Origin of the sequence: Allobosea robiniae (assembly GCF_900102525.1) — a bacterium.
Lineage (GTDB): Bacteria > Pseudomonadota > Alphaproteobacteria > Rhizobiales > Beijerinckiaceae > Allobosea > Allobosea robiniae.
Window position 1 is genome coordinate 1 of the sequence record NZ_FNBZ01000007.1, and the last position, 114510, is coordinate 114510.

The following is a 114510-nucleotide window of genomic DNA, read 5'->3' on the forward strand; positions in this document are numbered from 1 at the left end:
ATCGCCAACTGGACCATCCCCGGCAAGATGGTGAAGGGCATGGGCGGCGCGATGGATCTGGTCGCCGGCGTCAAGAAGGTCATCGTCGTGATGGAACACGCCAACAAGGCGGGCGAATCCAAGGTGCTGGAGCGCTGCACCTTGCCGCTGACCGGTGCTGGCGTGGTCGACCTCATCGTCACCGATCTCTGCGTGATGAGCTGCGCCAAGGAAAACGGCGGCGGGCTGACCCTGGTCGAGCTCGCGCCGGGCGTCACGCTCGACGAGGTCAAGGCCAGGACCGGCGCGCCCTTCACCGTCGCGCCAAGCCTCGCAAAGGCCGCGTGAGCGGCTCTATAGAAAGCTGTGCGAGGTTACCGACGGGGATGAAGCCCCACAGCCCGGCGCGGTGTACCTTCTTCGGCCTAAGGGCTCGCATTGAAGCTCAAGTGCATCGCCGGAGCAGCCGCCCGAATTTGCTTGGCAGCCACAAGTCTCAACTTCAGAAGCATGTACATTGCAAAGCCGCTGTCGAATGCTGACAAGCCGCTCTGCTTGGACTCTGGCGCTTTTGCGTACTCGGACGAGCGCGGAGCGAGGATGTCCAGCTGAGTCACGTCTCAAAAAATGAGAGAAGCCTCTTGGCAGTCTCCGCTGGCCGCTCTTCCGGCACCCAATGGCCGCAACCTGCGATGGATCCTCCTACAACGCTGGAAGCGAATTCCTTGAGCATGGGGATCATCTTTTCTCCATATCGGTGTTCCCCACCCAGAGCCATAACCGGGATCGTCAAGGGCGCCTTTTTCCAGGCGAGACCATTGGCGTGATCCAGAGGAAAGGCACGGTACCATTCGAGTGCGCCGCGGGTGTTTCCGACTTGCGCGAGAGCGCGAGCAAAAATCTCGATATCATGATGCTCGAATGCGCCGTGGTTGAAGGCTCTGTCCGATAAGAACGTTGAGACATACGTCAGCTCACGCCCCTGGATCAGCAATTCCGGCAAATCCCGTCGCATGTGAAATGCGAAGTGCCACACCTTTGGATCAGCGAAATTGGCTTCCCATTGACTCCAGCCGGGCATCGGAGCGTCCAGGATTGCGAGACGCGTCAAGGCCTCGCGGTGCTGGAATGCCAACGCAAGAGCAACCATGGCTCCGATATCGTGCCCACAGACGGCGTAACGGGCAAAGCCCAGCGATCTCATCGCGGCGTGTACGTCTGCCGCCATGGAAGCCTTGTCATACCCTGCTTGCGGCTTGTCTGAATGACCGGCACCTCGCAAATCGAGCGCGATCACCGTGTGGTGCTTGCTGAGTTCAGGCATGACCTTGTGCCATTCCCACCAAGTTTGGGGAAACCCATGCAAAAGAACGACAGGCGAACCCGATCCACCAATGACCGCGTGAAGCCCAACCTCACCCGCCATCACCATGCGATGTTCGAAACCTTCGAGCTTCGTGCTCATGGTCTCCTCCGTAGGTTCTAGTCGCAGCCTTGGATCAGCCCCCTGCGGTGCGTGATCTCCCGAGAAATTGCTTGATTGCGGCGGCCAGCTCGTGCGGCCTCTCCTCTGGCGGATAGTGGCCACATCGCTCGATCAGGACATCTTCGACATTGCTTGCGACCTGGCGGATCGTCCGCGACGATGCATCGCCGTATCCCCAGTCGGCGCCCACAGCGAGAACCGGCATTTGTAGAGGCGTCTGCCCCCACGCCCGATTGTCTTCGCGATCAATCGGTATGGTTCGGTAATAGCTGAAGGAGCTACGCAGCGCACCCGGCCTGGCGAGCGCCTGCGCATAGTGTTCGATTTCAGAAGAGCCGACGGCATTTGCGTCGAACAAGCCGACCTTCTCACGCCGCATGAAATGGTCGACGAACAGAAACTCTCGCCCCCTGACCAGCTCTTCCGAGATGTCGCCTGCCATGTTGAAGCCGAAATGCCAGCTCCCACCTCTGGCAACATCCATGCCCGCTTCTTGGCCAAAGGCAGGGAGGCTGCTCTCAATGAACACGAGATGGCTCACTTCGTCCGGCCACTGGGCAGCGTACGCAAAGGCGACGTGTCCTCCCAAGTCATGACCGGCAATAGCGATGCGCGACAAACCGAGTGATTGAACAAATTCTCTTAGACGCGCGGAGACCGTCTTCTTGTCGAACCCGCTATCCGGCTTCGATGAGTAACCGAAGCCTGGCAGATCGGGCGCGATTACGTCGTGCTCATTGCAGAGAAGTGGCATGATTTTTCGCCAGGCGAACGACGTCTGTGGCCATCCGTGAAGCAACAGGATCGGAGTGCCTTGGCCCACGCGCGTGTAGGCAAAGCGCATATCACGGGTGCGAACAGAACCGAGGGTCTCCGCAGCGTGGCCCATTACCCCAATCTCATTTCAGCTCAGCCGGGCGCAGTACCGCATAATTCGTTCCTGCATGCAAACAAGATTATATCGAGTTCATGGATGAGAACAATCGGCTAGGACGCCAACATATGGGGAGAGTGGTCACGGCGGCGAAAACGCGTCATTCGGGGCCGAATGACGCGACGCCGTAACGGCCCGGTCTGCTCATCGGAGCCGACCACAAACGAGCACGTTGAGAATTTAAGAGCGAGCTAGCGCATCCGCACGCAAGCGGACGTCAAGCGCCATCCCGGTCGGTATCAGGTAAGGCTGAACAAGGGGGATGAAGCAGCCGCTGCGCCGAGTTCGTCGGCGCTGGCAAGTAGCCAGGGCGCAATTTCTGTCATGCGAGCAGGCGTCATTCGAATGGTCGGACCTGCTACACTGATCGTGCCGACAGGGGTTCCCACACCGCGCTTGCGGATCGCGGTAGCCATTGCAGATGTGCCTATCTCGTAAGCCTCCGTCACGCACGCATATCCGAGCTGGCGCGTCCGCTCGATCTGCGTAAGCAGCTGCTCGATGGTGGCCGGAGCGTTGGGACCGAGTCCAGATCGATGCAGCCCCTGTTTCTCGACGACAATTTTCACTTGCTCGTCGCTGAGGTTCGCTAACCAGGCCTGACCATTGGCTGTGGCCGCAAGATAAACTTCCGGCTCGGTGTGCGGGACATAGAACAGGCCGCTTTGCGTGCTTTGAGATTTGGCTACCCAGGTCAAATGATCACTTTCGACGACGGCCAGCCGCACCAATTCTCCTGTTCGTTTGGCGAGGTCATCGAGAATCGGCTGAACAAGGTCGGTTATGCCGCTGGTGCCGAGATAGGCCAAGCCGAGAGCAGCGAGCTTTACGCTCAAATTCACGGTGCCGTCCGCCGAGCGAAAGAGGAAGCCACCATCGACCAGGCCCTGAACGGCTCGTTCAGCAGCTGCCGCCGGTATTTTTAATCTGTGGGCGAGGTCTCGCAATGGCAAGCCGGCGGGACATTGCGCCAATGTTTCGAGCATTCCTAAGGCTCGGATACGGCTAGACATGTCAATGCGCCGGTTCGGAGAAAATGGGTAGTCCTGTGCCGGCCTTGGCGATGGCGCTGGCTGCGCCGCGCAGGGAGGGCAGGATCTGATCCATTGCTTCGCTAGTCATGCGTATGACAGGCCCGGCGACACTGATTGTGCCGATAGGGCGTTGTGTCGCTTCGTCGAAGATGGCGACGGCGATCGCGGAAGTTCCCGGCTCGTAGGTTTCGAAGATTTTAGCATAGCCGAGTTCACGCGCGGCATCGACAAAGATCAACAGGTCTCGCATGGATCGTGGCGCGTTCGGTCCATACCCCTCACGCTTCAATCCCTGCTTGGCAGCGAGCTGCAACACCTCGTCCTCGTCAAGGCATGAAAGCCAAGCATGGCCGTTCGAGGTTGCGGCCAGATAGACCTCGGCTCCTTCGTCGGGGTTGTACAGAAGCCCACGCCTCGCGCCCTGTGCCTTCGCGACGCGGATGAGTTTTCGGTCATGGATGACGGCCAGCGTAACCAGTTCGCCGGTCTTGTCAGCGAGCCCGTCGAGGAGCGGCTGGATCCTGGTGGTAATACCGGTGGACGCCAGATGACTGAAGCCAAGGGCCACGATCTTTGCGGTTAGGCGGTAGGCCCCGCCATCGAACTCTTGGCGGACGTAACCTTCGTCTTTGAGGTCCGCGAGAAGGCGGTGCGTGGCACTTCGAGGGATGGCCAAAGTGTCGGCCACAGCCATGAGCGGCAGCCCGCCAGCGTGGCGCGACAACAAGTCGATGATCGCAATCGCCCGATCCATGGTGCCTCCGTTCCAATTGGACCCTATTCGATTTGGAACGGAGTGTCACTGTTCTTGACGAATGTGGAATTATGAGATTTATGGAACGAATTCCATTTTCTTGACGGACCTCACGCTTGGCAGATGCCCTTCTCCCGACCAGCGAGCCTTCCGCGTTGAAGGCGATCAGCGGCAGAACGCGACTTTTCGCTGTGCTTGGCGACCCTGTCGCCCAAGTCATGGCGCCGGCGATGATGAACCAGCTCTTTGTTGAGCGGGGCGTGGACGCAGTGCTGATCCCTGTGGAGGTATCAGCACGGTCGTTGGCGGCAGTCGTCAATGGGCTGAAACAGATCAACAACCTCGACGGGCTCCTCGTCACCGTCCCTCATAAGCGCAGCGTCCACGATCAGGCGGACATGTTGAGCGGCACCGCTCGGCTGGCAGGGGCGGTCAACGCCATGCGGCGCGAGGCTGACGGCACGTGGTTCGGAGATAACTTCGACGGCGAGGGCTTCGTACGCGGGCTGGAGCGGGCTGACCGCTCGATTGCGGGCAAGCGTTTCACGGTTGTTGGCGCCGGCGGGGCGGGTGTCTCGATCGCGGCCGCCATCCTTCGGGCGCAGGCCGCGAGCGTCACGATCGTCGACATAGACCGCGCAAGTGCGGAAGCGCTCGCGAGCCGCCTCGGCGAGAGGTGGCCCGGGCTTGCTCAGGTCGCGGATGTTCCCGATGCAGCAAGCGATGTGGTGGTGAACGCAACGCCGCTCGGTTTGGGCGGCAATGATCCACTGCCTTTCGAGCTGAATGATCTGCGTTCCGAATGCCTTGTCGCCGACATCATCATGAAGCCAGCCGAAACGCGCCTTCTCCGTGAGGCCGCTGCGCAGGGTTTCGCCACGCACCCGGGGCTTCCCATGCTGAGCGAGCAGATCCCTCTTTACCGGGAGTTTTTCCGGATTCCCTGAACCAACGACCTTGGCAGAAGACCAGGGCGCCTGGAGGAAACCTTGACGTATCAGTTCGATTTTTCAGTCCTACTTCCGTACTGGGAGCAATTGCTGCGAGGTTGCTGGCTGACAGTCCTGCTGTCGGCCATCTCGATCTCGGCGGGGCTCGTGATCGGAATCCTGACCGCACTCGCCAAGCAAAGCCGCTTCGCAGCGGCTCGGATCGCGGCCAGCACCTATGTCGAGATCATCCGGAACACGCCGTTCCTGGTGCAGGTCTTCTTCATCTTTTTTGGCCTGCCGGCTCTCGGCATCAGCTTTCAGCCCTGGAGCGCAGCCATCTTGGCGCTGAGCCTCAATTGCGGAGCGTTTTCGGCGGAGGTTATTCGTGGTGGAATCGATGCTATTGCGCGCGGACAGTATGAGGCCGGCACCGCCCTCGGCCTGAAGCCGCTGCAAATCTTCCGCCATATCATCTTGAAGCCGGCCCTGCGGATCATTTTCCCAGCATTATCCGGCCAGTTTGTCCTGACGCTCCTCACGACCAGCATTGTCTCGTCGATTTCTGCCGAGGAGCTCACTTCGATCGCCCAGTCGATCGACACGATGACGTTCCGAAGCTTCGAAATCTACATCGTTGCAACGATCCTCTACCTCACGATGTCGTTCGCCTTCGCAACGTTGTTCAAGCTGATCGACCGTCTCTATTTCTCTTATCCCGTGAAGTGAGGGCGGCATGATCAGAGAATTCGGTCTGTCGGAAGCACTCGCCATCCTGTCGGGCGTTCAGTCGACAATTCTCCTATCGCTTATCGCCTTCGCGGGGGGCGGAGTCGTCGGGCTGGCGATCGCATTGATGCGCACTTCGGAGCGCGCTTGGCTGCGCCGCTGTGCCGGCTTCTACATCGATTTCTTTCAAGGCACGCCGCTGCTCATGCAGCTGTTCCTGGTGTTCTATGGATTGCCGGTTCTCGGGTACAAGGTGAACCCTTGGGTCGCGGTGACCATCGGCTTCACCTTGCATGCCAGTGCATTCCTCGGCGAGGTCTGGCGTGGCAGCATCCAAGCCGTGCCGCGCGGACAAAGCGAAGCCGCCTATGCGCTGGGCCTGAGCTACGTCTCTCGGATGCGCAACGTCGTCCTGCCACAAGCCATGCGGATCTCAGTGGCGCCGACGGTGGGCTTCATGGTGCAGCTGATCAAGGGCACCTCACTCGCGGCGATTATCGGCTTCGTCGAGCTCTCGCGCGCTGCTCAGATCATCGCCAGCGCGACGTACAAACCGCTGCTCGCCTACGGCTGCGCCGCAATCGTCTACTTCCTTCTCTGCTTCCCGCTTTCACGCCTGAGCATGCGCCTCGAGAAGCGCTTCGCCGTGAAATCCTGAAGACCACACCAAAAGACCAACTGGAGGAAAATGCCTATGAAGTGGGTTGAATCATTCCGTCGCACCGCAGTGGCTTCGGCCATGTTCGTCCTCGCAACTTCTGCTGTCGCCGGCGCTGCGGCCGCACAGACGGTCGACTCGATCAAAAAAGGGGGCGTGCTTAAGATCGGATCGCAGGTCTCCCAGGTCCCCTGGGGCTTCAGCGATGCCTCCGGCAAGCTCACCGGCTTCGACATCGAGCTTGGTGAGATGCTGGCCAAGGACCTCGGCGTGAAGGCCGAAGTCACTCCGGTTACATCGAGCAATCGCGTCGCGGCGCTGCTCACTGGCCAGGTCGACGTTTTGGCCGCTGTGATGGGCATCTTCGCCGACCGCCAGAAGGTCGTGCTGTTCGCGCGGCCCTACACCACCAACGACACAATCTACATTGGCAAGGTTGGTGCCGACATCAAGGGATGGAACGACCTGAAGGGCGTGCGTGTCGGCGTTCCGCGCGGCACACCACAGGACATCGCCATCACGAAGGCGGCGCCGGCCGGCGCGACCATCCAGCGCTTCGACGACGATGCTGCAACCGTCCAGGCGCTTATTGCGGGACAGGTCGACATGATTGGCGGCGCCGCGACGCAGGTGCCGAATATCGCTCAGGTCGCCGGACCAGGAAAGTTTGAGCAGAAATTCGTCGTTGCCCGCGCCTACAACGCCTTCGCGGTGCGACCGGCGTCGCGGGAATGGGCCGGTTACCTCAGCGATTTCGTTGCCCGGAAGCTCGCGAGCGGCGAATTGCCAGCCCTCTACAAGAAGTGGATCGGCGGCGAGCTCGCTCAGATGCCCACGACTGGTGAGGGCGAGGCCGCCCTACCGATTTCGGTGGTGCAGTAACTGGCGCGCGGGCGGCATTGCGCCGCCCGCCTCTTTCCCATGAGCACACACATGTCAGACCAGCAACTCCGCGCGGATAATTCCACTCACCCCCCCATCGTAGACATCAGCGGGGTTCAGAAGTGGTTCGGCACATTCCAAGTCCTGAAGGACATCGCGCTGACGGTCGCGCGCGGCGAACGCATCGTGATCTGCGGGCCTTCCGGGTCGGGAAAGTCGACGCTGATCCGCTGCATCAATAGCCTTGAGCGCTACCAGGAAGGCCGGCTCGTCGTCGATGGTTACGACCTTGGTGCGGGGCAGAAGAACATTGACGCCGTCCGCGCCGAGGTCGGCATGGTCTTTCAGCAGTTCAATCTCTTTCCGCACCTCACGGTGAAAGAGAACTGCATGCTGGCGCCGATGAAGGTTCGCGGGACGTCGAAGAGGGACGCCCAGGAGCTCGCGATGCGCTTTCTCACGCGCGTTCGCATTGGTGATCAGGCCGAGAAATACCCAGCCCAGCTATCCGGCGGTCAGCAACAGCGTGTGGCCATCGCGCGGGCCTTGTGCATGACGCCGAAGCTCATGCTCTTCGACGAGCCAACCTCCGCCTTGGACCCCGAAATGGTCAAGGAGGTGCTCGACACGATGGTCAGCCTCGCCGACGAGGGCATGACCATGCTGTGTGTGACACACGAAATGGGCTTTGCCCGCAAGGTCGCGGATCGCGTGATCTTCATGGACCGCGGCGAGATCATCGAGATCGGCAAGCCGGAGCCCTTCTTCGCCAACCCGCAAAACCCGCGCACCCAGGCCTTCCTCGGGCAGCTCCTGCACTGAGCAGGTGGCGGCAAAGCACCCGCCTCGGAATGAAATCCAAAGGATCAAGCCATCATGCTTCCGGGCAAATTCTACGAAGAAATTCAGATTGGCGACGAGCGGCTGACTCCGCGCGTCACCGTAACCGAAGGGCATGTTCTGGCTTACGCCGGCGTCGCCGGTGACTTCTCCCCGATCCATATGGACGAGATTTATGCCCAATCGACAGTTTTCGGGAGCCGCATCGCGCACGGGTTGATGGGGCTGTCCCTGACCGATGGCATGAAGGTGCAGTCAGGCTTCTTCCATGACGGCATCGCCCTCGGCTGGACTTGGAACTTCAAGCGGCCGATCCGGATCGGCGACACATTGCAGGTCAAGTTCAGGATCGCGGATATGCGTATCCCCAGGAGCCGCAGCGATATGGGCATCCTGACCATCGCCATCGAGCTCCTCAACCAGCATGGCGAGGTGGTTCAGGAAGGCGAACACCGGCTGATGGTGCCACGCAAGCCGGACGCAGCGCCGGCGGAGGCCATCTGATGGCCCGCGACAAGTTCATGACGGCTGACCAGGCCGTCGCGCTGATCAAGGACAGCGATACCGTCGCGTTGATCGGAGGCGGTGGCGGCCTGATGGAGGCGACGCATACTTTCCGCGCCGTCTCGCGCCGTTTCCTCTCGACCGGCTACCCGCGCAATCTCACCGTGCTGCACGCACTCGGGATCGGCGACAAGAAGACCGAGGGCATGAACCACTTCGCCCATGAGGGGCTGGTGAAGCGCGTCATCGGCGGCCATTGGGTCTGGTCGCCGAAGATGCAGGAGATGGCGCGCGACGAGAAGATTGAGGCCTATGTCCTGCCGAGCGGCTGCGTGATGCAGCTGTATCGCGAGATCGGCGGGCAGCGGCCGGGCCTGTTCACCCATGTCGGTCTTGGCACCTTTGTCGACCCGCGCCACCAGGGCGGAAAGATGAATGCCTCTGCGAAAGAAGACTTGGTCGAAGTCGTCAACCTCGGCGGACAGGAACTGCTTTGGTACAAATCCTTCCCGATCAACGTCGCGATCATCCGCGGTTCCTTCGGCGATGCAGCCGGCAATATCAGTCTGGATCAGGAAGCGGCGAATGTGGATGTCTATGCCGCGGCTCTCGCGGCCCATAATTCCGGCGGCATCGTCATCGCGCAGGTTCGTACGGCGGTCGATGTAAATTCGCTTCCGGCGCGCTCGGTCCGAGTCCCCGGAGCCATCGTCGATGCCGTCGTGGTCGATCCCGACCAGCGCATGAGCTACGACCTGCCTTACGACCCGCTCATCTCCGGCGAGCGCCGCGGCCCGACGCCGCTCGATCCGCCCGAGCCGCTCAACATCCGCTCTCTGATCGCGCGCCGCGCCTATCAAGAGCTGACCGAAGGCGACGTGATCAATTTCGGCGTTGGCATTGGCGAGGGTGTTGCCAAGATGGTCGCCGAGCGCGGCGAAGTCGGGCGCTATTACCAGACCATCGAGCACGGGACTTATGGCGGCGCACTGCTGGTTGGCCTGCTCTTCGGCTTTGCCCGCAGCGCCTCGGCCATGATCGACGGGCCGTCCCAGTTCGATTTCTACGCCGGCGGCGGTCTCGACACCGCATTCCTCGGCTTTGGCGAGTTGGATGAGGCCGGCGACGTCAACGTCTCGAAGCTCGGCGGGCTGACCGTCGGTCCCGGCGGCTTCATGGACATCGCTCAGAATGCCAAGAAGGTCGTGTTCTGCGGCACCTTCGACACCAAGGGCAGCAGATTGGAGGTCGGCGGCGGCAAGCTCGCAATTGCGCAGCACGGCTCGGTGCGAAAGCTCGTCAGCAAGGTCGAGCAGATTACATATTCAGGCAAGCAGGCGCTCAAGCGCGGCCATAAGGCGGTGTTCGTAACCGAGCGGGCAGTGTTCAATCTGGAGAATGAGGGCCTCGTTTTGAGCGAAGTCGCGCCTGGCGTCGACATCCGCCGCGACATCCTCGAACGGATGGATTTCATGCCCCTCATCCCGCGCGATCCTCAGGTCATGGAAAGCGCAATTTTCTCGGAATTATCCGGCCTCTGAGCCGCGCGAGGATAGTATGGAATATCGGAATCTAGGCCGGACCGGCTTGAAGGTCTCGCGTATCGCGCTAGGCTGCATGAGCTATGGAGATCCGACGCGCGGCAACCATAGTTGGGTGATGAACGAGGATGAAGGGCGCCCCTTCATTCGCAAGGCACTGGAAGCCGGCATCAACTTCTTCGACACCGCGAATGTCTACTCCGATGGCGCTAGCGAGGAGGTTCTCGGCCGCGCCATCCGCGACTTCACCACACGAGAAGCCGTGGTAATCGCCACCAAGGTCTATGGCCCTATGCGTCCCGACGCGAACGGTCATGGCCTATCGCGAAAGGCGATCTTCGCAGAGATCGATGCCAGCCTTAGGCGTCTGGGTACCGACTACATCGATCTCTATCAAATTCACCGCTGGGACTATGAAACGCCCATCGAGGAGACGCTTGAGGCACTGAGCGACGTGGTTCGGGTCGGTAAGGCCCGTTATCTAGGAGCGTCTTCCATGCACGCTTGGCAATTCATGAAGGCGCTCGGCCTCCAGCGCCAGCATGGCTGGGCGCCTTTCGTCTCCATGCAGAACCATCTCAACCTTCTCTACCGCGAGGAGGAGCGTGAGATGCTGCCGCTATGCCGGTCCGAGGGAGTTGGTATCGTACCTTGGTCCCCCTTGGCGCGAGGCCGTCTGACGCGTCCCTGGCAGGACGAACCGGCAACCGCGCGCGCCGCGACGGACGAAGTGGGTAAGGGCTTCTACGACAAGGCCAAGGATGCCGACCGTTTGGTAGTCCAACGCGTTGGGGAAGTCGCAGAGCGTCTTGGCGCACCACGCGCTCAGGTGGCTCTCGCCTGGCTGCTGCAGAAGGAGGGTGTGTCGGCACCTCTGGTCGGTGCGACCAAGATGGCGCAGCTCGATGATGCCCTCGCCGCGCTTCAGCTCAAACTTCCGGATGATGAAATCGCTTCACTGGAGGAGCCTTACGCGCCGCATCAGGTCTCCGCCTTCGTGTGAAAGCGATAGCCCTGCCCGGAACTGCGGCGGGCAACGATGTGCCAGTTCGGGAAGGACAACCATGTTACCGTCGATCGCCACCGTGTGCGTTTCGGGCACGCTTCAGGAGAAGCTCGAGGCCATCGCCGCCGCCGGCTTCACGGCGGTGGAGATATTCGAGAACGACCTGATCGCCTTCCCCGGCTCGCCGGCGGAAGTCCGGCGCATCTGCGCCGATCTCGGCCTGAGCATCGTGACCTGCCAGCCCTTCCGCGATTTCGAGGGCATGCCGGAGGGGCGCCGCCAGCGCGTCTTCGACCGGGCCGAACGCAAGTTCGATCTCTTGCAGGAAATCGGCACCGACCTGCTCTTCGTCTGCTCAAGCGTCTCGCCGGAAGCCTTGCCGGGTATCGACAGGCTCGCCGCCGATTTCGCCGAGCTCGGGGAGCGGGCGGGCCGGCGGGGTCTTCGCGTCGGTTACGAGGCGCTGGCCTGGGGCCGGCATGTCTTCGACTATCGCGACGCCTGGGAGATCGTGCGGCGCGCCAACCGGCCGGAGGTCGGGATCATCCTCGATTCCTTCCACATCCTGGCGCGCGGCCTCGATCTTGCGGCGATCGGCACGATCCCGCGCGACAAGATCGAGATGGTGCAGATGGCCGATGCCCCGCTGCTGCAGATGGACCCGCTCTCCTGGAGCCGGCACTGGCGCTGCCTGCCGGGCCAGGGCGACCTCGATCTCTCCGGCTTCATGCGGGCGCTGACCGCGACCGGCTATGACGGCGTGCTCTCGCTGGAGATCTTCAACGATCGCTTCCGCGCCGGTTCCGCGCGTTCCGTCGCGCTCGACGGTCATCGCTCGCTGATCTGGCTGCTCGACGAGACCGCCCGGCAGGTCGGCAAGCCGGTGCCCGGCGCGGTGCCGATGCCGCCGCCGGCCCCGGTCGAGGCGGTCGAGTTCATCGAGTTCACGGTGTCGGAGGCCGAACGGCCCGGTTTCGAGAAGCTGCTGCGCGCGCTCGGCTTCGCACGCACCGGCGCGCACCGCTCCAAGGATGTCGATCTCTGGCGCCAGGGCGATATCCGCATCGTCCTGAACAGCGAGGCCGACGGCTTCGCCCATAGCTACCAGATCACGCACGGTACCTCGGTCTGCGCGCTGGCGCTGCGCGTGCCGGATGCGCAGGCCGCGATCGCGCGCGCCAAGGCCCTGCTCGACGTGCCCCATGCCGGCGCGATCGGGCCGGACGAGCTCGACATCCCCGCCGTGCGCGGGCTCGGCGGCAGCCTGCTCTATTTCCTCGACCAGGCTTCGGCGCTCGGCCGCTGGGCCGAGGTCGATTTCGAAGCGACGGGCGAGGCCTCGGACGATGCCGGGCTCACCGGCGTCGACCATGTCTCGCAGAGCATGCAGTACGAGGAGATGCTGACCTGGCTTCTGTTCTATTCCTCGCTGTTCGAGACGCGGAAGACGCCGAGCCAGGCCGTGCTCGATCCCGGCGGCGTGGTCCAGAGCCAGGTGATCGAGAGCGGGCTCGACGGCAGGAACGGCCATGGCCTCAGGCTCATCCTCAACGGCTCGCAGAGCCACCGCACGCTCTCGGCCCGCTTCATCACCGATTTCTTCGGCTCCGGCGTGCAGCATATCGCCTTCGCGACCGACGACATCGCCGCGACCGTCAAGCGGCTGGCTGCCAATGGCGTCGCCATGCTACCCATTCCCGAGAACTACTATGACGACCTCGAAGCCCGCTCGGACCTGACGGGCGAGGAGATCGACGCGATGAAGGCGCTGAACATCCTCCATGACAGCGATGCCGGCGGTGCCTTCCGTCAGGCCTATACGCAGACCCTGGATGGCGGGCTGTTCTTCGAGATCGTCCAGCGCGATGGCAATGCCGGCTATGGCGCGGCCAATGCCGGCATCCGGCTCACCGCGCAGTCCAGGCTCGCGCGTCCGATCGGCGTTCCCGCGCCGAGCCATGGTTGAGGAGAGATAAGCCGCATGAGCAGCCTGATCCTTCCCTATGCAGGGCTCGATGCCGGGCAGCCGGCCTCGCTCTCGCCGGATTACCGCTCGACCGTGGCGCGCAGCCCGCGCCAGGCCCCGATCGCGATCCCGCAGACGCTGACCGAGGTCACCGGGCCGACCGACTGGTCGCGCCTGATGGGGCCGGCGATGGCCGACCTCACCACCCAGCACAAGGCCGAGCCGCAGGGCCAGCGCATCGTCGTGACCGGCCGCGTGCTCGATGAGGACGGAAGGCCCGTGCCCAACACCGTCGTCGAGATCTGGCAGGCCAATGCCGCCGGCCGCTACATCCACGCCAAGGACGACTGGCCGGCGCCGCTCGACCCGAATTTCACCGGCGTCGGCCGTGCCATCACCGATGAGCAGGGCCGCTATCGCTATGTCACGATCCGGCCCGGCGCCTATCCCTGGGGCAACCACAAGAACGCCTGGCGCCCGGCCCATATCCATCTCTCGCTATTAGGCCCGGCCTTCGCGACGCGGCTGGTCACGCAGATGTATTTCCCCGACGATCCGTTGATCGAGATCGACCCGATCGCGAATGCCGTGCCGATGCCCTATCGCCAGCGCATGGTCTCGCGCTTCGATATCGGCACCACCGTGCCGAACTGGGCGCTGGGCTATGTCTTCGACATCGTGCTCAAGGGCCGCGACCAGACGCCGTTCGAGGACGACCATGACGACGACCACTGACTCTTCCGGCGGGGATTTGGAAACCCGCAACGCCGCGCCGCGGCAGGACAGCCAGGACCCGTCGATCTTCGGCCAGACGCCGTGGCAGACGGTCGGCCCCTATTTCCATTACGGCCTGCCCTGGAAGGGCGGCGCCGATCTGGTCGAGCGCTCCGAGATGGGCGCGCGGCCCGACCTGATGCCGCCGGAGCATTTCCTGCTCTCGGGCTCGAACGTCTCAGGTCAACCCGAGGGCGAGGTCATCGCGCTCGCCGGCTGCGTCTACGATGCCGACGGCAAGCCGATCGAGGACGCAATGATCGAGATCTGGCAGGCGAACGCGAACGGCCGCTATGCCAGCCCGGACGATAATCGCGCCGATGTGGTGCTCGACCGGCATTTCGTCGGCTTCGGCCGCGCCTCGACCGACAAGTCCGGCGTCTACCGTTTCCGCACGATCCGCCCCGGCCGCGTGCCCGGCCCCGGCAACAGCCTGCAGGCGCCGCATATCGCGCTCTCGGTCTTCGGCCGCGGCCTGCTGAAGCGCCTGCCGACAAGGCTCTATTTCGCCGACGGCGAGGGCAACGAGACCGACCCGATCCTCGCCCTCGTCCCCGAGCCGCGCAGGCACACCCTGATCGCCCAGCGCAAGCCGGACGGAACCTGGTGGCTCGACATCAACCTCGCCGGCGAAAACGAGACGGTGTTCTTCGATCTGTAGGTGATCCTCACTGTCGAGCGGAGGGTTTGCTGCCGCCGGCTCGACCGCATCCCGGAAATAGCCGGTCACCAGCCGCTCCAGCTCGACGCCGCTGAGCCTGGTCAGGTCGTAACGCGCCACTTTCGCCGTAAACGTGGTCTCGGCATTCGCGGTGCGTCGCAGCTCGTCAAAACCGCTCCATGTAGTGATCAAGGTGCTTGCCCATGAGGCCCAGCGCTTTGGAACGCTCATTGATCCGCAGGCTGGCGCTACTTACTTTCAGCCGGGCCATCTTGATCAACAACCCGAGACCGCAATCGTCGCACTTCATGGCTTGAAGTTGCTCCACAAGTCTCCGCAGGATTCTCAAAAACATGCGTCGTTCGGATAGCGCGCGCCCGTAGCGTCAGCATCATAGCGCCTGTTCGGCTGGGGCGGGCTCGAAGCCCGGACCATAGCCGATGACGTGCGGTGCCGGACCGCATGCGGAGGTTGGGTTGGGGGACCCTGTGCGGAGATTATCGAGAGTTCGTTGTACGGCGGCTCTGATCGCGATCTTCATCGCGGTCACGCCTGCTTACTCTGAGGAGGTCTCCGAGGTTTCGCTCTGGTCAAAACCCCGGTTGCTCGACGGCGACTGGCGCAACGACCTTGCAGGCTACGGCATCAGCTTCGACGCCTAGTGGACGCAGTTCTACCAAGGATTGCGCCTCTACTGCAATGTGCAGGAGCGCCCCCACCCCTTTTCGCGACAGCCTTAGGGGCATCATCTGCCTGCCGCGCCTGAATGCCCGCCTATCGGCGGGGTGCCAATGTCCGCAACTGGCGTGGCCCAGAATTCGGCCGCGAGCAACATTGAATCGATGTGTTGATGAAGCATTGCCAGCACGTGCCGGCCACCGGGATAAGGAGCTATAATTCGACCGGGCTCATAAGGCACTCTAATCAATGGCGCAGCCGAACTTCAACGATCTCGCCGCCTTCGCCATGGTCGCGAAGGAGCGCAGCTTCACCAAGGCGGGTGCCAAGCTGGGCGTCTCGCAGTCGGCGCTGAGCCAGACCATCAAGGCTCTCGAGGAACGCTTGAAGCTGCGGCTCCTGACGCGCACGACCCGAAGCGTCGCCCCGACCGAGGCCGGCATGCGGCTTCTCGAAAGCGTCGCGCCACGCTTCGACGAGATCGAGGCGGAGATCGCGGCACTCGGCGAATTGCGGGGCAAGCCGGCTGGGACGATCCGCATCACGGCCGGCGAACATGCCGCGATCTCCGCCCTGCAGCCCGCCCTGAAGCGCTTCCTGCCGGATCATCCCGACATCAAGGTCGAGATCATCGTCGACTATGGCCTCGTCGATATCGTGGCGGCGGGCTACGATGCGGGGGTGCGCCTGGGCGAACAGGTCGCGAAGGACATGATCGCCGTCCGGATCGGGCCGGAGATGCGCATGGCTGTGGTTGGATCGCCGGATTATTTCAAGCGCTTCGGTATTCCGGAGTCACCGCAGGACCTGGCCTCACATAACTGCATCGCGTCTCGTCTCCCGACCTATGGCGGGCTGTTTCCCTGGGGCCTCGAAAAGGATGGCCGCGAGGTCAAGGTGCGTGGCGATGGGCAACTCGTATTCAACAGCCTCGCGCTGCGCCTGAATTCGGCGCTCGACGGTCTCGGACTGGCCTATCTGCCGGAGGATCAGGCGATCCCGCATATCCGCGCCGGCAGGCTCATCCGGGTGCTCGAGGATTGGTGCCCGCCATTCCCCGGCTACCATCTCTACTATCCGAGCCGGCGGCATTTCTCTCCGGCCCTGTCGGTGCTCGTCGACGTCCTGCGCTATCGCGGTTGAACCCGTAATAGGTGATGACCATCACGAGCCCGGCGACGGCCGCGCAATGGATGAAGAAGCCCGCGACCGCCTCCTCGAAGTTCCACCAATCCAGCGTCATCTGCATGGAAAGCTTCGTACCCAGGCCGAGCTGATAGAAGCTCCAGACGCCATGGACTGCGATTGCTCCCGCGGTCACGCGCAGCGCGAGCATTCGCAGCGGGTTCGTTCCTTTGATCCCGAACAGGTTGCGCGCCACCCCCATCAGCATCGGCCAGCGCAGGCCGAGATGGATCGCGACGATGATCAGGGCCCAGTAGGCCGCCAGCGCGTGGATCTGCCGCGCCGTGAAGCCGTCCCAGGGCGGCAGGTATGGCGCCAGCGCGTTCGAAATCAGCACGCTGGTGAGGAGCAACGCCAGCATGGCGATCAGCAGCGCGAAGGTCACCGCGACATTGAACAGCCTGCGGGGCTCGCGCCGTGTCCGCGCAATCCCACCCCACCAGCGCCGGTTGAAGACGTTATGGGCAATGATCAGCAGGAACATCGCCGTTCCCGCCAGCTCATGGACAGCGTTGCCCAGCCACCAATAGGCGAAGCCGAGCAGCAGCAGCGCCGCGGTCAGGCCATCGAGCCACAAACGGGAGAGAAAAAGACGGTTCACCTCGCGTTTCCCTGCCTACTCGATCGGGGTGCCGTTGAAGCGGGGAATCCGGGAGCCAGTGAACAGATACTCTGCCCCCGACTGACTGCTGTGGCAGGACTGGCAGCGCGCAGTGTTCTCCGCGTTGTTGATGGTCTTGTCCGGCCAGAACCACTGGAACTGCCAGTCGCCGGTGCGGCGGCGTTCGTCGTAATCCGCGCCCCAGCCCTGGCCCTTCTCCATGACGAAATAGCGGAAGAGCTTGCCGTCGCGATGGTCGACGAGAACGAAATGCGTGCCGGCGGGCACGGGCTGGCGATCCTTGATCGCCTGGATCGCCTCGGGCGTGGTCATGATGTGCTCCATGACGTTGCCGCGGCGCACGGTGGTGTAGTGCACGAGCTTGTCGAGCTGAGGGAATGTGACCCGCGTTGCCTCGGCATGAACCTGCCAGCCGACGGCGAGAACGGCCGCCATGGACAAACCCGCCAGGGCGATCTGGAATGCAGGGATTTTCATCTTCATCTCGTTTTCTAGCGCCGGTACTGCTCGTCCGAGACGTGCTCCAGCCAATCGACGGTCTTGCCTTCCTGTGCCTCCGAGATGGCGATATGCGTCATGCCGGTGGCCGGAGCTGCGCCGTGCCAATGCTTCACGCCCGGCGGGATCCAGACGACGTCGCCGAGACGGATCTCCTGGATGGTGCCGCCCCAGTGCTGCACCAGTCCCGTGCCGGCCGTGACGATAAGCGTCTGGCCGAGCGGGTGCGTGTGCCAGGCGGTGCGCGCTCCAGGTTCGAAGGATACCGTGCCGCCGCTGACCCGCGCCGGCGCACTGCCCTGGAAACGGCCGTCGACCCGGACAGCTCCGGTGAAGTTCTGGGCGGCGCCGATGCTCGGCTTCTGCGAGCCGGCGCGCTGGACGACGACCTCCTGACTGGTTTGGGCCAGGGCAGAGGCGATGGGCAGCAGCATGGCGATGAGTGCGAGTCCTGGCGCGAACATCCCGGACATCATTTCGGCTTGAAGACGTCGCGGGCGACCCCGATCGCCGTGATGGCGTTCGGCCAGCCGGTGTAGAAGGCGAGCTGCGTGATCGCCTCGACGAGCTCCTCCTCCTTGACACCGTTCTGCCGCGCGAGCGCGAGATGCGAGCGGAGCTGATCGGGACGGTTCAGTGCGATCAGCGCGCTGACGGTGACCAGGCTACGGTCGCGCTTGGCGAGGCCCGGGCGCTCCCAGATGTCGCCGAACAGCACATTGTCGGTGAGCTCCGCCATCTTGGGCGCGATGTCGCCCATCAGTTGCTGGGCCCGGGAGGGCGGCTTGGCGGGAGTCGTGCTGGATGCGGCGGGTGGCTGGCTCTGGGCGATCACCATGGTGGACAGTCCTCCGGAGAGCAGCAGGACGGCTGCGGCGAACAGATTTCGGGTCAGTTTCTTCACGGGTGCACGGCTCCTCGGGGGCAAGGCCGTGACGGCCCCGGAACGGAACCGGGACGTCACGCTGCTGAAAGCTTTCACGGGATGGCCCAAGCGATGGGTCCGCGGGTTCTGAACGGTCAGACGAGGGTCCGGGCGAAGAACGGCGTCAGCTTGCCCAGCGCGGCGTCGACATATTTGGGGACCCAATAGGTCTCGATATGCGTCGCGCCCTCGATCTTGAACAGTTGCTTGTCCTTGGTGCCGACAGCCTTCGGGAACGCGTCCTCGGTCATGTAGAGGCTGTCGGCCTTGCTGCCGGCGATCATCAGCAGCGGCTGGTCGATCAGGTCGATCTGGTCGGTGGCATCCCAGCGCATCAGGTCGAGCAGGCTGCTCATCGTGTACTTGAAGGTCGAATTCGGATGCGCGTGCGTCTTCCAATAGTACTCGTAACCCTGCCGGTACATTTCGAAGGGAAGCTTGGCGATCTGCGCGTCGGTCAGGTTGGCGTCGCCCGCATAGAGGATTTCTCCCCCGGCCATCTCCTGGGCACGAGCCTGCGAAACCTGCTTCAGGCGGCCCTGAATCGTGTTCAGTTGCGAATCCGCGAAGCCGTTGCGACGAACCCGTCCCGAGTTGAACATGCTCAGCGTCGCGATGGTCTTGAACCGCTTGTCGGCCTTCGCCGCCGATAATGCGTAGCCGCCGCCACCGCAGATGCCGAGCAGGCCGAGACGCTCGGCATCGACGCCCGCATAGCGGGTGATGAAGTCCGCTGCGCCATGGATGTCCTCGATGCGGAACTGGGGCTTGTCGACGCTGCGCGGCTGGCCGCCGCTGCCGCCCTGATAGGCCGCGTCCATCGTGATCGTGATGTAGCCCTGTTCCGCCAGGCGCTGGGCATAGAGGCCCGCGACCTGTTCCTTGATGCCGCCATTCGGGTGCGCGACGACGATGGCGGGATACTTCCGGCTCTGATCGTAGTTCGCCGGGGTGTAGACATTGGCGACGATGTCCAGCCCGCCCAGCTTGTAGGTGACCGGGTGGATGTTGACCTTGCCCGGCTCGTTATTCGTGATCGCGCCGCCATAGACCAAGCCGAACGGATTCTGCTTGGAGTCGGCTGCGCCGGTGGTGGGATTGGCCATTGTTGAAACTCCTGGAACTGTAACGGAGAGCACGAGCGCGGAGGCCCCCAGGAATTCGCGCCTGCTCGTGTTGATGGCTGTCGTGGTCATTTCGACCTCCGATCCGTGATCCGAAGGGAGAGCGCTGCCCGCGTCGCGCCGGCTGTCGCGCAAGCGGTTCAGTCGAGCTTCTTCTCGGCCAGGAATATCGAGACCAGATCGGCGATCGCGACATTGTTGAGGTCGGACATCGGGAAATGCGTGTTGCCCTTGATGCCGATCTCGGGGAGATGCACGAGACGCGCGTCACCACCATGCTTGTTGACGGCTGCGACCCAGAGCTTGGCCATGGCGAGCCGCACGCGCCAGTTGTCCTGCCCACGCTCCGTGGTCGGCTCGACCGGAAAATTGTCACCGTAATAGATGACGATCGGGATGCGGGTGAGCTTCTGGAAATCCGCCGTCGGCACGGCCTCGGGCGACAAGGCCCCGGCCGCACTCGGCATAACCGGGGGCAGTTCACCCTCCGGGAAGATGAAGCCACTCCCCGGTTCGAAGGCGACGATGCCTTTAACGTTCGCGCTCTTGATCGCCGTCAGCCAGCCCGGACCGCCGCCCTGGGAATGCGTGAACAGGATTGCAGGACCGGTCTTGGCGAACAGCGCCGCCATCGCGTTGGAGATCACGCCGGCATCGTAGGGCCCGGTGTTCGGCGTCACCGAGCGGAAGAACTGGTTCAGCGTCTCGGGCTTGCGGTCGAACTGGACATTGTCGAAGTAGTTCGGCCATTTGCCGAGCCGGAACTGATCGAAGAAGAGTTGATCGTAAGGGGTGGGCTCGATCGTCGTCGCGACGGTGCTGTTGCCAGCCCGCCTGCGGCGCGGCTGATCCACCAGATAAACGGGGAAACCGCGGCGCAGGAACAGGGTCTGGAAGCCTTCGCGCCCGTCGGAGGTCGCCTCCCAGCTCCGCGCCGACTGGAAGGCGCCGTGCAGCATCACGATCGGCAACGCCTTCGGGTTCTGCGGAACCTGATAGAAGGCGTAGAGATGGTCGCCGTGCAGGCTTTGGCCTGCGGCCGTCGGCTTGTTGTTATCGTAGGTGCCTGCGGTATTCGCCACCGTCCCGCCGACGGCGAAGCTGCCCTGCTCCTGGATCGTCAGAGGCACGGGGTTGGCTGCCTGCTGTTGAGCGAGCGCGGGTGTCGAGCCGATCAGGCCGGCCGCCAGAAGGAAGGGCGGAATAAGGAATTTGGTCTCGATGGAAGGCATTTGCCCCTCGTTCGCTGCATCAGCTTGCGAGGAACCTAGTCACAGACCCACTCTTCGATTAGCCATCTGGATTCGATAGGGCTAATAAGCTTGCCTAATCAATGGGGCCGCGACCACGGCGGTTATCCGCCGTGCGAAATCTGACGGCTTCTGGCGCAGAACTCGGCAGTCACCTTGCAGATGTCGCCTGAAGAAACGCGACGACATCGTTGAGGATGGGCGCCTGCCATTGCAGAAGCGTGGACAGCGCCGTGGCTGTGGTTGTATGGCCGAGCCCCTGATAGATCTTCAGCGAGATCGATCGCGCACCCGCCTTTCTGAGCTCTAGGGCAAGGCGCTCGCTGTTGCGGGGGAGCACCGTTGTGTCGGCGGATCCTGTCACCAGAAGGACCGGCGGGGCGTCGCGCCTTGCAAAGTTGATCGGCTGCGTCTGGGCGAGTTCGCGCGCGTTTCCAAACGCCGCCTTCGTCACGTCGATATCGAGCGGCAGAAAGTCGTAGGGGCCGGAGAGGCCTACGGTGGAGCGGATATCGCCGGCACGCATTCCCACGGCAGCAAGATAACGCCGGTCCAGCGTCAGCATCATCGCGTTGTAGGCGCCCGCCGAATGCCCCATCAGGTGGATTGCCTTCGGGGAGCCACCGAAGCGGGCTATGTTATCTCGGACGAAACGCAGCGCCAGCGCTCCATCCTCGATGAAGACCGGGAAGTGCACCTCAGGCACCAGCCGATAATCCGCGATCACCGTGACGAAGCCGCGCGCGGAAAGCGCTTCGCCGACGAAGGCATAGGTTTCCTTCGCGCCATTGGCCCATGAGCCGCCATAGATGAAGAAGACCACCGGCTTCCGCGCGCTGCCGCCACCCGAAGGCACGTAGATATCCATCCGTTGCCGGGGATGAGGACCATAGGCCACATCGCGAGCCCCCTCGGTCAGGCCGCCGGGGCGCAGGGCTGCGCATGCAGGAAGGGCCAGTCCGGCCAGCAGAGGCAGGATCGCGCGTCGGACAATTCGGATCGTCATCGTAGCCTGGGGCCGGAGAAGCGTCGCAATCTATACGCCTTAAGCGCTGCGGTGGATCAGCGCCGCGGCCGCGCGATATCGACGGCGATACTGAACCGAGCCGGCCCGCCGCACGTATCTCCTCGCAGAATCCTGGAGATCGCCATGCGCTTCGTCGCCGGTTACATCGCCTTCATCGTCGCCTTCGGCATCTGCGACGCCATCTGGCTGGGCACGATGACGGCAAGGCTCTATCGGCCCGCGCTCGGCGATCTCATCGTCGAGCAGGTGCGCTACTGGCCGGCGGCGCTGTTCTATTTCGGTTTCCCGCTCGGGGTCGTCTATTTCGCATTGATGCCCGCGCTGCGTGACGGCAACGCGGGCGCCGCATTGCTCAATGGCGCGCTCATCGGTCTGCTCGCCTATGCGACCTACGATCTGACGAACTACGCCACGCTGCGTCCCTGGACGCTGACGATCACGCTCGTCGATCTCGTCTACGGCACGGTCGTCGTCGGATTGTGCACATGGATCGCCTATGGCGTCGTCCGCCGGGCGGCCGACTGGGGCTGGTTCTAGCCCCAGTCGGCCAATCCGTCAGTTCGCGCGCAACCTGTAGTGATGAACGCCCCAGGCATCGCCGCCTTCATGGCCGAACAGTCCGCTCGTGGCCAGGAAGAACAGCCGCCAGCGCCGACGCCAGAGCGACGCATCCGCACCATAGGTCTCGCGCAGGATCGGATCGATCTTCGCGAGGTTGCGATCGAAATTCGCCAGCCAGTCCTCTGCCGTCGCGCGATAGTGCTCGCCGCCCCAGCGCCATTCGGCCTCGACGGTGAAGAGATCGGGGAATTGGTGCACGAGCGTCGCGCTCGGCATCAGACCGCCTGTGAAGAAATGCTGCGCGATCCAGTCGCCCGTATCGGCGGTGTCGAAACGGTAGCAGCCCTGCCGATGGGCGAAGACATGGATGAAGAGCCGGCCGTCCGGCTTCAGCCAGTCACGAACCCGCCCGAGCAGCTCGCGCCAGTTCGCCATGTGTTCGAACATTTCGACGGATACGACGCGATCGAAGCGCTCCTCCGTGCCAAACTCGTTCATGTCGGCGGTGACGACGCGGAGATTGGAGAGATGACGGCGCTGCGCCTGCTCTTCGATATAGGCGCGTTGCGAAGCCGAGTTTGAGACCGATACGATCCGCGCCAGCGGATAGCGCTCCGCCATCCACAGCGAGAGCGAACCCCAGCCGCAGCCGAGTTCGAGGATGTCCTGCCCATCGGCGAGATCGGCATGCTCCGCGGCCAGCTCCAGCGCCTTGTCTTCCGCCGCGGCCAGCGTGTCGCCGGGATCAGCGTAATAGCAGCAGGAATACTTGCGCCGCGGGCCGAGCACCTGATCGAAGAAAGCGGCCGGCACCTCGTAATGCTGGGCATTCGCGACGTCGGTATGAACGGCTATCGGAAATTCCGCCATGTCGCGGGCGAAGGCCGCGGCACCGGCCGATTGCGCTGCCAGCGAGCGCGCCGTGCGCCCGACCAGCGACGCGATCACCATGCGGCTGACGGCATCGGGTACGGGCAGCCCTTCGCCCCAGGTCGAGAGCCTCTGCATGATCGTCATGGCGTCGCTCCTTTCGGCGGCAGCGGGATCAGGGCGCTGGTCCGGCGCTGGTAGTCGCGATAGGCATCGCCGTGCTTGGCGAGCATGTGCTCTTCCAGCGGGGGTATGCCGGAGATGCGGGTGAGCAGCAGCGTGATGCAGGCCGGTGCCAGCAAGGCAAGCCAGCCCCAGGGGTAGCCGGTCGCGAGCGCGATCACGGGATAGGAGCACCAGAGCAGGCACTCGAAGAAGTAGTTCGGGTGCCGCGACCAGCGCCACAGGCCAGAGTCGCAGACGCCGCCAGCTCCCGAGCGTGCGAAGGTCCGCAATTGCCCATCGGCGATGGCGCCTCCCGCAAGGCCGGCGGCGAACACGGCGACACCGGTAAAATCCCGCCAACCCAGCGCTGGCGCTGGGCTATGTGCCGCGAGGACGATTCCCAATCCCAGGGGAATGCTGACCACCGCCTGCATCTGCAGCAGCCGGGCCAGTTGCTGCGGCGCAGCGCTTCCCCAGTCCCGCTTCAGCTTCGCATAGCGGGGATCTTCGGTGATGCCGGTCGTCCGTCGCGCGATATGCACGCCGAGCCGAAGCGCCCAGGCGAATGCGAGCCCGGCCACGACGAAGCGCCGTGACATTGGCCCCGCCCCGAAGGGCAGCAAAGCGCCGGCAATGCCCGTCAGGCCCAGTCCGAAAGTCCAGACCACATCGATCCAGCCGGAATTGCCGGTGCGGCGTTCGACCAGCGTCGCCAGGGCCATGAAAGCGGACATGGCCACGGCCATGAAGATAACAGCCGCGATGAAGGAGGCGATCGTCAAAACCGCACCAGCGGCTGCAGCAGCCGGCCGAGCCAGCCCTGCAACTGCACGCTCCCCGTCATCGCGACGATGCAGGTGCAGCCCTCGACGGGATCGACGCACGGCGTGTGATCGTGCTCGGTGTCCGCTTCGTCGAAATCCCCGGCCGCGTAGCGCCCGTATTCGTGTTCATAGGCACCGGCAAGGATCGTGGTCCATTCGACCCCCGTATGCTTGTGGTGCGGCAAGGCGATCCCCGGCCCGGCGCGCAGCATGAAGACGCGCGCGCCCGCACCGGGAACCTCGACGCGGCGCATGGCGATGCGGATGCCGATCGGGCGCCAGGGACCGAGGCCATAGGGGTGCAGCACCTTCGGCATCCCGGTTTCGGACATCGGGACGGCTGCAGCCGGCCCTGGCTCGGCTCGTGCTGCGGTGGCCGGAGGATTTGGGCCGGAAGCCATCGGGATGGGCTCGACCGCATCCAGCAGTGCGCCTTGTACGGCCTCGAGTTCCCGCAAGCGGCGCCGGCTCTCCTGATCCGCCTCGATATGGCAGGCGACGACCAGTGCCAAGCCTTCGTCGAGCTGCCCTGCGGCGAAGGCGGTGAGCGTCTCGTCGGATGGGCGATGCCCGATGCTCATCGCAGATCCTCCAGCCGGCCGCGCAGATGCGACAGTGCCAGGCGCAGGCGGGATTTCACCGTGCCCAACGGGATGGCGAGGCGATCGGCGACATCCTGATGACTGAAGCCTTCGATGAAAGCGAGTTCGACCACGCGGTACTGGTCGGGTGAAAGCTGGGTCATCGCGGCCCGCACGCGCGCATCGCGTTCGGCGCCGGAGAGCATCGCATCGGGTTGTTCGGGGGCTTCTTCATCCAGGATCTCGTAAACTTGCGATAGCCGCGACCGGATCTCACGTCGGGCGATGTCGATGCGCAGGTTGCGCGCGATCGTTGCGATCCAGGTCGAGGCGCTTGCCTTCGCGGGATCGAACAGGGCTGCCTTGCGCCAGACGGTCAGGAGCGTTTCCTGCGCGACCTCCTCGGCCAGCTCCGCCGGGGCGCCGCCGCGCATCAGCAACCCTTTCACGCGCGGCGCGAAATGGTCGAACAGCGCGGCGAAAGCGGCCCGGTCCCCTGAGCGCGCAATGGCCGCAATCAGTCTGTTGGGGTCGAACAAGACGATGAAACGACCTCCTTGAGCGCTGGCTCCCACCTCGCGCATGCCGTCGACAGTCAAGGCGAGAGCGGGGACCATGTATGAGATACGCGGCCGGAACCGCTCCGGATCACCGGGACGAGGCCGCCCGCCATCACTCGGCGGCCTTCCAGTTCACGTCGCGGCAGATCAGGCGCCCGACGATGCAACCGCGCGTGGCGAGCGTACCCGGCGTCACTGTGATCGTCATCGAGTAGGTCCAGTCGCGCTTGGGATCGTAGGCGTTGCCCGAGAACGTGCCGTCGGGCTGGCGGGCCAGCGTCATGACCAGCTTGTCGCCGGCTGCCTCGCCCTTGCTGGTGTCGCCGATCCAGAGATTGGTGGCGCAGATCTTGTCGCCGCAGGGCGCGATCCGCACGCGCGCATTGCCGTCGTCACGCAGCCATGTCCCGTCGAGATCGTTGGCGGCAGCGCTGTGGGCCGAAATAGCGACGAGGACGAGGACAAGCGGAAGGCGCGTCATGATGCGGTCCTTTCGGCGAATGCATCTCGTCTACGCTCCGGGAGTGCCGCCGGTTTCATCGGCGCGCGAATTTGTGTCGAGACGCCCGGCGAACAGCCATCCGATCAGGGCAGTCAGGGATGCCGCGCTCAGAAAATTAAGGCGCTGCAAGGCTGCGTATTCGTCGGGCCCGTAGAGATGTATCGGCGCCCCCAGGATGGCTGCCGGCAGCAGATAGGCGGCGAAGACCAGTGCCGCGAAGCCGAGAGCGAAGAGGCGCTCCGCGCGGCGAAACAGCATCAGCGCCAGCATAAGGCAAGGAAACAGGAAGACCTCGACCCCTGAGCCTGGGCCAAAGGCGGCCCGGCAGAGCAACGTATTGCCGATGCCGGCGGCGAGGAGCAGCGCTCGCCCGAGCACGGTATTGCACCGCATGACGGCCGGCACGGCCCCGAAGAGCGGCGTCGACAGGAAGGTGACATAGGATGGTGTGATGACGGGCGCGACCGCCCAATGGAGATAGAGCGGATAGAAGGGCTGGTTGGAGAGGATCACGAGCGCGACGGTATTCGCGATCGCCGCCCGCGGATCGGGATGCGCAGCATAGGCGCTGATCGCCGCGACCACTCGCTTCAGTCGGCTCATCGGCATCGTCACCCCTCGCGGAAAGCCCCGGCCATTCTTCGTTTACGCAGGAGGGGCTGTGGCGGGTCACTCGGCCGGGGTGCTTTTGGTCGCGCGGCAGCAAATCCAGTCCGGTCCCGGCCGCGTATACCCGTCATGACAAACGAAACAGCGACGACGGAGCGGGCTCAGGGCAAGGCGATGCGGATCGCCGTCATCGGTGCCGGCATATCCGGCCTCTCGGCGGCGTGGCTGCTTGGGCAAGCGCATGACGTCGTGCTGTTCGAGGCTGCCCCTCGCCTCGGCGGTCACGCCAACACGGTTCGCGTGGCGGGTGCCGGCGGCGAAACGGCGGTCGATACCGGCTTCATCGTCTACAACGAGGCGACCTATCCGAATTTCATCGCGCTGATGGAGCATCTTCGCGTCGCCACGCAGCCGACCGAAATGTCCTTCGCCGTATCGCTCGATGGTGGCCGGCTCGAATATAGCGGCACCAGCGTCGCCGGCCTGTTCGCCCAGCGCAGCAATCTGGTGCGCCCGCGCTTCTGGGCGATGCTGCAAGATATCACCCGCTTCTATCGGAACGCATCGAGGGACGCGCTTTCGGGTGGCGCGGCCGCCATCTCGCTCGGCGACTATCTTGCAGCCGGCGGTTACGGCGCCGCGTTCCGGGACGATCATCTCCTGCCGATGGCGGCAGCGATCTGGTCGGCCCCCTGCTCGGAGATCCTGTCCTATCCGGCCGCCGCCTTCCTGCGCTTCCATCACAATCACGGCCTGCTCCAGCTCAGCGACCGGCCGGTCTGGCGCACCGTGACCGGCGGCAGCAGCGTCTATGTGCAGAAGCTGCGCACCGCCTTTTCGGGAGAAGTGAGGCTCGGCTCGCCGGTGAGGCAGGTTCGGCGCGGAACCGACGATGTCGTTCTGACGGGCGACGGTTGGAACGAGACCTTCGACCAGGTCGTCTTCGCCTCCCATGCCGACCAGACGCTTGCCATGCTGGCCGATCCCGACCAGGCCGAGGTCGAAACGCTCGGCGCGTTCCGCTATAGCCGCAACCGCGCCGTGCTGCATGGCGATGAAGCGCTGATGCCGAAGCGACGCCGCGCTTGGGCAAGCTGGAACCATATCGGCGACCGCGCCCGGCCGGACGCCGCCTGCGCGGTCACCTACTGGATGAACCGGCTGCAAGGCTTGCCGAACGAGCCGCCTCTCTTCGTCACGCTCAACCCGCCGGACACGCTGCGTGCGGACACAGTCCTCCATGAGGATATCTATGATCATCCGCTCTTCGACGCGGCGGCTCTCGACGCGCAACAGCGCCTCTGGTGGCTTCAGGGCACACGTCGAAGCTGGTTTTGCGGTGCCTATGTCGGATCGGGCTTCCATGAGGACGGCCTGCAGGCCGGGCTCGCAGTGGCCGAGGAACTCGGCGGCGTTCGTCGGCCCTGGCGGGTTCGCAATGAGTCCGGGCGCATTCCAATCGGGCCGCGACTGGAGCAGGCCGCATGACCTTGCAATCTGCCCTCTATGTCGGCCGTGTCAGGCACCATCGGTTCCGGCCCCGGCCGCATGCGCTGGCCTATCGCGTGTTCTGGATGCTGCTCGATCTCGACGAGATCGATCGGGTGTCGGCGAAGCTCCGCTTCTTTTCGCGCAACCGCTTCAATCTCTACGCTTTTCGCGACGCGGATTACGGGGATCGCAGCGGGCGGCCCCTGCGGCCGCAGATCGAAGAAACCCTGGCGAAAGCCGGGATCGCGCATGATGGTGGTCCGATCCGCCTGCTGACCATGCCGCGCATTCTCGGCTACACGTTCAATCCGCTCAGCACCTATTTCTGCTGCCGCCGCGACGGCAGCCTCTGCGCCACCGTCTACGAGGTGCACAACACCTTTGGCGAGATTCATAGCTACGTGGCGCCTGCCGATAGTTCCGAAGGCGCGTTGAGGCAGGAGGCCGACAAGGTCTTCCACGTCTCGCCGTTCATGAATCTCGACATGCGCTACGCCTTCACGGTCACCCCGCCGGGAGAACGCGTCTCCGTCGCCATCGAGGGCAGCGACACGGATGGACGCCTGATCACCGCCGTATTGAGCGGCAAGCGAACGGAACTGAGTGATGTGGCCCTGTTGCGGCTGCTCGCGACGCATCCGCTGCTCACGCTGAAGATCACCGCCGCCATTCACTGGCATGCATTGCGGCTGCTGGCGAAGCGCATCCGCTGGCAGCCTCATCCCGCGCCGCCCGAGCACTCCTTCAGTCTCGGCAGAGCCGCGACAGCTCATGCGAAAGGACCTCAGCAGCCATGAGCCGGCCCGACGCGGAACAGCAATTTCGCATGCCCGAACAGGCGCTCTCCCTGCCAGGTGGTATCGGCCTGTCGCGCTGGTTCCTGCGCCGCGTGCTCTCCAGGATCGCCATCGGCCACCTGACGGTCTTCACACCGGATGGCGAGCGACTTTGCAGCGTGCCCGGCCTGCCGGGGCCGCAGGCGACGATGATCCTGAACAACTGGCGGTCGATGCGCCGCCTTTTGCTCGACGGCGATATCGGCCTGGCCGAAGCCTATCGCGACGGCGACCTCCATACGCCGGATCTCACGGCCTTGATCGAGCTCGGCGCGCGCAACGATGCGACCCTGCGCAAGCTGGTCTCGGGGGCCTGGCCGGCCCGTCTGCTCAACCGCCTGCGGCATGTCCTCAACGCCAATACGCGCCGCGGCAGCCGCCGTAACATCACGGCGCATTACGATCTCGGCAATGATTTCTACGGCCACTGGCTCGATGCCAGCATGATGTATTCCTCGGCACTCTATGAAACGCCGACCGAGACGCTAGAGGCCGCTCAGCAGCGCCGGATGGACCGGATCGTCGCCATGCTCGACCTTTCGGGCGGCGAGCATGTTCTGGAGATCGGCTGCGGCTGGGGAGCGCTGGCGGAACGGCTGGCGCGCGAGGGCTGCCGCGTGACGGCGATCACCTTGTCGCCGGCCCAGCTCGAAGCCGCACGACAGCGCGTTGCCGCCGCAGGCCTGTCCGAACGCGTCACCATCGAGCTCAAGGATTATCGCGACATCGCCGGGCTGTTCGACCGCATCGTTTCAATCGAGATGATCGAGGCGGTCGGCCGCGCCTACTGGCCGTCATACTTCGATACCTTGAACCGCTCGCTCAGGCCCGGCGGCCGTGTCGTCCTGCAGGCGATCACGATCGACGACGCGCTGTTCGAGAGCTACCAGCAGGGCAGCGATTTCATCCAGCGCTACATCTTCCCCGGAGGTAGCCTGCCATCGGTTCCAATGCTCAAGAGCAGTGCCGAGGCTGCCGCTCTCGCCGTGGTCGAGCAGCTCGACTTCGGCGGCAGCTACGCCCTGACCCTGAAGGAGTGGCGCCGGCGCTTTCTCGAAAGCTGGGCTGAGATATTGCCGTTGGGGTTCGACGAGCCGTTTCGCCGGCTCTGGGAATTCTATCTCTGCTACTGCGAAGCAGGCTTCCGCGCCCGGACGATCGACGTCAACCTGCTCGCCCTTCAAGGCCGCTGAGAGGCGCGGCGTTCCCCGCCGCACCCTTCTAGAGCATTTTCGAGTGAAGTGGATACCGGTTCGCGTCAAGAAAATGCGATAAAACAAAGGCCTAGAGCAATTTCGCGACTCAGGAAATGGCGGAATTGCTTTAGAGGCGCCGCGCAGTCAGCCCCTTGGCGACGATCGGGCCGGTCGGGCGTCCGGTTGGCGAACCGGCGGCGGGTTCCACCGTGATCTCGAAGAGCTGATCGGCCCCGAGCGGCAGGTTGTCCAAGCGCAGCGGCACGGCCCGGGCTCTGTCGATGAGGCCGACCGAGCGCGGCCCGGTGGCACGATCCCATAGCGTCCAGATTTCCAGCGCACGGCCCTGCGGCACGGCGATATCCTGAAGCGGCAGCAATTCGACGCGCCCGTCGGCGAACGTATTCACAACGGCGGCGGCGACATTGGTCTCAGTCAGCAGAACCGCGACCATCACGGGCTGACGACGCGCACGATCGAGGGCAGCGACGAGCGCGAAGGCGAGCAGGAGCGCTGCGGCAAGACTGGCCAACGCGGTCCCGCGCCAAAGCCAAAGGCTCTCCCACCATTGCGAGAGCCGCGCGCCACGCGCCGGCTGCGAAGCCGCGGCCTGGCTTGCCGCGGGAGCTTGGTCGAGGCCGCTCTCGATGCTCCGCCAGAGTCCTGTCGATGGCTCGATCGCCCGGGCGGTGGCATCGATCGGCGTCAGCCGCGCCTGCCAGCGAGCGACTGCGGCATCCAGTTTCGCGTCACCCGCCATCTGCCTCTCGAACGCCTCCTTCTCGGCGCCGTCGAGCAGGCCCAGCACATATTCTCCCGCAACAATCTCGCGATCCAGTTCCGGCGTCATCCGAGGCACTCCTTGAGTGCGATCAGCGAACGGCGGATCCATGATTTCACCGTCCCGAGCGGTATGCCGAGCTTGCCGGCGATCTCGCCATGGCTCAGCCCCTGCACGAAGGCGAGCAGCACCATCCCGCGCCGCGGAGCCGACAAGGTCTCCAGACAGCCGCGCAAGGCCTTGGCATCGGAGAGCTTCGCCATCACGGTCTCGGGATCGTCCTCCTCGCTCGCGGCCTCCTGCCCAATCGGGCTTTCATCTGTCTCCATCCGCCGCTCGTCACGCAGGATCGACAGCGTGCGGTTGCGCAGGATGGCGTAGATCCAGGTTAAGCCCGAACCGCGCTGCGGATCGAAGCGTCCCGCATGCCGCCAGATCAGGATGAAACTGTCCTGCACCGCTTCCTCCGCCAGGGCGCGGCGCTTCAGCATGCGCTGCGCCACACCGATCATACGCGGGCACTCCTGGTCGTAGATGCGCCGGAGTGCGTTTTTATCGCCCCCGGCACAGGCCGCCAGCGCCTGCTCGATGCCTGCTCCATGCGATTGCGCGGCATTGACGGCCATGCGGAATCCCTAAGCTCGGCTGCCCCGGTTGGACGGCACGACGGGAGGATACGCTGCCCGCGTCGCGATGGATGCACCCCGGCGGCTTTATTTTTTCGAGCGCATCCAATGCCTTGCCTCGGCTCTATCCGGCATGAGCGCCGCCAGCAGATATGCATGCCGCGGCGCCTGACAGAACCGGAGGACACCATGACCAAGACGATCCGTTTCGCCCTCGTCGTTTCAACGTTTCTCGGCAGCGGGATCGCCGCGCAGGCCGCCATGCTCGCGGCTCTCACCGGCGACGACACGCTCACCATGGTCGATACCGCGACCCTCAAGGCCAGCAAGCAGATGAAGGTCACCGGCCTTGCCGGCAAGATCGCTGGCATCGACGTCAGACCGGCCGACGGCATGCTCTACGCGCTCGCGGTCGACGGCGCGATCTATACGATCGACAAGACGGGCAAGGCGACGATGAAGTCGAAGATGGACACCGTGCTCCCTGCCGGCGCCCGGGCCACGGTCGATTTCAATCCGGCCGCCGACCGGCTCCGCGTGATCGGCTCCGACGGCACCAACCTGCGGGTCAATGTCGATGACGGCAAGACCACGGTCGACGGTAAGCTGAAATTCGCCGAGACCGACATGCACAAGGGCGAGGTGCCCATGATCGTAGCCGGCGCCTACACCAACTCCGTCAAGGGTACGAAGGAGACGGCGCTCTACGACATCGACGGCAAGATCGGCGGCCTGATCAAGCAGGCGCCGCCCAATGACGGCGTTCTCGGCGCGATCGGCAAGCTCGGCGTCATGCCGAAAACGATCGCCTTCGATGTCGAGACAGCGGGCGACGGGACCAACACTGGCTGGCTGCTCGCCGACGGCGCCCTGCACAAGGTTGATCTCGCCACCGGCAAGGCGACTGCGGTGGGCAAGGTTGCTGGTCTGAGCGCAGCCGCGAGGGACATCGCCGTCCTTCCGGCGATGTAGGCCCGCGCTGGATGATCAGGGCGCTCGCTATACGGCGGGCGTCTTCACCACGTCTCGCCTGGCGCTCCCATGCACCGATCAATCGCTTCAAATGTCTGCTTCCGTGGAGTGACTCAATGTCCGGTCATGGCGCTAAGCGCCGAGGTAAGCACCTTCCGCCCTCAAAGCTCTGGCTTGCCTGTCGGGAACCAGCTCTGAATGGTCTTCGGCACCATCTCCCCTCGCAGCGGCTTCGCATAAAAATAGCCCTGAGCAGAATCGCACCCTGCTTCGCGCAGGCGTGCGGCCTGTTGGGGGCTTTCGACCCCCTCCGCAGTTGTATGCATTCCCATAGCGTGACCGAGACTTACGATGGCGGCGACAATTGCAGCGTCGCTGTCGTCGCTGATCAGGTTCCGCACGAAACTCTGGTCGATCTTGATGTGGTCCACAGGGAACTGCTTCAGATGAAGAAGCGACGCAAAGCCCGTCCCGAAATCATCCAATGCGATGGAGACGCCGGCCTCGTGCAGCTTGTTCAGGATGGAGGACGCCGTCGCGGTTCTGCGCCCGAGGAAAGCCGTTTCCGTCACTTCGACTTCAAAATGCGCCGAAGGGACACGTGTATCCTCCAGGATGCGGATAATCCTGTCGGCGAGTCTCGGGTCGGAGATCTCGGCGGAAGACAGATTGACCGCGACGCGACCGCATTCGAGACCCTGATTCAGCCATGATCGAACATCGACCGCAACCTGGCGGATCATCTGCTCGCCCAGAGCAATCGAAATGGCCTGCTCGGCGAACATCGAGCCAAAATAGGCAGGCGTGAGAAGCCCTTTGGTCGGGTGGTTCCAACGCGCGAGGGCCTCGAAGCCGACGATCCGGCCTGTCACCAACGACACTTTCGGCTGGTAATAGGGAACGAACTGCTGTGCTGCGAGCCCTTCCCGGACGTCGTGTGCGATGGTCACGCGATGCTCCATCGTCTCGCGAGCGGCACTGGTATAAGCAACCGCTTGGCTGCGCCCCTGCTCCTTCGCGCGATAAAGCGCGATGTCGGCGTCCTTCATCAGTTCGACCGGATCGCGGTGATGCTCAGGGAAGGTTGCCAGCCCGATGCTGACCGTTGTGGAAAGAGCTCGTCCTTCGTGCTGGAAGGGAGCGCAGAGAGCGTCTACGATTTCCGTAGCAAGGGCAGTTGCTTCACTTCCCGCTGAAATATCGGCGAGTATGATGGCAAACTCGTCGCCCCCGAGGCGTGCCACGGTATCGCCTTCTCCGACAAAGCTTCTGAGCCGAAGGGCCGCCTCCTGAAGGAGGAGGTCTCCAACCGCATGGCCAAGCGTGTCATTGACATCCTTGAAGTCGTCGAGATCCAGCAGCAACAGCCCCACGCTGGCCCCAGAGATTCCGGCATTCGTCAGCGCCTCGTTGAGGCGAGCCTGGAAGAGCGCCCGGTTCGCCAAGCCCGTCAGAGGGTCGTGATTGGCGGTTCGCCAGATGGCTTCTTCGGCGGCCTTTCGATCTGCGATGTCGAAGGTCAGTCCGATGAGTCGATTATCGTCCTTTCGCTCGGCCCTGAGAGCAAGCCACGTTTGCGAGCCGTCAGGAGAATGGTAGCGCACTTCGGCCGCGCCACTTCCTTCCGACCTGACGGCGCTCCAGAAGGCCGTCACTATTTCTCGGTCGTCGGGATGGACCCTATTGATGAAATCGCCTGCCGGTCCCGAGGAAATGCCGAGCAGCACCATGGAATTCTCGGAGCGATCGACCCACTGCGTCTCGAGATCGAGCTCCCAAGCAGCCATCCTGCTCGCCTGCAAAGCCAGCCGCAGGCGCTCCTCGCTCACCCGAATCGCGTTCTCGGCCGCTTTTCGTGTGGTTATGTCAGTAAAGGTGCGCACCATTCCGCCGTTGGGGAGGCGGTTGGTTCGAACTTCCAGCACCGTGCCGTCTGGTCTCTGCCTATCGTAGTCCAGGATTTCTACGTGTATCCCTTCATATTTGATGGCCCGAAGGAGGTCCTCGGTGACAGTACCAAATTCACCTTGTTCCATCTGCCATCTCTTCACCGCCTCGAAAGATGGATTGGAACGCATCAGGTCGGGTGGCAGGCCAAGCAGGTCGATCGCGCGCTGATTGCACACGGCCACATAGCCGTTGGCATCGACCATCAGAATTCCTTGGTCCACATGCTCCAGGACAGCGTTCAATAGAGCACTGTCCACGGGGAAAGCTCGAGTCATGCGCTGAGTGGTCAAGCGTCGGCCTCTCGCCAAGCTAACGGTCGATCAGGGTATGGCGGCGCGCTTTCGAAATGCTGAAAGATCGAGATCGATTTGCCCGATATCCTGTGTCCAACGATGGCTTGGACAACCTTCCTTTACCCGGCTGCCCGAAGCGCCGCTTAGCCTCCCACCAAGACCTGGCAACTCTCCCGACTAGGTTGCTTAAGACCGATCTCGCGAACCTCCGAGATAGATCGTTTCCGATCGTGCCGCGACCGCGTTCAAGAGGTCCGTTTTTGGGCAGAGAGCTAGAGTCCGCGACTGGCGCATCTCCCCCGGAAGAGCGACCGGCGTTTGTGGCCCCTTGCAGACATTAGAAACGTCCGCTCTCGGGTATGTTGATTTCACCGGTCCTAGGCCTGTCCGTGGGGAAGTGGGCCTTCATTTGAGTCTGGTGTGGGTGCCGACCTCAGGAAACCAAGCTCATCCACCCATCTGCGGCACGTGAAGCGGTTTGGGGACCAGTTTGATATTGTTCTCGGCCAGCGCGATCCGTACCTTGGACAGTATCGCCTTGCGGATCTGGAACTGCCGCCCGGCCCGAGCCTTGTATTTGCCGCGGATCACCAGAGTGCCTTCCTCGAGAGCGGCAATCCCCTGGCTCTTGAACGGCTCGATGAGATCGACGTTTAGCTCCGGGTCGTCTGCGACCTCCAGCCCGATCTTCTTGAACAGTTTTCGCACCGCTTCGACATCGGTATCCAAAGCCGCCCGGAACAGCATCTTCTCGACGACCCATTCGCGACTGAAATTCTGAATCCTCCCGATCTGGCGCCTAGAATACGTGGACAAATAGCTTACGACCCACATTGGGTTATTCACACCCCAGCGGCTTGCCAGCGGGCGCCTAAGCAACCGCATCCGTCAGCGCTGTAAACAGGGTGGCGTCGGCATGGCGACCACGGCCGTTCGGCCCCTGGCTATCGTTCCAGGCCGCCCATTTCACGATGACGATCCCTTCGATCGGACTGATCGAAATCGACTGTCCCGCGTTGCCGAGCGCGTAGAATATCGAGTCCGCTCCGCGCAGCGGCAACGGGTCAGCGAAGGGCGTCTCTGGATCGATGGCCCCCGCGCGAACCGAGTTCACGCCTTGGGCAGCGTGCAGCCACCATTGGAAACCATATGGCGCGCGTTCCCTCAGCGAAGCCTCGGAGGGTTTGGTCGCTTCCGACAGCCACCAGGATGGCAGGATTTGGGTCGTTCCGATCGAGCCGCCTTCCAGGATGAATTGCCCAAATCGTGCATAGTCACGCAACGTGGCCCCGATGCCTGAAGCCGTGAATGTCGTGCCGCCATCGGCTTCCGTATTCCAGAAGCCATCGGCTTCCATGCCGAACGGCTTCCAGATCTTCTCCGAGAGGTAGGCGGCCGGGCGTTTTCCTGTCGCCCGTTCGACGATGATGCCGCACAGGATGGAGTCCAGAGACGAATAATAGAAGACGCTGCCGGGAGGTGTCGTCTGCTTGGGTACGCGATTGGCCACCTTGTCGAGCAGGCGTAGGAAGGAGCCGACTTCGCGCCCGACGGTACACGCCTGAAGGGTGTAGACGTCCGCATTGGGGTCTTTGTAGTCTTCGATAAAGGGTACGCCGGAGACCATCTGGAGGGCATGGCGCAGGCTGACGCCATCGTAGAGGCTGCCTTTCAGCTCCGGCACATATTTGGAAACAAGATCGTCCACGGAATCGATTGCGCCGTCTTGGATGGCAGCCCCGACCAGCGTTGACGTGAAGGACTTGGCCATCGAGCGCGATGCCCAGCGCGTCGAGGCGTCGTTGCCGTGGGCATACTTCTCTAGGACGATCTTCCCGTGCTTCAGCATGATCAAACCGGTCGTCTGATTGTCATCGAAGTAGTCGTCGAGCGTCAGCCGCTTGCCTTCGTAGGTATAGGTGGCATCGATGTTCCCCACCGTTTCAAGTGGACGAACATGATCTCCCGCCGGGACGACATCGCACGGAAACAGATGATGCATGTTCCGGTGCGCGATGAACTTCTCGGCGGTTGTCCATCTCAGCTGATCTTCGGGCTTCGGCAACGCAACCTGGTCCTGCGGCAGGACCGGCGTGAGCTCGCGCTGGGCGATACGGGACATGGAGCGTTTCCTCAGCTGGAAGTTTCGGCTTTTGGTTCTGACCTACAGGTCTTTCGCCATTCTCGGGTCGAGCGCTTCCCTGAGGCCGTCGCCGAGCAGATTCACGCTAAGCACGCAGAGCGACAGGAAGAGCGCGGGGAAAAGCAGCATCGTGGGCCGGATCTGCCAGAATGTCCGGGCATCGGCGATGATGTTGCCCCAGCTCGGAATGATGGGAGGCAGGCCAGCCCCGATGAAGGAAAGGATCGACTCCGCGATCATGGCCGCCGCGCAGACATAGGTCGCCTGGACGGATAGCGGCGCGATGGTGTTCGGAAAGATATGCCTGATCGCAATCCGGCTCGTGCTGGCTCCGGCTACGATAGCGGCATCGATGTAAGGCTCTTCGCGGATCGAAAGAACGACGCTGCGCACGAGGCGCGATGTCCGTGGGATCTCGGCGATCGTTATGGCGACGATCACGGTCAGAAGAGAGCCTCGGATCAGCGCGACGATCGCGATCGCGAGCAAGATCGAGGGAATGGACATCATTCCATCCATGATGCGCATGATGATCGCATCGAACCTGCGAACGAACCCCGACATCGTCCCGATGATCACGCCGCACACGGACGCGAAGAAGGCGACCGACAGGCCCACGATCAGAGAGACGCGGCTGCCGTAGATCACGCGCGAATAGATATCGCGGCCGAGCATATCGGTGCCGAACCAGAACTCGGCCGATGGAGGTTTCAGTCGATTGGCGGGATTGAGCTGCGCGGGATCGACGGTTCCCAGGAACGGCGCGAAGATTGCGATCAAGGCCAAGACGATGAGCAGCGCGCTCGGAAATGCGATCAGCGTATTGCGGCTCATATAGCGCAGCAGCCGACTGCCCATGGTGCGCCGAGCTGCCAGGGGGAGGGTCATGGTCAATAGCTGATCCTCGGATCGAACACCGTGTAGAGCAGGTCGACGATGAGATTCACGAGGACGTAGCTCGCCGAGAAGATCAGGACGACGGCCTGAATGACGGGATAGTCCCGCCCCATGATCGCATCGATCGTCAGGCGACCAAGCCCCGGGAGGGCGAAGACGCTTTCGGCCACGACCGAACCGCCGATCAGCAGGGCCACGCCTGTGCCTACCACCGTCACGATCGGAACAGCGGCATTCTTGAGCGCATGTCCGAATAGCAATGATCGGTCGGCGACACCCTTTGCCCTGGCCGTGCGGATGTAGTCTCGCGACATCGTCTCAAGCATCGTCGCGCGCGTGATCCGGGCGATGAGCGATATATAGACCAGGCTTAGAGCGAGAGACGGAAGGATGATCCCGCGGAGCCAGGGCAGGACGCCGTTCTCGATGCGCGCGTAACCCTGAACGGGAAGCCATGATAGCTGCAGACCGAAGGTGTAGGCGAGAAGGTATCCGGTGACGAAAACCGGTAGCGAGAACCCGCCGACGCAAAGGATCATGACGGCTCGATCGATAAAGGATCCCCGTTTCCAGGCGGAGAGAACGCCCAGCGGCACAGCGACGCTCACCGATATGACGAGGGTCGCAAGCATCAGCGAAACGGTCGGCTGAATGCGCTGGGCGATCAGATTGCTCACCGGCGCGCCGCTGAGAACGGACTTGCCGAAATCTCCCTGCAGGACGTCCCAGAGCCAATGTCCGAACCGGACGTAGATCGGCAAATCCAGACCAAGCTGCTGGCGTATGCGCTCCACGACCGCCGGCGTAGCCTGATCGCCGGCGATCATGAGCGCAGGGTCACCCGGTGTGATGTAGAGCAGGCCGAAGATCAGCACTGCCACGATCAGCATCACCGGGATCGTGGAAAGGCATCGCTTTCCAATATAGAGCATCATCTCGCGAGGAGCCTGTTATCACTGTGCTGTGACGGGCTAAGCCCGTTTCACGCCCCAGAATTTGGCGAAGCCCGGCGCGAACCCCTGGAGGTTCGAGCGTGCCAAGCCAGGAGCCTGGACCTCGCCGATCGGGACGTATGGGACGTCTTTCCAGGCCTGAAGCTGGATTTGGGCCGCGATTTCTTTCTGAGCGGCGACGTCGGTCGAGTTGAACCACTCTTCGGTCAACTGTTCGATGCGGGGGCTGTCGGGCCAGCCAAACCAGCCCTCGCGGCCATTTGCACGCGCCAGGAAATTCGTCGCCGGATCGAGGAAGTACTCGGAGTCCGCCCCGACGAAGAAGCATGCCCAGCCGCCCTTATCCGGCGGCTCCATGCTTGCCCGGCGCTGCGAAACGGTTCCCCAATCCAGGGACTGGAAGTCGACGTTCAGCCCCATCTTCTTGAAGGTGCTTTCCGCGACCTGGCTGGCGGCCAGATTGCGGGGGGTGTCCGAGCCGACGAGCATCACCATCCGCTCACCCTTGTAGCCCGCGGCCGCCAGCTCGCTCTTGATCTTGTCGAAATCGGTCCTGCCGCGGAAAGCCTCCTTGATACCAGCGTCGGTCTTCATGGAGCCCAGATAAAGCCCGATATCGTCGCGCCACTCGCCTCCCCCGCCGACCGCTTGCATGATCGACTTCCGATCGATGCAGCTGAGCAGGATCCGCCGGATTTCAGGGTTGTTGAAAGGCGGATAGAGGTGGTTGAGCCTGAGGAACATGACCTGGCCGCCGGCCGGCACGATCTTCATGTTCGGATTGCCCTGCACGATCGGCAGGAAATCCGGCAGCGGGGATTCCCACCAGTCCATTTCGCCGCTTTGGATCGCCGCAAGCGCGGTGGATCCGTCCGGGATGACATGCCACTCGACGCGGTCAAAATGCACGTTCTTGGGGCCGGAGCTGAAGCCGACTTCGCCGCCCGAGCGGGGCGTGTACTTCTTGAACTTCTCGTAGGCGATGAGAGCGCCGGGGCTGTAATCCTTCGCGACGAAGGAGAAAGGCCCGCTGCCGACGACCTCGGTCACCGCCTTGGACGGGTCCGTCGAAGCATGGCGCTCCGGCATGATCACAGCGATGTTGGAGCCGACTTTACCCAGCGCTGCCGGCAGGAGCGCGAACGGACGCTTCAGGCGGAACCGCACCGTCTTGTCATCGACTGCAAGCAACTCGTTGGTTCGGCTGAACAGGGTCTTGCCGAATGTGTCGCGCTTGCTCCATCGATTCAGGCTGGCGACGACGTCCTTGGCGCGCACCGGCTCGCCGTCATGGAAGAACAGCCCGTCGCGCAGCTTGATCGTCCAGTCCAGGCCGTCGGCCGAAACCTCGTGACCTTCCGCCATTTGCGGCTGCGGCGCGAAATTGCTGTCGAGCCCGTACAGCGTGTCATAGACCATGAAGCCATGGAGACGCGTAGGAGCCGACGTGTTTGCGATCGGATCGAGGATCGCAAGACTGGCGCCGGGAATGAACTTCAACACCGAAGCCGGCTGAGCAATCGCGAACCGGGGCAAGCTCGCAGCGGCAGACGCAGCCAGGCTACCTTGTAGGAATGTACGTCTCTTCATCGCGTCCTCCCTGGACTTGGGCTTGTTGTTGGCGGTTCTCGCCCTTGGCCCATTGAATGTTTTTTGGAACGCCGGCGCGTGCGATGGCGCCATAGAGCTGCTCCGCCGGCATGGCAGCTTGCTGGATGCGGCGAACGTCCGTCAGAGCATGGAGGTCGATGCCTGTTCGGTAGCCCTTCGTTTCACAGAGAAAGACGAGATCCTCGAAGACCGCGTTGCCCGTAGCACCGGGCGCAAACGGGCAGCCACCCAGGCCGCCAAGCGAACCGTCCAGAATCCGGCATCCTGCATCGAGCGCGGCAGATGCGTTTGCGATTGCCATCCCACGCGTATCGTGGAGGTGAACGGAGAAGCGACCCGAGCCAACAAGCAGGTGGACCGCTTTCGAAAGCTCAAACACCTGATCCGGGCCCGCAAAGCCGACCGTATCCGCGATCCCCACCAGATCCGCGCCTGCCTCGAGGCAGCGCTCGACCAGGTTGAGGACTTCCTCGGATTTGACGTCCCCGGCGATCGAGCATCCGAACGCCATCGCGATGCCGACCGAGACGAGAGCCCGGTGCCCGGTCGCGTTACGCTTGGCGACAGCGCCTCGTACGAGATCGATGGCTTCGGAACGCGAGCGGCGGATATTCGCCTGGCTGTGTTCCTCCGTCGCCGAGACGACACAGGCAATTTCGGCGACGTTCGTCGTAAACGCATCGTCGATGCCACGCTCATTCAGTACGAGCGCGGAAGCGTGGAGTTTTGGCCGGGTCCGGAAGAACTCCAGCAGCCCAGGCAAGTCGGCAAACTGGGGAAAGCGGCTGGCCGGCAGGAAGGATCCGACCTCGAAATGCGTGACGCCGGCCGCGCATTCCTGAGCAAGCCAATCCAGCTTCTGGTCCGTGGATGGCCACGCTTTGACGAGCTGGAGGCCGTCGCGCAGGCCGACTTCGCGAAGGACGATCCGATCGGTCGGATAGGCTGCTTCCACCGGCATCACATCGTCTCGCCGTTGGCAGTTGCACGGGATTGAGAGCGCCGAGCTTTCAGCTCGGCCAGCACTTCTTCGGTGTGCTCACCAATCTTCGGCGGATCGCGCCGCTTTTGAAGGCGCTCTCCATCGAACGAGAAAGGCAATGCGGGCGTCTTGACCTGGTGACCTCCATCAGTGGTCAGGTCCATCAACCCGCCCGACGCATTGAGATGAGGGTCGTCGAACAGATCGCCGGGTGTGTTTACCGGTGCGAACGGAAGCCCGAGCTTTTCCAGAATCTGGCTGATCTCTTCGCTGTCGTATCGAGCAACGATGTCCCTGATCTCGGGAATGATCCAACTGCGGTTATCGACGCGCCCCTGACTGGTCGCAAGGCGCGGGTCGCTCAACCAACCTTTTCGATCGAAGGTCTCGCAGAAGCCGACCCAGTGCTCCTCGCCGACGATCGAAACAAAGATCTTCTCGCCGCCCCTGGTGTCGAAAAGATCATAGACCGGCCAGGGGGCCTCCTTCACCGACCATGGTTGAGAGCGCTCCCCTGTGACGCTTTCGAACATCATGGCTTGGGCCATGAGGAAGACGTTGTTCTCGAACAGAGCGCTCTGGATGTAAGTCCCCATGCCCGTCTTCGCGCGCTGCGCCAGAGCTGCCTGGATCGCAATGACCCCGAACATTCCGCCCATGATGTCATTGACCGACGCGCCCGCGCGCATCGGCCGGCCGGGAAGACCCGTCATATAGGCAAGCCCGCCCATCATCTGAACGACCTCGTCCAGCGCCAAGCGGTTCTCGTAAGGCCCGGGCAGATAGCCCTTGAGCGAGCAGTAGATGAGCCAAGGGGCTTCCGGCGCCAAAGTCCCATAGTCCAGCCCGAAGCGCCCGAGGAGGCCGGGGCGGAAGTTCTCGATGAGGACGTCAGCACCTAGAACCAGCTGCTTGGCTGTCTGTCGGCCCTCGGGAGTGGCGGTGTCGATCACGACGCTGCGCTTGTTGCGGCTGTAGGTGTTGAAGAAGCCTGAGGCTACGCCCTTGAAGAAGCGTGTCCTGTCGCCCTTGGGCGGCTCCACCTTGATCACGTCGGCGCCGAGATCGGCGAGGATCATTCCGCAGGATGGCCCCATGACCATCTGCGAGAACTCAACGACGCGGACCCCCTCCAAAGGCAGTTGGCTCATGTCACGCGGCCTTTGAAAGAGCAGGACGCAGCAGCCAAACCACGGCCGTTTGCCGTGCCTCGATACGCTCCGCCAGTGAGAGCAACTTTCATAACCACCCTAGTTCAGCTTTTTGTAATTTATGAATTCAAATTACAAAATCTGCATTTCGAATGTCAATGAGATTCAGGCCGTCCAGGGCCGGACCGGATGTCGTCGAAGCTGGCGATCTGGCCCGCGATTGCGCTAGCAGCAACGGTAAAAGGGCTGGCGAGCCAAACCTGCCCCGGACCTGACCGGCCAGAAAAGTTGCGGTTGATCGCGGAGATCGTCACTTGATCGCGCGCCGTCGAAGACCCAGGGCCGCAGTTCGCGCATGCTCCGCAGGCAGGCTGCATGAGCTCAGCGCCTACTGCGCGGAAGGCGTCGAGATATCCTTTCGCCTCGCAGTAGTCCCGGACGTCGATCGTTCCGAACTGCAGGATCAGGGTGACGCCTGGTGCCACCTTCATTCCCCTGGCCGCCGCCCAGGCGAGAACCTCATGGTAATTGTCGAAGTCCTCGCGCTTTCCAGCCGTGCACGAACCGCCATATGCGATATCGATGGTCACCGGTGTCGTCAGCTTCGACAGGTCAACGCCATTGCCGGGATCTCCTGGCTTCGCCACCATCGGTGCCATGGCGGAAACATCCAGGACAATGCGCTCCGCATACTTGGCGCCCGGATCGCTTCGCATCCAATCCTCGACGACGAAATCGACGCCTCTGCGTTCCCGGATGAAGCGCACCGTCTCGTCGTCCGGCGCGACCAGCCCTGCGAACCCGCCCAGTTCAGCGACCATGTTCGTCAGTGTTGCGCGCTCATCGACCGACATTCCGGCAACCGCTGGGCCGGCAAACTCGAAGGTCCGTCCCACACCTGCGCCTGACCGGATCGCCGGCAACGCCAATAGATGCAGGACAACATCCTTGGCAGTCACACCACGTGGCCTGTGACCTTCCAGCCAGATCAGGATGCTCTCGGGCATTGCCATCCGGACGGCGCCGGTAACGAAGCTGTTGGCAATATCCGTCGTCCCCACCCCGAAGGCGACGCATCCGAGAGCGCCCGAATGCGGCGTGTGGGAATCCGTACCGACGATCAGCTCTCCCGGCAGAGCGTAGCGCTCAGCCATCAGGGCATGCGAGATGCCCTCCGAGCCCGGTCCGCCGTTCAGATAGCCATGATGGCGAAGGCCGTGTTCCTCGACGAATGCACGATGCGCAGCCGACAACTCCCGGATCTGCGGCATGAGGTGACGATGGGCCGGGCTCAGATGGGTGTACGAGTAGTGATCTTCGAAAACCAGGATCGATGACGGGTCGCTCAGCCTGAGAGCCTGCCCGAACTCGCGGTGGAGCATGTGCCGGGCCATGGCGGTGTAGATGTCATGGATAAATCGGAAGTCGGCGCGCACGAAGCCGCTATCGCCAATTTCCCGGACTGCCGGCGTATCCATCGTGCTAATCGCATGACGACGTACGATCTTCTCGAAGAGCGTGCGTGGAGCAGGGTCAGACGGGACATCCACCGCCTCGATGGGCGCAAGCTTTTGACGCCCGTAGCCGAGCAGGCCTCCGGCACGGAGGATGGACTGGGCGAGCGAGTCCCGCCCAGTCAGCAATTCGTCAACCGAGATCGCCTCGCCGGCTTGAATGCGCCCGATCAACGAAAAATCAGTCGACGTAAACAATCCGACATTGTCGGCGTTCTGGCGGTAGATCCGCTCGAAGCTCTCGGCAATCACGAGCCGGATGCCGGCCATACGCTCGGCAACCGGGGAATGCTCGCGCGACGATCCTTTGCCGTATCGGCCGCCGGCGACAATCGTGGAGAACCCGCCATTTTTCAGCGCTCCCAACGCGATCGGATTCTCGTCACCAGCCTTGAAACCGATATGCGCATGCGATGCCAGACGTTCGTCGAAGAACGCTAACGACGGAATCGGCGTAATCTCGTCGGTCGAGATTTCCGAACGCAACGGGCGGCAATCCTCGATAGTGAGATCCTCCCCGCCGAGCTGCTGCCTGACGCGGCCGGGATCGCACGACAAGAATAGAACGCGACGCCCAAGATCCAGATTGGTCATTGTCTGGCTGTCCCGATCATCGGTGTTCCGGCTTCCACCCGCGAGATGCTTTTCCAGATTTCGGCATCGGCTTACAAAAATGCTTATCTGCTATTTTTGTAATTTGTAGCAAAAAATGACAAAACGATGATCATTTGTCAATGAGACGTCGCGATGTGATATCAGAGGCGATATTGGCTTGGGCGAGCACGATATGGGCGCAGATTTGAACGTTTCGCCGAAGACGCTGGAACTGGTCGGACAAATCATTCAGATCGCGCGAAGCGACAACCTCCGCCGTGGCGAGCGGCTTTTCCCTCACCGGTTTGCCAATCGCCTCGGTGTCTCTCGCGGACCGGTTCAGAGCGCGATGCAGATCCTGGTCGCCAAGGGGATTGCTGAAGCTGTTCCGAACAAGGGCTTCGTCTTGGTTGACGAACTCGACACCGCGACTGCGCTCGAAGCGCTGGGGAGCGCGGACGACGAGAGTGAAGCCCACTATTTGAGAATTGCGCGGGATCGTCTGAACGGCGCGCTTCCGGACGTCGTCAGCGAAGCCGAACTCATGCGACGCTACGAGATGAAGCGTGCGGCGGTTTTACGTTTGCTGGATCGGATCGCATCCGAAGGTTGGATCGAGCGTTCGCGTGGCTACGGATGGCGCTTCACCCAGACGCTCAACAGTGCGCGATCCTACGCCGAAACTGGCAGGTTGCGCATGATGATCGAGCCGGGAGGTATCCTCGAGCCCGCGTTCCAATGGCGCACTGATCTGATGGCATCCGTGCGAGAGCACCAGCAGCGCCTGCTGGAAGACCCAGGCCGTTTCACCCCTCCCGAGCTTTTTCGCTTCGGCTGCGAGGTGCATGAGGCCATTGCCGAGTGCTCCGGGAACGCGGTGCTGCTGGAGACATTAAAGCGCCTCAACCGACTCCGTCGCCTTTTCGCATACAGCTTCATAACTGATCTGCAGGTGGAAAAACATGCTCGGGAGCACCTACAGCTGCTCGATCTGCTAGAGGCTGGACAGCGTTCCGATGCCGCGGAGCTCATGAAGCACCATCTTCGCTGGAGCGGTGGCGGAGATCAGATCGGATAGCTCCTGCATCGGCCAGCGCCGATGGGAGGCGCATCTTCGTTGTTCGGTATTCGTGCGCAGGTGGTTTTTCGCACCTGAGGAATGTCCGCTACCCGGCGACCAGCCGACTTCCGCTTACTGGCACGCCTGGGCAGGAAGCGAGCACTGAGTCTCGCGAAATATTTTGATAAAATAGTCCCGGATGCGGCATCCCAAATGGGGGACCTGCCATGGATATCCACGCGCAGAACCAGTTGCCTCATCAGTCGTGGAACCTCGGGCGCATCATCGGACCGAAGCCACCTCTGAAGCCGAGGCATATCTGGGCTATCCGGACCCGCCTACAGCACGACGGGCGTGTTCGTGATCTCGCCATGTTCAATCTCGCAATCGACAGCAAGCTGCGAGGGTGCGGCCTCGTTCGCCTTCGTGTCGGCGATGTCGTGCTTGGGGGCACGGTCCGGCTACGAACGGCGATCGTTCAACAGAAGACCGGGCGGCCGGTCCCATTTGAGTTAACTGACTCTGCCCGCGAGGCACTCACGGCAAGGCTCGGAAGGAGAGCCTCGCGAAGAGGGTTGGCTCTTCCCGAGCCGCAGCCGGCCGGGTGACCACATCACAACGCGCCAATACGGCCGTCTTCTTGATAACTGGGTGGCGCTGATTGGACTGGATCCCGCGCTCTATGGAACCCACAGTCTCCGCCGAACGAAGGTCGCGTAATCTATAAGCGCACCGGAAACCTACGCGCTTGTCAGCTCCTTCTCGGCCATACGAAACTGGAAAGCACTGTACGCTACCTCGGCATCGAGGTTGACGATGCGCTTCTCCTTTCGGAGCAAACGGACCTATGACGCGTGGCACGGCGGGTACCCGCCGTGCCATTTTCACCACTCGGCCAAGGGCAACAGAGGGTCGGGTCGGGAAATTGGGCCGGCCACCCGCTACGTCTGCTTCCAGGCAAGGAGGCAGAGTCCGCTTGTGGCGCAATGCGATGCACCAGTCAGCAACAAGCACTTCGAGCTCAAGTTCGGCGGACGGCCTTTATGGAGAGATGACCGTCAAGTAAGGGCTGGCCGGCTTGTCCTGTGGAGGGGTGATCGCCGGCACCTTGTTGGAGATCGGCTTCAGCGACTTCAGATAGCTTGCCAGCGAGTCGGCGTCCTGCGGGTTGAGCCTGCCGTAGGAGTGCCAAGGCATGACCGGTGCCAGAACCCGGCCGTCCGGTCGCTCGCCTTTGGTTACCGCCTTGATGATGTCTGCCTTCGACCATTTGCCCAGCCCCGTCTCCGGATCTGGCGTCAGGTTCGGCGGGTAGAAGATACCGACATTGGGGATCTGGAAGCCGACGTCGCCTCCGGCGATGAAGCGGGAACGGTCGGGTTTGCCGAGCATTTGGCCGGGTGTATGGCAGCCGCCGCAGTCCATGATCGCGGCCAGGTACTCGCCCCGCTTCACATCGGCGTGGCCAATGGCTGGAAGACTTGTCAGGGCCATGACAGTGGCAAAGGCAAGGCGATACATCTCGCTTCTCCTTGGAAGGCGGCAAGTCTGCATGCTTCCGGCGATGGACCCGTCCGGAAGTCGCAGGCGATCAGGCCGCCTGGCCCGGCTTATCGGCTCGATGCCCGGCGGCGAAGGCTTCGATCTCTGCGATTAGGCGATCAACGCTGGAGCCTTCGGCCGCGAGCAGGCCGGCCATTCGCCTGGCCTGCTCCGCGAAGCTGGCATCGGCGAGGACATCCTGAACCGCGCGGGCAATTTCGGATGGGCTCGCTGTCGGGGCCAAGCGAATGCCGACCCGATGATATTCCACGCGGGCGGCATTATCGTTCTGGTCGCGTCCCATCGGCATAACGACCAGGGGAACGCCATGACGCAGCGCGCGCAGGACCGTGCCGTGTCCGCCATGGGTCACGACGACCTGCGTCGATGGCAGGATCGCCTCATGCGACGCACTGTCGAGGATGCGGACATTGTCCGGTGCCTCGATTGCGAACTGCTCCAATGCCTTGCCGAGCGTCACCACGGCGCTAACCGGGAGTTGGCCGAGCGCAGCAACGATACGACGCAAGACTTTGTCCTGCCCCTGATGCGTGGTGCTGAAGGAAACCAGCGCTCTCGGGCGCGTGTCGATGCCGATTGCGTGGTGCCCGGAAGTGACCGCCCAGCTCGGCTCCTCCAGGAGGGGGCCGACATAGCGGATATGCTCCGGCATCCGAGCGACGGGAAAGTCGAAGCTGGGGCTGGTCGCGAGCAGGCAGCGTCCCGCGCGGGCAGCCTGATCGAGGACGCGCGCGAGCGGGGCGAGGCCAAAATGGGCGCGGGCGGCATTGAGGGCTGGCAGCGCCTGGTTCCAGAGCGCCTCGCCGACGGCTGCGGCTTCCGCATCGCGCGCCTGTTCGGCCGGGTTTCCAGCGGGCTGGAAACCCGGCCCGAACGGCGGGTGGCCGGGCAATGGCGACAGGGAGATGTTGGCCGCGAGCAGCACAAGAGGGGTCCGGGAGACTTCCGCGGCTAGCATGCCGCCGAAGAGCAGATCCGAGCCTATCATCAGGTCCGCGGGCTCCGCGGCCAGCGCATCCAGAATATCGAGCGCATAGTCCCGTGGTGGTGCCACGAAGATCCGATCGCACCATTGCCGAAACGCAGCGATCGGGTCCGCGATATCCCGATCGCGCACGAAACAGCTGGCGGCGCTTCGATCCGGTCGGTTGGGAGCACGGGTCCAGGGCTGGAAGCGTGCTCCGGCGGCAATCGCCTCGGCTCTCATGGAATCATCGGCGATCAGGCGAACGTCATGGCCGCGGGCCGCGAGGCCTCGCAAGGCGGCGATGAAGGGCGGCACGTTGCCGCCGCCTTCCCATCCCGTCACCAGAATGCGCAGAGGCGTCTGTGGGCTCGACAGCTGTGTCATGTCGGAGTTCCTGCACCTGAACCGGAAATCTAACGAACCGCGCCCTCGTGGAGCAGCCGTTCCACTGCCTCGATCATCAGCCGGCCGGTCTCGCCGGCCGTATGGTTTTGGTTGCGGCGCAGCAGATGCCACACCCACACATCCGTCAGCGCCAGCAGCTGTGCGAGACGGTCGGCTTTCGCCGAGGGAGGCAGCTTGTCGAGCCAAGCCGCGAACATCTCCTCGATCCACGCGCGGTGACTATTGCGGCCGCGCGCGAGGATCGCGCCGAACTCGGGAATGCGCGCCTCCTGGCTGAGCGTGCGGACAACGATGTCGCCCGCCTGTTCATAGTCCTGCACCAGGACCGTGATGATCGCAGCGACGGTCTTTCCGGGGTTGTGCCAGCGCCTGGTCCTGATCTCCGCATCAAGCCCATCGGCCATCGCGCTCAGCACGCCAGCCTTGTCGCCGAATCGCCTGATCACGGTCTGTCGGGTCGTGTTGGCCGCCCTGGCGATATCGTCGAGCGTGATGTCCTCAAACCAGCGCTCGCTCAGGAGGTGCCTGAGAGCGTCCACGATTTGTTGCTCGGTGTCTTGCACGGCATGGGCGCGTGCGACCTGACGATAAGCACGGGGCGACACTGTTGAATTCCAATTTAGGGTTACTGATTGTAACATCAAATTGAAATGCGTCAATGCATCCGCCGATGAAGCCGGCGGCATCTCTTCGAACAGCGACACCTCGGGGAACGAGCTTGCAGTCCGCGGCAAGTATCCCGATCTCCACCGGGTCGGCAGGCGGCCTCCTGCAGGCTCGTGCGATGCTCGGCTGCGGACACGTCCTGACCAGAAACCGATCCATGATGAGCCCTTCGGAACGCCGGGCTCAGATGGATCTCACATGGCACGTGGCGTAAGCACGGTTCCTCGACGCGGCACGACCGGCCTGCGCCAGTTTCTGGATCCTGAACAGCAGCGCGCCTGGATCGAGGGCACGGCTGGCTTGCCCGACGCCGACGAGCGCTCCGAGTCCCTGGAGCTGCGGTTCAAGTACATCCCCCGGTTTGAAAAGCTGCTTCGCCGCCCGCAGGCACAGGACGTCCTGGCGCTTCTCGGCCTCTATGGCCGGAACTGCATCCCCATCCCGCGCAGGAGCGAACGTCACTACTGGTCGGTTTCCTGCCTGCCTTCGACGTCCGACAAGCCGCTTGTCCGCGTCAACGCGAGCTGGATGGAACTTTTCACGCTCTATGCGGCCGAAGAAGGTGTCCGTGCGCGCTGCCTGATGCGCCTTTCGGATTTCACCACGGACCGTTCGCTCGCACACAGCCATCTGGATGAGGCCTTTCTCGAGAGCTGCGTCACGGCGCCGGAGGATATCAGCTATTTCTTCCCAAATGGCCCGGACATGTTCGGCGTCAATGTCCTGGGCTGCGCCTCGATCCGTCGTTTCCTTGGAATGCCGCGGATCCTATGCGCCATTCGGACTTTCAATTTGATGCACATGAACCGGGGGCGGAACGCCTACCAGGCCAGTCACTGCTACAGCTTGGCAGATTTCATGCTGGCAGGGTGAATGCCAGCGCGGCACTGCCCTCAGCCTGCACGGCCTCGCGTTCGGTCCACATCGACGGTGGGGAGATGCCGCTTGATGACGCCGACTTTGGTTCGAATGCTCGGCCACCCGGATTTGAGCAAGATATGATCGGCGGTGCTCTGGACCCGCTCCTTGCCCTCTTCGTCGCGGCGGCCCGTTACATGAGAGAGGGTGTCGCTCCAACCCGCGACAAGCTCGTCGCGGTCTTCGTCGTCGGCTGGCCGGCTGATAGCGGCGGCCGCAGCACATCCCGGTAATAACCTGTCACCAGCCGCTCCAGCTCGGCCCGGCTCAATTTGGATATGTCATTGCTGGCGGTCTTTTCGGCGAGGGCCTGTTCCGCCTTGCCCGTGCGTCGCAGTTCGTCAAAGTGCTCCATGTAGTGGTCGAGGTGCTTGCCCATCAGCCGTAGTGCCTTCGAGCGCTCATTGGTGCGAAGGCTGAACCGAATGGTCTTGGAACCAAACGCGGCGGCCACATCCACGGGCACGCGCATATCGAAATAGAACCTGCCGTTGCGGGCGATCAGGTACGACGCTCTGGGCACGATTTCTCTGCTCATGCATGCCAAAATGTATGACAGGCCGGCCGGAGTAAACCGTTGGTTTTTCGAGAGTTTAAGCCCCTCAAGGGCTTAGGCGGCGAATGGCGCTCCCTAGGGGACTCGAACCCCTGTTTTCGCCGTGAGAGGGCGACGTCCTAGACCGCTAGACGAAGGGAGCGTTACTTACTTTATACTACTATATACCTTACTATTACTTCTCTTAGTCGCCAGTCAATTCCATTCGTCTAACTCACCAAATTCAGCCCGCGACCGGACCTCGTTGGTAACCCTACCACCCTTAATCCCCTGCCCCTACTCACTTGGTAGGTAACCTGGGGGGTAGTCGCGACCTAGACCGCTAGACGAAGGGAGCAGCGCTGGCCGAGGGCGCCTGTGTAGTCGGACAACCGCGCCACCGCAACAGCTTTTTGCATCGTCCGCACATTAAAGATGCCCGGACCGCCCGGTGCCCTGCGGAAAGCCGTACAGGTCGTCGACAGGCACGGGGTGATCCGGCGATGCCAGCCGGCCTGGACCATCCGAAGAACCGCGTTTTCCGATAACCCCGTCGTCGTCCGCAGTTGCCCTCCCGCGCAGGAAGCCTGATGCTGCGGCGATCCCGGCCGGCATAAGCCGGCCGGCTTCGACGGTCGGATGGCGGCACGCCCATGGCGGAGTGGCAGATCGAAACCCCGGTTGGCGAGGCGACCGCCGACGAGGTGCTTGTGACCGGGCACACGCGATCGGCGAACGGGGCACTGCGCGATTCCGCGAAGCGCGCGCGTCTCGCCCTTCGGACGGGCCTGCACGGCCTGCTCGGCATCGTCTACCCGCCGACCTGCATCGCCTGCCGGGCCGCCACGGGAGAAGCACAGGCGCTGTGCCCGGCGTGCTGGCGCGGCGTCGGCTTCATCGAGCGGCCCTATTGCGAGCGGCTGGGCACGCCGTTTCCCGTCGATCTCGGCGCCGGCCTGCTCTCGCCGGCTGCGATCGCCGACCCGCCCGTCTTCGCCCGCGCGCGCGCCGTCTGCCGCTTCGATGGCACGGCGCGCGAACTGGTCCATCGCCTGAAATACGGCGACCGCGTCGAGCTCTCGTTGACGCTCGGCCGGATGATGGCGCAAGCCGGTCGCGAGCTCATCGGCGATGCCGATCTGATCCTGCCGGTGCCGCTCCACCGGACCCGGCTCTGGCGCCGGCGGTTCAACCAGGCCGCAGCCCTGGCACAGGTGGTTGCCCGTGAGGCCGGGCTGCCGCTCGCCACGACGGCATTGACCCGGATCAGACGCACCCGGCAGCAGGTCGGGCTGACGCGCGTCCAGCGCGCCGACAATCTGCAAGGTGCTTTCCACATACCGGCAGCGATGCGCGGGCTTGTCGAAGGCCGGCGCGCCCTGCTGGTCGACGACGTGCTGACCACCGGCGCGACGGTCAATGCCGCCTCGCGCGCCCTGCTGCGGGCCGGCGCGAGCGCCGTCGATGTGCTGACTTTCGCACGGGTCGTGACGGATGGCCGGGAAGGCACTACATGAGGGGCATCGCAACGAGAGACACGTCCTCATGCCGCCGGTTACGATCTACACCACGCCCTGGTGCCCCTATTGCCATGCGGCCAAGGCGCTGCTGACGCGCAAGGGCGTGGCCTTCACCGAGATCGATGTCGACGGCAAGCCGGAATTGCGCCAGGCCATGACGGTGCGCGCCGGCGGGCGCACCTCGGTGCCGCAGATCTTCATCGGCGAGCAGCATGTCGGCGGTTCCGACGATATCCACGCGCTCGACGCCCGCGGCGAACTCGACAAGCTTCTGGCGGCCTGACGCCCCCGCAGACCCGGTTGCCTTGGCGACCTCCCGCCACCATCTATGACGACATGATCCGTTACGCCCTCATCTGCGACAGCGCCCACGAATTCGAGAGCTGGTTCGCCTCCTCGGCCAGCTTCGAGGATCAGACGAAGCGCGGCTTCGTCACCTGCCCGGTCTGCAACAGCGCGAAGATCGAGCGCGCGATCATGGCGCCCAATGTCGCCCGCACCGATCTCGGCCCGAAGGCGACGGGGCCGGTAGCGGAGACTCCCGCCCCGGCAGCAGCGACGTCGGCGCCTGCGCCGGTCGCCCTGATGAGCGAGAAGGAGCAGGCCTTCCGCGAGATGGTGACGGCACTGCACCGGCATGTCAGCGAGAACGCCGAGCATGTCGGCAAGCGCTTCGCCGACGAGGCGCTGAAGATCCATCACGGGGAAGCGGAAGAGCGCGCCATCTATGGCGAGGCGACGCCGGACGATGCCCGGATGCTGCATGAGGAGGGCGTCGATTTCCTGCCATTGCCGCGCCTGCCGGGCTCGGGGAACTGAAGCGCTCCTCGGGCGTTTCCGATCACAAAGCTGCGCTCGCAGCGACTTTCATCAGTGCCGATATTGCGGTTTCGCTATGCAGGGCGAGGCTGCCCGAATGAAATTTTTCGGCGCGGCGGCGTAAATTTTTTCGTTCTGTAACAAGGCGCTATCGGTCGGGCGCCTCCCGCCGGAAGGCGTCTCGAGGCGCTCTGCCCCGCTTCCCCTCTTCCGTCCCGGATTAACTTTCTGTTAAGGAATTCGCGGTTCCTTGCCGGCAATACCGGTTTGCCGCCCTCGGCGATCACGGGTCCGGAATTCAGGAGGTTGCCACATGAAGCGGACCGCGATCGCTGCGCATGGTCTTCGTTCCGGTGAGAAATCCCGGCATGGCAGCAAGGCGATCCCGCTCCTGATTGCGCTGGCGGCTCCGACTCTTGGCGCCTGCAGCATGTCCCCGGTCGAGACGGCCGCAACCTCCGCAGCCACGGCTCCCGCAGTGAAGGAGCCCGCCAAGGCGCGCAGGCATGCGGTGGCGCTGGCCAAAGCCAATCCGCGCGAGAAGGAATGCCTCGTCCGCGCGATGTATTTCGAATCGAACCGGTCGAGCGAGTCCGGCCTGCTCGGCGTCGGCACCGTCGTGATGAACCGGGTCGAGTCGGCCAAATACCCCGAGACGATCTGTGGCGTGGTCGGAGCACCGCGCCAGTTCGCCGCCGGCGTCCTGACCCGGCCGATGACGGACAACGTCCTGCCGAAGGTCGAGGCTATCGCCGAGGACATTCTCAACGGTCGCCGCAACGATGCGGTCGGCGCGGCCAAGCACTTCCACATGGCCGGCCTGCGCTTCGGCTACAAGAACATGCATTACGTGACCGTGGCCGGCGGCAACGCCTTCTACGTCAAGGGCGAGCGTCCCGAGCGCCGCCGCATCGAGGAACCGACGATCCAGCTCGCCTCGGCCTCCACCACCTCCGTGCCGCTCACGACGGCGTCTTCTTCCGCAACCACCGCGGCCTCTTTCGCCTCGGCCCCGCTCGCCTTCGCGCCCGAGACGCCCGCGCCGAAGCTGCCCGCGCTCGAGAACCCGATCGTGACGCTGGTCAAGAACGCGCCCCTGCCGCCCGGCCGCCCGCTCGATCTCGACCTGCCCAAGGCGCCCTTGCGTGCCTTTGTCGCCCCGCCGAAGGACGACCGCCGCGTCGCGCTGCTGCGGACCTCCGATATCAGGGGCAGCCTGTCCTCGCGATAGTCTCGCGCAAGCCTGCTGCTGCCCCTCACAATCCTTATCCTGAGGAACCGCGCGAGCGGCCCGAGGCGCCGTCAGCCTAACGTCGCAGGGGACACAGCCGCAGCTCTGGCGTTATCTTCGCCGCAGCGCAACATTCAGATTGCTCTGCAATACGGGGAGACGCCATGACCGCGACGGACCAAGGCGGCCGGGAAACGGCCCAGCGCGACAAGCCGTGGATCTTCCGGACCTATGCCGGCCATTCCGACGCGGCGGAGTCCAACAAGCTCTACCGGACCAATCTCGCCAAAGGCCAGACCGGCCTCTCCGTCGCCTTCGACCTGCCGACGCAGACCGGCTACGACCCCGACCATGTCCTGTCGCGCGGCGAGGTCGGCAAGGTCGGCGTGCCGATCACGCATCTCGGCGATATGCGGGCGCTGTTCGACCAGATCCCGCTGGCGCAGATGAACACCTCGATGACGATCAACGCGACGGCAGCCTGGCTGCTCTCGCTCTACATCGCCGTCGCCGACGAGCAGGGCGCCGACCGCAAGCTGCTGCAGGGCACGACCCAGAACGACCTCGTCAAGGAATACCTGTCGCGCGGCACCTATGTCTTCCCGCCGCGCCCCTCGATGCAGCTCACCACCGACATCGTCGTGTTCACGGCCAACGAATTGCCGAAATGGAACCCGACCAACGTCTGCTCCTACCATCTGCAGGAGGCCGGGGCCTCGCCGGTGCAGGAGCTCTCCTTCGCACTGGCGACGGCCATCGCCCTACTCGATTCGATCCGTGCCCGGCCGGAAGTCTCGGCCGAGGAATTCCCTGGCACGGTCGGCCGCATCTCCTTCTTCGTGAATGCCGGGATGCGCTTCGTCACCGAGCTCTGCAAGATGCGGGCTTTCGTCGAGCTCTGGGACGAGATCACGCTTGGCCGCTATGGCATTGCGGACGAGGCCATGCGGCGCTTCCGCTATGGCGTGCAGGTCAATTCGCTCGGGCTGACCGAGCCGCAACCGGAGAACAACGTCTACCGCATCCTGATCGAGATGCTGGCGGTGACGCTGTCGAAGAAGGCGCGCGCGCGGGCGGTGCAGCTCCCGGCCTGGAACGAGGCGCTCGGCCTGCCGCGCCCCTTCGACCAGCAATGGTCGCTGCGCATGCAGCAGGTCCTGGCCTATGAGACCGACCTGCTCGAATTCGGCGACATTTTCGACGGCTCGACCGTGGTCGATGCGAAGGTGGCGGCGCTCAAGGCCGCGGCGCTGGAGGAACTGGCGAAGATCGACGACATGGGCGGCGCTCTGGCCGCCGTCGAGAGCGGCTACATGAAGCAGGCGCTGGTCGAGAATGGCGCGCGCCGCATCGAGGCGATCGAGCGCGGCGAACAGGTCGTCGTCGGCGTCAACAAGTTCACCAACAGCGAGCCCTCCCCGCTCTCGGCCGGCGAGGGCAACGTCGTCACCGTGCCGGATTCGGTCGAGACCGAGGCGATCGCCCGGCTCAAGGCCTGGCGCTCGGCCCGCGATGCCAAGGCGGCCGAGGCAGCGCTGGCCGAACTCACCGCCAGCGCCCGCGAGAACCGCAACGTCATGCCGGCCTCGATCGCCTGCGCCAAGGCCGGCGTCACCACCGGCGAATGGGCGCAGACCCTGCGCGAGATTTTTGGCGAGTACCGCGCGCCCACCGGCGTCGACACGACCAAGCTCGGCGATGCGACCGGCCTCGCCACCGCCAGGGCAGCGGTCGAGAAGGCGACCGAGCGTCTCGGCCGCGCGCCGCGCTTCCTCGTCGGCAAGCCCGGCCTCGACGGCCACTCGAATGGCGCCGAGCAGATCGCCGTGCGCGCCCGCGATGCCGGGATGAGCGTCAGCTATGGCGGCATCCGCCAGACGCCGGAGGAGATCGTCAGCGAAGCCCGCGAGCAGCAGGCCGACATCATCGGGCTCTCGATTCTCTCGGGCTCGCATCTGCCATTGGTCCGCGACGTCACGGCGCGTCTGCGCGTCGCCGGCATGGATGTACCCGTGGTGGTCGGCGGCATCATCCCGCCGGACGACGAGAACGCCTTGCGCAACATGGGCGTGGCGCGGGTCTACACGCCCAAGGATTTCGCGCTGGACGGCATCATCGCCGATGTCGCGAGGCTGGCAGCGAAACAAAGGTGAGCGTCATCCCGCACCCGCTGCGGCACGAAGTGCTGCGACGCGCACGGGATGACAGCGCCTGCTGTTCCCTTCCCGCTCAGACCATCCCCACGCTCTTCAGCTGCTGATAGGCCTTCAGGATCTCCTGAAGCGTGCCCTCGCGCGAGCGATCGCCGCCATTGGCGTCCGGATGGAAGCGCTTCACCAGTTCCTTGTAGCGCGCCTTGATCGCGGCGGAATCGGCGGTATCGTCGAGGCCGAGCGTATCCAGCGCCTTGCGCGCCACGATGCCGACGCGCGATTCCGGCTGGGCCGCCTGCTGCTTGTTCCGGGCGCCGAACAGGTTGAAGGCGTCGTGCATGTCGGCCGCGGCCTCACCGTTGGCCTTGCGCCCGCGCTGCGACATCCGCGCCGCCTTGGAGTTGACGCCGAGCTTCCAGGTCGGCCGATGGCCGATCTCCTCCTGCTTGGCGTAAGCGGCGAGCGCATCGTCATCCATGCCCGCGAAATAATTGTAGGTCGCGTTATAGGCCTTCACATGCTCCATGCAGAACAGGAAGAACTGGCCTTCGCGGCCGCGGCCCTTCGGCGCCCGGAACTCGCCCGTGCGGGCGCAGCCCGGATGGCTGCAACGCGGCGCATCGCTTTCCACGGGCGCTTCCGCCTCGGAAGCTCCGATCCTGATGCTGTCGAAAAGGCGAGAGTTGATGTTCATCGTCGACGGGTTATGAGACGCAAGGGCTAGGGCCGGCAAGTGCGATGCAGCACATCGCCGAACCGACAGAACAATCATGGTAACGGTGGCGCGATCATGACCTCAATCAGCGAAAGAATCACGCAAAAGCTGACCGCGGCCTTTGCGCCACAGGCGCTCAGGGTGATCGACGAATCGCACCAGCATCAGGGCCATGGCGGCTGGCGCGAGGGCGGCGAGACTCATTTCAGGGTCGATATCGTATCGGAGGCCTTCGCTGGCAAGAGCCGGCTCGAACGCCACCGCCTCGTCAACGCGGCACTGGCGCAGGAACTGGCCGACCGCGTGCACGCCCTGGCGATCGCGGCGAAGGCTCCGGGCGAAGGCTGAGCTAGGTTGCCGCAGGGACGACGGCCTTGGGCTCCGCCGGTGCGGCGATATAGATGGCCAGCGTCACGGCGAGCATCGCGCCCATGAAGACGAACAGCCAGCCAAAGGTCGCCTGCGCATCGTAGCCGCGCCCGTCGAGAGCGTTCACCAGGCGTCCCGAGAGCCACTGCATCACGCCCGCCCCACCCATGAAGACGAAATTCATGAAGGTGACGCCGCGGCCGATCTCCTGGGGCGACATGAAGGCGCGCGCATGCGCCATCACCACGGCATAGGTGACGCCGAACAGGCCGATGACGAGGAGCAGGCCGACCGCAAGGCGCGACGATGCCTCGCCCCACAGAGCCAGCGAGAAACACGCAAGGGCGACGGTCACCGCACAGGCGATGACCGTGGGCTTGGCGCCGATCCGCCGATAGAGCGGCAGCACCAGGAGCGCACCCGCCGCGATAAAGCCACCCATGGTCATCGCAGCATAGCTCGTGGCAGCGAGGTCGAAGCCGTGCACCGTCTGGAGATAGGGCGCGATCCACAAGCCCCGGATCGAGATCGTGACGCCGTAGCTCACGAAGGTGAAGGGGAGGATGAGCCAGAGCGGCCGTTTCACCACGATCTGCTTGATCCCGCCCAGCAGCGAGACAGGCTGTTGCGCGGCGCCAGGCAGCGGCGGCGGGTCCTTCAGCAGCAGCACCACGAGCAGGGCCGTCAGCGCCACGATTCCGGCAAGGCCGAACACCGTCGCGCGCCAGCCATAGGCCGCCAGGAAATAGGCGAGCGGCGCGCCGCTCAGCGGATCGCCGATGCAGCCGAACCCGATCAGGAAGGATGACATCGTGGCGAAATGCCGGGGCGAATAGAGCCGCGCGGCCAGATAGAAGCCGGACATCAGGATCGGCGCGCAGCCGATCCCGATCAGCGCGAGCGCCGTCAGCGCAGAAAGATAACCGCGCGACAGGCCGAAGATCACCGTCCCAACGAAGGCGACCAGGAGGAACCCTGCCAGCGTCCGCCGCGGGCCGATCCGGTCGAGTGCATAACCGACCGGAAATTGCGTGAGCGCGAAGGCGATCAGCCAGGCGGCCTGCAGGCTGCCGAGCTGGCCCTGGTCGAGGCCGAGGTCTCGCGTCAGGTCCCCGGAGATCACCGCCAGGAACGAGCGGAAGAACTGGCTCAGGATATAGGCCAGCAGCAGGACCAAGAAGCTCGTCACGACAATCCGCCTTCATCCGGCGGACTGTGCCGCAAGCCTGCTTTCCGGGCTCGTCCTGGCCTGGAAGCCGGCCTCACTTGATCCGTTCGAGCACGGAGACGTAGTTGGCGACCGCAGCCCCGCCCATGTTGAAGATGCCGCCGAGGCGCGGCTCGCTGAGCTGCATGCCCTCCGGCGCCTCCCCGGTGAGCTGCATGGCGGAAAGCACATGCATCGAGACGCCGGTCGCGCCGATCGGGTGGCCCTTGGCCTTGAGGCCGCCGGACACGTTGACCGGCAGCTTGCCGTCCTTCTGGGTCCAGCCTTCCTTGATCGCGCGGGCCCCGTCGCCTTCCCGGGTCAGGCCCATTGCCTCGTATTCGATCAGCTCGGCGACGGTGAAGCAGTCATGCGTCTCGACGAAGGAGAGATCGTCGAGCGTCACGTTCGCCTTGGCCAGCGCCTGTTTCCAGGCGAGCGCGCCGCCCTCGAATTTCAGGATGTCGCGCTTCGACATCGGCAGGAAGTCCTGGACATGGGCCATGCCGCGGAAGCCGACGGCGCGGCGCATCCTGAGCGCGGTCTCCTCGTCGGCCAGCACCAGCGCAGCGGCGCCGTCCGAGACCAGCGAGCAGTCGGTGCGCTTCAGCGGCCCGGCGACATAGGGGTTCTTCTCGCTCTCCTCCCGGCAGAAGGCATAGCCGAGGTCCTTGCGCATCTGCGCATAGGGGTTCGCGACGCCGTTCTTGTGGTTCTTCGCCGCGATCATCGCGAGCGCGTCGGACTGGTCGCCATGGCGCTGAAAATAGGCCGCCGCGATCTTGCCGAAGACGCCGGCGAAGCCGCCTTGCACCTCGCTATCCTCCGGCAGGTAGGAGGCCTTCAGCAGGTTCTTGCCGATCTCGGGGCCGGGCGTCTTGGTCATCTGCTCGACGCCGACGACGAGCACGACCTTGGCATCACCGGCCCGGATCGCGCGCACGCCCTGGTGCACCGCGGCAGAGCCGGTCGCGCAGGCGTTCTCGACGCGCGTCGTCGGCTTGAAGCGCAGGGCAGGATCGGCCTGCAAGACCAGCGATGCGGTGAAATCCTGGGCCGAGAAGCCGGCGTTGTAGTGGCCGAGCACGATCTCGTCGACCTCGTCGGCCGTGATGCCGGCATCGACCAAAGCCTCGGTCGCCACCCGCACGATCAGGCTCTCGACGGTCTCGGCATCCTGCTTGCCGAACGGTGTATGGGCCCAGCCGACGATTGCAGCGCTCATGGCGAAATCTCCCTTACTGTGCAGCTACACGTTATCTTGGCAGCCCTGTGCCATCGGGCAAGCCGGTATCCGCGCATGGTGGCCGTGCACGGATCGGCTGGCAGGGCATCTGCCTCCAGCACTAGCGGCCCCGTCCGTTCATCGCAACGCCAGAGACAGCAGCAGCCCGACCCCGCCGACAATCATCGCCATGCCCAGGATTTCGCGCCGGCTCGTCCCCTCCGCGAACAGTTTGCGCGAGGCGATCTGCGCCAGCGGCACCTCGATCAAAGCCAGCGTCCGGACATTGGCCGCCGTCGTCAGCGAAAAGCCGATGAACCAGAACTGCGAGGCGGCCGCGCCGAGGAAGCCGGCCGAGAGCGAGCGGCGCCAGCTCTTCAGGCTAAGGATCAGCGCCTGCCGGTCGGCGACCAGCATATAGGCCACCAGCAGCAGGATCTGGAGCCCGAGGCCGAGCACGAGGATGGTCGAGGCCCGAATCAGGAACTCACCCTCGGGCAGCGCCTGGATGCCACCGCGGAAGCCGATCGCCGAGAGCGCGAAGAAGGCTCCGGAGACGATGCCGAGCACCGCCGGCCGCAGGCCTGCGCGCGTCAGTTTCTCGCCGGGCTTCCACGACACCACGATCACGCCGGCCGTCGCGATCGCGATCGCCAGGAACTTCATCGGTGTCAGCGCATCGCCGAGCAGCGCCGCACCGAACAGCGCGACCTGCACCGGCTCGGTCTTGGTATAGGCCGTCGTCACCGCGAAGGAGCGCTCGCGCATCGCTGCCAGCATCAGCGCGGTGGCGGCGATCTGCGTCAGCGCCCCCCAGAGCGTATAGCCGAACGAGGCCATGCCGATCTCCGGGGGCAATCGCTGCAGACCAAGGCAGGCGAGCGCCAGGAACAGCATCGCGAAGGGCAGGCCGAACAGGAAGCGGACCTGCGTCGCCCCGACGACGCCGATGGTTTCGGTGAGCGAGCGCTGCGCCAGGTTGCGCGCGGTCTGCAAGAGCGAGGCGATGATGGTCGCCGGTATCCAGAGAAGGCCGAAAGCCACGCGACAAGCCCTAGAAAAGCGAAGGAGGCGTCGCTTGTGGACCGCCCGCCGCAGCTAGGCAAATCGCTGCGCAAGGGGTAGGTATGCATTCACGGGCGGGCGATTGTGGCGGCTGTCTCGAAATTGCCGCATGCATCGCGTTGAACCGTGCGCCGTCGTCACTGGCCAAGCTATCCGCAAGACCGCTCCGAGCAAGACAGGTTCAGACCCGCCCGATGATCGCTTCCCGCCTCGCAGCCGCCCTCGCCCTCGGAGCCGTCCTGACGGGGCCGGCCTATGCCGGAACCAGCATCGTCATCGACGCCTCAAGCGGTGCTGTGCTGTCGAGCGAGAATGCGAACCAGGCCTGGCGTCCGGCCTCCACGACCAAGATGATGACGATCTATCTCGCGCTGAAGGCGGTGCGGGAAGGGCGTTTGAGCCTGGAGACCGCTATCCCGGTCTCGAAGCTCGCCGCCAGCCAGCCGCGCGTGAAGGTCTATGCAAAGCCGGGGTCGGAGATCACGCTCGACAACGCTTTGCGCATCATGATGGTGAAATCGGCCAACGACATCGCCTATGTCGTGGCCGAGGGCGTCGGCGGCGACGTTCCGAGCTTCGTCGCCATGATGAACGCGGAAGCGCAGCGCCTCGGCATGCGCGATACCCGCTTCGTCAACCCCAATGGCTGGGACAATCCGGACCAGCAGACCAGCGCCCGCGACCTCGCCGTGCTCGCCATGGCGCTGATGCATGATTTCTCTGATTATTCCGATTACTGGGGCACCTCGGCCGTGCAGCTCGGCAAGCAGGTGATGCACAACACCAACGGGCTGGTCGGGCGCTATTCCGGCATCAGCGGCATGAAGACCGGCTTCACCTGCGCCTCCGGCTTCAACGTGGTCGCAACGGCGAGCCGCGGCGGACGCACCTTGATCGCCATCGTCCTGGGCTCGCTTTCCGGCGCCGAGCGGACGGTGCAGGCAGCCCAGCTTCTCGATGCGGGCTTCGCCTCCTGGGGCGGCACCGGCTACAGCGTCGCCTCGATGCCGCCGAGCGGCACCCGCGCGCCCAATATCTGCGACGATGTGCGCCATCGCGGCGGCGGGGCCGCGCTCGCCGACGATGCCGATCTCTCCGGCCCGATCTCGGCCATGGCCACCGCCAATAGCGGCAACGAAGCCGATGGCGGGCGCTTTGCGACGGCGCTCTCCGCCCAGTCGGCCGCACCGGTCGCGAGCCGTTCCTCGCGCGGACGCATCACGCTGGGCCCGCGCGCCCAGGTCTTCCCGATCCAGGTCTCCTTCGGCCGCTCGCCGGGCTCCGCTTCCGCCCCGCTCGCCGCCAATGCCACGGCGCAGCCGAGCTCGCGCGTCGCCCGCGGTACCCCGACGATCGAGCCGGATGCTCCGGTCGCCGCCGGCCTCGCCATTCCCCCGACCCGTCGCACCGCTTCGAGCAACGGCGCGATCCCGCGCGGCACAACCGCCTTCGCGCCCGCAAGCGCGCCGGTCCAGCCCTCGACCGATGCCTTCGAAGGCGGCCCGCTGCGCCTCCAGGGCGCCGTCCGGCCCGGCGCCGCCAATACCGCGAGCCTGCGCCCCGGCGCGGCGGCCGGCATCAAGCCCGCCCCGCGCAAGGCGCAGGCCGCCAAGACCCAGCCGGCAAAGGCCCAGCCGCTCAAGACCCCGCCGGCCCGCACCTTGCCGGCCAAGCCCAAGCCTTCCCAGGCTGCCGCGAAGCCGCCGGCGGCCAAGCCCGCAGCCGGAGCCAAGGCCAAGCCCGGCAACGACGCCTGAGGCCTGATTGAACCCAGGCAGCCCTGACCGGGACCAAATCAGCGAGCGCCGGGGATTCGTCCTGGCGCTGGCTTCGGCCGCTGCCTTCGGCACGAATATCGTCAGTGCCCAGATCGCCGGCCAGGCGGGCCTGAGCGGCCCGCTGCTCGTCTTCTACCGCGTTTTCCTGATGCTCGTCCTCGTCGGGGGAGCCGCTCTCTTCTGGCGTGGATCGCTGGCCCTGCGGCGCGGCGAGCGGCAGCCCGTGCTGCTCTTCGGCCTGGCGACGGCGCTGGTCGGCATCGCCTATCTCTCATCGGTCGCCTTCGTGCCCGTCTCGGTCGCGGCGGTGGTGTTCTACACCTTTCCGATCCTGATCGTTCTGGCCGAGCCGGTTCTGACCCCTGCCCCCTTCCGCGCCGACAGGCTGGCGGTCGCCCTCGCAGCCTTTCTCGGCATCGCCCTCGTCGTCGGGCCTGACCTGCACGGGCTCGATCCGCGCGGCCTGGCGCTCGCGATGCTGGCGAGCCTCAGTGCGGCCGCGCAGTTCTTCGCCGCTGCCCGCTGCGCGGAAACGCCGACCCTGCCCAAACTGTTCTGGTCGCATGTCGTCATCCTGCCGGTCGCGGCGCTGGTGCTGCTGGCGACCGGCGGCTTCCTGCCGCCACAGACCTTCCTGCTCGCGCCGATCGCCGTCGCCATCACCTATGGCGGCTATGTCGTCGGCTTCCTGTTCCAGATCCTGGCGCTCGCCCGCATCGCGCCGGGCCCGGCCGGGCTTGCCTTCTGCGCCGAGCCGGTCTTCGCCGTCATCATCGCCGCCGTCGTGCTCACTGAGCGGCTGGGCCCGCTGCAATATGCCGGCTGCGCCCTTGTCATCGCCGCCATCGCCACTAATGTAATATTAGAACAAACGAGGCGGAGCACCGTGCCTGCCTAAAGGCTCAGCGATTCATGACCGGCGACCCTGCCCGCCCCCTCCCCGTTCCGCTCACCCTGCTGACCGGCTTCCTCGGCGCCGGCAAGACCACCTTGCTGAACCGCCTGCTGAAGGACCCGACGCTCGCCGGCACGCTCGTGCTCGTCAACGAGTTCGGCGAGATCGGCCTCGATCACCTGATGATCGAGGGCGTCGAGGAGAACATGATCCTCCTCGAATCCGGCTGCCTCTGCTGCACCATCCGCGACGATCTCATCGTCACGCTGGAGGACCTGCTGCGCGGGCGCGACAATGGCCGTATCGCGCCCTTCTCGCGCCTCGTCATCGAGACGACCGGCCTCGCCGACCCCGCGCCGATCCTGAACGTCCTGATCAACCACCCCTATCTCGCGATGCGCTTCCGGCTCGACGGCGTCGTCACGCTGGTCGACGCGGTCAACGGCATGGCGACGCTCGATGCGCATGAGGAGGCGCGGCGCCAGGTCGTCGCCGCCGACCGGCTCGTCCTGACCAAGACCGAGCTCGCCGCATCGGGGAGCCTGGCCGTCCTGCGCGAGCGTCTCGACGGGCTCAATCCGGGCATCGCTGTCCTGCGGTCGGACGCCCCCGCCACCGATCTGATCGGCGCCGGTCTCTACGATCTCGCGCAACAGCCCCATGCCCTGCGCCACTGGCTGGCCGAAGACGCGTTGCCCGGCCACCACCATCATCACGACCACGATCACCACCATCATGGGCACGACCATGGCGATCGTCAGGACCCGCATGACGTCAACCGCCACGACGCCTCGATCCGCGCCTTCGTCCTGACCGCGGAGCAACCAGTCGCCCGCACCACCTTCGACCTGTTCTGGACCCTGCTGCGCTCGATCCACGGCCCACGCCTGCTGCGCTTGAAGGGGCTGGTGGACATCGCCGGCGAGCCCGGCCGCCCCCTGCTCGTCCATGCCGTTCAGCAGATCCTGCATCCGCCGATCCAGCTCGATGCCTGGCCGGATGCGGATCACCGCTCTCGCCTCGTCCTGATCGTCAAGGACGTCGAGGAGGACACCGTGCGCAAGCTCTGGTCCGCCTTCCTTGGTCAGGCATCCGCGCAGCCGCAGCCCGCCTGACCTGTCGGCCCGTTTCTTGAACCCAAACCCCTGATCGATGAGGCGCGCCCGCGTGCCTTGCCATTCCGGCACAGCAACGCGCCGGAACGATCCAGCGAGGGTACGGGCAGATGAGCACGATCACGGCTCTGGCAGCGACCGACGGCACCGCGACCGCAGCCCGGCCATACCCGCCGCTTCCCCACCCGGATGCGGCGGTCTACAGCGAGCTGCGCGCGCTCGCCGCCTGCGAGAGCATCCGCCACGAATGGGCCGACCTCGCAAGCCGCGCCCTTGAAGCCAATCCCTGCCTCGAACCGGGCTTCGCGCTTGCAGCCGCCCAGCATCTCATCTCCTTCCGCAACGTCGAGCTGATGCTGCTCTGGCAGGGCGGTCCGGGCTCGGCGCAGCGCCGTCTCGTTGGGCTCATTCCCTGCCGGACGCAGCGCCATGTCTTCGCGTCCGATACGCTGGAAGGCTTCGCCGATCCGCGCCTGCTGAATGGCACGCCGCTGCTCGACCGCAGCTTCGCCGCGCCTGCTCTGGCCGCTTTCCTGCGTGACTGGCGCGGCCGCAGCCATGCCACAGGGGCGTTCTCTCTCTCGGGAATCGATCCCGCGGGCGCCTTCGCCACCGCGCTCGCGCGCGTCGCTGGCGGCCATGGCGTGACGGTCGGTTGGCAGCCGCTCATCGGCCGCAGGCTCGAGCTGCCACCCACCGCCCGCATCGCCGCCTCCGACGAGATCTTGCGGGACAAGGGCCGCCTGATCCTTGCCGAAGCCACGAACCAGGTGGACCGGCGTGACGCCGTCGAGATTCTGCTGGCGATCGAGGCCTCGGGCTCGCGCGGCCGGGCCGGCAAAGCAACGCTGCAGGACACCCGCGAGGTCGGATTCCTCCGCAGCATGAGCCGCGATCTCGGCCGGCAGAGGCTCTGCCGGATCGCCGTGCTGGTGCTGGACGACCGGCCGATCGCAGCGGCGCTCACGCTTGGAAAGGGCGCCTCCTGCTGGCTCTATCACGGCGTCGGCGACGAAGCCTTCGCAGCGCTGGAGCCCCTGCCGATGCTGCTCGCCATGATGCGCAAGGCGCAGCCCTCGCGGCAAATACTGCTGCCTGGCGGCCTGCCGCTCTTCGGCGCCCGCAACGAGGCCTTCGGCACGATCAGCCTCACCTGGCGCCGCCAGCAGCCCGCGCGCCGGCCGGCCGACCTCGCTGCCCGCATGCGCGAAAAGATCGGACGCGCGCTGTTCAGGCCTCGGCCCGCAGCAGTCGACGGATGATCTTGCCCGTCGTCGTCAGCGGCAGCTCGTCGCGGAAGGCGATCTCCCGCGGGTATTCATGCGCCGAAAGCCGCGCCCGCACGAAGTTCTGCAACTCCGAGACCAGGGCTTTCGAGCCGCGATAATCGGGCTTCAGGACGACGAAGGCCTTGACGATCTCGGTCCGCAGCGGATCGGGCTTGCCGACCGCCGCCGCCAGCGCCACCGCCGGATGCCGCAGCAGGCAATCCTCGATCTCGCCCGGCCCGATGCGATAGCCCGAGGAGGTGATGACGTCGTCGTCGCGGCCGATGAAGCGGACATAGCCATCCTCGTCCTGCACGCCCTCGTCGCCGGTCGTCATCCAGTCGCCGACGAACTTCGCCGCCGTCGCCTCCGGATTGCGCCAATATTCCAGGAACATTACCGGATCGGGCCGGCGCACGGCGATCTGGCCTTCCTCGCCGGCGGCGCAGACCGTGCCGTCCGGCCGGATGATCGCGACCTCATGGCCCGGCACCGCCTTGCCGATCGCGCCCGGGCGGCTGACGCCGAGCGCCGCGCTCGAGGCGAGCACGAGGTTGCATTCGGTCTGGCCATAGGCCTCGTTGATGGTGAGGCCAAGTGCCTCGCGCCCCCATTCCAGGGTCTCGGCGCCGAGCGCCTCGCCGGCCGCAGCGACCGTGCGCAGGTTCAGGCGCCAGCGCCCCTGCGGGCTGCCCGCGCCGCGCATCATCCGGAGCGCGGTCGGCGGTACGAAGGCGTTGCGGATGCCGAGATCCTGGATCAGCCGATAGGCCTCCTCCGGCTCGAAGCGCGTCACCGGCCGCGCCACGACCGCGACTCCGAAATGCAGTGCCGGCAGCAGCATGTTGAGCAGGCCGCCGGCCCAGGCCCAGTCGGCCGGCGTCCAGGCGAGATCGCCCGGCTGCGGCATGAATTCATGGGGCATCTGCACGCCCGGCAGATGGCCGGGCAGGACACGGTGGCCATGCAGCGCGCCCTTCGGATTGCCTGTCGTGCCCGAGGTGTAGATCATCAGCGCCGGATCGTCCGGCGTCGTCTCTACGGCCGTGAAATCCGGGCTGCCTTCCGCCAGCAGCGCGTCCCAGCCTTCGACCGCGCCATCAGCACCATCGGTGGAAATGCGTAAGCCGAGCTCCGGCAGCGGCTGAGCGATCTGGCCGAGCTTCGCCAGCCCGGCGGCATTGGTCACCACGACCTTCGCAGCCGAGTCGGTCAGGCGATAGGCGAGCGCATCGACGCCGAACAGCGCCGCCAGGGGCACAGCGATGGCGCCGAGCTTATAGGCGGCGAGATGCGCCGTCAGCACCGCTCGCCCCTGCGGCAGCAGGATGGCGATGCGGTCGCCACGACCGACGCCGCGCACCCGCAGCGCATTGGCCAACCGGTTGGAATGCTCGCTCAGCCAGCCGAAGCTGACCGGACTCACCTGCCAGTCCTGCGACACCTCGATGATGGCCGGACGATCAGGCTCTGCAGCGGCCCAGCGGTCGCAGACGTCCACGGCGATGTTGTAGCGTTCCGGAATGCGCCAGCGGAAGCGCTCGCGCAACGCAGCGTAATCGGTCAGGTCTGGCAGGATCAAAATAAACGTCCGGTGGGAGGCGCGGCACGATAGGCAGGCCGCTCCCGGCTGTCACCCGCGTCTTGCGTACCATCTCCCAGCGTAATGATGCGCTCAGAACATGCGTTCGCCGGCAGGAGGCAGATAGGCGTCGGTAAACGCATCGCCTGCCCGCGCCTTGTCACGGAAGCTCCCCGCCAGGACGAGCTGGTCCAGCGCCTGTGCCCAGCGCTCGCGGTCGATCCCACCCAGACCATGCGCGCGGACATACGGGGTCAGGATGTTGCGCTCGATCACGGCGGCGAGCTTGTCGCGCTCCACGTCGGCCTGGGCGCTCTCGTTGCGGCGCAGGACGGATTGCGCGCCAGCACCGGGATTGACCACGGTATCGCGGACGCCGCGCATGACGGCACGCACGAGCCCGCGCACGGCATCCGGCTTGGCCGCGGCGAACTTGCCGGAGACGATCACCGCGCTGCCGTAGAGCAGCAGGCCGTGATCGGCCATGTCCATCAGCACGATATCCTCGCCGGGCACGCCGCGCGCCTTCAACGAGACGGCGGTCGACGGGCCGAAGGCGAAGAGGGCATCGATCTCACCGGAAGCCAGCATCGGCTCGCGCACCGGCAGGCCGATGGTCTCGATCCGGATCTTGCTGTCGTCGATCTTGTTGAGGCTCTTGAAGATCGGCCATTGCGCGAAGCTCGCATCGATGCTGGCCGTGCCGAGCTTGCGGCCTTCGAGGCTCGTCGGGGCGGTCGTGATCCCCCGGCTCTTGCGGCCGATCACGGCATAGCCCGGCCGATCATGGATGATCATCACCGCCTTGAGATCAGCGCTCGGATTCTCGTCGCGGAAGCGGATCAGCGCGTTGATATCGCCGAAGCCTGCATCCTGCGTGCCGGCGGCCAGGCGCTGCAGCATGGCGCGTGCGCCATTGCCCGGCTCGATCACGACATCGAGCCCTTCGGTGCCGAAATAACCCTTGTCCTGTGCCGCCAGGAACGGCGCCGTCAGCGCATCGAACCGGCGGTCCAGCGCGAAGCGGATAGCGGTGTTACCCTGCGCATGGGCCAGTCGGCCTCCGGCGAAACAGGCCGCCACGGCCCCGACCGCCAGCTGCCCAAAACCGCGCCGGCACAGGACAGAGGAGCGAGAGGGCGAAGCGATCGGCATGTCTGGCCTCCGGGCGCCATGCTGGTTGGGGCACGGCATATCCGTGCGTCCAGTCTTGTTGACATCATAAGATGTTGAAATGGCGTCAACACCGAAGAAGTTCCCTGGCAAAAACGCATTATCGGCGGTCCCAGGCCGCATTTATCACCGCAGAGGCGAGCATTTCCCGCGCGTCGAGCGAGCAACGCCGCACCAAACATGAAAAGAGGAGCCGCAAGGCCCCTCTCTCATCGCATCTCGCTTCGAGTGAAACGCCTCAGGCGGCGCGATAGCGCGCCAGCCAATGCGCATAGGGTGCCGGCAGGGTCGCCCAGGCCGGGTTCTCGACACCGAGCGCCTGCGCCGCCGCATAAGGCCAATGCGGATCGGCCAGCAGCGGCCGGCCCAGCGTCACCAGATCGACCTTGCCTTCCCGCACCAGCGCGTCGGCGTGCTCGGGCTTGCTGATGTACCAGCTCGTCGAGGCCGGCAGGCCGGTCTCGCGCCGCACCCGCTCGGCGACCGGCGCCAGGAAGGCCGGCCCCCACGGAATCTTCGCTTCATTGGTCGAGAAGCCGACGCTGACATCGATGAAATCGAGCCCTTCGTCCTTCAGGCGTTTCACCAGCTCGATCGCCTCGGCGAGCGTCTCCTCGTCGCGCCCATCATATTCGATCACGCCGAGCCGGACGGAGAGCGGCCGGTTCTCCGGCCAGACCTTGCGCACGGCGGCCAGCGTCTCGATCAGGAAACGGCTGCGGTTCTCGAAGCTGCCGCCATAGGCGTCTTCGCGCTTGTTGGCATGGGTCGAGAGGAAGCTCTGCGCGAGATAGCCATGGGCGAAATGCAGCTTCAGCCACTGGATGCCGATGTCGCGGGCCCGCTCGGCCGCGGCGACGAAATCGCCGCGCACGCGCTCGATATCGGCCGTGGTCATCGCACGGGGCACACGCGGCAGCCCGCCGCCCTGTGCGACCGCCGAGGGCGCGATCGTCTCCCAGCCGCGCACGTCATTGGCCGGGATATGGTCGTCGCCTTCCCAGGGCAGGTTGGCGCTGGCCTTGCGCCCGGCATGGCCGATCTGGATGCCGGCGACCGCACCGGCCTTGCGCATCTCCGCGACGATCGGCGCCAGCGCCTCCGCCTGCCCGTCATTCCACAGGCCGAGGCAGCCAGGCGTGATCCGGCCTTCCGGCGAGACGCCGGTCGCTTCGATCACCACGAGGCCGGTACCACCACGTGCCAGCCCGGCGAGATGCGCCCGGTGCCATTCGTTGGCGACGCCGTCCTGTGCCATGTACTGGCACATCGGCGAGGCGATGATGCGGTTGCGGAGGGTGACGTCCTTCAGACTGAAGGGATCGAACAGGCCAGGCATGATGCGGCTCCACGCAGGTGGGTTTCTATGTTTCGATAGTTCGATATTTTTCGAACTTTGGCAAGTTCAAAACCCTGTGATAGGCTGCCGGCCATGCGACACGCCCGCCTACCCGCCTCCGAAGAGATCGCGCTCGAAGACGTCTTCCATGCCTTGAGCGATCCGTTTCGGCTCGAAGTCGTGCGCCGGCTGGCAGTGGAAGGTGAGCAGAGCTGCCAGGCTCTGGAGGGCGACCGGCCTAAATCCAGCGTCTCGCATCATTTCCGCGTCCTGCGCGAGGCCGGCCTGATCCGCACCCGCAACAAGGGCGTGAGCCGGATGAACGCCCTGCGTCGCGACGATATCGAGCAGCGCTTCCCCGGCCTGCTCGCTTGCGTCGTTCCCAAGTCAGGCGGTTGATCCGCAACCGGTTTCGCTTCGCCTGGCCTCACCCTATGTTCGCGCCATGAACCTCCCCTACCGCCCCAATGTCGGCATCGCCCTGTTCAATGCGCAGGGTCTGGTCTTCGCCGGCCGCTCGCACAGCGCCGGACCCGAGATCGTCCTGCCCGGCTTCGACTGGCAGATGCCGCAAGGCGGCATCGATCCCGACGAGGACATCGTCGCTGCTGCCCGTCGCGAGCTGGAGGAGGAGAGCGGCGTCACGGAGGCCGAGCTGCTCGCTGTGACCGAGGACTGGTGGAGCTACGACTTCCCGCCCTATGACGGCCCCTGGCACAAGCTTTCGGCCTTCCGCGGCCAGCGCCAGCGCTGGGTCGCCTTCCGCTTCACCGGCAGCGAGAGCACGTTCGACATCGGCAAGCCCAATGGCGACGAGCCGCCGGAATTCAGCGAATGGCGCTGGCGCCCGCTTGCGGAGATGCCGGAGCTGGTCGTGCCGTTCAAGCGCCCGGTCTACGAGAAGGTGGCGCAGGCGTTTGCGGGTTTCGCTGCGACCTGACCCGTCTTGTCATTCCGGACAAGCCGCGAAGCGGCGCAGATCCGGAAACCACCAAAGGACGAGACACCCAGTCGTGGCTTCCGGGTCCCCGCTTCGCTCCCCCCGGAATGACAAGAATGCACATTTAGAAACGAAAAAGGGCCGCTTGCGCGGCCCTTCCGAATTTCAAAGCTGAAGGGCGGATCACGCCGCCTTGCGCTGCTCGAAGACATGCTTGAATTCGCGCAACTGCACCAGCGCCTCCCGCAGGCGCTTCTTCTCATCGTCGTTGTGCGAACCGGCGAGGCGGGTCTCGGCCGTCAGGATCTCGGCGTCGAGCACGGCGCTATCGACATCCTCGAGGAACTTGCCCTGCTCGGCCAGGATGGTCATCGTTTCCTGGTTGACCTCGGCGAGGCCGCCATTGACGAAGAATTCCTTGCCGTTCTGGTCCGTCGTCTGGACGAAGACGATGCCGGCCTTGAGCGTCGCCACCAGCGGCGCGTGCCCGGCAAGCACGGTCATCTCGCCCTCGGTCGACGGGACGATGACACTGACGACCTCACCCGAGAACAGGATGCGCTCCGGCGAGACGAGTTCGAACTTGAAGGTGGCCATCGCCTGTCTTTTCCTCCGACCTCACCCCGGCCGCGGATACCGGGCCCGGGGCTTGCCAGATCTGTCAACAACCTATGCCCGGCATGGTTCCAGGCAGCAGCAGCCGCCCGGAAGCGCCGGTCGCGAGAGGCTTACGCGGCCTCGGCGGCCAGGCGCTGCGCCTTTTCGACAGCTTCCTCGATCGAGCCGACCATGTAGAAGGCCGCTTCCGGCAGGTGGTCGTACTTGCCCTCGATCAGGCCCTTGAAGCCCTTGATGGTGTCCTCAAGCGGGACGAGCTTGCCGGGCGAGCCGGTGAAAACCTCCGCGACGAAGAAGGGCTGCGACATGAAGCGCTCGATCTTGCGGGCGCGCGCCACCGTCATCTTGTCGTCTTCGGAGAGCTCATCCATGCCCAGGATCGCGATGATGTCCTGCAGCGACTTGTAGCGCTGCAGCGTCTGCTGGACCGCGGTCGCGACGGCGTAATGCTCCTCGCCGACGATGTCGGCCGAGAGCATGCGCGAGGTCGAGTCGAGCGGGTCGACCGCCGGGTAGATGCCCTTTTCCGCGATCGAACGCGACAGCACGGTACGGGCGTCAAGGTGGGCAAACGAGGTCGCGGGCGCCGGGTCGGTCAAGTCGTCGGCCGGGACGTAGATCGCCTGCACCGAGGTGATCGAGCCCTTGTTGGTGGTGGTGATGCGCTCCTGCAGGTTGCCCATGTCGGTGGCGAGCGTCGGCTGATAGCCCACCGCCGAAGGAATGCGGCCAAGCAGCGCGGACACTTCCGAACCGGCCTGCGTGAAGCGGAAGATGTTGTCGACGAAGAACAGCACGTCCTGGCCCTTGTCGCGGAAATCTTCCGCGATGGTCAGGCCGGCGAGCGCAACGCGCATGCGGGCGCCCGGGGGCTCGTTCATCTGGCCGTAAACGAGAGCGCACTTGGAGCCAGCGGTCGAACCGTTGTTCTCCTTGGGGTTCTTGTTGACGTTGGACTCGATCATCTCGTGATAGAGATCGTTGCCTTCGCGGGTGCGCTCGCCGACGCCGGCGAACACGGAGTAGCCGCCATGGGCCTTCGCGACGTTGTTGATCAACTCCATGATCAGCACGGTCTTGCCGACGCCGGCGCCGCCGAACAGGCCGACCTTGCCGCCCTTGGCGTAGGGCGCCAGCAGGTCGACGACCTTGATGCCGGTGACGAGGATCTGGGCGTCCGTCGCCTGCTCGGCATAGCTCGGGGCCGGCTGGTGGATGCCGCGGCGGGCCGTGGTCAGGATCGGGCCGGCCTCGTCGACCGGCTCGCCGATGACGTTCATGATGCGGCCGAGCGTCTCGTCGCCGACCGGAACCGCGATCGGCGCGCCGGTGTCGGTGACGGACTGGCCGCGAACCAGACCTTCGGTGGCGTCCATCGCGATGGTACGGACGGTGTTCTCGCCGAGATGCTGGGCGACCTCGAGGACCAGGCGGTTGCCGAGGTTGTCGGTCTCGAGCGCGTTCAGAATCTCCGGCAGGGCGCCGTCGAACTGCACGTCGACGACCGCGCCGATGACCTGGGTAACGCGGCCGGTGCCGGTATTGGCGGGCTTCTCGGCGGTCTTCGTCTTGGTGGTCTTGGTAGCGGCTTTGGCCATGGTGGAACCTCGGGACTAGCGCATTCGGATGTTGCGGCTGCCGGCGGATCACTCCGCCGACGAAAGATTAGGCGGTTATAGCGCTTCCGCGCCGGAGATGATCTCGATCAGTTCCTTGGTGATCATCGCCTGGCGCGAGCGGTTGTAGATCTGCGTCTGCTTCTTGATCATCTCGCCGGCATTGCGCGTGGCGGAATCCATCGCCGACATGCGCGCGCCCTGTTCGGAAGCGGCGTTCTCGAGCAGCCCGCGCAGGATCTGGACGGTGAGGTTGCGCGGCAGCAGCGCCTCGAGGATCTCGCCCTCGTCCGGCTCGTAATCGTAGACCGCGTCGGTCTGCTTCGTCCCTTCCGGGATCTCGGCCGGGATGATGCGCTGCGCCGTCGGGATCTGGGCGATCACCGAGCGGAAGCGCGAGAAGAACAGCGTCGCGACGTCGAATTCGCCATTGCCGAAACGCGCCAGCACGTTCTGGGCGATCGTCTCCGCGTTGGCGAAGCCGACCTGCTTGAACTCGCGCAGATCGATGAACTCGATGATCTCGGCCGCGAACTGGCGGCGCAGGATGTCGTAGCCCTTCTTGCCGACGCAGATGATCTTGACCGTCTTGCCTTCGGCCTTCAGCGCCAGCGCCTTGTCGCGAGCGAGACGCGCGATCGAGGAGTTGAAGGCGCCGCACAGGCCGCGCTCGGCGGTCAGAACCAGCAGCAGATGCACCTTGTCGGAGCCCGTTCCGGCGATCAGGCGCGGCGCGCTCGAACCGGAGACGCCGGACGCGAGATTCGACAGCACCGTCTCCATGCGCTCGGCATAGGGGCGCGCAGCCTCGGCAGCCGACTGCGCGCGGCGCAGCTTGGCAGCCGCGACCATCTGCATGGCCTTGGTGATCTTCTGCGTCGACTTCACCGAAGCGATGCGGTTTCTAAGGTCCTTCAAAGAAGGCATGTGGCGCTCTCACCCCGTCATGGTCGAAACTGACCATCTACGTCTCATTCCGTCATGCCCGGGCTTGTCCCGAGCACCCATGTCCTCACTCCCGCCCACCTTGCTCGATCGGCCGCAAGGCGTGAATGGCCGGCACGAGGCCGACCATGACGGGAAGCCCGTCCTCAGGCGAAGGACTTCGCGAACCCCGTCACGATGTCCTTGAGCTTGGCGGCGTTGGCGTCCGACAGGTCCTTCGACGTGCCGATCTCGTTGAGCATGTCGGCATGCTTGCCGCGGACCAGCGAGAGCAGGCCGTCCTCGAAGGCGCGGACCTTGTTGACCGGAAGCGCGTCGAGATAGCCGTTCACGCCGGCATAGATCACGACGACCTGCTCTTCCATCTTCAGCGGCGAGAACTGCGGCTGCTTCAGGAGCTCGGTCAGGCGGGCGCCGCGGTTGAGCAGGCGCTGCGTGACCGCGTCGAGGTCCGAGCCGAACTGCGCGAAGGCGGCCATCTCGCGATACTGGGCGAGCTCGCCCTTGATCTTGCCGGCGACCTTCTTGGTCGCCTTGGTCTGCGCCGACGAACCGACGCGCGACACCGAGAGACCGACGTTCACGGCCGGGCGGATGCCCTGGTAGAACAGGTCCGTCTCCAGGAAGATCTGGCCGTCGGTGATCGAGATCACGTTGGTCGGGATATAGGCCGAGACGTCGTTCGCCTGGGTCTCGATGACCGGCAGCGCCGTCAGCGAGCCGAGGCCGGCGGCCTCACCCATCTTCGCCGCGCGCTCGAGCAGGCGGGAGTGGAGATAGAACACGTCGCCCGGATAGGCCTCGCGGCCCGGCGGGCGGCGCAGCAGCAGCGACATCTGGCGGTAGGCGACGGCCTGCTTGGAGAGGTCGTCATAGATGATGACGGCATGCATGCCGTTGTCGCGGAAGAACTCGCCCATGGCGCAGCCGGCGAAGGGCGCCAGGAACTGCATCGGAGCGGCGTCCGAGGCGGTGGCGGCCACGACGATGGAATACTCCATCGCGCCGCGCTCCTCGAGCACCTTCACGAGCTGGGCGACGGTCGAGCGCTTCTGGCCGACGGCGACGTAGACGCAGTAGAGCTTCTGGCTCTCCGGAGCGCCTTCGACGTTGAGGGGCTTCTGGTTCAGGATCGTGTCGAGCGCCAGGGCGGTCTTGCCGGTCTGGCGGTCGCCGATGATCAGCTCGCGCTGGCCACGGCCGATCGGGATCAGGGCGTCGACCGCCTTGAGGCCGGTCGCCATCGGCTCATGCACCGACTTGCGCGGGATGATGCCGGGCGCCTTGACGTCGACGCGGGCGCGGGTCTTGGACTTGATCGGGCCCTTGCCGTCGATCGGGTTGCCGAGCGCGTCGACGACGCGGCCGAGCAGCTCCTTGCCGACGGGAACGTCGACGATGGCGCCGGTGCGCTTGACGGTCTGGCCTTCCTTGATCTCGCGGTCGGAACCGAAGATCACGACGCCGACATTGTCGCTCTCGAGGTTGAGCGCCATGCCGCGCACGCCGGACTCGAACTCGACCATCTCACCGGCCTGGACCTTGTCGAGGCCGTAGACGCGGGCGATACCGTCGCCGACGGAGAGAACCTGGCCGACTTCGGTGACCGAAGCTTCCGAGCCGAAATTCGAGATCTGAGCCTTCAGGATGGCGGAGATTTCAGCGGGGCGGATGTCCATCAGCCGACCTCTTTCATGGCAAGACGAATTGAATTGAGCTTGGTTTTCAGCGAGGCGTCGACCATGCGGGAGCCCATCTTGACGATGAGCCCGCCGATCAGGGCCGGGTCGATCTTGATCGAGACGTCGACATCCTTGCCGGCGACGCCCTTCAGCGCCGCGCGGATCTCGTCGACGCGCTTGGCCGTGGGCTGCTCGGCGACCGTCACCTCGGCGGAGACGATGCCCTTGGCCTCGGCGACCAGACGCTTGTAGCCGGCGATCATGCCCGGCAGCGCGAAGAGGCGGCGCTTGCTGGCGACGAGGCCGATGAAATTGGCGGCGATGCCGGTGATGCCAGCCTTCTCGAGCACGGCCTTGATCGCCGCGACCTGCTCCTCGGCGGTGAAGGCCGGGCTCTCGATCAGGCGACGGAGGTCCTCGCTCTCGGCGAGCAGACCGTTGAAGCTATCCAGAGCGGCCGCGACGGCGTCGATCGCGCCTGCCTCCTGAGCCAACTCGAACAGAGCGGTGGCATAGCGTTGAGCTACGCCCGACACCAATGTCCCCTGCGATCCGCCTTCAGCCACGCTTCCCGTCTCTCGTTTCAAGGGACCACACCGGCGACCTTCCTGACGAAGGTGGAGTGTATGCTCCCGACACTGCGAGTATCATAGGCCCGAAGTCGGCAAGACGACTTCGCGACCGAAATGTGGCGGTGCACTAGCATGCGGTTCCGGGCCGCGCAATCGCTGATTGGTCGTCACAAGCGGCGATTTTGCCGCGCCTTTCACCTCTTCAAAGGAAGCTTTGCGGATCGACGTCCACCGCGACCCGGACCGAGCCCTTTGGCCGGGGCGCCCGTTTCAGCCAGCCGCGCAGATAGTCCTGCAGGTTGATCTCGCGCGCCGTCTTGACGATCAGGCGCATGCGATGGCGCCCGCGCAGCACCGCCAAGGGCGCTTCCGCCGGCCCCAGCACCATGATTCCGTCATTGGCCTCGGCGCAGCGCGCCAGCGCCCGCGCATGGCTTTCGGCCTCGGCCTGGTTGTTGGCGGAGACGATCAGCGCCGCCAGTCGCCCGAAGGGCGGCAGGCCCGCCGCCTCCCGCGATGCCTCCTCTGCGGCATAAAACCGCTCCGGATCGCCCGAGATCAGCGCCTTGAGCACAGGATGCTCCGGGTCATGCGTCTGAAGCAGGGCGCGGCCGGGTTTCTCGCCCCGCCCTGCGCGCCCGGTGACCTGTCGCAAAGCCTGGAAGGTTCGCTCCGCCGCGCGCGGATCGCCGGATGTGAGGCCGAGATCGGCGTCGATCACGCCAACCAGCGTCATGCCGGGAAAATTATGGCCCTTGGCCACGAGCTGCGTGCCGATGACGATATCGAATTCGCCTTCGGCCACCGCCATCAGTTCCGTCTTCAGCCTTTCTGTCCCTCCCGGAAAATCGCTGGAGAGCACGATCGAACGCGCCTGTGGAAAAAGCGTCGCGACCTCCTCGGCCAGCCGCTCCACACCCGGGCCACAAGCGACCAAGCTCTCGGGCTTGTGGCAGGCCGGGCATTCATGCGGCCGACGCTCGACATGGCCGCAATGATGGCAGACCAGCGCCCGCCGAAAACGATGGTCGACCAGCCAGGCTGAGCAGTTCGGGCACTGGAAGCGGTGGCCGCAATCGCGGCACAGCGTCAGCGGGGCATAGCCGCGCCGGTTGAGGAAGAGCAGTGACTGCTCCTTCGCCTCCAGATTGGCCTCGACCGCCTTGATCAGTGCGCCCGAGAGCCAGCGCCCGCGCTCCGGCTTGTCGCGGCGCAGGTCGACGAGGCCCAGCTGCGGCAATTCGCGCCCGCCGAAACGCTCCGGCAGCTTGAGATGGGCATAGCGACCGCGCTCGGCATTGACGCGGGTTTCCAACGAGGGCGTCGCCGAAGCCAGCACGACGGGCGCATTCTCGATCCGGCCCCGTACCACCGCCATGTCGCGCGCATGATAGGAGACGCCGTCCTCCTGCTTGTAGGCGCTCTCATGCTCCTCATCGACGACGAGGAGGCCGAGATCGCTATAGGGCAGGAACAGGGCCGAGCGGGCGCCGGCCACGACCTTGGCCTCCCCTGATGCGATCGCCGCCTGCAGGCGCTCGCGCTTGCGGCCCGTCACCGCCGAATGCCACAGGCCCGGCCTGACGCCGAAACGCGCTTCGAACCGGTCGATGAACTGCGCGGTCAGCGCGATCTCCGGCATCAGGATCAGGCTCTGCCGCCCCAGCCGGATCGCCTCCGCCACCGCCTCGAAATAGACCTCCGTCTTGCCCGAGCCGGTGACGCCTTCGAGCAGCGAGACACCGAAGGCCTTCGCCTGCACGGACTGGACCAGCGCCTGCGCGACCTCCGCCTGCCCTTCCGAAAGCTCCGGCACGGCATGGTCGGGATCGGGCAAGGCGGCGATCGCCTCGCGCGGCAAGGGTTCGACGATGAAGGTGCCGGCATCGACGAGGGAATCGATCACGGCCGCGCTGACGGAAGCCGCCTCGGCCAGCGCCGATTTGCCGATCAGCAACCCGCCCTCGGCCGCCGCGATCGCCCGCGCCCGCGCCGGAGTCATCCGCCCTGGCGGCGGGCCTGCTAACCTCACCCCGAGCTTCGGTCGCTCGGGCGTATCGTCCGGTTGTCGGCGCAGAGCCAGCGCCAGTACCGAGCCCTTCGGTGCGAGCGTGTACCATGCGACCCAGTCGACGAGCTTGCGCAGCGCCGGGTCGAGCGGCGGCATATCGTATTTGCCGGTGACCTTCTTGAGGTTGCCGCCGCGCCCGGAACCGACATCCCAGACGACGCCGACCGTCTCGCGTGGGCCGAGCGGCACCTGCACGACATCGCCGGGCTTGAGCACGAGCCCGGCCGGCACGGCATAGCTATAGGCCTGATCGAGCCCGAGCGGGATCAGCACATCGACCGTGCCGCCTTCGATCATGTCCGCCGTCTCATCCATCGCGCCAGTGTCTAGCACCGATTCGGCTGCTGTTAAGGCAGGAGCGTCATGCTTCCGCGATGACCGATTTCGACTCCTTCCGTAGCGACTGGCTCCAGCACCTCTCGGCCGAGCGGCGCCTTTCGCCGAAGACGCTGGAGGCCTATGCCCGCGACCTCGGCCAGTTCCATGCTTTCCTCACCGAGCATCTCGACGGCGCGCCCTCGCTTTCCGACGTCGCCGCGCTCAAACCCGTCGACCTGCGCGCCTTCCTCGGCCAGCGCCGGCGCGACGGCGTCGGCAACCGCACCTTGATGCGCCAGCTCGCAGCGCTCCGCTCCTTCGCCCGGTTCGGCGAGCGGAACGGCAAGCTCACCGCCGCTGCCTTCGCCGCGACCCGCGGCCCACGCCTCGGCAAGTCGCTGCCGCGCCCGCTCGAGCCCTCGGCCGCCCGCGCCGTCACCCAGGCCGATACCCGCGCCGGCGAAGAGCGCGAGCAATGGATCCTTGCTCGCGACGCTGCCGTCCTGGGCCTGCTCTATGGCAGCGGCCTGCGCATCTCGGAGGCGCTCTCGCTCGCCCGCACCCAGGCCCCGCAGCAGGCCGGCGATACGCTGACCGTCATCGGCAAGGGCAGCAAGACGCGGATGGTGCCGGTGCTGCCCGTCGTGATCGCGGCGATCGCGGAGTACCTGAAGCTCTGTCCCTGGCGGTTGCCGCCGGAAGGGCCGCTGTTCGTCGGTGCCAAGGGCGGGCCGCTCTCGCCCCGTATCATCCAGCTCGCGGTCGAGGGCCTGCGCGGCGCGCTCGGCCTGCCCTCCTCCGCCACGCCGCACTCGTTGCGCCATTCCTTCGCCACGCATCTGCTCGGGCGCGGCGGCGATCTGCGCGCCATTCAGGAACTGCTGGGCCACGCCTCGCTCTCGACGACGCAGATCTATACCCGCATCGATTCGGCCCGCCTGATGGCCGCCTATGACGCGGCCCATCCGCGCGCCGGCCGCTGACGCCCTCTTGCTGCCCAAACGGAAAACCTTAAACAGCGCCGCCACAGCAGCCTTGCGAGGTGATTCGTGTCCGACTCCGTCGAAACGCCCCAGGGCGGCAACAAGCGCGTCGCGCTGCTGATCGCGCTGCTCGCGCTCACGCTCGCCTTCTCCGAGATCGGCGGGAAGAATGCCGAGCAGGAGGCCGTCGCCAAGAATATCGAGGCCTCCAATCTCTGGGCCTTCTTCCAGGCCAAGACGATCCGCGGCACGACGGTGCGCACCGCGACCGAGGCGCTGGAGGTCGAGCTTGCCGGCGTCACCGACGAGGCCGCCCGGCAGCGCCTGACCAAGCGCATCGAGAGTTGGAAGCAGACCGTCGCGCGCTACGATTCCGAGCCCGAGACCAACGAGGGCCGCAAGGAGCTCGCCGCCCGTGCCAAGGCGGCCGAAGCCCAGCGCGACATTGCCGCAGCCCGCGACGACAAGTTCGACATCGCGTCAGGCCTGATCCAGATCGCGATCGTCATCTCGTCCGCCGCGATCATCACCGGCGTCGGCCTCCTCGCCGCGACCGGTGGCCTGCTCGGCCTCACCGGCATCGCGCTGATGGCGCTGGCCCAGTTCGCTCCGACCGCGCTGTTCTGAGAACGTTACCGGCTGCGCCGCAGGCGTGGATCGACCGCGTCGCGCAGGCCATCGCCGAGCAGGTTGAAGCCGAGCACGGTCAGCGCAATCGCGGCACCCGGGAAGATCGCAAGCCAGGGCTGCGCCGCCATGAAGGTCTGCGCCTCGTTGAGCATCCGTCCCCAGGACGGGTTCGGCGGCTGCGTGCCGAGCCCGAGATAGGACAGGCCGGCCTCGGCCAGCACCGCGAGCGCAAACTGGATCGTCGCCTGCACCACCAGGATGCCGGCGATATTGGGCAGGACATGGCGTAGCGTGATCTGCCGGTTATTGAGCCCAGCCGCCCGCGCCGCCTGGATGAAGTCCTGCGCCCAGACCTGCAGGGCCGCGCCGCGCGCGAGCCGGGCAAAATAGGGCAGGTTCAGCACGGCGATGGCGACGACCGCGTTGAGCATGCCGGGCCCGACGATCGCGGTCATCATGATCGCGGTCAGCACGGCCGGGAAGGCATGGGTGAAATCGGCCGTGCGCATGATCGCATGGTCGAGGAGGCCGTCGCGCCGGACCGAGGCCGCGAGCCCCAGCGCCGTCCCGACGACCATGCCGATGCCGACCGCACCCAGGCCCACCGCCAGCGAATTGCGCGCACCGACCATGATCATCGAGAAGACATCGCGGCCGAACTGGTCGGTGCCGAACCAGTTTGCCGCCGACGGCCCCTTCAGGCGGTTCAGGATCATCATCTGCGTCGGCTGATAGGGCGTCCAGACATAGGAAACGAGAGCCGCCGCGACGACGAGCATGGCCAGCACAGCGCCGATCACGAAGGAAGGCGCGAGCCACCAGTGCCGCTTGCCGCCGAGCACCTTGTCCTCAGCCGCGCTCATGACTGCCTCAGGCGGGGATCGATCAGCCCGTAGAGCAGTTCGACCGCGAAATTGATCAGGATCGCCAGCCCGGCGAAGAGCATGACGAGGTCCTTGACCACGATCAGGTCATGCTGGGCGATGGCCTGGAAGACGAGCCGGCCCAGTCCCGGCAGGGCGAAGACGTTCTCGATGATGATGGCGCCTGCGATCAGCACGGAGAACTGGAGGCCGAGGATGGTGACGACCGGGATCAGCGCGTTGCGCAGCGCATGCCGGCGCATCGTCGTGCCCTCGCTCAAGCCCTTGGCGCGGGCGGTGCGGACGAAATCCTCCTGCAGCGTGTCGAGCATCGAGGAGCGCGTCACCCGCGCGATGATCGCCGCCTGCGGCAGCGCCAAGGCCAGCGCCGGCATCAGCAGCGCCTTCAGCGAGACGCCTATCCCCGCTTGCCAGCCCGGAAAGCCGCCGGCCGGCAGCCAGCCGAGCCCGACCGCGAAGACGAGCACGAGCAGCAGACCAAACCAGAAATTCGGGATGGCGAGCCCGGCCTGCGCGAAGGCCATGACGCCTGCATCGGCCAGCCGGCCATGGCGCGAGGCCGCGAGCATGCCGAGCGGAATGCCGATCGCGGTGGCCAGTGCGATCGCCATCAGCGCAAGCGGTAAGGTCACCGCCATGCGCTCGGTGATGAGCTGCAGCACTGGCACGCGATAGGTATAGCTCTGCCCGAGATCGCCGGTGACGAGCCCGCCGAGCCAGATGAAGAAGCGCAGCGCCGCCGGCTTGTCGAGCCCCATCTCGGCCCGAAGCGCGGTCAGCGCCTCGGGCGCGGCATTGAGGCCGAGCGTCACCGCCGCCGGGTCGCCCGGCAGGATTTCGAGCACGACGAAGATCACCACCGCCGCCGCGAGCAAGGTCAGCACCAGCGCGACGAGCCGGCGCAGGATATAGCCGATCATGACGCCCTGCCGCCTGCCGGCGGCCTCACCGCCAGCGCAATTCCGCCAGCGGCGTCACCGGCAGCGGCCAGTCGGTCCACATCCCCTCCAGCGCGGCGTTCGCCACGGTGATCTTGGGCAAGATGAACAGGAAGCCGTTGACCGCATCCTGGGCCAGCTTGCGCTGCGCCTGCTTGTAGAGCTCGTTGCGCTCGGCCTCCGGCAGGGTCACGGCGATCTTGGCGATCAGCGCCTTGAAGTCCGGGTCCTTGTACTGGAAGTAGTAGCCGTCGCGCGCGTAGATATCGATGTCGAGCGGCTCGGTATGGGCGATGATGCTGAGGTCGTAATCCTTGTTGCGGAAGACGCGCTCCAGCCATTGCGGGAATTCGAGCGGCTCGATCGCCGCGTTGATGCCGATCTGCGAAAGCAGCGCCGCGACGATCTCGCCGGAGCGACGGGCATAGGAGGGCGGCGGCAGCTTCAGCGTGCAGTTGAAGCCGTTCGGGAAGCCGGCCTCTGCCAGCAGCGCCTTGGCCTTGGCGGGGTCGTAGGGATAGGTGCCGGTCAGGTCGACATAGGCCGGGTGCAGCGGCGAGAAATGGCTGCCGATCAGGTTGACGTCGAAGCCGTAGACGCCGAGCGCGATGGTCTTGCGGTCGAGCGCGTGGGCAATGGCCTGCCTCACCTTGAGATTGTCGAAGGGCGGCTTGGCATTGTTGGTGGCGAGCACCGTCTCGCCCTCGGTGCCGCCGATCGTGACCTTGAGCTTCGGATCGGCCCTGAGCTGCGGCACCGCCTCGGGCGCCGAGAGATTGGTGTGGGCGTCGACATCGCCGGCCCGCAGCGCCGCGACCTGTGCCTGCGGGTCCGACATGAAGCGGAAAATCGCCTTGGCCAGCGCCGGCTTCTCGCCCCAATAGCCATCGTTGCGGGCGAGTTCGAGCCGGTCGCCGCGGTTCCAGCGCACGAATTTGAACGGGCCGGTGCCGACCGGATTGGTCTTGTTGTTGGCGGCCGTGGCCGGCGCCACGATCACCGCATCACCCCAGGCCAGGCCGAAGAGGAAATTCGCGGTCGGCTGCTTCAGCTTGATCACCACGGTCGCCGGGTCCGGCGTGGTGATCTCGGCGATGGGCGTGAAGAGCTGGCGCTGGGCGTTGGTGGAATCCGGTGCCACCGCGCGCTCGAACGAGAACTTCACCTGCTCGGCGGTGAACGGCGTATCGTCGTGGAACTTCGCGCCCTGCCGCAGCTTGAAGCGATAGGTGACGTTGTCGTCGGCGATCTGCCAGCTCTCGGCGAGGCAGGGCTGGAGCTTGCCGGTCCGGTCGATCTTGACCAGCCCTTCGAAGATGTTCTGCAGCGTCACCTCGCGGATCGCCTGCGCGGCGCCGGAAGTCGGGTCCAGTGTCGGCGGCTCCAGCGTCTGGGCGAGGGTCACGCTGTCCTTTGCCTGCGCCAGCGCGACGACGGGAAGCTGCGCCGCCAGCGCTGCCAGTCCCGCCCCTGCCAGGAGTTCACGCCGCGTCGTCATATCCATCGCTCCGGTACCGTTGCGGCGCGAGGATGGCGCGGGACATACGACAAGCGCAAGTCTGGTTCCGAAGCAATCCCCGACAGGTAGCGGCCGTCCTCTGGCGCACTAGTATACCAGGCGATTGACCCCCGCTGCCGCCGGTTCTAGAGATCGGGGCGACCGATGGAGATGCCCATGCTGCTGCACGACGATCGCCTCTTTCCCGCGGATCCGGTAACCCGCGGCATCGCGCGCCGGCTCTTCGCCACGGTCCGCGACCTGCCGATCATCTCGCCGCATGGCCATACCGATCCTCGCTGGTATGCCGAGGACAATGCCTTTCCCGATCCGGCGACCCTCTTCGTCAAGCCGGACCATTATATCTTCCGCATGCTCTACTCGCAGGGCGTGCGCCTCGAACAGCTTGGCATCAACAGAAAGGACAGTGGCGAGGTCGAGACCGATCCGCGCAAGATCTGGCAGCTCTTCGCCGATCACTGGCACCTGTTCCGGGGCACGCCGACGCGGCTCTGGTTCGAGCACGCGGCCTCGACCGTCTTCGGCATCAACGAGCGCCTGACGCCGGAGAATGCCGACAAGATCTACGACAGGATCGCCGCGAAGCTGGAAGAGCCGGAGCTGCGCCCGCGCGCGCTGTTCGAGCGCTTCAATATCGAGGCGATCAGCACGACCGAGGGCGCGCTCGACGATCTCCGCTGGCACGACATGGTCCGCTCCTCCGGCTGGGGCGGCAAGGTCGTCACCGCCTACCGGCCCGACAGCGTCGTCGATCCGGAATTCGAGGGTTTTTCGGATAATCTCGAGAAACTGGGCGAACTGACCGGTGAGGATATCGGCAGCTGGACCGGCTATCTCGCCGCCCATCGCAAGCGGCGCGCCTATTTCAAGGAGCGCGGCGCCACCTCCTCCGACCACGGCCACGCCACGGCCCGCACGGCCAATCTCTCGGACGCGGATGCCGAGAAGCTCTACGCCAAGATCCTCAAGGGCAAGGTCTCGGCCAAGGACGCCGACCTCTTCCGCGGCCAGATGCTGACCGAAATGGCGAAGATGAGCCTCGACGACGGGCTCGTCCTGCAGATCCATCCCGGCTCTCACCGCAACCACAACGCGGCCCTGTTCGAGCATTTCGGCCGCGACATGGGCTCCGACATTCCGACGCAGACCAACTATGTCGAGGCACTGAAGCCGCTGCTCGACGCCGTCGGCAACGAGCCCAATCTCACGGTCATCGCCTTCACGCTGGACGAGACCGCCTACTCGCGCGAACTCGCCCCGCTCGCCGGGCATTATCCGGCGCTGCGGCTCGGACCGGGCTGGTGGTTCCTGGACGCGCCGGAAGCGATGCTGCGCTTCCGCGAACTCACCACCGAGACGGCCGGCTTCTACAACACCGTCGGCTTCAACGACGACACCCGCGCCTATCTCTCGATCCCCGCCCGGCACGACGTCGCGCGCCGCGTCGACTGCGCCTATCTCGCCAAGCTCGTTGCCGAGCACCGGCTCGAAGAGGACGAGGCGGCCCAGGTCGCCCATGACCTCGCCTATCGCCTCGCCAAGGAGGCCTACAAGCTGTGACCCGCCTCTCCGCTTCCGCTCTCGCCGGCCTGCCGGCTTCGGTCCGCCGCCCGGCCTATGACCGCTCGGCCCTCAAGCCCGGCATCGTCCATCTCGGCCTCGGCGCCTTCGCCCGCGGCCACCTCGCCGAATATACCGAGGACACGCTGGAGAAGCGGTTCGGCGCCTGGGGCATCGTCGGCGCCAGCCTCCAGCGCCCCGACCAGCGCGACCGGCTGAAGCCGCAGGACGGCCTCTACACCCTGCTCAAGCTCGCCCCGACCGGGCCGGAATTGCGCGTCATCGGCTCGGTGCTCGACGTTCTCGTCGCGCCCGAAAGCCCTTCCGCTCTCATCGCAAAGCTGGCTGCGCCCGAGACCCGCATCGTCTCGCTCACCGTCACCGAGAAGGGCTATTGCCACGACCCGGCGACCGGCAAGCTCAAGGCCGATCATCCCGACATCGTCCACGACCTCGCCAATCCCAACGCGCCGCGCTCGGCGATCGGCATCCTTGTCGCCGGGCTTAAGGCGCGCCGTGATGCTGGGCTTGGCCCGTTCACCGCGCTCTGCTGCGACAATCTTCCCTCCAACGGCCATGTCCTGCGCGGCCTCGTCCGCGACTTCGCAGCGCTGACCGACGACAAGCTCGCGGCCTGGATCGAGGCCAACGGCGCCTTCCCCGCGACGATGGTCGACCGCATCGTGCCGGCGACGACCGAGGCCGACCTCGCCGAAGTCGCCAGGCTGATCGGCGCAGAGGACGCCGCCCCCGTGATCGGCGAGCCCTTCCGGCAATGGGCGATCGAGGATGTCTTCGCCGCTGGCCGCCCGGACTGGCATGAGGTGGGAGCCCAGATGGTCTCCGAGGTCGCGCCCTTCGAGTTCATGAAGCTGCGCATGCTCAACGGGGCGCATTCCTCGCTCGCCTATCTCGGCTATCTCGCCGGGCATGAGACGGTGGCCGAGGCCAGCGGCGACCCGGTACTCGCTCGCTTCCTCGAAGGCCTCTGGGCCGAGATCATCCCGACCGTGCCGGCGCCGCAGGGCGTCGTGCTCGCGGACTACGCCAAGGCCCTGCTCGTCCGCTTCCAGAACCCGGCGATCCGCCACCGGACCTGGCAGATCGCCATGGACGGCTCGCAGAAGCTGCCGCAGCGCCTGCTCGGCACGATCCGCGAGCGGCTGAAGGCCGGCGCCCCGGTCGAGCATCTCGCGCTCGGCGTCGCCGCCTGGATGCGCTACGTCACCGGCACCGACGAAAAGGGCGGCGCCATCGACGTGCGCGATCCGCTTGTTGCGGAGCTCAAGCGCCACACGGAGACTGCCGGGCGTGATCCGAAAGCGCTGGTCGAGGCGCTCACCGGCATCGAGGCGATCTTCGGAACCGACCTGCCGGGCAACGAGCGCTTCACTAAGCCGGTCACCGCGCACCTCGCCTCGCTCCTCGACAAAGGCGCGAAGGCGACGGCAGCGAGCTTGGGCTAAGCCCTCAGCGTCATTCTCGGGCGAAGCCCAGCTTCGACCCGAGAATCTCGTGACAAGAAGGTTCCGGGAGCCTCATCCGGGACGAGATGCTCGGGTCAAGCCCGAGCATGACGGCCTCCCGCCCCCTTGATCCGCGCCGGCATCCAGCGCCAGATGCGCCAGATGCCTCGCGCGCTCACCCTTGCGATCTCGCTCCTCACCGTCGCCACGGCCCTGGCGCAGGAGCCGCCGCGCATCGCCATCCCCAATCTCTGGGACCCGCGCATCCGGCTTGACCGGCCCGAGCCCGGCCCGCCGCGCGTCGTGCGCTTCCTCGCCGATGACGACTATCCGCCCTTCCATTTCGCCGGGCCGGACGGGGCGCTGACCGGCTTCTCGGTCGAGCTCGCCCGTGCCGTCTGCGAGAAACTGGGCTGGACCTGCACGATCCAGCCGCGCCGCTTCGATACCCTCACGGACTCGCTCGCCGAGGGCCGGGGTGACGTACTCGCCGCCGCGATGAACCTGACGCCGGCCCTGCGCGAGCGCTTCGCTGCGAGCCACCTCTATTTCCGCGCGCCCGCCCGCTTCGTCACCACGCGCGGCAGCGCCCGGGCAGAACTCGACGGTGCGGCCCTGCAGGGGCGGCGCGTCGCGGTCGTCTCCGGCACGGCCCATCAAGCCTTTCTCGAGCGGCTGATGCCCTTCGTGCAGCGCCGCGAAAGCACCGACCTCAACGCCGCGGTGGCAGCGCTCCGCAGCGGCGAGGCGGAATATGTCTTCGGCGACGGCGTGGCCTTGTCGCTGGCGCTCGCCGGCAGCGGCGGCGAGTTCGCCTTCTCCGGCGGGCCCTATCTGGAAAGCCGCTATTTCGGCGAGGGCGTCGCCTTCCTGCTGCGCAAGGACGATCCCGTCCTGAAGCGCGCCATCGACTACGCGCTGCAGGGGCTCTGGGACGACGGGACCTATGCCCGCCTCTACCTGCGCTTCTTCCCGGTCAGTCCTTACTGACCGTCAGGGCGCGTTGCTGGCCAATGCCTGCTTGGCAACCGCCGCAAGCCAGCCCGAGGTCGCCGGCAGGATCGCATCGTTGAAGTCGTAGCGGTCGTTATGCAAGGCGCCGCCGTTCACCGCCGGGCCATTGCCCATCCAGATATAGCAACCCGGGCGCTTCTCCAGGAAATAGGCAAAATCCTCGCCGGTCGTGCTGGCCTTCATGTCGCGCCGGACGATCAGCCCTGCGGCCTCTCCGGCAGCGGCGGCCATGTCCTCTTCCGGCGGCGTGTTGATCGTGGCGACGCCATAGGTGAACTCGACCTCGGCCGTCATCTCGAAGGTCGCGGCGATGTTCTGCGCGATGCCGTTGAGCCGCGCCAGCAGGCGGTCCCGCACGGCCGGCACGAAGGTGCGGAAGGTGCCCTCGATGAAGACATTGGTCGGGATCTGGTTGGAGGCGAGCCCGCCATGCACCTGGCCGATCGAGACCACCGCCGATTCCATCGGATCGACATTGCGCGAGACGATCGTCTGCAGCGCGACGATCAGATGGCCCATCGCCACGATCGGATCATGGCTCTGCTCGGGCAGGGCGGCATGGCCGGCCTTGCCGGTCAGCGTGATCTTGAAGCGCCCGGGCTCGGACATCACCGGCCCGCGATGCACCGCGACCGTACCGGCTTCGAGCCCCGGCCAGTTATGCAGCGCGAAGACGCGCTCCATCGGGAAGCGCTCCAGCACGCCGTCATCCAGCATCGCGAGCGCGCCGCCCGTCCCCTCTTCGGCCGGCTGGAAGACGAACTGCACCGTGCCGCTCCAGCCCTCATCCGCCTTGAGCAACGCCGCAGCGCCAAGGAGAGAGGTGGTGTGGCCGTCATGCCCGCAGGCATGCATCACATTGGGTGTCTTCGACTTGTAGGGGACATCGTTGACCTCCTGGATCGGCAATGCGTCCATGTCGGCACGCAGGCCCACCGTGCGCTCGGACGAGCCCTTCGTCAGCGTCGCCACCACGCCATAGCCGCCGACATTGGCGACGAAGGGCACGCCGAGCTCGGTCAGCTTCTCCTGCACGAAGGCGCTGGTCATCTTCTCGTGGCGCCCGAGTTCCGGATGGGCGTGGAGATGTCGTCGCCAGGCGGTCAGCTTGTCGAGCAGGTCGCGGTCCAAGGCGGCATCCTTTCAAAGGCGTGGTCAGATACGAAGGAGCCCAGACTATCCCCCACGGCCGGCACGGCAACCACGGAAAAGAGAAGCCCCTCATTCCCGGCAAGCGGCTTTGCCAGCGTCATTCTCGGGCGAAGCGAAGCGCAGACCCGAGAATCTCTCTCAGGATGGGCCTCCATGCATGAGCCCCTTCCGGGTCGAGATGCTCGGGGCGAGCCCGAGCATGACGAGCCCGCCCAAACGCGCGCATTGACTGTGCCCTTCGCAATCTGCGAAAGCCCGCAATCAATAGTTTGCAGATTGCGAACTCACAGGCCACCAGACGCGGAGAGGATACCCGCCCAAATGCCCGCCTTCGACGCAGCCCTCGTTGACGCCGCCCAGCGTTCGGCCGCCTGGCCGTTCGAGGAGGCGCGCAAGCTCGTGGCCCGCATCGAGAAATCCGGGAAGAAATCGGTGATCTTCGAAACCGGCTACGGCCCCTCGGGCCTGCCGCATATCGGCACCTTCGGCGAGGTCGCGCGCACCTCGATGGTCCGCCACGCCTTCCAGGTGCTGACCGGCAACACGATTCCCACGCGCCTCATCGCGTTCTCCGACGACATGGACGGCCTGCGCAAGGTGCCGGACAACGTGCCGAACAAGGAATTGCTCGCCAACAATCTCGGCAAGCCATTGACCGAGGTGCCGGACCCGTTCGGCACGCATGACTCGTTCGGCCGCCACAACAATGCGCGGCTCTGCGCCTTCCTCGACAGCTTCGGCTTCGACTACGAGTTCAAATCCTCGACCGACGCCTACCGTGCCGGCGAGTTCGACGCGACGCTGCTCAAGATGCTCGCCCGCTACGACGCGGTGATGAAGATCATGCTGCCGACCTTGCGGGAAGAGCGGGCCGCGACCTATTCGCCCTTCCTGCCGATCCATCCGAAGACGCGCATCGTCATGCAGGTGCCGATCGACGAGGTCGATGTCGAGGCCGGCACCATCGCCTGGACCGATCCGCAGACGAAGGAGCACTTCGTCTCCCCGGTCACCGGCGGCCATGTGAAGCTGCAATGGAAGCCCGATTGGGCAATGCGCTGGGTCGCGCTCGGCGTCGATTACGAGATGGCGGGCAAGGATCTGATCGACTCGGTCAAGGTCTCCTCGCAGATCGCCCGCGCGCTCGACGGCACCCCGCCGGAAGGCTTCAACTACGAGCTCTTCCTCGACGAGCAGGGCCAGAAGATCTCGAAGTCGAAGGGCAACGGCCTGACGATCGAGGACTGGCTGACCTATGGCCCGCCGGAGAGCCTGGCGCTCTACATGTTCCAGCGCCCGCGCGAGGCCAAGAAACTCCATTTCGACGTCATCCCGCGCGCCGTCGACGAATATCTCCAGTTCCTCGGCGGCTATGAGCGGCAGGACTGGAAGAACCGCTTGGGCAATCCGGCCTGGCACATCCATGCCGGCGAGCCCCCGGCGCCCGAGGTCATCGCTTCCGGCGAAGGGGACAACACGGTCCGGACGCAGGTGACCTTCGGCCTGCTGATGAACCTCGTCGCCGTCGCGAATTCCGAGGACAAGGCCGTGCTCTGGGGCTTCCTCCAGCGCTATGCGCCGGGCATGTCGGCCGAGACGCATCCGCGCCTCGATGCGCTGGTCGGTTACGCGATCGCCTACTTCCGCGACTTCGTGAAGCCGGCGAAGAGCTACCGACCGGCCGACGAGGTCGAGCGCGACGCCTTCACCAAGCTCGACGCCGCCTTGGCCGCGCTGCCGGCCGATCCGACGCCCGAGATGGTGCAGGACACGGCGCTCGACGTCGCCCGCGCCATCCCGCGCTACCAGAACCTCACCGCCAAGAACGCGACGCCGGAACGGCCGGGCGTCTCCGGCGACTGGTGGAAAGCGATCTACCAGGTGATGTTCGGCGAGGATCAGGGCCCGCGCTTCGGCTCCTTCGCGGCGATCTACGGCCTCCCCAACACCCGCGCCCTGATCGCCAAGGCGCTGGCCGGCGATCTGGTGAAGGAGCACGCCGCCTTCCTGGCAGCGCGAAAGGGCTAGCGAGCGATGACCGGGATCGACGCCGTCGAACGCGCGATCCGCGCCCGCCGCGCGGTTCGCGCCTTCCTGCCCGACCCGGTCGAGCCCGCTCTCGTGCGCCGCCTGATCGATCTGGCGGCGCAGGCACCCTCCGGCACCAACATGCAGCCCTGGAAGCTCCGGGTGATCGGCCCGCAATCCCGGGCGCGTCTCGAAACGGCACTGCTCGCCGCGCTCGATGCCGGCGGGCGCCCCGGCGTCGAGGAATACCGCTACTATCCCGCGCAGTTCCGCGAGCCCTATCTCGCCCGCCGCCGCAAGGTCGGCTGGGACCTCTATGGCCTGCTCGGCGTCGTGAAGGGCGATACCGAGGGCATGAAGCGGCAGACCGCGGCGAACCTGCGCTTCTTTGATGCGCCGGTCGCACTGATGCTGACGATCGACCGCGATCTCGAGATCGGCTCCTGGCTCGATCTCGGCATGTTCATCCAGACCCTGCTGGTCGCCGCGCAGGGCCATGGCCTCGATTCCTGCCCGCAGGCGATCTTCGCGCAGTTCCACCCGATCGTCCGGCGCGAACTCGCCATTCCCGAGAACGAGGTTGTGGTCTGCGGCATCGCCATCGGCAAGGCCGACCCCGGTGCGCCGGCCAACCGCCTCGTGCCCGAGCGCGAGCCGGTCGAGAGCTTCACTACCTGGCTGGATTGAGCGGCATCAGGCGCCGGGCTGCGCCGCCGCATCCTTCCGGAACAGCCTGACGAGCGGCCCAACCAGCCAGTGCAGGGCGGCGATGGCGAGGCCGCCGACGATCACCCCGAACACGGCCGCGAGCGCAGCGCCGGCGAGCCACTCCCCGGCCCCAGCCAGTGCTGCCGGCAAGGTTCGCCCCGCAGCGACCGCGAGATCATGGACGCCATGGCCGAGGCCGCTGAGGCCATATTCCTCCAGCCCGTGGATGATGATGCCGCCGCCGACCCAGAGCATCGCAGCGGTGCCGACCACGCCGAGCAAGTTCAGGAAATGCGGCATGGCGACGACGAGCCCGCGCCCCAGCGGCCGCGTCAGCCAGGACAGCACGCGATCGAGCCCGCCCGCCTCGCCCGGCCCCGGCCGGCGCAGGCCCAGCAGGCTCGTTGCCGGCCGCTGGTTGGCGGCGAGCGCCATGCCGACATCGTCGGCCTTCACGATCAGCGCGACGACGCCATAGACCGCAACCGTGATGCCGATGCCGACGATGGCGAGCACCGCGGCCTTCATCCAGAAGGATTGATCCGATACACCGGCGAGCGTGATCGCCATGATCTCCGCGGAGAGGATGAAATCGGTCTTCACAGCGCCGGCGATCTTCTGCTGTTCGAGTGCCGCCGGATCGCCGGTCGCTTCGCCAGCCTTGCCGTCGCCATTGGCGCCATGCGGCATGACCAGTTCCAGGAGCTTCTCGGCACCCTCGAAGCAGAGGAAGACGCCACCCGCCATCAGGAGCGGCGTGATCGCCCAGGGTGCGATCAGCGCAAGGATAAGCGCGCCCGGCAGCAGGATGAGAAGCTTGTTGCGCAGCGAGCCCAGCGCGATCCGCCAGATGATCGGCAACTCGCGCGCCGCCGCGAAACCGACGGCATAGCGCGGCGTCACAGCAGCATCGTCGATGACGACGCCCGCGGCCTTTGCACCGGCCTTGCCGGCCTGCGCCACGACATCGTCGACCGAGGACGCCGCGATCTTGGCGATGCCGGCAACGTCGTCCAGCAGCGCAAACAGCCCCGAAGCCAAGCAGCTCTCCTCGGAAGGTTATCGGATCAGGCGAGGATAGAGCGCTTTTCGCTCATCGCAATGACGGCGCGCCGCGTCACCCCTTCAGGCTGGCAAACCCCTTTTCCTCGGCCGCAAGCCGCCGAAGCAGCGGCGCCGGCTCCAGCGCCTTGTCATCAATCTCTGCGGCTTGCGCCTCCAGCCGCTTGACAATGAGGTCGAGCCCGACACTGTCGGCCCAGAACATCGGCCCGCCGCGCCAGGCCGGCCAGTTATAGCCGTTGATCCAGACGATATCGATGTCGCCCGGCCGCGCCGCGATGCCCTCTTCCAGAATGCGCGCGCCCTCGTTCACCATCGGATCGAGCAGGCGCGCCAGGATTTCCTCTTGCGTGAAAGAACGCCGCGTCACGCCCTGCTCGGCCGAGATGCGGGCGATCAGCGCCTCGACCTCGGGGCAACGCTGCCCGGCGCGCGCGCCCTGCGGATAGATGTAATAGCCGCGCCCGGTCTTCTGGCCGAACCAGCCGGCCTCGCAGATCGCGTCGGCCACGGCGGCCTTCAGCCCGCGCGCCTTGCGCGAGCGCCAGCCGATATCGTTGCCGGCGAGATCGGCCATGGCAAAGGGGCCCATCTTGAAGCCGAAGCCGACCAGCGCCGCATCGACTTCATGCGGCAGGGCGCCGGCGATCAGCAGCCGCTCGGCCGCGCGGGTGCGCCGCTCCAGCATGCGGTTGCCGACAAAGCCGAAGCCGTTGCCGACCACGACCGGCACCTTGGCGAGCTTGCGACCGAGCGCGACCGCCGTCGCGATCGCATCGTCGGCCGCGCCCTGCGGCCGGACGATCTCCAGCAGCTTCATGACATTGGCCGGGCTGAAGAAATGCATGCCGATCACGTCCTGCGGACGCTTCGTCGCCGCCGCGATGGTGGGCACGTCGAGATAGGAGGTGTTGCTGGCGAGGATGGCGCCGGGCTTCGCCACCTTGTCGAGCTCGCCGAAGATCTGCTGCTTGACGCCCATCTCCTCGAAGGCCGCCTCGACCACGATATCCGCCCCCGCCGCAGCCGCGAGCCCGACCGCCGGCTTGATCAAAGCCATGCGCCCGGCCTTCGCCTCCGGCGTCAGCGACCCCCGCGAAACCGAGATGTCGTAGATCGCGCCGATGCGGTTGACGCCATTGTCGAGCGCGGCCTTGGCCGTCTCGATCAGGGTCACCGGGATGCCGGCATTGGCGAAGCACATCGCGATGCCACCGCCCATCGTGCCGGCACCAATCACCGCGGCGCTGGCGATCTCGCGCGGCTTCACCTCCGGCCCGATGCCCGGCACCTTCGCGACCTCCCGCTCGGCGAAGAAAACATGGCGCAGCGCCTTGGAGCGCTCGTCGGCGACAAGCGACAGGAAGAGCTTGCGCTCGACGGCTGCGCCCTCCGCGAAAGACAGCGCGAAGCTCGCGCGCACGGCCTCGACCAGTGCCAGCACGTTCGGCATGCCATCCGCCTTCTTCAAGGCCTCCCTGGCCAGGGCTTCGAAGGCCTCGCGATCCGCTTCCGTCAATTCGCCGGTTGCCGCGCTCGTCACCGGGCGGCGTCCCTCCGCCGCCAGCGCCTCGGCCAGCCGGATCGCCGCCGTGACGACATCACTGGAGACGACTTCGTCGAGCAGACCGTATTCGAGTGCCTTGCCGGCCGAGACCGGCTCGCCCGAGAGCATCATCGGGAAGGCCTTGGCCGCCCCGATCAGGCGCGGCAGGCGCTGCGTCCCGCCGGCACCGGGAATGATCCCGAGCTTGATCTCGGGCAGGCCGAGCTTCGCGCCCGGCAGCGCGACGCGGCCGTGGCAGGCCAGCGCAACCTCCAGCCCGCCGCCAAGCCCCACGCCCTGGATTGCCGCGACGACGGGCTTCGCCGAGCCCTCGATCGCGTCGAGCACATCCGGCAGGCTGGGCGCAGCCGGCGGCTTGCCGAACTCGCTGATATCGGCGCCGGCAATGAAAGCCTTGCCGGCGGAGGCAATCACGATCGCGGCGACGGCGGCATCGGCATTGGCCGCCTTGACGGCGTTCGCCAACCCTTCGCGCACGGCCGCACCCAGCGCATTGACCGGCGGATTGTCGATGGTGACGACCGCGACCCGGCCGCGAACCTCAAGCTGAACCTTCGTCATCGACGTCTCCGCAATTCCCGTCCCGCGCCCGACTCGCAAGCCAAGGCAGCGAAGGCGTCTGGGCGGGCAAGGGAGAATCCGCACCGCGCGATGTCAAGCGCCAGACGACGACGAAAGGCGCATCCAGCCTCGCTTGACCCCTGGCGAAAGCCCGTGTCATCCGGGCAGGGCAAGAGGAGCGGACCGATGAGCGAAGTGCTGAGCGAAACCGTCGCGGCCGGCGTGCTGCAGGTCACGATGAATCGGCCGGACCGCAAGAACGCGCTCGACCGCGCGAGCTATGCCGGCTTGATCGCGGCGATCGCCGCCGCCGAAGCCGATGCCGCAATCCGTGCGGTCCTGCTGACAGGTGCCGGCAGCACCTTCACCAGCGGCAACGACATCAAGGACTTCGCCATGGCGGCGGAGGCCGGCGAAGGCCCGCGCGTCGCGATCGACTTCCTCCAGGCGATCTCGACGGCGAAGAAGCCGATCGTCGCGGCAGTCGAGGGCTTCGCCGTCGGCATCGGCACGACGATGCTGCTGCATTGCGACCTCGCTTTCGCGGCGCGCTCGGCGACCTTCCGGCTACCTTTCGTGACGCTGGGCCTCTGCCCCGAGGGCGGATCGAGCTATCTGCTGCCGCTGGTCGCCGGCTCGAAGAAAGCGGCCGAACTGCTGATGCTGGGCGAAGCCTTCAATGCCGAGACCGCGACCGCGGCCGGCCTCGTCAATGCCGTTACCGAGGACGGTACGGCACTGGAAGCAGGCCTCGCCAAGGCCAAGGCGCTTGCCGCGCTGCCGCCGGAATCGCTCGCCCTGACCAAGATGCTGCTGAAGCGCGGTTCGGCCCAGGCCGTCGCCGAGACCATCGCCACCGAGGCCCGCCATTTCGGCGAGCGCCTGAAGTCGCCGGAGGCGATGGCCGCCTTCATGGCGTTTTTGAAGAAGTGAGATGTGGCGGCCCTCAGGCCGCCGCCACCTGCCTGCGCCCCTTCAGCCAGTCGCGCGTCCAGGCGAAGACCGGCCAGAGCAGCGCGGCGAAGGTCATCGCTGCCAGCACCGAGGAGACCGGTCGATCGAAGAAAGGCAGCACGGAGCCGTCCGACTTGATCAGCGAGGTCACGAAGTTCTGCTCCACCATCGTGCCCATGACGATGCCGAGCACCATCGCCGCGACCGGATAGCCGTTCTTCTCCATCACGAAGCCGAATATGCCAAAGAAGGCGACGCACCAGACCGCGAACAGATTGTTGCCCGCCGTGGCGAAGGCACCGACCGCGCAGAAGATCATGATCACCGGCATCACCGCCGAGCGCGGCGCACCGACGACCTTGCTCGCCAGCCGGATCATGATGATGCCGAAGGGGATCATGATGATGTTGCCGAGGATGAAGATGATGTAGAGCGCGTACATGCTCTCGGCCTGCGTGGTGAACAGCGAGGGCCCGGGGTTCAGTCCCTTCATGTAGAGCACGCCGATGGCGATCGCGGTGATCGTATCGCCGGGAATGCCGAAGAGCAGCGCCGGCACCCAGCCCGAGGCAAGCGAGGCGTTGTTGGAGGCACCGGCCTCGATCAGCCCTTCGGGATGGCCTGTGCCGAACTTTTCCGGCGTCTTCGAGAAGCGCTTGGCCATGGCATAGCTGACCCAGGCGGCCATGTCCGCGCCGGCGCCCGGCAGCACGCCGATGATGATGCCGACGATGTTCCCGCGCGTCTGCTGCTTGGGATATTCCTTGGTGAGCTTCCACTGCCCCTTCAGAATCGAGCCGAGCTTGCGGTTCTCGATCTTCGGCGGGTCGCGCTCGGTCAGCGAACGCATCACCTCGGCCAGGGCGAAGACGCCGACCAGCGCCGGGATCACCTCGATGCCCCCCAGCAGATCGGTCGACCCGAAGGTGAAGCGCGGCACGCCGCCGGGATTGTCGATGCCGATGCAGGTGATCAGCAGGCCGAGCAGCATCGCCGCGATCGCCTTGATCGGCGAGGAGCGGGCGACCAGCGTCGAGCACATCAGGCCGAGCATGGCGAGCCAGAAGTTCTCGTAGGTCGAGAAGGACAAGGCCATCTCGGCGAGCAGCGGCGCAATCAGCATCAGCGAGAGCGTGCCGGCGATGCCGCCCAGCGCCGAGAACCACAGGCAGATGCCGAGCGCCGTCTCCGCCTGGCCCTTGCGCGTCATCGCATAGGCCTCGTCGGTATAGGCAGCCGAGGCCGGCGTCCCGGGAATGCGCAGCAGGCAGCCCGGAATGTCGCCGGAGAAGATCGCCATGGCCGAGGCGGTGATGATGGTGGCGATCGCCGCGATCGGTGACAGATAGAAGGTGACGGGCACGAGCAGCGCCGTCGCCATCGTGGCGGAGAGGCCGGGCAGCGCGCCGACCGTCAGCCCGTAGAAGGCGGACGCAACGATCGCGATCATCACGTCGAATTGGAAAACCAGCCCGAAGGCCTTGATGACGGTATCCATCGTCAGGCCTCGCTCACCAGGGGAAGGGCAGGATGCCGCCGGGCAGCGGCACGCGCAGCAGCTTCAGGAAGATCAGGTTGATCATGAAGGGCGCGATGATCGCCAGCGGCACCGCGAGCTTCGGCCTGGCGCCGAAGGCGAGGCTGGCGAGGAGCACCATGATCATCGTCGTCGGCAGGAAGCCGAGCGTCTCCGAGACCAGCGCGTAGAAGGCGAGCAATGCGGGCGGCAGCAATGCCAGCCAGTTGCGCCAGGCCGGCACCGGCGCGAGCTCCTCCGGCGTCGCATGGCTGACCACGTCAGCCTCGGCTACCTCCTCGAAATGGCGGCCGATCCCGAAGACGATCAGCCCGCCGCAGAGGGCGAGGCCGGCGCCGACCACCATGGGAAAGGCCGAGGGACCGACCTGCTGGCCGGGCACGGGCGGCAGTTTCGAGCCGTAGAAGAACGCGACGGCCCCCAGCGCAGCGATGGCGGAGCCGGAAATACGGTCGGATAGTTGCAAGGGGCAACCTCCTCGAACGATCGAAAGTGATGAGACGAAAACGCCGGGAGCTTTTGCTCCCGGCGTTACGAGTTCCGTGCCGCTCAGCCCTTGGCGAGGCCTGCCGCCTTCATGGCGGAGGCCATGGAGGCGTCGCTTGCGGCCATGAACGAGGCAAATCCCGGCCCGTCCGCGAACTTCATGCCGAAGCCGCGGGAGTTCATGAAGTCCTTGTAATCCTTCGAATCGAAGGCCTTCTTCAGCGCCGCCGTGAGCTTCGCCGCAATCTCGGGCGGCAGGCCCTTCGGCGCGCCGATGCCGCGCCAGGCACCGATCGAGTAGTTGATGCCGAGCGTCTCGTTCAGCGTCGGCACGTCCTTGAACTGCGGGTTGCGTTCGCTTGCCATGATCGCCAGCGACTTCGCCTTGCCGGCGTCGATCATCGCGCGGGCTTCCGGCACCGAGCAGGTGACGATGTCGATGCCGCCGGCCGCCAGGTCCTGCATGCCGGGCGCTGCGCCGTTCGACGGCACCCAGGCGACATGATCCGGCTTCAGGCCCATGGCGACGAGCCAGCCGATCAGGGCGAGATGCCAGATTCCGCCCTGTCCGGTACCCGACGCCTTGAGCTTGCCGGGAGGCGCCGCTTTGATCGCGTCTGCCAGACCCTTGATGTCCTTGTAGGGGCCGGAGGTCGAGACCTGCACGCCCGGCGGGTCCTCGTTCATCAGCCCGAGCGCGGTGTAGCTCGTCGATTTCAGCTCGGTCAGGCCCTGATGGTGCATCATGGCGATCTCGACCGTCAGCATGCCGATATTGTAGCCGTCGGGCGCCGCCGTCGCGATGGCCGAATGGCCGACCACGCCGGAACCGCCCGTGCGGTTGACGACGTTGACCGGCTGGCCGAGGTCCTTTTCGAGAAGCTGCGCCACGATGCGCGCCGTGGCGTCCGTGCCGCCGCCGGCGCCCCACGGGCAGACCATGGTGATCGGCCGCGAGGGATAATTCGCCTGCGCGATGGCAGGGGCTGCAATCAGGCTCGCCGCGCCGGCCGCGGCCGCGCCCTTGAGCACAGTTCGTCTGTCGATGAAATCGGTCATTCCCCAGTCTCCTCCGCTAAATCGATTTAGTGCCTGGGCGCTCCTCGTCCGCGACGGGGCTCCCTTGATCTGACGGGCGTCATCTGAGCCGATCGCGTGGCCAGTGACAACCTCTCATTTTGGCCGAGGCTACAGTCCGCAGGTGATGGGCTGGACAGCGCCGGAAACCCGCTCGACCACCGCCCCCGTGCTGAGTTCCGCACCGGCCGCCGCCGCTGGCAGCGAGACGCCCGCCTTGCCCAGCATCGCCAGGATCGCGGCCCCGTCGGCGAAGCCATAGCTGCGCTGCGGCGCGACGCCGGCGATCAGGATCTTGTCGGAGGGATTGTCGGTGACGATCCCGACCAGCCGCCCCTGCCGGTCGAAGGCCGGCGCGCCCGCCTGTCCGGGCTGGAGCGGCGCACTGAGCGCCGGCTTGCCGCCGGCCTGCGCGCTCTGTCCGGGCAGTGCGACGGCGGCGCGCTTGCCGGCATCGTTGCCGAAGGCGACCAGCACCAGTGCCTCGGAGGCGCCCACCGCCTCGCTGCGCAGGCCCGGCGGCTTCGCCGCACCAGCGCCCTCCAGATCGAGCAGCACAAGCCCGCTGGCATCGTCCTTAAGCCGCAGCTTCGCGTTGCGCGTGCCGACATGTAAGGTTCGGCAGCCATCGACCGCCGCGGCCGCGCTCAGCGCCATCCGCTCGTTGAGCGCGAGCGCGACGCCATAGCGCTCGTTGCTGCGGGTCGCCGGTGCGAACAACGACGACAATCCCGAGGGCGGGTTGGCAGTCGTACCGGCGACGGCCGAGGGCTGGGCTGGAACCGCCCCGGTCGGGAAGGGCTCGAAGCTCGCGGCGATCGCGATGACCAGCTTGTCGACGGTCGGCGCCAGCGCCTTGTCATAGCCGATCGAGAAGCCGCGCAGGCCCTGCGGTCCGGCCGAAAGCCGGCGATAGAACCGCCCGCCGGAGGTCTCGCCGGTGACGACGAAGAAATCCGGCCGCAGCAGCTTGTAGGTGATCTTGCGCGGGCTGTTCGGATTGACCGCGATCGCCTTCTCGAACAGCGCCGCGAGTTCCTCGCCCGGTGGCGAGGCGGAGGTGTCGAGCGTGACCTTCTCGTCGGTGCTCTGCCAGCGGCTGCCGCCCGAGGGCGTCACGTCCCGCTTCGGCAGCAGCTTCTGGGGTATGCCGATCTGCACGCCGGTCTTGTCGTCGGCGAGCACCTTGAATCCGGCCGCATCGCGCGCCGTCTGCGCCGCCCTGGCGAGCGCCGCCCGCTCCGTCGGCGCCAGCAGCCCGTCGGCCGGGCCGCGCTGCCCCTTGAAGGCATTGATCGCGCGAAAGGTCAGCGGGCCATAGGAGCCGGAGACGGCACCGTTGAACTGGCCGGCCCAGATCAGGTCGTTCTGGATCGCCTTGCGCTCCGCTTCGGGCAGCGCCTCGAAGCCTGCCTGCGCCGCCGCCATCTGCGGCGACGGAGCGGGAGCCTGCGCATGGGCAAGCGGCGCCGACAGCAGCGCCAACGCCAGGACGGCGCTGCGGGCCAATGTGATTCGCGGGTGGAGGAAAGGGGCGGGCGGCATGGGTCTCGTCCTCGAGGGCGGGCGAAGCGGCTGCATTGAGCGTCAGAACGCGCCGCGCCGCAACCATGGCGAAGCGATTCCCGTAGCGGCAGCGCCCGCCTCCACACGACCTGCATTCGCATGACTTGAACGCGCGCGGCACGGTGGTAGCCTGCCGGCCCCGTCACACCGTCATCGGCCTGAAGCCATGTCCGGCGATCCTGGCCGGGCCGATCGACGAAGAGGACCGACGATGACCCTGCTTTCCCGTCTCGCGCTCGCCCTCTCGCTCACGCTGGCTGCGGCCCCCGCCTTCGCCCAGAAGGCCTATGTTCGCAACGACCTGCTGGCCGACGGGCAGCGCCTGGAAGAACGCTTGAAGCGCGAGGTCGCGACCGGCAACCGCTCCGCCGCGGACGCCATCCGCGCCGGCGAGATCGCGCTCGGCCGCGGCGATGCCCGCGCCGCCCTGCCCCAGGCGAATGCCGCGATCGTTGCCGATTCCGCCAATGCCGCCGGCTGGCGCCTGATGGCGCGCGCCGCCAACGCCATCGAGCCGCGCGATTATCGCGAGCGCTGGGAACTGCGTGAGCGCGCCATTGCGTCCGCCTATCTCGCCTATCAGCGTTCGACCACTCGCAATGACGAGGCGGCTTCGCTCGGCGTGCTGGCCGGCACTTTCGAGAAGAACCAGTTGTGGCGCCCAGCGCTGACGGCCTATCGGCTCAGCCTCGACCTCGCCGCCAATGCCGCGTTGCAGAGTTCCTATGAGAGCCTGCGCGAAAAGCGCGGCTTCCGCCTGATTTCCAACAAGACCGATTCCGATGCCGCGAGCCCGCGCGCCTGTTTCGAATTCTCGGAAGCGCTGGCACGCGGCCGCGTCGATTTCGCGCCCTATGTCGCGATTTCGGGCGGCAAGGGCGATTTCGCCGTCAGCGCCGAGGGCCGCCAGATCTGCGTCGACGGCCTCAGGCATGGCGAGCGCTATGCCGTCGTCATCCGCCAGGGCGTGCCCTCCGCCCTCCCCGACGAGACCCTGCTGAAATCGGCCGATTACGAGATCTATGTCCGCGACCGCACGCCCTCCGTGCGCTTCACCGGCAAGAATTACGTGCTGCCGCGCACCGGCCAGCAGGGCATTCCGGTCGTCTCGGTCAACTCGGGCAAGCTCGACCTCGAGGTCATGCGGATCGGCGACCGCAACCTGATCAATTCAGTCCATTCCGAGGACTTTCTCGGCCAGCTCGGCTCCTATTCCGCCAGGCAGATTTCCAGCGACAAGGGCCAGAGCGTCTGGACCGGCACGATGGATGTGAAGTCCGAGCTCAATCAGGACGTGATCACCGCCTTCCCGGTGACGGAAGCGGTCGGCAGCCTCAAGCCCGGCGTCTATGTGATGTTCGCCAAGCCCTCGGGCGGCCCCTCCCAGACGCAGTCCTCCGGCGATGACGGCGACTACGACGACGGCTCGACGCGGGCAACGCAGTGGTTCGTCGTCTCCGATCTCGGCCTGACCTCCTTCACCGGCCCCGACGGCGTGCATGTGCTCGCCCGCTCACTGGCCGATGCCAAGCCGATCGCCAATGCGACCTTGAACCTGATCGCCCGCAACAACGAGGTGCTCGGCACAGCGAAGACCGACGGCAACGGCTATGCCCGTTTCGATGCCGGATTGGGCAAGGGCCAGGGCGGCAATGCGCCGGGTCTCGTCACCGCCTCGCTCGCCGAGGATTACGGTTTCCTCGATCTCAAGCAGACCGCCTTCGACCTCTCCGATCGCGGCGTGAAGGGCCGCGTCGCGCCCACCGGGCTCGACGCCTTCCTCTACACCGAACGCGGCGTCTATCGCTCCGGCGAGACGGTCTACCTGACCTCGCTGCTGCGTGACGCCAAGGGCGCCGCGGTTACCGGCCTGCCCCTGACCATCGTCGTCAAGCGCCCGGATGGTGTCGAATATCGTCGCCGGCAGGTCGAGGACCAGGGCGCGGGCGGGCGGGCCCACTCGATCCAGCTCGTCTCGGGCGCCGCGACCGGCACCTGGCGCGTCCTCGCCTATTCCGATCCGAAGGGCCAGGCGATCGGCGAGACCTCCTTCCTCGTCGAGGATTACGTGCCCGAGCGGCTGGAGCTGACGCTGTCGCCGAAGGCGCCGCTCCTCCAGGCAGGCGAGCCGGCAGAGCTCGATGTCGCCGCCCGCTATCTCTACGGCGCGCCGGGCTCCGAGCTCGACGTCACCGGCGCGATGACGATCCGCGCCGCCGAAGCCAGCGCCATTCCCGGCTTCAAGGACTATCAGGTCGGCCTCACCGACGAGGAATTCGAGCCGGTCCAGAGCGAGTTCGAGGAGAGCGCCACGACCGACGCCGCCGGCAAGGCGGTGATCTCCAACCCGGTCCAGCAGCCCGACACCAACCGCCCGCTCGAGGTCGAGATGACCGTGCGCGTCGGCGAGCCCGGCGGGCGCGCCATCGCGCGTTCCGTCACCCTGCCGATCGTGCCCAAGGGCGCGGCCATCGGCGTGAAGAAGCTGTTCAGGGACGGCGATCTCGGCAGCGGCCAGACCGCGACCTTCGAAGTCATCATGGCGACCGGCGACGGCAAGCGCCTCGCCCGGCCCGGCGTGAAATGGGTACTGTCCAAGGTGCGCCGCAACTACCAGTGGTTCTTCCAGGACGGCCGCTGGAACTACGAGGGCGTCAAGACCACTCGCCGCGTCGCCGATGGCGAGATCGCCGTAGTGGAAGCGGCCGGTGCCAAGATCGCCGCGCCCGTCGAATGGGGCAATTACCGGCTCGACGTGACCTCTGACGGCGTTGAGGCGGCCGAGACCTCGGTCTCCTTCAGCGTCGGCTACGAGAGCGACAAGACGGCCGATACGCCGGATGTGCTCGATGTCGCCTTGGACAAGGCATCCTATGCCGATGGCGAGAGCCTGCAGGTCCGCCTCTCGCCGCGCTTCGCCGGCAAGGCTACGCTCGCCGTCGTCACCGACAAGGTCGCGGATATCCGCACCATCGACATCACCGAGGGCGGCACCTCGGCCAGCATTCCGGTGAAGGCCGAATGGGGCGCCAGCGCCTACCTCGTCGTGCTCGCCCATCGCCCGATGGACGCCACCGCCAAGCGCCTGCCCGGCCGCGCCATTGGCCTGTCCTGGTTCCAGATCGGCAAGGAGACGCGCACGCTGGCGCTCGATCTCGGCGCGCCGAAGCTGGTGCGTCCGCTCACGACGCTGTCGCTGCCGGTCAAGGTCACCGGCATGCAGGCCGGCGAGGAGGCCTATGTCACGCTCGCCGCCGTCGATATCGGCATCCTCAACCTCACCCGCTACGAGAGTCCGGACCCGAGCCGGTTCTTCTTCGGCCAGCGCCAGCTCGGGCACGAATTGCGCGACCTCTACGGGCTGCTGATCGACGGCATGCAGGGCACCCGCGGCGCGATCCGCACCGGCGGCGACGCCGCGCCCCAGATGGACGGCGAGAAGCCGACGCAGGAGCCGCTCGCCCGCTATTCCGGCGTGGTCAAGGTCGGGCCAGACGGCACGGCGAAGATCGATTTCGACATGCCGGCCTTCAACGGCTCGGTGCGCGTCATGGGCGTCGCCTGGTCGGCCGGGCGCACTGGCCAGGCCAGCGCCGACGTGATCGTCCGCGACCAGATCGTCGCCCAGGCGACGCTGCCGCGCTTCCTCGCCATCGGCGACCAGTCGCGCTTCCACCTTCAGGTCGACAATGTCGAGGGGCCGGCCGGTTCCTACACCGTCGATCTCGACGTCAAGGGCCCCGTGCTGGTCGCCGCCGATGCCACCCGCCGCACGATGCAGCTCGGCGCCGGCGCCAAGACGCAGATGACGATTCCGGTCACCGCTGCCGGCCTCGGCCGCGCCGAGTTCGACGTGCGCGTCTCCGGCCCGAACGGGCTCAGTACGGTGCAGAACCTCGCCGTGCGCGTGCAGCCCTCGGCCGCGACGATCGCGCGCCGCATCGTCCGCGCCATCCCGGGTAATGGCGGGGCGATCACCGTCTCCTCCGACCTGCTGGCCGATCTCGTGCCGAATTCCGGGCAGGTCTCGGTGACGGTCTCGCCCTTCGGCTCGCTCGATGTGCCGGCCCTGCTCAAGGCGCTCGACCGCTACCCCTATGGCTGCACCGAGCAGACCGTCTCGCGCGCCTTGCCGCTGCTGGCGGTCAACCAGCTCGCTTCGATGGAACAGCTCGCGCTCGACGACAAGGCTGACGAGCGCGTCGTCAACGCGATCGAGCGCGTGCTGGCCCGGCAGGGCGGCAACGGCTCCTTCGGCCTCTGGGGCGTCGGCGGCGAGGATCTCTGGCTCGACGCCTTCGTCGCGGACTTCCTGACGCGGGCCCGCGAGAAGCAGTTCGCGGTGCCGCAGATCGCCTTCAACCTCGCGCTCGACCGCCTGCGCAACCAGGTCGTCAACACCGGCGAGATCAACAAGGAGGAAGCCGCCGGCATCGCCTATGCGCTCTATGTGCTCGCCCGCAACGGCCGGCCGGTGATGGGCGACCTGCGCTATCTCGCCGACAACAAGCTCGGCGATTTCGCGACGCCGCTCGCCCGCGCCCAGATCGGCGCCGCGCTCTCGGCGCTGGGCGATCGCGGCCGCGGCCGTGCGGCCTTCGGCAGCGCGCTTGGCCTCCTCCAGCAGGCGAGCGATGACGGGCTCTCACGGCCGGATTACGGCTCGCGCCTGCGTGATGGCGCCGGCGTGCTCGCCCTGATCGCGGAAGCCAATGGCGAACGCGCCGACATCAGCCGCGCCGTCTCGATCCTCGACGCCACCCGCAACAACGCCCGCTACAGCTACACCTCGACGCAGGAGCAGATGTGGATGGTGCTGGCGGCGCAGGCCATGGCCAAGGACGCCGAGGGCATGACGCTGACGGTCGACGGCACGGCTCGCAAGGGCGCCCTCTATCGCACGCTTTCGGCCGAGGCGCTGGAGGCAAAGTCGCTGACCATCGCCAATCCCGGCGCCGGCAACGCCCAGGCGGTCATCACCGTAGCGGGCATCCCGACCGCACCGGAGCCGGCCCTGAACCAGGGCTTCGGCCTGGAGCGCGTGATCTACACGATGAAGGGCGAGAAGGCCGATCCCGCCCGTCTGCGCCAGAACGAGCGCTATGTCGTGGCGCTGACGGTGACGGAGGCCACACCGCGCTATGGCCGCCTGCTGCTGGTCGATCCGGTCCCGGCCGGCTTGGAGATCGAGAACGCCAACCTGACGGAGGGCGCCTCGGTCGCCGGGCTCGACTGGCTGAAGCAGGAGGTTTCGCCGGTTCATACCGAGTCGCGCGACGACCGCTATGTCGCCGCCTTCGAGCGCTCGGGCTCGAAGAACGACAAGCTCTCCTACACCGTCGCCTATATTGCCCGGGCGGTCTCGCCCGGCCGCTACGTCTCGCCTGCCGCCGTGATCGAGGACATGTACCGGCCGGACCGCTTCGGCCGCACCGGCTTCGGCGCGGTGGAGATCACCTCGGCACGGTAAGATGAGCGAAAACGGGCAAACAGGGCCGTCATTCTCGGGCGAAGCGCAGCGCAGACCCGAGAATCTCGATCAGGAGATGCTCGGGTCAAGCCCGAGCATGACGGCGCGCTCCGGCCGTTTTCGCAACCTTAAGATCGCGGCCAGCGTTCTGGCGATCTCGGCCATCGCCGCAACCGCAGCTCTCATCCTCTACGCCCGCTCCCTCCCCCCGCTCGATCTTTCCGCCGCGGCCGATCGCTCGACCGTGGTGCTCGATCGCGAGGGCAGGCTGCTGCGTCCCTTCCTTACCGCCGACGGCCGCTGGAAACTCCCTGTCACCGGCGACGATGTCGATCCGCGCTATCTCGCCATGCTCAAGGCCTTCGAGGACAAGCGCTTCGACAGCCATCACGGCATCGACCCGTTGAGCATGCTCCGCGCTGCCGGCCAGATGCTGATGAATGGCCGCGTCGTCTCCGGCGGCTCGACGCTGACCATGCAGGTCGCCCGCCTGCTCGAGCCGCGCAAGGAGCGCACGCTCGCCGCCAAGCTCCGGCAGGCCGTGCGCGCGATCGAACTGGAACGGCGCTTCGACAAGGCCCGCATTCTCGATCTCTACCTGACGCTCGCCCCCTTCGGCGGCAATCTCGAAGGCGTGCGCGCCGCGAGCTTCGCCTGGTTCGGCAAAGAGCCGAAGCGTCTCTCCACCGCCGAGGCCGCCCTGCTCGTCGCCCTCCCGCAATCGCCCGAGACGCGCCGGCCGGACCGCTTCGTCGAGGCCGCCCGCAAGGCGCGCGAGCGTGTGCTGGAACGGGTCGAGCAGGCGGGCCTGGCCACATCAGACGAGGTCGCCGCCGCGCGCAACGAGCCGATCCCGACGGCACGGCGCCCCTTCCCGAATCTGAGCCCCCATATCGCCGAGCAAGCTGTGGCGGAGGCGCTGGCTGAGCGCGTCCAGAAGCTCTCGCTCGATGCACGCTTGCAGACGGCGCTCGAAGGGCTCGCCCGCGAGCGCAGCCTGGGCCTCAACCCCCAGGTGTCGATTGCGATCCTCGCCGTCGACAACGAGACCGGCGAGATCCGCGCCTCGGTCGGCGGCGTCGATTATTTCGCGGCGGAGCGCGCCGGCTCGCTCGACCTGACGCGCGCGCTGCGTTCGCCCGGTTCGGCGCTGAAGCCCTTTATCTATGCGCTCGCCTTCGATAGCGGCATCGCCCATCCCGAGACGATGCTGGAGGACCGGCCGGCCCGCTACGGCATCTATATCCCCGAGAATTTCGACATGACCTTCCAGGGCATGGTCAGCGCCCGCAAGGCCCTGCAGTTCTCGCTCAACGTGCCTGCGGTCGAGCTGCTCTCGGCGCTCGGCCCCCAGCGCTTCCTATCGCGCCTGCGCGATGCCGGCATCAGTATCGCCATGCCCAGGGATAGCGCCGCGCCCGGCCTTGCGGTCGGCCTCGGCGGCGTCGGCATAACGCTTCAGGATCTGACCCGCGCCTATGTCGGGCTGGCCCGCGGCGGTGAGATGCTGCCGCTGCGTTTCCGGCAGCAGGCGACGCCGTCAGGCCCGGCCCCGCGCCTCGTCGAACCCGTCGCCGCCTGGTATGTCGCCGATACCTTGCTCGGGGCGCCGCCGCCGCTCAATGCCGTGCCCGGCCGCATCGCCTACAAGACCGGCACCTCCTATGGCTATCGCGACGCCTGGGCCGTCGGCTTCGACCGCAAGCATACGATCGGCGTGTGGGTCGGTCGTGCCGATAACGGCGCCGTGCCCGGCCTCGTCGGGCGGGCAGTGGCGGCACCGATCCTGTTCGACGCCTTCGCCCGGCTCGGCATCGACCCGCGCCCCTTCCCGCAGCCGGCTGACGCGATCGTCGCCAGCACGAGCCATCTGCCGCCGCCGCTCCGGCATCTCCGGCAGGACGTGCCCAAGACCGTGACCGCGATGATGACGCCGACGCTGAAGCTCGCCTTCCCGCCGGACGGCGCCCGCATCGATCTTTCCGCCGCCGCGCTCGACGGCAATGGCCGGCTCAACCTCAAGGCCGCCGGCGGCTCGCCGCCCTACACCTGGCTGGTCGACGGCACGCCGGTGACCGAGCCGCAGCGCCGCCGCGAGACGCAATGGCAGCCGCCGGGCAAGGGCTTCATGCGGATTTCGGTGATCGATGCGACGGGAGCAAGCGAGAGCGTTTCGGTGAGGCTGCAGTAGCGCTCCCGCTGTCATCCCGCACGGCTCGCGCGGGATGACAGCGGGTAATCCTTACTCCGCCGGCGCCGGATGCGCTCCATGCCCTTCCTCATGCGGGGCGTGGCGCGAGCCATGCACCTTGCGGGCGAGGTAGCTATAGGCGACCGGCACCACGAAGAGCGTCAGCAACGTGCCGAAGGTCATGCCGCCGACGATGACCCAGCCGATCTGCGAGCGGCTTTCCGCACCGGCGCCATGGGCGATGGCCAGCGGCACGGCGCCGAGCACCATCGCGCCTGTCGTCATCAGGATCGGCCGCAGGCGCAGTTCCGCCGCCTCGACGAGGGCGTCGATCATCTCCTTGCCCTCTTCCCGGAGCTGATTGGTGAATTCCAGGATCAGGATGCCGTGCTTGGTGATCAGGCCGACCAGCGTGATCAGGCCGATCTGGCTGTACACGTTCATCGTCCCGCCGGTGTAGTAGAGTGCCGCAAGCGCGCCGGTGAGCGAGAGCGGCACCGAGACCATGATCACGATCGGGTCGACAAAGCTCTCGAACTGTGCCGCCAGCACCAGGTAGATGAAGCCCAGCGCCAGCAGGAAGACGATGAAGATGCTGGCGCCCGACTGCTTGAATTCACGGCTCTGGCCGGAATAGTCGACCTGCACCGAGGACGGCAGAACGCGCGCCGCGCCGTCCTCCAGCACCTTGAGCGCATCGCCGAGCGAATATCCCGGTGCCGGGATCGCGGTGACCGTCGCCGAGCGCAGCTGGTTGAAACGGACGAGTTCCTTCGGCGCGACGTTCTCCTCGATCTTGACCAGGCTCGACAGCTGCACCACCGCGCCGCCGCGGCCCAGCAGGTAGATCGACTGCAACGCCTGCGGCGTGTTGCGCTCGGCGCCCTCGACCTGCAGCACGACATCGTACTGCTTGCTGTTCATGTTGAAGCGCGTCACCTGCCGGCCGCCCAGCAGCGTCTCCATGGTGCGCCCGATGATGTCGACGCCGACACCGAGATCGGCGGCGCGCTGCCGGTCGATCGTGACCTTGATCTGCGGCTTGTCGAGGATGAGGTTGGTATCGAGATTGGTCAGAACCGGCGAATCGCCGACCTCGGCCATCAGCTGGTCGACATAGGACTTGATCTGCGTATAGGGCTCCGACGAGCGCAGCACGAACTCGACCGGCTTGCTGTTGGCGTTGCCCTGCCCGAGCGAGGCCGGATTGGTGGCGAACAGGCGGATGCCCGGGATCTGCGACAGCCCCTTGTTGATCTCGGCGACGAGGTCCTGCTGCTTGCGCTCGCGCTGCTCCCAGGGCTTGAGGCGGGCGAAGCCGATCGCACGCGTCACGTCGGGGAAGCCGACGATGACGAGGTAGGTTTCGACCTCCTGGATGTTCTTGAAGTAATCCTCGACCTGCCGGGCGTAGTCTGCGGTGAAGGACAGCGTCGCGCCCTCCGGCGCCACGCCGACGGCGGTGATCGTGCCGCGATCCTCGACCGGCGCCAGTTCCGAGCGCAGATGGGTGAAGAAGAAATAGCCGCCGCCGGCGACGCCGATCGCCAGCAGCACGACGAGCGGGCGCACCGACAGGGCCGCGCGCAGCGAGGCCTTGTAGCCGCGCGACAGCCCCTCGAAGCCGCGTTCCAGCAGGTTGTAGAGCCAGTTGTGGTTCTCGTGGTGGCGCAGCAGCTTGGCGCACATCATCGGCGTCAGCGTCAGCGCGACGAAGCCGGAGACCAGCACCGCTCCGGCCAGCGTCAGCGCGAACTCGATGAAGAGCTTGCCGGTGCGCCCTGTCGAGAAGGCCATCGGCGCATAGACCGCGACCAGCGTCAGCGTCATCGCCACCACGGCGAAGGCGATCTCGTTGATGCCGCGGATCGCCGCCGGGGTCGGCTTCATGCCGTCCTCGATATGGCGGTGCACATTCTCCAGCACCACGATGGCGTCGTCGACGACGAGGCCGATGGCAAGCACCATCGAGAGCAGCGTCAGCGTGTTCACGGTAAAGCCGAGCGCATACATCAGCGCAAAGGAACCGATCAGCGAGACCGGGATCGTCACCAGCGGAATCAGGGTCGCGCGGACCGAGCGCAGGAAGATGAAGATGATCAGAACCACCAGCACGATCGCCTCGACGATCGTCTGGTAGACCGCCTTGATCGAGCGGTCGATGAAGACCGAGGTGTCGTAGGACTTGCCGATCGACATGCCCTGCGGCAGGTCCTCGATGATGCCCGGCAGCGCCTCCTCGATGCCGGCCGAGACGTCGAGCGGGTTGGCCGTCGCCTGCTTGACGATACCGATCGTCACCGACGGCGTGCCCTTGAACCAGGCGGCGTTGCGCTCCTCGCGCGCGCCCAGCTCGACCTTGGCGACATCCTTCAGCTTGACGGAGAAACCGTTGGCATCCTTGACCACGATCTCGCGGAATTCCGCCGGCGTGGTCATGCTGGTCTGCGAGAGCACCGTGAATTCGCGGTCGCTGCTCTCGATCCGCCCCGAGGGAATCTCGATGTTCTGCGCCCGGACGGCCGCCTCGATCTGCTGGACGGAGATGTCGTAGGCCGACATGCGGGCGCGGTCGAGCCAGATGCGCATCGCATATTGGCGCTGGCCGAGAATGCGCACCTCCGCCACACCGGTCACGTTCTGGACGCGGTCCGAGATGAAACGGTCGGCGAAATCGGTGAGTTCGAGCGGCCCGTGCCGCGAGCTGGTCAGCGAGAGGTAAAGGATCGGCTGCGCATCGGCCTCGACCTTGGCGATGACCGGCTCGTCGATCTCGTCCGGGATGCGGCTGCGCACGCGGCTGACGCGGTCGCGCACGTCGGACGCCGCGACGTCTGGATCGACATCCGGCCGGAAGCGCACCTGGATGAAGCTGCGCTCCTGGCGGCTGGTCGAGGAGATGATCTCGATGCCTTCGATACCCGCGATCGAATTCTCCAGGATCTGCGTGACCTGCGTCTCGATGATCTCCGCCGAGGCGCCGCGATAATCGGTGCGGACCGAGACGACAGGCTCGTCGATATTCGGGTATTCGCGGATCGTCAGCCGGCCGTAGGACACGATGCCGATCAGGATCACCAACAGGCTCAGCACCGTCGAGAGAACGGGCCGGCGGACGAAGAGTTCGAAGAGGCTCATGCGTCGGTCCTAGAGCATTTCCGGGTGAGGCGGAGGCCAGTTTGCGTGAAGAAACGAAGGTCCGCGTCAACGAATATGCGACAAAACAAAGAGGTGGAGCATTTCGCGGGAAGCGCGGAAATGCTCTAGAGCTGGCTCGTCTGGACGACCTTGTCCTTGATCGCGATGGCGGCGCCGTCGCGCAGCCGCATCTGGCCGGCGGTGATGATCTGCATGCCGGGCGTCAGCCCGTTGACGATCTCCACCTTGCCCGGCAGGCGCTTGCCCAATTCGACGGCGACGCGCTTCGCCTTGCCCTTGTCGACGACGTAGACGATCTTGCCGACGGCATCCGGCACGACCGCCATCTCCGGCACGACGATCGCGTTCTGACGCTGGTCGACGGTGATGGCGAGGCGGGCGAAGAGGCCGGGCTTCAGCGCGAGATCGGCATTCGGGATGTTGGCGCGCAGGCGGATCGCCCGGCCGTTGACGTCGACCACCGGGTCGATCGCGTAGATCTGCCCCTGGAATTTCCGGTCCGGAACCGCATCGACGCCCATCTGCACGGGCAGGCCCACCTTCAGGCGGCTGAGATAGATCTCGGGCACGCGGAAATCGATCTTGATCGGATCGATGCTGGTCAGCGTGATCAAGGGCTTGCCGACGGAGACGTAATCGCCGACGCCGACCGAGCGCAGGCCGACGACGCCGCTGAACGGCGCCACGATGGTCGACTGCGCCAGCTTGGCCTTGGCGAGCTGGATGCGTGCCTCGCTCGAGGCGAGCTTCGCGCCGGCTTCGTCGAGCGCGACCTGCGTGCCCGAGCCGCGCTGCACCAGCGCCCGCAGCCGCTCATGGGTATCCCGGGCCAGACTCAGATCGGCTTGCGCCTGCTTGAGTTCGGCATCGAGGATCGCGGTGTCGAGCTTGACGAGGTCCTGGCCTGCCTTGACGCGCTCCCCTTCCTTGAAGCCGAGCGCGATGACGCGGCCGGCGATCTCGGGCGCGATCACCACGGATTCGTCGGCGGCAAGCGTACCGAGCGCCTCGACCTCCTCGCTGACGGTCATGACCTCGATATTGGCCACTTCGACCGGCACTGCACGCGGCCCCGAGACCGCACTGGCCTGGGCCTGCTGCGTGCCGGCGCGCTGGTTGCGGTAAGCATAGTATCCACCGCCCGCAACGGCAGCGACGAGAACAAGAAGGACGAACCGCTTCATCAGGCTGGAGGCTCCGTTGCCGCCCATTGGTCTTAAATGGAACGAAAGGCGTTGCTAAGATGCCGGCGCGCCACAGCGGCGCAAAAACATAGGCTTTTGCGCCGATGCCGTATCGATCCGGCCTCGCAGCATCAATGCAAGATGCTTGCCGATAAGAGGCCCACCGTCACGGGCATCTCCGCCGCACACAGACATCCGCTTCTATCCTGCCGGTAAGCCGGGAATCGTCCAAGCGCATTCTGGAGACCTCACGAAACGTTGACCGGCTCCTGAGGTGGCAAAATGCTCCTGTCGGGGCCTTCCCAGGCCGTCATGTGCCTGTCATTCGCAGCCGATAGGGCTCGCAGCAATCGAGACGCCTGACCCTCCGGCCCCGGCCGGACGGGAATGCGCTCATGCCCGTATCGTGCCCGAGAACCTTTCCATGCTGCGCATCGAAGGCCTGACCAAGCGCTTTGGCGACAGGAACGCGGTCGACACCGTGACCCTGACCGTCCCGAAGGGAGAGATGGTCGGCGTGATCGGCCCCTCCGGCGCCGGCAAGTCGACGCTGCTGCGCATGCTGAACCGCCTGACCGAGCCGACCTCCGGCAAGATCGTCTGCGAAGAGCAGGACGTCACCGGCCTGAAGGGCGCCTCGCTGCGGCGCTGGCGCCGCGACACGGCGATGATCTTCCAGCAGTTCAACCTCGTCGGCCGCCTGGACGTGCTGACCAATGTCCTGCTCGGCCGGCTGAACCACCGCTCCGCGGCGCTCACGCTGGTCAAGAGCTTCTCCGAGGACGACAAGATCCGCGCCATCGCGGCACTCGAGCGTCTCGATATGGGTCATTTGCTGGCGCAGCGCGCCGAGACGCTTTCGGGCGGCCAGCAGCAGCGCGTCGCCATCGCCCGCGCGCTCGTCCAGGAGCCGCGCATCATCCTGGCCGACGAGCCGATCGCCTCGCTCGACCCGCGCAACACTCAGGTCGTCATGGACGCGCTGTTCCGCATCAATCGCGAGGACGGTATCACCGTGATGTGCAACCTGCACGACCTCGACATCGCCGCGAAATACTGTGACCGCCTGATCGGCATGTCCGCCGGCAAGGTCGTGTTCGACGACGTGCCGCAGGCGCTGACCCGCGAGGTCGCCGCCGAGCTCTACGGCATCGAGGCCAAGGATGCCGGCGCCGAGGCGCTGGATGCGCTCGATGCCATCGCTGCCTCCGAGGCGAAGCGCGTCCGCCAGAAGATCGCCTGATTTCCAGAGATCGCCGGACCGGCCTGAAGGCCGTCGCCGCGAGAAGACCATCCCACCTACAACGCAGGAGCACATCGATGCTGACCCGTCGTCATACCCTCAAGCTCGCCGCCGCCGGCCTCGCGCTCGCCGCCAGCCCGGCTTTCGCACAGGACTGGAAGGCGAAGTATCCCGAGCTCGTCTTCGCGATCATCCCCTCCGAGAACGCCTCCGGCGTTACCGAGCGCTACACCCCCTTCGTGCAGTATCTCGCCAAGGAGCTCGGCACCAAGGTCACCTTGCGCATCGCCAACGACTACGCCGCGATCATCGAAGGTCAGCGCGCCGGCAACATCCACATCGCCTCCTACGGCCCGGCCTCCTTCGCCCGCGCCCGCATGACCGGCGCCAGGACCGACGCCTTCGCCATCGAGACCAATCTCGACGGCACCAAGGGCTACCACTCGGTCTTCTACGTGAAGAAGGACTCGCCCTATCAGAAGGTCGAGGACCTCAAGGGCAAGAATCTCGGCCTCGTCGACCCGAACTCGACCTCCGGCAACAACGTGCCGCGCTTCGTGCTCAACGGCATGAAGATCGAGCCGGAAACCTTC

At 65.6% G+C, this 114510-nt stretch carries 101 protein-coding genes, 1 tRNA gene and 2 pseudogenes (1 of these 104 only partly in view); 45 read left to right on the plus strand and 59 right to left on the minus strand.

The features are described 5' to 3' along the window. Window positions 1–327, plus strand: a 327-nt coding sequence (locus tag BLQ70_RS18825) for a CoA-transferase (protein WP_280140827.1), incomplete at its 5' end; no start/stop codon positions are given. Window positions 328–592: 265 nt separating this feature from the next. Here the strand turns inward: BLQ70_RS18825 and BLQ70_RS18835 are convergent. The 4 genes from BLQ70_RS18835 to BLQ70_RS18850 form a co-directional block, all read right to left on the minus strand. Next, a complete protein-coding gene (locus BLQ70_RS18835; RefSeq protein ID WP_061971538.1) occupies window positions 593–1444 on the minus strand; it encodes an alpha/beta fold hydrolase in 852 nt (283 codons plus the stop codon). A 34-nt stretch (window positions 1445–1478) separates the two neighbouring features. After that, window positions 1479–2354, minus strand: a complete 876-nt coding sequence (locus BLQ70_RS18840; RefSeq protein WP_091859808.1) for an alpha/beta fold hydrolase — start codon at window positions 2352–2354, stop codon at window positions 1479–1481. 284 nt (window positions 2355–2638) lie between these two features. Then, window positions 2639–3385 carry an IclR family transcriptional regulator gene (locus BLQ70_RS18845; protein WP_162260153.1) on the minus strand — a complete coding sequence of 249 codons (747 nt, stop codon included), beginning with the start codon at window positions 3383–3385 and terminating at the stop codon, window positions 2639–2641. Between the two features lie 28 nt (window positions 3386–3413). Then, window positions 3414–4187, minus strand: a complete 774-nt coding sequence (locus tag BLQ70_RS18850) for an IclR family transcriptional regulator (protein ID WP_061971531.1) — start codon at window positions 4185–4187, stop codon at window positions 3414–3416. A gap of 155 nt (window positions 4188–4342) precedes the next feature. Here BLQ70_RS18850 and BLQ70_RS18855 point away from each other — a divergent pair, with 155 nt between their 5' ends. The 11 genes from BLQ70_RS18855 (at window position 4343) to pcaG (ending at window position 14677) form a co-directional block, all read left to right on the plus strand. Further along, the gene (locus tag BLQ70_RS18855; protein WP_091860711.1) at window positions 4343–5134 is read left to right on the plus strand and encodes a shikimate dehydrogenase family protein; all 792 of its coding nucleotides are present in this window, start codon (window positions 4343–4345) and stop codon (window positions 5132–5134) included. A gap of 42 nt (window positions 5135–5176) precedes the next feature. Further along, window positions 5177–5845, plus strand: a complete 669-nt coding sequence (locus tag BLQ70_RS18860) for an amino acid ABC transporter permease (protein ID WP_061971528.1) — start codon at window positions 5177–5179, stop codon at window positions 5843–5845. A gap of 7 nt (window positions 5846–5852) precedes the next feature. Beyond that, window positions 5853–6503 (plus strand): amino acid ABC transporter permease, encoded by a 651-nt coding sequence (locus tag BLQ70_RS18865; protein ID WP_061971527.1) that lies wholly within the window; start codon window positions 5853–5855, stop codon window positions 6501–6503. A gap of 36 nt (window positions 6504–6539) precedes the next feature. Then, complete coding sequence (locus tag BLQ70_RS18870; RefSeq protein WP_170843465.1) at window positions 6540–7385, plus strand: transporter substrate-binding domain-containing protein; 846 nt, start codon at window positions 6540–6542, stop codon at window positions 7383–7385. A 51-nt stretch (window positions 7386–7436) separates the two neighbouring features. Then, window positions 7437–8207, plus strand: coding sequence for an amino acid ABC transporter ATP-binding protein (locus BLQ70_RS18875; protein ID WP_139163584.1), 771 nt, complete (start codon window positions 7437–7439; stop codon window positions 8205–8207). Between the two features lie 54 nt (window positions 8208–8261). Next, window positions 8262–8729: a MaoC family dehydratase gene (locus BLQ70_RS18880; protein WP_091859814.1), complete on the plus strand. Its 468-nt coding sequence runs from the start codon at window positions 8262–8264 to the stop codon at window positions 8727–8729. Continuing rightward, window positions 8729–10270 (plus strand): acyl CoA:acetate/3-ketoacid CoA transferase, encoded by a 1542-nt coding sequence (locus BLQ70_RS18885; protein ID WP_091859816.1) that lies wholly within the window; start codon window positions 8729–8731, stop codon window positions 10268–10270. The genes BLQ70_RS18880 and BLQ70_RS18885 overlap by 1 nt, the downstream gene beginning before the upstream one ends. Window positions 10271–10286: 16 nt before the next feature. Further along, a complete protein-coding gene (locus BLQ70_RS18890) occupies window positions 10287–11273 on the plus strand; it encodes an aldo/keto reductase (protein ID WP_091859819.1) in 987 nt (328 codons plus the stop codon). A 61-nt stretch (window positions 11274–11334) separates the two neighbouring features. Beyond that, window positions 11335–13242, plus strand: coding sequence for a bifunctional sugar phosphate isomerase/epimerase/4-hydroxyphenylpyruvate dioxygenase family protein (locus BLQ70_RS18895; protein ID WP_091859822.1), 1908 nt, complete (start codon window positions 11335–11337; stop codon window positions 13240–13242). Between the two features lie 15 nt (window positions 13243–13257). Continuing rightward, window positions 13258–13977, plus strand: a complete 720-nt coding sequence (pcaH, locus tag BLQ70_RS18900; RefSeq protein ID WP_091859825.1) for a protocatechuate 3,4-dioxygenase subunit beta — start codon at window positions 13258–13260, stop codon at window positions 13975–13977. Continuing rightward, window positions 13961–14677, plus strand: coding sequence for a protocatechuate 3,4-dioxygenase subunit alpha (gene pcaG, locus BLQ70_RS18905; protein WP_170843466.1), 717 nt, complete (start codon window positions 13961–13963; stop codon window positions 14675–14677). Before pcaH ends, pcaG begins: the two co-directional genes overlap by 17 nt. 166 nt (window positions 14678–14843) lie before the next feature. Here the strand turns inward: pcaG and BLQ70_RS25700 are convergent, their stop codons facing one another. Next, window positions 14844–14987, minus strand: a complete 144-nt coding sequence (locus BLQ70_RS25700) for a hypothetical protein (protein WP_170843467.1) — start codon at window positions 14985–14987, stop codon at window positions 14844–14846. Between the two features lie 617 nt (window positions 14988–15604). On the opposite strand from BLQ70_RS25700, the gene BLQ70_RS18920 reads away from it, so the two are divergent. Beyond that, complete coding sequence (locus BLQ70_RS18920; RefSeq protein ID WP_091859832.1) at window positions 15605–16498, plus strand: LysR family transcriptional regulator; 894 nt, start codon at window positions 15605–15607, stop codon at window positions 16496–16498. Between the two features lie 265 nt (window positions 16499–16763). Here BLQ70_RS18920 and BLQ70_RS26155 read toward each other — a convergent pair. From BLQ70_RS26155 to BLQ70_RS18955, 7 genes and pseudogenes are all read right to left on the minus strand, one after another. Next, window positions 16764–17024 (minus strand): annotated as a pseudogene (locus BLQ70_RS26155) (DUF4405 domain-containing protein); the annotation flags it as partial. A 132-nt stretch (window positions 17025–17156) separates the two neighbouring features. Beyond that, window positions 17157–17639 carry a cytochrome P460 family protein gene (locus tag BLQ70_RS18930; RefSeq protein ID WP_091860717.1) on the minus strand — a complete coding sequence of 161 codons (483 nt, stop codon included), beginning with the start codon at window positions 17637–17639 and terminating at the stop codon, window positions 17157–17159. A 14-nt stretch (window positions 17640–17653) separates the two neighbouring features. Then, window positions 17654–18124 carry a (R)-mandelonitrile lyase gene (locus tag BLQ70_RS18935; protein ID WP_091860720.1) on the minus strand — a complete coding sequence of 157 codons (471 nt, stop codon included), beginning with the start codon at window positions 18122–18124 and terminating at the stop codon, window positions 17654–17656. An 8-nt stretch (window positions 18125–18132) separates the two neighbouring features. Then, window positions 18133–18564 (minus strand): carboxymuconolactone decarboxylase family protein, encoded by a 432-nt coding sequence (locus BLQ70_RS18940; protein WP_091859834.1) that lies wholly within the window; start codon window positions 18562–18564, stop codon window positions 18133–18135. 116 nt (window positions 18565–18680) lie between these two features. Then, window positions 18681–19781 carry an alpha/beta hydrolase gene (locus tag BLQ70_RS18945; RefSeq protein ID WP_091859836.1) on the minus strand — a complete coding sequence of 367 codons (1101 nt, stop codon included), beginning with the start codon at window positions 19779–19781 and terminating at the stop codon, window positions 18681–18683. Between the two features lie 68 nt (window positions 19782–19849). Further along, entirely contained in the window at window positions 19850–20941 is a 1092-nt protein-coding gene (locus BLQ70_RS18950; RefSeq protein WP_091859839.1) for an alpha/beta hydrolase, read from the minus strand. A 169-nt stretch (window positions 20942–21110) separates the two neighbouring features. Next, on the minus strand, window positions 21111–21965 hold the full coding sequence (locus BLQ70_RS18955) for an alpha/beta hydrolase (protein ID WP_091859843.1): 855 nt from the start codon (window positions 21963–21965) through the stop codon (window positions 21111–21113). A gap of 144 nt (window positions 21966–22109) precedes the next feature. Between BLQ70_RS18955 and BLQ70_RS18960 the strand changes: the two genes are divergently transcribed. Continuing rightward, complete coding sequence (locus tag BLQ70_RS18960; RefSeq protein WP_091859845.1) at window positions 22110–22523, plus strand: DUF2177 family protein; 414 nt, start codon at window positions 22110–22112, stop codon at window positions 22521–22523. 18 nt (window positions 22524–22541) lie between these two features. Here the strand turns inward: BLQ70_RS18960 and BLQ70_RS18965 are convergent, their stop codons facing one another. The 6 genes from BLQ70_RS18965 to BLQ70_RS18990 all read right to left on the minus strand — a co-directional run bounded on the left by BLQ70_RS18965 (window position 22542) and on the right by BLQ70_RS18990 (window position 26652). Continuing rightward, window positions 22542–23564, minus strand: a complete 1023-nt coding sequence (locus BLQ70_RS18965) for an SAM-dependent methyltransferase (RefSeq protein WP_091859849.1) — start codon at window positions 23562–23564, stop codon at window positions 22542–22544. Then, window positions 23561–24316: a DUF1295 domain-containing protein gene (locus tag BLQ70_RS18970; RefSeq protein ID WP_342028492.1), complete on the minus strand. Its 756-nt coding sequence runs from the start codon at window positions 24314–24316 to the stop codon at window positions 23561–23563. The genes BLQ70_RS18965 and BLQ70_RS18970 overlap by 4 nt, the downstream gene beginning before the upstream one ends. Before the next feature lie 44 nt (window positions 24317–24360). After that, the gene (locus BLQ70_RS18975) at window positions 24361–24987 is read right to left on the minus strand and encodes a ChrR family anti-sigma-E factor (protein ID WP_091859855.1); all 627 of its coding nucleotides are present in this window, start codon (window positions 24985–24987) and stop codon (window positions 24361–24363) included. After that, complete coding sequence (locus BLQ70_RS18980; protein WP_244512088.1) at window positions 24984–25586, minus strand: sigma-70 family RNA polymerase sigma factor; 603 nt, start codon at window positions 25584–25586, stop codon at window positions 24984–24986. Before BLQ70_RS18980 ends, BLQ70_RS18975 begins: the two co-directional genes overlap by 4 nt. A gap of 73 nt (window positions 25587–25659) precedes the next feature. Continuing rightward, window positions 25660–26028 carry a DUF2147 domain-containing protein gene (locus tag BLQ70_RS18985; protein ID WP_091859858.1) on the minus strand — a complete coding sequence of 123 codons (369 nt, stop codon included), beginning with the start codon at window positions 26026–26028 and terminating at the stop codon, window positions 25660–25662. Window positions 26029–26058: 30 nt separating this feature from the next. Beyond that, window positions 26059–26652: a hypothetical protein gene (locus BLQ70_RS18990; protein ID WP_244512089.1), complete on the minus strand. Its 594-nt coding sequence runs from the start codon at window positions 26650–26652 to the stop codon at window positions 26059–26061. Window positions 26653–26787: 135 nt separating this feature from the next. Here BLQ70_RS18990 and BLQ70_RS18995 point away from each other — a divergent pair, with 135 nt between their 5' ends. The 3 genes from BLQ70_RS18995 to BLQ70_RS19005 are packed head-to-tail and all read left to right on the plus strand — an operon-like array spanning window position 26788 to window position 30178. Continuing rightward, on the plus strand, window positions 26788–28146 hold the full coding sequence (locus BLQ70_RS18995; RefSeq protein ID WP_091859864.1) for an NAD(P)/FAD-dependent oxidoreductase: 1359 nt from the start codon (window positions 26788–26790) through the stop codon (window positions 28144–28146). Further along, window positions 28143–28946: a DUF1365 domain-containing protein gene (locus tag BLQ70_RS19000; RefSeq protein WP_091859867.1), complete on the plus strand. Its 804-nt coding sequence runs from the start codon at window positions 28143–28145 to the stop codon at window positions 28944–28946. Before BLQ70_RS18995 ends, BLQ70_RS19000 begins: the two co-directional genes overlap by 4 nt. After that, a complete protein-coding gene (locus BLQ70_RS19005; RefSeq protein WP_244512090.1) occupies window positions 28943–30178 on the plus strand; it encodes an SAM-dependent methyltransferase in 1236 nt (411 codons plus the stop codon). The genes BLQ70_RS19000 and BLQ70_RS19005 overlap by 4 nt, the downstream gene beginning before the upstream one ends. Before the next feature lie 130 nt (window positions 30179–30308). Here BLQ70_RS19005 and BLQ70_RS19010 read toward each other — a convergent pair whose 3' ends face one another. Then, window positions 30309–31031, minus strand: a complete 723-nt coding sequence (locus BLQ70_RS19010) for an anti-sigma factor (protein WP_091859870.1) — start codon at window positions 31029–31031, stop codon at window positions 30309–30311. After that, window positions 31028–31588 (minus strand): sigma-70 family RNA polymerase sigma factor, encoded by a 561-nt coding sequence (locus BLQ70_RS19015; RefSeq protein WP_091859873.1) that lies wholly within the window; start codon window positions 31586–31588, stop codon window positions 31028–31030. Before BLQ70_RS19015 ends, BLQ70_RS19010 begins: the two co-directional genes overlap by 4 nt. Window positions 31589–31777: 189 nt before the next feature. Between BLQ70_RS19015 and BLQ70_RS19020 the strand changes: the two genes are divergently transcribed. Next, window positions 31778–32560, plus strand: a complete 783-nt coding sequence (locus BLQ70_RS19020) for a DUF4394 domain-containing protein (protein ID WP_091859876.1) — start codon at window positions 31778–31780, stop codon at window positions 32558–32560. A 161-nt stretch (window positions 32561–32721) separates the two neighbouring features. Here the strand turns inward: BLQ70_RS19020 and BLQ70_RS19025 are convergent, their stop codons facing one another. The 9 genes from BLQ70_RS19025 to BLQ70_RS19065 all read right to left on the minus strand — a co-directional run bounded on the left by BLQ70_RS19025 (window position 32722) and on the right by BLQ70_RS19065 (window position 44648). Beyond that, entirely contained in the window at window positions 32722–34800 is a 2079-nt protein-coding gene (locus tag BLQ70_RS19025; RefSeq protein WP_139163586.1) for a putative bifunctional diguanylate cyclase/phosphodiesterase, read from the minus strand. Window positions 34801–35250: 450 nt separating this feature from the next. Further along, the gene (locus BLQ70_RS19030) at window positions 35251–35550 is read right to left on the minus strand and encodes a hypothetical protein (RefSeq protein ID WP_244512091.1); all 300 of its coding nucleotides are present in this window, start codon (window positions 35548–35550) and stop codon (window positions 35251–35253) included. Between the two features lie 124 nt (window positions 35551–35674). Beyond that, a complete protein-coding gene (locus tag BLQ70_RS19035) occupies window positions 35675–36925 on the minus strand; it encodes a serine hydrolase domain-containing protein (RefSeq protein ID WP_091859885.1) in 1251 nt (416 codons plus the stop codon). Window positions 36926–36967: 42 nt separating this feature from the next. Further along, a complete protein-coding gene (locus tag BLQ70_RS19040; RefSeq protein ID WP_061971580.1) occupies window positions 36968–37804 on the minus strand; it encodes an ABC transporter permease in 837 nt (278 codons plus the stop codon). 32 nt (window positions 37805–37836) lie between these two features. Continuing rightward, the gene (locus tag BLQ70_RS19045; protein ID WP_061971442.1) at window positions 37837–38778 is read right to left on the minus strand and encodes an ABC transporter permease; all 942 of its coding nucleotides are present in this window, start codon (window positions 38776–38778) and stop codon (window positions 37837–37839) included. A gap of 36 nt (window positions 38779–38814) precedes the next feature. Continuing rightward, window positions 38815–40386, minus strand: coding sequence for an ABC transporter substrate-binding protein (locus BLQ70_RS19050; protein ID WP_091859888.1), 1572 nt, complete (start codon window positions 40384–40386; stop codon window positions 38815–38817). Continuing rightward, a complete protein-coding gene (locus BLQ70_RS19055) occupies window positions 40358–41371 on the minus strand; it encodes a beta/alpha barrel domain-containing protein (protein WP_170843468.1) in 1014 nt (337 codons plus the stop codon). Before BLQ70_RS19055 ends, BLQ70_RS19050 begins: the two co-directional genes overlap by 29 nt. Continuing rightward, window positions 41368–42540, minus strand: coding sequence for a CaiB/BaiF CoA transferase family protein (locus BLQ70_RS19060; RefSeq protein WP_091859894.1), 1173 nt, complete (start codon window positions 42538–42540; stop codon window positions 41368–41370). Before BLQ70_RS19060 ends, BLQ70_RS19055 begins: the two co-directional genes overlap by 4 nt. Before the next feature lie 155 nt (window positions 42541–42695). Then, on the minus strand, window positions 42696–44648 hold the full coding sequence (locus BLQ70_RS19065; protein ID WP_091859897.1) for an aconitase family protein: 1953 nt from the start codon (window positions 44646–44648) through the stop codon (window positions 42696–42698). A gap of 178 nt (window positions 44649–44826) precedes the next feature. Between BLQ70_RS19065 and BLQ70_RS19070 the strand changes: the two genes are divergently transcribed. Both BLQ70_RS19070 and BLQ70_RS26020 read left to right on the plus strand, forming a co-directional pair. Further along, on the plus strand, window positions 44827–45726 hold the full coding sequence (locus BLQ70_RS19070; protein ID WP_139163588.1) for a GntR family transcriptional regulator: 900 nt from the start codon (window positions 44827–44829) through the stop codon (window positions 45724–45726). Between the two features lie 209 nt (window positions 45727–45935). Then, window positions 45936–46559, plus strand: a pseudogene (locus tag BLQ70_RS26020) (tyrosine-type recombinase/integrase). 190 nt (window positions 46560–46749) lie between these two features. Here BLQ70_RS26020 and BLQ70_RS19080 read toward each other — a convergent pair. The 3 genes from BLQ70_RS19080 to BLQ70_RS19090 all read right to left on the minus strand — a co-directional run bounded on the left by BLQ70_RS19080 (window position 46750) and on the right by BLQ70_RS19090 (window position 49377). Further along, complete coding sequence (locus BLQ70_RS19080; RefSeq protein WP_170843469.1) at window positions 46750–47229, minus strand: c-type cytochrome; 480 nt, start codon at window positions 47227–47229, stop codon at window positions 46750–46752. 70 nt (window positions 47230–47299) lie between these two features. After that, window positions 47300–48553, minus strand: coding sequence for a glycosyltransferase (locus BLQ70_RS19085; RefSeq protein WP_244512092.1), 1254 nt, complete (start codon window positions 48551–48553; stop codon window positions 47300–47302). Between the two features lie 98 nt (window positions 48554–48651). Then, on the minus strand, window positions 48652–49377 hold the full coding sequence (locus tag BLQ70_RS19090; protein ID WP_244512093.1) for a TetR/AcrR family transcriptional regulator: 726 nt from the start codon (window positions 49375–49377) through the stop codon (window positions 48652–48654). Between the two features lie 130 nt (window positions 49378–49507). Between BLQ70_RS19090 and BLQ70_RS19095 the strand changes: the two genes are divergently transcribed. Next, window positions 49508–50182 (plus strand): hypothetical protein, encoded by a 675-nt coding sequence (locus BLQ70_RS19095; RefSeq protein ID WP_091859909.1) that lies wholly within the window; start codon window positions 49508–49510, stop codon window positions 50180–50182. A 178-nt stretch (window positions 50183–50360) separates the two neighbouring features. Here the strand turns inward: BLQ70_RS19095 and BLQ70_RS19100 are convergent, their stop codons facing one another. Together BLQ70_RS19100 and BLQ70_RS19105 are read right to left on the minus strand one after the other, a co-directional pair. Then, window positions 50361–50765, minus strand: coding sequence for a DUF6538 domain-containing protein (locus tag BLQ70_RS19100; protein ID WP_091859912.1), 405 nt, complete (start codon window positions 50763–50765; stop codon window positions 50361–50363). A gap of 84 nt (window positions 50766–50849) precedes the next feature. Beyond that, a tRNA-Glu gene (locus tag BLQ70_RS19105) sits at window positions 50850–50925 on the minus strand. Window positions 50926–51415: 490 nt separating this feature from the next. Here BLQ70_RS19105 and BLQ70_RS19110 point away from each other — a divergent pair. The 5 genes from BLQ70_RS19110 to BLQ70_RS19130 all read left to right on the plus strand — a co-directional run bounded on the left by BLQ70_RS19110 (window position 51416) and on the right by BLQ70_RS19130 (window position 56485). Next, window positions 51416–52279, plus strand: a complete 864-nt coding sequence (locus BLQ70_RS19110) for a ComF family protein (protein WP_091859914.1) — start codon at window positions 51416–51418, stop codon at window positions 52277–52279. A 28-nt stretch (window positions 52280–52307) separates the two neighbouring features. Further along, window positions 52308–52565, plus strand: a complete 258-nt coding sequence (gene grxC / locus BLQ70_RS19115; RefSeq protein ID WP_091859919.1) for a glutaredoxin 3 — start codon at window positions 52308–52310, stop codon at window positions 52563–52565. 53 nt (window positions 52566–52618) lie between these two features. Then, on the plus strand, window positions 52619–53101 hold the full coding sequence (locus tag BLQ70_RS19120) for a DUF1178 family protein (RefSeq protein WP_091859922.1): 483 nt from the start codon (window positions 52619–52621) through the stop codon (window positions 53099–53101). A gap of 313 nt (window positions 53102–53414) precedes the next feature. Beyond that, on the plus strand, window positions 53415–54332 hold the full coding sequence (locus tag BLQ70_RS19125; RefSeq protein ID WP_244512094.1) for a cell wall hydrolase: 918 nt from the start codon (window positions 53415–53417) through the stop codon (window positions 54330–54332). A gap of 164 nt (window positions 54333–54496) precedes the next feature. Continuing rightward, window positions 54497–56485 (plus strand): protein meaA, encoded by a 1989-nt coding sequence (locus BLQ70_RS19130; RefSeq protein ID WP_091859925.1) that lies wholly within the window; start codon window positions 54497–54499, stop codon window positions 56483–56485. A gap of 76 nt (window positions 56486–56561) precedes the next feature. On the opposite strand, the gene BLQ70_RS19135 is transcribed toward BLQ70_RS19130, so the two are convergent. Then, window positions 56562–57116: a J domain-containing protein gene (locus BLQ70_RS19135; RefSeq protein WP_342028493.1), complete on the minus strand. Its 555-nt coding sequence runs from the start codon at window positions 57114–57116 to the stop codon at window positions 56562–56564. Between the two features lie 159 nt (window positions 57117–57275). On the opposite strand from BLQ70_RS19135, the gene BLQ70_RS19140 reads away from it, so the two are divergent. Further along, on the plus strand, window positions 57276–57548 hold the full coding sequence (locus BLQ70_RS19140; protein WP_061971418.1) for a BolA family protein: 273 nt from the start codon (window positions 57276–57278) through the stop codon (window positions 57546–57548). 1 nt (window position 57549) lies between these two features. Here BLQ70_RS19140 and BLQ70_RS19145 read toward each other — a convergent pair whose 3' ends face one another. From BLQ70_RS19145 to BLQ70_RS19155, 3 genes are all read right to left on the minus strand, one after another. Beyond that, window positions 57550–58758 (minus strand): MFS transporter, encoded by a 1209-nt coding sequence (locus tag BLQ70_RS19145; RefSeq protein ID WP_170843470.1) that lies wholly within the window; start codon window positions 58756–58758, stop codon window positions 57550–57552. Window positions 58759–58831: 73 nt separating this feature from the next. Next, on the minus strand, window positions 58832–60001 hold the full coding sequence (locus BLQ70_RS19150; protein WP_091859931.1) for an acetyl-CoA acetyltransferase: 1170 nt from the start codon (window positions 59999–60001) through the stop codon (window positions 58832–58834). Between the two features lie 138 nt (window positions 60002–60139). After that, a complete protein-coding gene (locus BLQ70_RS19155) occupies window positions 60140–61045 on the minus strand; it encodes an EamA family transporter (RefSeq protein ID WP_091859934.1) in 906 nt (301 codons plus the stop codon). A 215-nt stretch (window positions 61046–61260) separates the two neighbouring features. Here BLQ70_RS19155 and BLQ70_RS19160 point away from each other — a divergent pair, with 215 nt between their 5' ends. The 4 genes from BLQ70_RS19160 to BLQ70_RS19175 all read left to right on the plus strand — a co-directional run bounded on the left by BLQ70_RS19160 (window position 61261) and on the right by BLQ70_RS19175 (window position 66116). Beyond that, complete coding sequence (locus BLQ70_RS19160; protein WP_170843471.1) at window positions 61261–62823, plus strand: D-alanyl-D-alanine carboxypeptidase family protein; 1563 nt, start codon at window positions 61261–61263, stop codon at window positions 62821–62823. Window positions 62824–62830: 7 nt separating this feature from the next. Beyond that, window positions 62831–63742: a DMT family transporter gene (locus BLQ70_RS19165; RefSeq protein WP_091859940.1), complete on the plus strand. Its 912-nt coding sequence runs from the start codon at window positions 62831–62833 to the stop codon at window positions 63740–63742. A 14-nt stretch (window positions 63743–63756) separates the two neighbouring features. Beyond that, window positions 63757–64854 carry a CobW family GTP-binding protein gene (locus BLQ70_RS19170; protein WP_091859994.1) on the plus strand — a complete coding sequence of 366 codons (1098 nt, stop codon included), beginning with the start codon at window positions 63757–63759 and terminating at the stop codon, window positions 64852–64854. A gap of 110 nt (window positions 64855–64964) precedes the next feature. Next, entirely contained in the window at window positions 64965–66116 is a 1152-nt protein-coding gene (locus BLQ70_RS19175) for a GNAT family N-acetyltransferase (protein WP_091859998.1), read from the plus strand. Here the strand turns inward: BLQ70_RS19175 and BLQ70_RS19180 are convergent. The 3 genes from BLQ70_RS19180 to BLQ70_RS19190 form a co-directional block, all read right to left on the minus strand. Beyond that, window positions 66085–67701 (minus strand): AMP-binding protein, encoded by a 1617-nt coding sequence (locus BLQ70_RS19180; RefSeq protein ID WP_091860729.1) that lies wholly within the window; start codon window positions 67699–67701, stop codon window positions 66085–66087. The two genes, BLQ70_RS19175 and BLQ70_RS19180, sit on opposite strands and share 32 nt — an antisense overlap. A 96-nt stretch (window positions 67702–67797) precedes the next feature. Further along, on the minus strand, window positions 67798–68859 hold the full coding sequence (locus tag BLQ70_RS19185) for an ABC transporter substrate-binding protein (protein ID WP_170843472.1): 1062 nt from the start codon (window positions 68857–68859) through the stop codon (window positions 67798–67800). A gap of 256 nt (window positions 68860–69115) precedes the next feature. Beyond that, window positions 69116–70216: an NADH:flavin oxidoreductase/NADH oxidase gene (locus BLQ70_RS19190; protein ID WP_091860003.1), complete on the minus strand. Its 1101-nt coding sequence runs from the start codon at window positions 70214–70216 to the stop codon at window positions 69116–69118. A gap of 93 nt (window positions 70217–70309) precedes the next feature. Between BLQ70_RS19190 and BLQ70_RS19195 the strand changes: the two genes are divergently transcribed. After that, window positions 70310–70615: an ArsR/SmtB family transcription factor gene (locus BLQ70_RS19195; RefSeq protein WP_091860006.1), complete on the plus strand. Its 306-nt coding sequence runs from the start codon at window positions 70310–70312 to the stop codon at window positions 70613–70615. Between the two features lie 46 nt (window positions 70616–70661). Continuing rightward, window positions 70662–71156 carry an RNA pyrophosphohydrolase gene (locus tag BLQ70_RS19200; protein ID WP_091860009.1) on the plus strand — a complete coding sequence of 165 codons (495 nt, stop codon included), beginning with the start codon at window positions 70662–70664 and terminating at the stop codon, window positions 71154–71156. 183 nt (window positions 71157–71339) lie between these two features. On the opposite strand, the gene BLQ70_RS19205 is transcribed toward BLQ70_RS19200, so the two are convergent. The 6 genes from BLQ70_RS19205 to BLQ70_RS19230 form a co-directional block, all read right to left on the minus strand. Then, the gene (locus BLQ70_RS19205; protein ID WP_061971400.1) at window positions 71340–71753 is read right to left on the minus strand and encodes a F0F1 ATP synthase subunit epsilon; all 414 of its coding nucleotides are present in this window, start codon (window positions 71751–71753) and stop codon (window positions 71340–71342) included. A 131-nt stretch (window positions 71754–71884) separates the two neighbouring features. Further along, window positions 71885–73372 (minus strand): F0F1 ATP synthase subunit beta, encoded by a 1488-nt coding sequence (gene atpD, locus BLQ70_RS19210; RefSeq protein ID WP_061971399.1) that lies wholly within the window; start codon window positions 73370–73372, stop codon window positions 71885–71887. Window positions 73373–73447: 75 nt separating this feature from the next. Continuing rightward, on the minus strand, window positions 73448–74317 hold the full coding sequence (locus tag BLQ70_RS19215) for a F0F1 ATP synthase subunit gamma (RefSeq protein ID WP_061971397.1): 870 nt from the start codon (window positions 74315–74317) through the stop codon (window positions 73448–73450). Between the two features lie 164 nt (window positions 74318–74481). Continuing rightward, window positions 74482–76014: a F0F1 ATP synthase subunit alpha gene (gene atpA / locus BLQ70_RS19220; protein ID WP_091860014.1), complete on the minus strand. Its 1533-nt coding sequence runs from the start codon at window positions 76012–76014 to the stop codon at window positions 74482–74484. After that, entirely contained in the window at window positions 76014–76583 is a 570-nt protein-coding gene (locus BLQ70_RS19225) for a F0F1 ATP synthase subunit delta (RefSeq protein ID WP_061971394.1), read from the minus strand. The genes atpA and BLQ70_RS19225 overlap by 1 nt, the downstream gene beginning before the upstream one ends. 208 nt (window positions 76584–76791) lie before the next feature. Then, entirely contained in the window at window positions 76792–78975 is a 2184-nt protein-coding gene (locus tag BLQ70_RS19230; RefSeq protein ID WP_244512095.1) for a primosomal protein N', read from the minus strand. A 59-nt stretch (window positions 78976–79034) separates the two neighbouring features. Between BLQ70_RS19230 and BLQ70_RS19235 the strand changes: the two genes are divergently transcribed. Together BLQ70_RS19235 and BLQ70_RS19240 are read left to right on the plus strand one after the other, a co-directional pair. Then, entirely contained in the window at window positions 79035–79961 is a 927-nt protein-coding gene (locus tag BLQ70_RS19235; protein ID WP_091860017.1) for a tyrosine recombinase XerC, read from the plus strand. A 66-nt stretch (window positions 79962–80027) separates the two neighbouring features. Further along, window positions 80028–80588 carry a DUF4337 domain-containing protein gene (locus tag BLQ70_RS19240; protein ID WP_091860021.1) on the plus strand — a complete coding sequence of 187 codons (561 nt, stop codon included), beginning with the start codon at window positions 80028–80030 and terminating at the stop codon, window positions 80586–80588. A 5-nt stretch (window positions 80589–80593) separates the two neighbouring features. Here BLQ70_RS19240 and BLQ70_RS19245 read toward each other — a convergent pair whose 3' ends face one another. Genes BLQ70_RS19245 through BLQ70_RS19255 form a run of 3 tightly spaced genes read right to left on the minus strand, consistent with a single transcriptional unit; the run spans window position 80594 to window position 83911 of the window. Continuing rightward, on the minus strand, window positions 80594–81454 hold the full coding sequence (locus BLQ70_RS19245; RefSeq protein ID WP_091860023.1) for an ABC transporter permease: 861 nt from the start codon (window positions 81452–81454) through the stop codon (window positions 80594–80596). Next, window positions 81451–82395, minus strand: coding sequence for an ABC transporter permease (locus BLQ70_RS19250; protein WP_091860047.1), 945 nt, complete (start codon window positions 82393–82395; stop codon window positions 81451–81453). Before BLQ70_RS19250 ends, BLQ70_RS19245 begins: the two co-directional genes overlap by 4 nt. 25 nt (window positions 82396–82420) lie before the next feature. After that, the gene (locus BLQ70_RS19255) at window positions 82421–83911 is read right to left on the minus strand and encodes an ABC transporter substrate-binding protein (RefSeq protein WP_091860736.1); all 1491 of its coding nucleotides are present in this window, start codon (window positions 83909–83911) and stop codon (window positions 82421–82423) included. Between the two features lie 177 nt (window positions 83912–84088). Between BLQ70_RS19255 and uxaC the strand changes: the two genes are divergently transcribed. The 3 genes from uxaC (at window position 84089) to BLQ70_RS19270 (ending at window position 87948) form a co-directional block, all read left to right on the plus strand. Continuing rightward, entirely contained in the window at window positions 84089–85492 is a 1404-nt protein-coding gene (gene uxaC, locus BLQ70_RS19260) for a glucuronate isomerase (RefSeq protein WP_162766161.1), read from the plus strand. Further along, on the plus strand, window positions 85489–86958 hold the full coding sequence (locus BLQ70_RS19265) for a mannitol dehydrogenase family protein (protein ID WP_091860049.1): 1470 nt from the start codon (window positions 85489–85491) through the stop codon (window positions 86956–86958). Before uxaC ends, BLQ70_RS19265 begins: the two co-directional genes overlap by 4 nt. Window positions 86959–87120: 162 nt before the next feature. Then, window positions 87121–87948 carry a transporter substrate-binding domain-containing protein gene (locus tag BLQ70_RS19270; RefSeq protein WP_244512096.1) on the plus strand — a complete coding sequence of 276 codons (828 nt, stop codon included), beginning with the start codon at window positions 87121–87123 and terminating at the stop codon, window positions 87946–87948. A gap of 3 nt (window positions 87949–87951) precedes the next feature. On the opposite strand, the gene BLQ70_RS19275 is transcribed toward BLQ70_RS19270, so the two are convergent. Further along, window positions 87952–89103, minus strand: coding sequence for an amidohydrolase (locus BLQ70_RS19275; protein WP_091860051.1), 1152 nt, complete (start codon window positions 89101–89103; stop codon window positions 87952–87954). Between the two features lie 342 nt (window positions 89104–89445). Between BLQ70_RS19275 and BLQ70_RS19280 the strand changes: the two genes are divergently transcribed. Together BLQ70_RS19280 and BLQ70_RS19285 are read left to right on the plus strand one after the other, a co-directional pair. Next, on the plus strand, window positions 89446–91152 hold the full coding sequence (locus BLQ70_RS19280; RefSeq protein WP_091860053.1) for a lysine--tRNA ligase: 1707 nt from the start codon (window positions 89446–89448) through the stop codon (window positions 91150–91152). Window positions 91153–91158: 6 nt separating this feature from the next. After that, entirely contained in the window at window positions 91159–91839 is a 681-nt protein-coding gene (locus tag BLQ70_RS19285) for a nitroreductase (protein ID WP_091860055.1), read from the plus strand. Window positions 91840–91845: 6 nt separating this feature from the next. On the opposite strand, the gene BLQ70_RS19290 is transcribed toward BLQ70_RS19285, so the two are convergent. Together BLQ70_RS19290 and BLQ70_RS19295 are read right to left on the minus strand one after the other, a co-directional pair. Next, window positions 91846–92901 (minus strand): DUF808 domain-containing protein, encoded by a 1056-nt coding sequence (locus BLQ70_RS19290; RefSeq protein WP_091860057.1) that lies wholly within the window; start codon window positions 92899–92901, stop codon window positions 91846–91848. Between the two features lie 76 nt (window positions 92902–92977). Beyond that, window positions 92978–95050, minus strand: coding sequence for a 3-hydroxyacyl-CoA dehydrogenase NAD-binding domain-containing protein (locus BLQ70_RS19295; protein ID WP_091860059.1), 2073 nt, complete (start codon window positions 95048–95050; stop codon window positions 92978–92980). Between the two features lie 186 nt (window positions 95051–95236). On the opposite strand from BLQ70_RS19295, the gene BLQ70_RS19300 reads away from it, so the two are divergent. Beyond that, the gene (locus tag BLQ70_RS19300; RefSeq protein ID WP_091860061.1) at window positions 95237–95983 is read left to right on the plus strand and encodes an enoyl-CoA hydratase-related protein; all 747 of its coding nucleotides are present in this window, start codon (window positions 95237–95239) and stop codon (window positions 95981–95983) included. 13 nt (window positions 95984–95996) lie between these two features. Here BLQ70_RS19300 and BLQ70_RS19305 read toward each other — a convergent pair whose 3' ends face one another. From BLQ70_RS19305 to BLQ70_RS19320, 4 genes are all read right to left on the minus strand, one after another. Further along, window positions 95997–97502 (minus strand): tripartite tricarboxylate transporter permease, encoded by a 1506-nt coding sequence (locus tag BLQ70_RS19305; RefSeq protein ID WP_091860063.1) that lies wholly within the window; start codon window positions 97500–97502, stop codon window positions 95997–95999. Window positions 97503–97515: 13 nt separating this feature from the next. Continuing rightward, the gene (locus BLQ70_RS19310; protein WP_061971371.1) at window positions 97516–98007 is read right to left on the minus strand and encodes a tripartite tricarboxylate transporter TctB family protein; all 492 of its coding nucleotides are present in this window, start codon (window positions 98005–98007) and stop codon (window positions 97516–97518) included. An 83-nt stretch (window positions 98008–98090) separates the two neighbouring features. Next, window positions 98091–99086: a tripartite tricarboxylate transporter substrate binding protein gene (locus tag BLQ70_RS19315; RefSeq protein ID WP_061971369.1), complete on the minus strand. Its 996-nt coding sequence runs from the start codon at window positions 99084–99086 to the stop codon at window positions 98091–98093. A gap of 129 nt (window positions 99087–99215) precedes the next feature. After that, window positions 99216–100649: a S1 family serine peptidase gene (locus tag BLQ70_RS19320; protein WP_139163589.1), complete on the minus strand. Its 1434-nt coding sequence runs from the start codon at window positions 100647–100649 to the stop codon at window positions 99216–99218. 232 nt (window positions 100650–100881) lie between these two features. Here BLQ70_RS19320 and BLQ70_RS19325 point away from each other — a divergent pair, with 232 nt between their 5' ends. Both BLQ70_RS19325 and pbpC read left to right on the plus strand, forming a co-directional pair. Continuing rightward, a complete protein-coding gene (locus BLQ70_RS19325; RefSeq protein WP_091860067.1) occupies window positions 100882–106140 on the plus strand; it encodes an alpha-2-macroglobulin family protein in 5259 nt (1752 codons plus the stop codon). Window positions 106141–106237: 97 nt separating this feature from the next. Next, a complete protein-coding gene (gene pbpC, locus BLQ70_RS19330; RefSeq protein ID WP_244512097.1) occupies window positions 106238–108331 on the plus strand; it encodes a penicillin-binding protein 1C in 2094 nt (697 codons plus the stop codon). A gap of 51 nt (window positions 108332–108382) precedes the next feature. Here the strand turns inward: pbpC and BLQ70_RS19335 are convergent, their stop codons facing one another. Together BLQ70_RS19335 and BLQ70_RS19340 are read right to left on the minus strand one after the other, a co-directional pair. Then, window positions 108383–111469 (minus strand): efflux RND transporter permease subunit, encoded by a 3087-nt coding sequence (locus tag BLQ70_RS19335; RefSeq protein ID WP_091860072.1) that lies wholly within the window; start codon window positions 111467–111469, stop codon window positions 108383–108385. 125 nt (window positions 111470–111594) lie between these two features. Next, the gene (locus BLQ70_RS19340) at window positions 111595–112674 is read right to left on the minus strand and encodes an efflux RND transporter periplasmic adaptor subunit (RefSeq protein WP_170843473.1); all 1080 of its coding nucleotides are present in this window, start codon (window positions 112672–112674) and stop codon (window positions 111595–111597) included. 424 nt (window positions 112675–113098) lie between these two features. Here BLQ70_RS19340 and phnC point away from each other — a divergent pair, with 424 nt between their 5' ends. Further along, window positions 113099–113917 carry a phosphonate ABC transporter ATP-binding protein gene (gene phnC, locus BLQ70_RS19345; protein ID WP_061971361.1) on the plus strand — a complete coding sequence of 273 codons (819 nt, stop codon included), beginning with the start codon at window positions 113099–113101 and terminating at the stop codon, window positions 113915–113917. 77 nt (window positions 113918–113994) lie between these two features. Then, window positions 113995–114510 carry the 5' portion of a phosphonate ABC transporter substrate-binding protein gene (phnD, locus tag BLQ70_RS19350; protein ID WP_091860077.1) on the plus strand. 399 nt of this gene lie beyond the right edge of the window, so 516 of the gene's 915 nt are visible here — the first part of the coding sequence; it begins with the start codon at window positions 113995–113997; its stop codon lies beyond the right edge, outside the window.

Excerpts from the sequence above, each read along its gene's own strand:
- BLQ70_RS18835 (WP_061971538.1), bottom strand. The coding sequence starts at position 1,444 with ATGAGCACGAAGCTCGAAGGTTTCGAACATCGCATGGTGATGGCGGGT.
- BLQ70_RS18840 (WP_091859808.1), bottom strand. The coding sequence starts at position 2,354 with ATGGGCCACGCTGCGGAGACCCTCGGTTCTGTTCGCACCCGTGATATG.
- BLQ70_RS18845 (WP_162260153.1), bottom strand. The coding sequence starts at position 3,385 with ATGCTCGAAACATTGGCGCAATGTCCCGCCGGCTTGCCATTGCGAGAC.
- BLQ70_RS18850 (WP_061971531.1), bottom strand. The coding sequence starts at position 4,187 with ATGGATCGGGCGATTGCGATCATCGACTTGTTGTCGCGCCACGCTGGC.
- BLQ70_RS18865 (WP_061971527.1), top strand. The coding sequence starts at position 5,853 with ATGATCAGAGAATTCGGTCTGTCGGAAGCACTCGCCATCCTGTCGGGC.
- BLQ70_RS18870 (WP_170843465.1), top strand. The coding sequence starts at position 6,540 with ATGAAGTGGGTTGAATCATTCCGTCGCACCGCAGTGGCTTCGGCCATG.
- BLQ70_RS18875 (WP_139163584.1), top strand. The coding sequence starts at position 7,437 with ATGTCAGACCAGCAACTCCGCGCGGATAATTCCACTCACCCCCCCATC.
- BLQ70_RS18880 (WP_091859814.1), top strand. The coding sequence starts at position 8,262 with ATGCTTCCGGGCAAATTCTACGAAGAAATTCAGATTGGCGACGAGCGG.
- BLQ70_RS18885 (WP_091859816.1), top strand. The coding sequence starts at position 8,729 with ATGGCCCGCGACAAGTTCATGACGGCTGACCAGGCCGTCGCGCTGATC.
- BLQ70_RS18890 (WP_091859819.1), top strand. The coding sequence starts at position 10,287 with ATGGAATATCGGAATCTAGGCCGGACCGGCTTGAAGGTCTCGCGTATC.
- BLQ70_RS18895 (WP_091859822.1), top strand. The coding sequence starts at position 11,335 with ATGTTACCGTCGATCGCCACCGTGTGCGTTTCGGGCACGCTTCAGGAG.
- pcaH (WP_091859825.1), top strand. The coding sequence starts at position 13,258 with ATGAGCAGCCTGATCCTTCCCTATGCAGGGCTCGATGCCGGGCAGCCG.
- pcaG (WP_170843466.1), top strand. The coding sequence starts at position 13,961 with ATGACGACGACCACTGACTCTTCCGGCGGGGATTTGGAAACCCGCAAC.
- BLQ70_RS25700 (WP_170843467.1), bottom strand. The coding sequence starts at position 14,987 with ATGAAGTGCGACGATTGCGGTCTCGGGTTGTTGATCAAGATGGCCCGG.
- BLQ70_RS18920 (WP_091859832.1), top strand. The coding sequence starts at position 15,605 with ATGGCGCAGCCGAACTTCAACGATCTCGCCGCCTTCGCCATGGTCGCG.
- BLQ70_RS18930 (WP_091860717.1), bottom strand. The coding sequence starts at position 17,639 with ATGAAAATCCCTGCATTCCAGATCGCCCTGGCGGGTTTGTCCATGGCG.
- BLQ70_RS18935 (WP_091860720.1), bottom strand. The coding sequence starts at position 18,124 with ATGTTCGCGCCAGGACTCGCACTCATCGCCATGCTGCTGCCCATCGCC.
- BLQ70_RS18945 (WP_091859836.1), bottom strand. The coding sequence starts at position 19,781 with ATGACCACGACAGCCATCAACACGAGCAGGCGCGAATTCCTGGGGGCC.
- BLQ70_RS18950 (WP_091859839.1), bottom strand. The coding sequence starts at position 20,941 with ATGCCTTCCATCGAGACCAAATTCCTTATTCCGCCCTTCCTTCTGGCG.
- BLQ70_RS18955 (WP_091859843.1), bottom strand. The coding sequence starts at position 21,965 with ATGACGATCCGAATTGTCCGACGCGCGATCCTGCCTCTGCTGGCCGGA.
- BLQ70_RS18960 (WP_091859845.1), top strand. The coding sequence starts at position 22,110 with ATGCGCTTCGTCGCCGGTTACATCGCCTTCATCGTCGCCTTCGGCATC.
- BLQ70_RS18965 (WP_091859849.1), bottom strand. The coding sequence starts at position 23,564 with ATGACGATCATGCAGAGGCTCTCGACCTGGGGCGAAGGGCTGCCCGTA.
- BLQ70_RS18970 (WP_342028492.1), bottom strand. The coding sequence starts at position 24,316 with ATGTCCGCTTTCATGGCCCTGGCGACGCTGGTCGAACGCCGCACCGGC.
- BLQ70_RS18975 (WP_091859855.1), bottom strand. The coding sequence starts at position 24,987 with ATGAGCATCGGGCATCGCCCATCCGACGAGACGCTCACCGCCTTCGCC.
- BLQ70_RS18985 (WP_091859858.1), bottom strand. The coding sequence starts at position 26,028 with ATGACGCGCCTTCCGCTTGTCCTCGTCCTCGTCGCTATTTCGGCCCAC.
- BLQ70_RS18990 (WP_244512089.1), bottom strand. The coding sequence starts at position 26,652 with ATGAGCCGACTGAAGCGAGTGGTCGCGGCGATCAGCGCCTATGCTGCG.
- BLQ70_RS18995 (WP_091859864.1), top strand. The coding sequence starts at position 26,788 with ATGACAAACGAAACAGCGACGACGGAGCGGGCTCAGGGCAAGGCGATG.
- BLQ70_RS19000 (WP_091859867.1), top strand. The coding sequence starts at position 28,143 with ATGACCTTGCAATCTGCCCTCTATGTCGGCCGTGTCAGGCACCATCGG.
- BLQ70_RS19005 (WP_244512090.1), top strand. The coding sequence starts at position 28,943 with ATGAGCCGGCCCGACGCGGAACAGCAATTTCGCATGCCCGAACAGGCG.
- BLQ70_RS19010 (WP_091859870.1), bottom strand. The coding sequence starts at position 31,031 with ATGACGCCGGAACTGGATCGCGAGATTGTTGCGGGAGAATATGTGCTG.
- BLQ70_RS19015 (WP_091859873.1), bottom strand. The coding sequence starts at position 31,588 with ATGGCCGTCAATGCCGCGCAATCGCATGGAGCAGGCATCGAGCAGGCG.
- BLQ70_RS19020 (WP_091859876.1), top strand. The coding sequence starts at position 31,778 with ATGACCAAGACGATCCGTTTCGCCCTCGTCGTTTCAACGTTTCTCGGC.
- BLQ70_RS19030 (WP_244512091.1), bottom strand. The coding sequence starts at position 35,550 with ATGCTGTTCCGGGCGGCTTTGGATACCGATGTCGAAGCGGTGCGAAAA.
- BLQ70_RS19035 (WP_091859885.1), bottom strand. The coding sequence starts at position 36,925 with ATGTCCCGTATCGCCCAGCGCGAGCTCACGCCGGTCCTGCCGCAGGAC.
- BLQ70_RS19040 (WP_061971580.1), bottom strand. The coding sequence starts at position 37,804 with ATGGGCAGTCGGCTGCTGCGCTATATGAGCCGCAATACGCTGATCGCA.
- BLQ70_RS19045 (WP_061971442.1), bottom strand. The coding sequence starts at position 38,778 with ATGATGCTCTATATTGGAAAGCGATGCCTTTCCACGATCCCGGTGATG.
- BLQ70_RS19050 (WP_091859888.1), bottom strand. The coding sequence starts at position 40,386 with ATGAAGAGACGTACATTCCTACAAGGTAGCCTGGCTGCGTCTGCCGCT.
- BLQ70_RS19060 (WP_091859894.1), bottom strand. The coding sequence starts at position 42,540 with ATGAGCCAACTGCCTTTGGAGGGGGTCCGCGTCGTTGAGTTCTCGCAG.
- BLQ70_RS19065 (WP_091859897.1), bottom strand. The coding sequence starts at position 44,648 with ATGACCAATCTGGATCTTGGGCGTCGCGTTCTATTCTTGTCGTGCGAT.
- BLQ70_RS19080 (WP_170843469.1), bottom strand. The coding sequence starts at position 47,229 with ATGTATCGCCTTGCCTTTGCCACTGTCATGGCCCTGACAAGTCTTCCA.
- BLQ70_RS19095 (WP_091859909.1), top strand. The coding sequence starts at position 49,508 with ATGGCACGTGGCGTAAGCACGGTTCCTCGACGCGGCACGACCGGCCTG.
- BLQ70_RS19100 (WP_091859912.1), bottom strand. The coding sequence starts at position 50,765 with ATGAGCAGAGAAATCGTGCCCAGAGCGTCGTACCTGATCGCCCGCAAC.
- BLQ70_RS19110 (WP_091859914.1), top strand. The coding sequence starts at position 51,416 with ATGGCGGAGTGGCAGATCGAAACCCCGGTTGGCGAGGCGACCGCCGAC.
- grxC (WP_091859919.1), top strand. The coding sequence starts at position 52,308 with ATGCCGCCGGTTACGATCTACACCACGCCCTGGTGCCCCTATTGCCAT.
- BLQ70_RS19120 (WP_091859922.1), top strand. The coding sequence starts at position 52,619 with ATGATCCGTTACGCCCTCATCTGCGACAGCGCCCACGAATTCGAGAGC.
- BLQ70_RS19125 (WP_244512094.1), top strand. The coding sequence starts at position 53,415 with ATGAAGCGGACCGCGATCGCTGCGCATGGTCTTCGTTCCGGTGAGAAA.
- BLQ70_RS19130 (WP_091859925.1), top strand. The coding sequence starts at position 54,497 with ATGACCGCGACGGACCAAGGCGGCCGGGAAACGGCCCAGCGCGACAAG.
- BLQ70_RS19140 (WP_061971418.1), top strand. The coding sequence starts at position 57,276 with ATGACCTCAATCAGCGAAAGAATCACGCAAAAGCTGACCGCGGCCTTT.
- BLQ70_RS19150 (WP_091859931.1), bottom strand. The coding sequence starts at position 60,001 with ATGAGCGCTGCAATCGTCGGCTGGGCCCATACACCGTTCGGCAAGCAG.
- BLQ70_RS19160 (WP_170843471.1), top strand. The coding sequence starts at position 61,261 with ATGATCGCTTCCCGCCTCGCAGCCGCCCTCGCCCTCGGAGCCGTCCTG.
- BLQ70_RS19170 (WP_091859994.1), top strand. The coding sequence starts at position 63,757 with ATGACCGGCGACCCTGCCCGCCCCCTCCCCGTTCCGCTCACCCTGCTG.
- BLQ70_RS19175 (WP_091859998.1), top strand. The coding sequence starts at position 64,965 with ATGAGCACGATCACGGCTCTGGCAGCGACCGACGGCACCGCGACCGCA.
- BLQ70_RS19185 (WP_170843472.1), bottom strand. The coding sequence starts at position 68,859 with ATGCCGATCGCTTCGCCCTCTCGCTCCTCTGTCCTGTGCCGGCGCGGT.
- BLQ70_RS19190 (WP_091860003.1), bottom strand. The coding sequence starts at position 70,216 with ATGCCTGGCCTGTTCGATCCCTTCAGTCTGAAGGACGTCACCCTCCGC.
- BLQ70_RS19195 (WP_091860006.1), top strand. The coding sequence starts at position 70,310 with ATGCGACACGCCCGCCTACCCGCCTCCGAAGAGATCGCGCTCGAAGAC.
- BLQ70_RS19200 (WP_091860009.1), top strand. The coding sequence starts at position 70,662 with ATGAACCTCCCCTACCGCCCCAATGTCGGCATCGCCCTGTTCAATGCG.
- BLQ70_RS19205 (WP_061971400.1), bottom strand. The coding sequence starts at position 71,753 with ATGGCCACCTTCAAGTTCGAACTCGTCTCGCCGGAGCGCATCCTGTTC.
- atpD (WP_061971399.1), bottom strand. The coding sequence starts at position 73,372 with ATGGCCAAAGCCGCTACCAAGACCACCAAGACGAAGACCGCCGAGAAG.
- BLQ70_RS19215 (WP_061971397.1), bottom strand. The coding sequence starts at position 74,317 with ATGCCTTCTTTGAAGGACCTTAGAAACCGCATCGCTTCGGTGAAGTCG.
- atpA (WP_091860014.1), bottom strand. The coding sequence starts at position 76,014 with ATGGACATCCGCCCCGCTGAAATCTCCGCCATCCTGAAGGCTCAGATC.
- BLQ70_RS19230 (WP_244512095.1), bottom strand. The coding sequence starts at position 78,975 with ATGGATGAGACGGCGGACATGATCGAAGGCGGCACGGTCGATGTGCTG.
- BLQ70_RS19235 (WP_091860017.1), top strand. The coding sequence starts at position 79,035 with ATGACCGATTTCGACTCCTTCCGTAGCGACTGGCTCCAGCACCTCTCG.
- BLQ70_RS19245 (WP_091860023.1), bottom strand. The coding sequence starts at position 81,454 with ATGAGCGCGGCTGAGGACAAGGTGCTCGGCGGCAAGCGGCACTGGTGG.
- BLQ70_RS19250 (WP_091860047.1), bottom strand. The coding sequence starts at position 82,395 with ATGATCGGCTATATCCTGCGCCGGCTCGTCGCGCTGGTGCTGACCTTG.
- BLQ70_RS19255 (WP_091860736.1), bottom strand. The coding sequence starts at position 83,911 with ATGACGACGCGGCGTGAACTCCTGGCAGGGGCGGGACTGGCAGCGCTG.
- uxaC (WP_162766161.1), top strand. The coding sequence starts at position 84,089 with ATGCTGCTGCACGACGATCGCCTCTTTCCCGCGGATCCGGTAACCCGC.
- BLQ70_RS19270 (WP_244512096.1), top strand. The coding sequence starts at position 87,121 with ATGCCTCGCGCGCTCACCCTTGCGATCTCGCTCCTCACCGTCGCCACG.
- BLQ70_RS19280 (WP_091860053.1), top strand. The coding sequence starts at position 89,446 with ATGCCCGCCTTCGACGCAGCCCTCGTTGACGCCGCCCAGCGTTCGGCC.
- BLQ70_RS19285 (WP_091860055.1), top strand. The coding sequence starts at position 91,159 with ATGACCGGGATCGACGCCGTCGAACGCGCGATCCGCGCCCGCCGCGCG.
- BLQ70_RS19295 (WP_091860059.1), bottom strand. The coding sequence starts at position 95,050 with ATGACGAAGGTTCAGCTTGAGGTTCGCGGCCGGGTCGCGGTCGTCACC.
- BLQ70_RS19300 (WP_091860061.1), top strand. The coding sequence starts at position 95,237 with ATGAGCGAAGTGCTGAGCGAAACCGTCGCGGCCGGCGTGCTGCAGGTC.
- BLQ70_RS19305 (WP_091860063.1), bottom strand. The coding sequence starts at position 97,502 with ATGGATACCGTCATCAAGGCCTTCGGGCTGGTTTTCCAATTCGACGTG.
- BLQ70_RS19315 (WP_061971369.1), bottom strand. The coding sequence starts at position 99,086 with ATGACCGATTTCATCGACAGACGAACTGTGCTCAAGGGCGCGGCCGCG.
- BLQ70_RS19320 (WP_139163589.1), bottom strand. The coding sequence starts at position 100,649 with ATGCCGCCCGCCCCTTTCCTCCACCCGCGAATCACATTGGCCCGCAGC.
- BLQ70_RS19325 (WP_091860067.1), top strand. The coding sequence starts at position 100,882 with ATGACCCTGCTTTCCCGTCTCGCGCTCGCCCTCTCGCTCACGCTGGCT.
- pbpC (WP_244512097.1), top strand. The coding sequence starts at position 106,238 with ATGACGGCGCGCTCCGGCCGTTTTCGCAACCTTAAGATCGCGGCCAGC.
- BLQ70_RS19335 (WP_091860072.1), bottom strand. The coding sequence starts at position 111,469 with ATGAGCCTCTTCGAACTCTTCGTCCGCCGGCCCGTTCTCTCGACGGTG.
- BLQ70_RS19340 (WP_170843473.1), bottom strand. The coding sequence starts at position 112,674 with ATGAAGCGGTTCGTCCTTCTTGTTCTCGTCGCTGCCGTTGCGGGCGGT.
- phnC (WP_061971361.1), top strand. The coding sequence starts at position 113,099 with ATGCTGCGCATCGAAGGCCTGACCAAGCGCTTTGGCGACAGGAACGCG.